We start from the raw sequence: 115,343 nt of genomic DNA, 5'->3' as shown, positions 1-115,343 counted from the left end.
CTATTCTCTAAGCCATCCTTCGGACAAGGCGCTGAGCATCACCTTTGAAGTCTGGACATACACGGGCGGCGCACAGGGCAATCTGGACATCATGACCCTGAACTACAGCCTGCTGACAGGCCAGCGCCTGGGGCTGGTGGATATTTTTGAAGATCCGGACGCGGCCCTTGCCATCATGTCCGCACGGTCGCGCAGGGAGCTTTTCCAGCGTCTGGGCGGCATGCGTCAGGAGCAGTACCTGCGCACAGGCCTTAATCCCGTGCCGGAAAACTTCGCCAGCCTGACCCTGACGCCCTCTGGCATACGCATCAACTTTCAGCCCTATCAGGTGGCCCCTGGCATGGCTGGCGCGCAGAAGGTGGAGATCCCCATTGAAGAACTCCAGCCAGCGCATCCCCTGATGCTGCTCTGGGGCAAATAACGCCCCTCGCCGTAACGCGCTCATATATGCAAAAAGCCCCTTTCGGGGCTTTTTTTGTGAGCAGTCGTCAATGACGCACTGCGGCAATCAATCGAGACCGCGCAGCTTTTCGCGCAGCAGGGCGGCCTTGGCAGGGCCGATGCCGGGAATCTTGCACAAATCCTCCACCCCTGCGGCCCGCATGGCCTCAACACTGCCGAAGTTGTCCCAGAGCAAACGCGCCGTGGCAGGGCCGATGCCCGGCAGGCGCATCAGCTCGCCAGACAGGGCAGCACCCTGCCGCGCCCGACGGTGTCGCCCAATGGCAAAGCGGTGGGTGTTGTCGCGCACGTTCTGCAAAAACAGCAGCTCCGGGCCACCCTCGCGCAGGGGCAGCGGATTTGCGCGGTTGGGCACAAAAATTCTGTCAGCCACATTGCCAGCGCGGCGGTCGGCATGGCCCTCTTCATCCCTGGCCTTGGCAATAGCAGCCAGAGCAAACAGGTCTTCCTGCCCTGCCTCGCGCAGGGCACGCTGCACGGAGCCGAGCTGCCCGCGCCCGCCGTCTATGAGCAGCAAATCCGGCCACGGCGGGCCGCTCTCAAGCCTGCGCGCCACCCAGGCATACAGGGTTGCGTAGTCATCCCCGCTGTCGGGCATGGCATAGGCCCGGTACTGCGAACGTTCGGGCTTGCCATCTTCAAAAACAACCATGCCCACGCGGGTCTGTTGCCCGCCGGTGTGGGACACATCCACGCATTCAATGCGCATGGGCGGGCCGGGCAGGTGCAGGGCTTTTGCCAGACGCTCCAGAATATTCTGATCCGTTTTCTGTTCCTGACGGCGGGCTTCCTCCCGCGCGTTGGATTGCGCAAGGTCGATGAGCTGGTTGTCGCCCGCATTTTGCGGCGGCACAATGCGCACGGCTCCGCCCCGGCGATCGGCAAGAGTCTGCTCCAGAGTCTCGCGGGTCGATGCGCCGCTTTCGCCTGCCTGCCCGTTTTCGCCAGTTGCCCTGTCGCCCTCTTCCCCCGGCGCCTCTTCCTGATCGGCGGGGATCCAGGGCAGCAGGATGCGCGGGGGCGGCGTGGCCTGGCTGTAATACTGCCCCATGAACGACCACAAAAGCTCCGGCGCGTCTTCAAAGGTCAGGCCCGACCAGTAAAAAGCCCGCCCGTCAGTCACCGCCCCGTTGCGCACAAAGATAAGCCCCAGTGCCAGCCCCTTGTCCGCAGAGAACAGGCCCACCACGTCCATGTCGCCGCCGCCGGGCAGCACGGCGGCCTGCCGTTCAACCGTGCTTTCCACTGCGCGGATCTGGTCGCGCAGGCTGGCGGCCCTTTCAAATTCCAGTTTTTCGGCGGCCTGTTCCATGGCAGAGCGCAGCCCGCCAAGCAGCTCGGCGGAGCGCCCCTGGAGCAGATCCGTTACCTTGCGCACGTTTTCGTTATATTCCTGCGATGTCACCATGCCCATGCAGGGCGCGGGGCATTGCCCCATAAAGTGATACAGGCAGGGGCGCACACGGTTTTTCATGGCCTTGTCGGTGCAGCGCCGCAGGGCAAAGGCCCGGTGGATGAGCTTCCACGTTTCACGCGCCGCCAGAGCGGACGTGAACGGGCCAAAATAGCGCGCGCCATCACGCCGCGCCTGCCGCACGATTTCCAGCCGGGGAAAGGGATGCTTGGGATTGATGCGAAAAAGCACGTACTGCTTGTCGTCGCGCAGCACGATGTTGTAGTGCGGCCTGTGCTTTTTGATGCAACTGGCTTCCAGCAGCAGGGCCTCTTTTTCCGTGGTGGTGGTCAGGTACTCAATGCTCTCGGCATGCGAAAGCATGGCCCGCGTTTTGGCGGGCAGGCCTTCTGGCCGAAAATAGGAGAGCACCCGGCGGCGCAGCACGCGCGCCTTGCCCACATAGATGATGCGGCCCTTGGCGTCCTTGTACAGGTAAACGCCGGGAGTAAGGGGAATGCTGGATGATTCGGGCTTCTGCATAACAAAAGAATGGGGAGTTAAAGAAAAAAAGCAAGTGCGGGGGAAAAAGCCAAAAAGCTTCCATCCCCCGCGCTCCTCCTGCAAAACTGGCGGGCGTCTGCTCACGCAGCCGCCTGAGCATTTTAAGAATTACCCTAAATCAGGCCCTTCTGCATCATTTCGGCAACCTGGGCCACGTCCTTGTCGCCACGGCCAGAGAGGTTCACCAGCAAAATGCCGTCCACAGGCATGCCGGGGGCCATCTTCATGGCATGGGCCAGCGCGTGGGAAGATTCCAGCGCCGGGATGATGCCTTCATGCCGCGAAAGGGCAAAAAATGCGTCCAGGGCTTCCTTGTCTGTCACGCTTACGTATTCGGCGCGGCCCATATCCTTGAGCAGGGCGTGTTCCGGCCCCACAGAGGGATAATCAAGCCCGGCGGAGATGGAATACACTTCGCCCGCCTCGCCCGCGGGGTCCTTGATCATGTAGGAATTAAAACCGTGCATGACGCCGGGTTCGCCCAGACAGAGGGATGCGGCATGTTCACCGTAGCTGTTGCCGCGACCGCCGGGTTCCACGCCCAAAAGGCGCACGTCCGCATCGTCAAGAAAACCCGCAAACAGGCCAATGGCGTTGGAACCACCGCCCACGCAGCCAAGGCAGGCATCGGGCAGGCGGCCAGTTTCGGTCAGCATCTGGGCGCGGGCCTCGCGCCCCACCACAGACTGAAAAACGCGCACCATGTAAGGATACGGGTGCGGGCCAACGGCAGAACCAAGCACATAGAACATTTCCGGGTCTTCAATCCATTTGCCCAGAGCCTCGTCCACAGCTTCCTTGAGGGTACGCTGACCGCTCTTGGCAGCCACCACGCGCGAACCGAGCATCTCCATGCGTATAACATTGAGGTGCTGGCGCTCCATATCCACTTCACCCATGCAGATGGTGCATTCCAGCCCCATCAGGGCCGCTGTGGCGGCTGTGGCGACACCGTGCTGGCCTGCGCCGGTTTCTGCAATAACGCGCTTTTTGCCCATGCGCTTTGCCAGCAGGCACTGCCCAAGGGTATTGTTGATCTTGTGCGCGCCCAGATGGTTGAGATCTTCGCGCTTGAGCCATATCTGCGCGCCGCCAAGGTGACGGCTCAGATTGGCGCAGTGGAATACAGGATTGGGCCGCCCCGTGTAGTGGGAGCAAAGATAATCCAGCTCGTTCTGGAAGGACGGATCCGCCTCGGCGGCCTTCATGGCTTCGGCCACTTCGTCCAGACGGGCCTTGAGAGGCTCGGGTACGAACTGCCCGCCGTAGGCCCCAAAAAAGCCCTTGCTGTCAGGAATGCCGTAGGGGGCGGAATGCTGGCTCATGCGATCTCCTTCTTCATGCTGGGTTTCTGCGAATATCTGCGGCCTGCGCGGAGTTCAGCCTATGAAAGGTCATCCGGCGGCGGCATCTCAAAAAACTCCGTCACTCTGGCGTGTTGCCCGCTCCATGTCAAGATGTCGCCCCAAATACCCGCGCAGGGCGGGACTTTTTCGGTTTATCCGCGCCTTGCGCGGCGCGGCCCGCGACCTTGCCCGCAGAGGTGCTTTGCCCTATAGTCTGCCTCTGTTTTACAGACCTGAGAGCAGGCAGGCTTTGCCTGCCGTAAGCGGGCATTTCAAGTGTTAAATGTTCTAGATGTGAGGCGGAGTATCCATGCTTGACGAAAAATACACTGGCAACGGCAAGGTTGTGCTGCTGGCAGGCGGCGGAAAAATCTACACGGATATCGCCGCCCGATTTGTGCGCAGCGAGCGCGATCTGGAAGAAATTGTGGCCTCGCCCTACTCGCGCCAGATCGTGCAGAATATTCTCGATTCCGGCCACAGGGCCGCGCTTGAGTTCGACTTTTTTCTCTTTGGCGTTGAGGGTTATTCGCGCGTTACAGAAACCCAGCTTGTACGCAAGCGGCTGGCCTCGTACCTCATCAAGTCCGGGCGGGCGGAACTGGGGGGCAAGCGCCGCTATTCCGTGGTATATCCGCGCAGCGTGGCCGAATTTTCCGCGCAGGTGACCCTGCCCGACGGGCACACGGCAACCCTCAGCGGGCACGATCTGGCTGACATTTCACGGCAGTGGTATGATGCGGGCCTTGACGCAGGACTGCCAGAAGAAGATTTGCGCTACCTGAAGCCTCAGGCCACGGAATTCAAGGCCATCATCGGCATGAATGCCCACGCCCTGCTTGACTGGTTTGCCATCCGCTGCTGCCGCAATGCCCAGCACGAAATACGCCATCTGGCGTGGCAGATGCTGCGCCTTTGCCGCAAGGCCGCGTCCGACCTCTTTGCAGGAGCTGGCCCAAGCTGCGTGCAGATGGGCTATTGCCCGGAAAACAAGCGCCAGCACGCCCGGTGTGTGGGCCGCGTACTCACCAAGGAGCAGGCGCTTGAAATGCTGCGCTCGCATGGCGGGCAGCAGACCAGCGCGGAAGACTTTACCGATCAGTAAGACTTTTCCCCACAAGGCTTGCAAAAAAGTTTTGCGGTTACGCGCACAGTGCGCGCGTAACCGCATTATCGTTTGCTCGTATGAGGCTGTTTAAAAAAATGTTTTGCCCACCGCTGCGGCCCCATCCTGGCGCGCCTGCTCGGCCAGGTCTTCGGGTGCGGCATCCAGCCCGTTGACCACAGCCCCGATCATGACCCCAAGGTGGCTCATGGCAAGCCCCAGCCACCAGATGCGGTAAAAATCATGCCCAAAGATACCATTGACCAGCCAACCGCCAAAACCGATCCAGAACCAGGCGGTCATGCGCCAGTAGTTGCTGGGGCTTTTGCTTTCAAGCTCTGCCAGCAGGCGCGGGCGTATACGCTTGTAGCCCCACCAGATGAAGCCCAGCAGAAAAATCATGCCCAGCACAAAGCCAACAATACCGTGCGCGTACAGCATATCCAGATAAAGGTTGTGCGGATGGCTGATGGTGATAACGTCTTTTTCAGGCGTAAGGCCGAGCGCGCGGAAGGCCTCGTTATAACGGCCCGCTCCGGCTCCCAGCCAGGGATGCTCGCAAAACACCTGCCATGCCAGATGCCACAGGCTCCAGCGGCCATCGCTCTCCACCGCGCCCAGCCCGGCCCGCCCCTGAAGCACGAGCACAACCAGCAGAATCCCCAGCGAGCCCACGGCAAGTTTGAAGCGTCCACGGCCTCCGCGCAGCAGCACCCACAAACCAAAGGAAACAGCCACAGCCAGCGCGCCGCTGCGGCTGCTTGCGCCAATCAGCAGAAAAAACGCGGGCCAGAGCGTTGCAAACCACAGCAGGGCCGAAGCCGCAGGCGAGAGGGCGCGGCGTAGGATAAACCAGAGGGAAAAGGCAGGAATGAGCGCCAGGGCTATGTAGTTGCCCACGGTATAATCGCCGAGGCTCCCCGTGAGCCTGCCCGCATTAAGAGCGTAGCCCATGATGAAATCCGTGCCGGTCAGCGCCTGATGCAGGCCGTCCAGCCCTTCCCAGAAGCAGGCCAGCACGCAGGCCCACACAAGGCGGCGCAGGTCTTTTTCGCTCCGCACGCATTCCATGCCGATGAACGGCAGAATAAAACCCTTGTTGATGCCTGTGCCCGCGTGGAGAAGCGAAGTCCACATGTTTTCTGAAAAAAACACGCCAATGCCGATCATGGCCCACAGACAATAAAAAAGCGGGCGCGCATCAAGCCTGTGCAAAACGCTTTCTGTCCAGTTGTAGCGATAAAAGAGCAACAGAAAAATAAAGCAGATGACTGGCAAGACCTCACGCGCGCCGTACCCTATGGGAAAGGAGGCCAGCGAAATCCAGAACGACCAGAAAAGGCAACGGCTCCACTGCACATCAGACGGATTGCACAGCACGCAAAGCAGGCGCTCCCGTACGTTCAAACCCCGTTTTTTTGCTTCATTAAATATATTCAGCACAGCTCATGCGCCCTTTGTTTGGATACAGATCATGGCGCAAGATGTATCCGTTGGCGGGCATAAATTCAAGTAGCAGTAAAGTCCTTGCATTAGGGAAACAGGCAAAATATACTTTTGCGATAAATTATTTCACCATTGAGGTACAATATGGCCAGATTTACCGGTTTTGACGAAGTATTCAGTGCACTTTACGTTGACTTCGACAATATTTACACCCGCTTTCTTGAAATTGACCCCGAGGCGGCCAGGGCCTTTGGCTCTGTTCCATACCGGTGGGTGCGCTGGATTGAAAACCATGCGCTGCGCATTCTGTACGGCGAAGGCGTGCGCCGCCGCATCCTCAAACGCATGTGCTACCTGAACCCCCAGCGCTATCAGGAATACCGCAATCCATTCATCCGCAGCGCATTCCAGGTGGTGGACTGCCCGCCGCTGACCACCCGCGGCAAGACCAGCACCGATATCCATCTGGTGATGGACTGCATGGACGACCTCTCCCACTCCACCCACTTTGACGAATTCATCATTCTTTCCGGCGATGCGGACTTTACCCCCCTGCTCATCCGCCTGCAGGAACATGCCCGCCGCACCTTGGTGCTTTCTGTGGGCTATTCTTCGCCCGCATACACGGCTGCGGCATCCTGGCGCATCCGCGAAGACTGGTTTTTGCAGCAGGCCCTGCGCGACGAGCGCGCTGATGAAGTGGACGACCAGCCCATTGCTGTAGTGCCCACACCCCCCATTGTCCGCACCGCGCATGCCGCGCCGCCCGCCCCTGAAAAAACCCCTGACGACGAAGAAGAAGGCCCAGCCCCCGGAAATGCGTGGTAAATACCCGCAAACTGTCGGCCCAACGGCCCGAAGCGCTTGACGCCGGGAGCCGCCAACGCTAAAAAGTAAGACGCTCTTTTCTGGTTGGTAGCCCGCCCTACTGGTGCACCCCGCGCTTACCGGCGAACCACGGACCGCCGCAGCCTGTAGCCGTTTTCAGTGATTACGGCCACTTGATTACGGCGCAGGCGTCCCCCATGACGCATACAGCGGCGGGCCTGAATCATAAAACCTGGTTAGGAGGTCCTATGTTTCGCCGTGTTATTCTTGCCCTGATTACCCTTGCCCTGCTCTGCGGGCCGGCGGCTGCCGCCGAAAAATTCGTTGTGGCCAGCGACTGCACATGGCCCCCCATGGAAATGCTGGACGCCAACAAGCAGCCTGAAGGCTTCTCCACCGACTACCTCCGCGCCATGGGCAAAGCCGCAGGCTTTGAGGTTGAAGTGCGCAACATCGCGTGGGACGGCATTTTTGGCGGTGTGGCCACCGGCCAGTACGACATCGTAGCTTCCTCGGTGACCATCACCCCCGAGCGTGAAAAGCAGTTTGACTTCTCCGCTCCTTACTATGAAGTGGTTCAGGCCGTGGTACTGCCCGCTGGCAAGAGCATCAAGACTCTGGCGGACCTCAAGGGCAAGAAGGTCGGCGGCCAGATCGGCACCACCGGCATCTTTGTTATGCGCAAGGCCAATGTCAGCGCGGATATCAAGGAATATGACGATGTGGGCCTGGCCATTCAGGATCTCGTGGGCGGCCGTCTTGACGCCGTTATCTGCGATGATCCGGTTGCCATGTACTATGTGAACAAAAAGCCTGACACCGCCGGCAAGCTGAACATTTCGTTCAAGGCCGACGAAAAGGAATACTATGGCTTCACCGTCCGCAAGGGCCGCAAGGACCTGGTGGAAAAGCTGAACAAGGGCATTGCCGCTGTGAAGGCTTCTGGCGAAGACCGCAAAATTGCTGAAAAGTGGCTTGGTAAATCCAACTAACGTTCCGTTTTCGCGGGGCGTTCGGGCTTGTCCTGGGCGCCCCGCCGTATTTTAAGGAGTGGACATGATCCGTCGTCTGTTGCTGGCCCTGGTTGCCGTTTCCCTTTTGTGCGGCCAGGCCATGGCTGCTGAAAAATTCATTGTGGCCACCGACTGCACCTGGCCCCCCATGGAAATGCTGGACGCCAACAAGCAGCCCATTGGCTTTGATGTGGACTTCATCACTGCCGTTGGCAAGGCCGCCGGTTTTGAGGTTGATGTGCGCAACATCGCCTGGGACGGCATTTTCGGCGGCGTAGCCACCGGACAGTACGACATCGTGGCTGCCGCCACCACTATCACTGAAGAACGTCAAAAACAGTTTGACTTCTCTGATCCTTATTATGAAGTTGCCCAGGCCGTTGTGCTGCCCGCTGGCAAGAGCATCAAGAGCCTGGCTGACCTCCAGGGCAAGAAGGTCGGCGGCCAGATCGGCACTACCGGCGTGTTTGTTATCCGCAAGGCTGGCGTGGCTGTTGACCTCAAGGAATACGACGATGTGGGCCTTGCCATTCAGGACATGCTGGGCGGCCGCCTTGACGCCGTTATCTGCGATGATCCGGTTGCGCTCTACTACGTCAACAAAAAGGCCGACACCGCTGGCAAGCTGAACATTTCCTTCAAGACTGAAGAAAAGGAATACTACGGCTTTACCGTGCGCAAGGGCCGCAAGGACCTGGTGGAAAAACTGAACAAGGGCATCAAGGATGTGAAAGCATCCGGCGTGGAAGCCCAGTTGCTCAAGAAGTGGATGGGCGCTTCCAAATAGTTTTCTTTTCTTGTGATATTTTGGTGGCTTCCGGGCTTTTGCCCGGAAGCCATTGCATAAACCAGGGCAATGCCTTACACCACAGGGCCAGCCCGTTATAACCCGCGGCATCCCGGCATGGCAGCCTGCCGCCCTGCTGCCAGCCTTAAACGCCTTGTCATGAAGGACTGCGATGCACGATAAAAAAGATGGAAGCAAAGGCAACATCATTATGGTCACGGATGGCGCATCCATCCCCGACCCGCGTGAATGGCGCCTGATAAACGCATGGTCTATCGCCCTGGTGGGCGCGCTCGGCACCCTGTTTACCCTCTGCACGCTCTGGCCCGAGCCATACCTGCGCATTCTGCTTTACCTGCCGGACGGTGTACTGATCACATTCAGGATCACCTTGCTTTCCATCTGCTGCGCGGTGCCGCTGGGGCTGCTCACAGGTCTTGGTCGCATTTCGGACAACCGCCTCATAAACCTCATCGCCTCCACCTATGTGGAAGTGATACGCGGCATCCCACTGCTTGTGCAGATATTTTACATCTACTACGCCCTCTCGCGCTTTGTGCAGGTGAGCGGCGTGACATCTGCGGTTGTCGCCATCAGTTTTTGCTACGGCGCTTACATGGGCGAAGTGTTCCGCGCGGGCATCACTGCCATCAACAAGGGCCAGACAGAAGCCGCGCGTTCACTGGGCTTCAACCGCTACCAGACCATGCGCCTTGTGGTGCTGCCCCAGGCCATGCGCACCATTCTGCCCCCCGTGGGCAACGAATGCATCGCCATGCTCAAGGATACCTCGCTTGTATCCATCATGGCCGTGCCGGACATCATGCAACGCGCGCGCAGCTTTGTGGGCACCACCTACCTGTATTTTGAGACCTACACCATAGTGGCAATTATGTATCTCATTATCACTCTTGTGCTCTCCAAGGCTGTGAGCATCATGGAATCCAGGCTGAATTACTATGACGGAAAATAGCGCCGCCCCCATTATCTCCATCAATCACGTCTGGAAGTACTTCGGCTCGCTGCCTGCCTTGCAGGATGTAAGTCTGGATATTGCTCCCGGCGAACGTGTGGTTATTATCGGCCCTTCCGGCTCCGGCAAGTCTACCCTGTTGCGTTCCATCAACAGACTGGAACAGATAGACCAGGGCAGCATCATCGTTCAGGGGCAGGATATCCAGAGCGATGAGAACAACATCAACGAGATGCGCCAGAACCTGGGCATGGTTTTTCAGCAGTTCAACCTTTTTCCGCACAAGACCGTGCTGGAGAATCTTACTCTTGCGCCACGCCATCTGCGCAAACTTTCGCGCGAAGAAGCCGATGCCCGCGCTCTGGGTCTGCTCAAAAAGGTAGGCATCAGCGACAAGGCCAATGTGTACCCTGCCATGCTTTCGGGCGGGCAGCAGCAGCGTGTTGCCATTGCGCGCGCTCTGGCCATGCAGCCCTCCATCATGCTCTTTGACGAGCCTACATCAGCCCTTGACCCCGAAATGGTGGGCGAAGTGCTGGACGTTATGGTGAAGCTGGCAGAAGAAGGCATGACAATGGTTTGCGTAACCCACGAAATGGGCTTTGCGCGCACGGTCGCCGACCGCCTCATTTTTATGGATCAGGGCCAGATTGTGGAAATGGGCAAGCCTGAAATGCTTTTCACTGCCCCCCGCCATCCGCGCCTGCGGCAGTTCCTGAATCAGATTCTGTAGTTCGCTTTTGGGCAGGAGGAACCTTTGCCCGCAAGGGTTCCTCCTGTCATGCCTCCCCCTCCCTCTTTCCCGCCATCCCTTATGTGCTGCGTCAACAGCTCCGCCCTCCACGGCGACAACAACAAGGGAGTGACCAAGCCCATGAACGCCCCTCATATACATAGCCCAACCGTGGCCGTTGCCGTGAGCGGCGGCGTGGACAGCCTGTGCGCAGTGGTTATGCTGCACAATGCGGGCTTTCGCGTTTTGGCCCTGCACGGTCTTTTTTTGCCAGACGGCCCAACCGTTGCCCCCGCAGGGCTGGCCGAAGCCTGCGCCACGCTTGGGGTTCCCCTGCATGTGGCCGACCTGCGCGAAGCCTTTCAGCGCGAAGTGCTGACCCCCTTTGCCGCAGCCTATGCGCAGGGCCGCACACCCAACCCCTGCGCATACTGCAACAGGGCCATCAAGTTTGGCGTGCTGCTCGACACCGCCCTTGCTCTTGGTGCGGACAAGCTTGCCACTGGGCATTATGCCCGCCTTGTTCCCGGCTCGGACGTGCCCCAACGGGCTGGCGAGGATGAAACTTCCGAAACCTATCCCCTGCTTGCCGCCGCTGCGGATGCCGCCAAGGATCAGAGTTATTTTCTCAGCCTTGTGCCGCGTCAGCGGCTGAGTCGCGCCCTGTTTCCGCTTTACGGGCAGAACAAGGAACAAACCCGCGCCGTTGTGGCGGCTGCCGGGTTGGCAGTTCCCCTGCCGTCCGAGAGCCAGGATATCTGTTTTGCCCCGCCCGTGGCGCAGGCTGGCATGTCTGCCGCCGAGGCCTACCGTCCATTTCTGGAGCGGCACTGGCAGGCGGCGGGCACCATCGCACCGGGGCCGGGGCCAGTGCTATTGCAGGACGCTGAGGGTAACAGACGCGAAATCGCTCGACACAAAGGGCTGTGGCGCTATACGGAGGGGCAGCGCAAGGGCCTTGGCATTGCCCATACTGAGCCGCTTTTTGTGCTGACCAAGGATAGCGAGACCAACAGCCTTGTGGTTGGGCCGCGTGCTTTGCTGGGCATACGCACCTGCGTGACAGGGCCAGCAAATGTCGCATTGCCGCCTCATCTTTGGCCTGACAGGTTGCTTGTACGGCTGCGGCATCGGCAGCGCCCCTGCCCGGCACGTGTACAGGTTGAGGATCCGTGTCTGCGCATTATGCTGGCTGAACCGCAGTTTCCTACGGCTCCCGGTCAGGTGGCAGCGGTTTATGACGAAGAAGGCCGCGTGCTGGCTGCGGGAGTGGTTGAAGAGATGGCCTGAAAATTCAAGCAGGTATGTTTCCTTTATGATGGGTGTGGGTGAGCCTGTCCGGCTGATTTACGCAAACCCGACTTTTACGGACTGAATGCGTCAAAATCCAGTTTTTAATGCTCACGTACACAAGTACGCTGCGCTTAAAAACTGGATTTTTCCTTGTCAGACCGCAAAAACCGTATTTTGCAAATTCACCCAACACCAACCATCGCCTCCGCTACGCTCCGGCGAGTCTAAGGAAGGCGACTTCACGACCAGCTCCTGATGGCGAGCCGAGTTCCAGTTACGCGTAGTTCATCCGCCTTATCCTGGCCGAATAAAATTCAATACTGTCTCTACTCCCATACCTCGCGAACTATTTCACCCCGCTTTTGTGATTTCAGCTATATGTCGGCGGCGCTTGCCTCAGCCCGCTGAAAAAAACTTTGCATATCTGACTGTGGGCTAACCGAAACCTCCAATTGTCAAATTAAAAGGACGCACTGCAACGTCACAGTTATTCGTTGTGTCCGGCTGAAACGGAGTTCGACTCAACGCAAAAGCGTACTCTGGCATTAACACGGCGCGGAGGGAGATCACCTGAACGAGTGCAGCGAGTGAAGGAAGCTCCCGCAGCTATGGCCGCGTTGCCCTCGCAATTTTGTGGAAGCTGAAAACCTCAGGGGGTGCTTCGGGGGGGATGCAAGGGGGGCCGAGAAGGGGGCGTAGCCCCATAACCGGCCCCACCTTGCCGCGCGCCGCGCAGGCGTCCCAAACTCCGCCTGAGGGCGGAATATCGTACCCAAAGGACATTCAAACAAAAAAATTTCGCCTCAACCCGATAACAAAAAAAACAGACCTCAGCGTCAGCCAAGGCCCGTAATAAAAGTTTTTTTTGCGGGATGGGGGTTTGGGGGCAGGGGACAGCCCCCTGCCCCCAATTATCTCTATCCCATATCTTCCGTCAGCACCATCTGACGCGCGGCGGCGGTTTCATCCAGACGGCGCACGGGCAGGTTGGTGGGCAGTTCCTGAAGGGACTGCGGATCAGCCTTGCCCGTGAGGATGATCTCCTTCAGGGCTTCAACGTAACCGTCCAGAGTTTCCTTGCTTTCCGTCTCCGTGGGCTCGGCCATGAGGCACTCGTGTACGATAAGCGGGAAGTAGATGGTAGGCGCGTGAATGCCACGTTGCAGCAAGGCCTTGGCGATATCCAGAGCGCGCAGACCCTGCGGTGCGGAGGCCACGAATTCGTGCGCGCAAAAACGATCCTTGAAGGGAATCTCCAGCACGTCCTCAAGTTTTTTCTTGAGGTAGTTGGCGTTGAGCACGGCGTATTCAGAGGCGCGGGTGAGGCCTTCGCCGCCGAGGCGCAGCATGTAGGCCAGGGCTTTGATGACCACGCCAAAGCTGCCGTAGAAGGGGCCGATGGGGCCGATGGTCTGCGGCAGGTTGTAATCGAGGAAGAAACGCCCGTCAGGATGCTTTGCCACGCGCGGGGCGGGCATAAAGGGCAGCAGACGGTCGGTAACGCCCACGGGGCCAGCGCCGGGGCCGCCGCCGCCGTGCGGGGTGGCCAGGGTTTTGTGCACGTTGAGGTGTACCACGTCAAAGCCCACATCGCCCATGCGTATTTTTCCCATGATGGCGTTCATGTTCGCGCCGTCGTAGTACAGCAAGGCATCGACTTTGCGCAGTTCGGCAACGATGCGGGGCAAGTGCACTTCCATGAGGCCGAGGGTGTTGGGGCAGGTCATCATGAGGCCCGCCACATCTTCTCCATGTTCGGCAATGGCAGCCACAATGGCTTCGGGATCCACCATGCCGTCGCGTGATTCGATGTTGATGGTGTCAAATCCGGCAAGGGCGGCGGAGGCAGGGTTGGTGCCGTGGGCCGCATCGGGAATGAGCATCTTTTTGCGGTTGCGTCCCTTGGCCTTGTGATAGGCGGCAATGAGCTTTACGCCGGTGAATTCGCCGTTGGCCCCGGCCATGGGCTGGAAGGTAAAGGCCTTCATGCCCGTGAGTTCGCAGAGCAGATTCTCGGCTTCATACAGGCATTGCAGCGCGCCCTGGGCGCAGTCGGCACCGCCCTCAAGCTGGGCCATCATGGGGTGCAGGTGAGTAAAGCCCGGCAGCGCCGCCACGTATTCCATGAACTTGGGGTTGTACTTCATGGTGCAGGAGCCAAGAGGATAGAAATTGGCGTCCACGCTGTAGTTGAGTTGCGAAAGCTGGGTGAAGTGACGCACCACGTCCAGTTCCGAGCATTCGGGCAGACGGGGAGCTTTTTTGCGCAGCAGGTCTGCGGGCAACATGGCCTCAGCCTTGGGGGCGTCGCTGTTCAGGCAGCAGGCTGTGCGCCCAGAAACGGATTTGGCGAAAATGGTTTTCACAGCAGACCTCCCATGATTTCGGCCAGCTTGTCTATCTGGGTGCGGTTGTTGGCCTCGGTGCACGAGAGCAGCAGCACGTTTTCCATGCCGGGATAATGATGGCCCAGCGGATAGCCGGGCACGACACCCTTCTGCGTCATGGCCTTGACCACTTCAGCAGCGGGCATGGGCAGGCGCAGGGCCACTTCCGAGCCGTAGGGGGCGCTGTTGAGCAGTTCCACACCCTTGAGGGCGGTGAGGCGCTCCACAGCGTAGCGGGCAAGAGCCATGTTGTTTTCGGCCACGCGGGTGAGGCCCTGCGGGCCAAGCAGGCTCATGTGGATGAGCGAGCGCAGGGCGCAGAGAGCCTGATTGGAGCAAATGTTGGATGTGGCCTTGGCGCGGCGGATGTGCTGCTCGCGGGCTTGCAGGGTCAGCACGTAGCCGGTTTTGCCGTCCACATCGGTGGTGCGGCCCACAATGCGGCCGGGGAACTGGCGGATGTGTTCCTTGCGGCAGGCCATGAGCCCGAGGTAGGGGCCGCCGAACGAGAGGTTCATGCCAAGGCTCTGGCCTTCGGCCACGGCCACGTCAGCCCCCATTTCGCCAGGGGTTTTAAGAACGGACTGCATGACCGGATACACGGAGATGACGCCAAAGGCCTTGTTGGAACGGGCCTTGGCAAACAGGGCCGTGTAGTCCGCCACTGCGCCGAAGAAGTTGGGATTCTGCACAATGACGGCAGCGCATGTAGTGTCGGTGGCAGCCATGAGGGCGTCCATATCGCTGCAACCATTCTGCTGGGGTACGGTCTTGATTTCCAGATCAAGGCTCGAAACATAGGCCTCCAGCATGGAGCGCCAGATGGGGTTGACGGCTTCGTCCACCACCAGCACGCGGCGGCGCGTGGAGCGCACAGCCATCATGGCGGCTTCAAAAATGGCGGTGCCGCCGTCATACACGGAGGCATTGCCGCAATCCATTTCCAGCAGACGGCTGACGGCGGTCTGGAACTCAAAAATGGCCTGCAAGGTGCCCTGTGAGCATTCTGCCTGATAGGGCGTGTAGGCGGTGTAAAATTCGCTGCGGCCAGAAAGCGCGTCCACAGCCTTGGGGATGTCGTGGTTATAAAAGCCTGCGCCGAGAAAGGACACATGACCGGGGCAGTTTTTGGCTGCCAGCTCTTCAAAGTGTCTGCAGACGGCGGCCTCGCTCTGCCCCTTGGGCAGATCAAAGCTCTGGGGGCGCATGCTGGACGGGATGTCGGAAAAAAGCTCATCCAGACTGCGCACGCCAACTACGGAGAGCATTTCATGCAACTCTTCCGGCGTATGGGGAATGTATGGCATACTAGCTCCTTGCCGCCGGACACGTTGTACCGCTTGTGCGACGGCAGCCGCTGTGAAAGGGACTCCGGCTGGAACCCGCCGTTGTACGACGCTGCTCCAGCCGGTGCGAAAGGAAAAATTTCAGGCTGTTACACACTCGGTGCAAAAGTTTGCCAGCGCGCAGGCAGCCCAAAATCATACATGGGTAACTTGGTTAAACTGCGCTACCCACGTCAAACGGCATGCCGTGGATTTTCGGTTCCGGCAAGGAAGACGATTTTTTTATGCAGGGAGTGTACTCTTAGGTACTCGACCGGAATAAAAAAATTGTCTGACGCAGCCGGAACCGAAAAAACACGCATGACGGATTAATGCTTTTCGGTGGCGCAATGAGCCTCGTAAGCCGCCGCGTCCAGCAGACCGCCGGGTTTGTGGGCCAGCTTGACGCGCACAATCCAGCCCTCGCCAAAGGGGTCGCTGTTGCAAAGCTCGGGGGTGTTTTCCAGAGCTTCGTTCACGGCTATCACTTCGCCCGAAACGGGAGAAATCAGGTCGCTGGCGGCCTTGACCGATTCCACAGAGCCGAATTCCTTGTCTTCAGAAAGCTGGTCGCCCACGGGGGGCAGTTCCACGTAGGTGATATCACCAAGGGATTCCTGGGCAAAGCTGGTGATGCCGATGACGGCCTCGTCCCCTTCAATGCGGGTCCATTCGTGGCTGGTGCTGTACAGAATATCGGCGGGATTGGTAGCCATGTGCAAACTCCTGAAAAATTGGGTTCAATCGTTATAAAAATTACGCTGTTCTGCGTGAGGTGCCGTGGGATGCGGCCCGCACAGATCAATGACCGTATCAGGCCAGTTTTTTACGCGCGGTGCCTTCGGTGTAGAACGGCGCTTCAACCCGCGTGGCGGGCAGCTCCGTTCTGGCGGCGCGAACCACAAAATTTTCGGCCCCGGCATGCGCGGCCTTGACCCAGGCAAAGGCGATCACATAACCCAGCGAGGGCGCAAACGAACCGCTGGTCACGTGGCCCACTTCCGTGCCGTCAGCAAGGGCGACCACATCACCGTGGCGGGCGGCACGGCGGCCGTCAATACGCAGAGGCACCAGCACTTCGGCAATGTTCTGCGCGCCTTCGCGGCCCACATAGTCGGCGGTGCTGGTCATCATACGCCCCATACCGGCTTCTGCGGGGCTGTGATTCTCATCCAGATCATGTCCGTACAGGGGCAGGCCAGCCTCAAGGCGCAGGGTATCGCGCGCGCCAAGGCCTATGGGCTTGACGCGTTCGTCAGCCAGCAGGGCGTTCCAGAAAGCCTCGGCTTCAGAGGCGGCGATATACAGCTCGTAGCCCAGTTCGCCGGTGTAGCCGGTGCGGCTCACCAGCAGGGGCGAACCCTGCCATGTGGTTTCACGAAAGCAAAAGTACCCGAGGTCATGAAAATTCTGGCCCAGCAGCTTTTCGAGCACGTCCAGAGATTCCGGCCCCTGGAGGTCGATCTTGCCGGTTTCTGCGGAAATATCGGTCATCTTGACGCTTTGGGGCAGGCGGGCGCGCAGCACGGCGAAGTCGTTGGCGGCGCAGGCGGCGTTGACCACGGCCATGAAGGAATCAGGGCCGAAGCGGTAGATGATGCCATCGTCCAGCACGCCGCCCTTTTCGTTGAGCAAAAAGCCGTATCGGCACTTGCCGGGGGCAAGGGTCTGGAGGTTGTGGCTCACGGCCTTGCTCAGGGCTTCGTCCGCGCCGGGGCCTTCAATAAGAAATTCGCCCATGTGGCAGATGTCAAAAAGACCTGCATGCTGGCGGGTGTGCTGATGCTCGACAATAATACCCTCATACTGGATGGGCATAAGCCACCCGGCAAAGGGGGCCATTTTTGCGCCATGCGCCTCGTGCCAGGCAGTGAGGGGGGTACGCAGATCCGACATGGAATCTCCTTGAAGTTGGGCAAACAGCTTGCGCTGACGCTATAGAGGACGCGCCAAGGCTGCCCTGCCGCTGCAATGCGCTGCGGCAAGCCGTACCAAGCGCGGACAACCACCGAAAATATTTATCAAAAACATTACCAAGCCACCGTTTCGAGCGGCTTTGGACATGGTATCACTTCTGCCATGTGGACACAAGAACAGACCCGTGCAAGGCCAGCCGCGCGGGCGGGGCTGGCGGGGGTCAGCACGGCATCATTCCTGCGCTGGCAGGCCGAAAAACCGGCGGGCATTGTCGCCGCAGGTACGCCAGATATCTTCGGGGTTCTCTCCCCGCGCTTCGGCCATGGCCCGCACGGTAAACACCGTATAGGAAGGCTCGTTGCGCTTGCCCCGCCACGGCAGGGGCGCAAGATAGGGGGCATCGGTTTCCAGCAGCAGACGGTCGGCGGGGATAAGGGCCACAGCCTCGCGCAGGGCCTCATTGGCCTTGTAGGTGACCGGGCCGGGAATGGATATGTGCCAGCCGTTGCGCAAGATGCGCCGCGCGGTTTCCGGCCCCTGACCAAAGCAGTGCCACAGGAGGGGATACCCGGCAAAGCCCTCGGCCTCCAGCGTCATGAGTGTTTCTTCCTCTGCATCTCGGCAGTGAATGACCACCGGGCGCTCCACGGCGTGCGCCAGAGCAAGCTGATCGCGCAGGGCCTGATACTGGATTTCCCTCGGACAATCGGGCCAGTAAAAATCCAGACCGATTTCGCCCACGGCCTTGAGGCGGGAGTCCTCGGCAAAGGCGGCGCGCATGGCGGCAAGGCGCTCCTGCGTGCAGTTCTGCCCGTCACACGGGTGCACGCCCATAAGAAAAAACACTTCGGGGTGGGCATCAAAATAAGCCCGGCGGGCATGATACTCTTCCGGCCCCAAAAAAACGTTGCCCACCTGCGCAATACCTGCCGCGTGGGCGCGTTCAAGCACGGCATCGCGATCCGCATCAAATTCCTGACCATCAAGGTGCGCGTGGCTGTCCACCCCGGCAAGGGGCAGGGCCAGAGCCAGGGGATCAATGCGGACGGCTGATTTTTTCGACATGGTATACCTCGCGGCCGATACATAGCAACGGGCGCAGGCGAAAGGCAAGGGGCAAGACCCCGGCAGCAGACACCCCCGTACCCAACCGCCATTGCAAAGCCCGAGCAATGGGGCTATGCTTTGGGGGATTTGCCAGTTTTTACTGGTTTCCTATACTTTTTTCGGGGGAATCATGCATCTCCGCAAACGCATTCTTGTCACCGGCGGTTCCGGCTTTTTGGGTTCGCAACTGTGCGAACGCCTGCTCAACGAAGGGCACGAAGTGCTCTGCGTGGACAATTTCTTTTCCAGCGCACGCGCCAACGTGGAAGCGCTCATGGATAACCGCAGGTTTGAGCTTATCCGCCACGACGTGACATTTCCCCTCTATGTAGAGGTGGATGAAATTTACAATCTGGCCTGCCCGGCCTCGCCCATCCATTATCAGCACGACCCGGTGCAGACCATCAAGACCTGCGTCCACGGCGCCATCAATATGCTGGGCCTGGCCAAGAGGCTTGGCGCGCGCATTTATCAGGCATCCACCAGCGAAGTGTACGGCGACCCCGAGGTACATCCGCAGCAGGAAAGCTACTGGGGCCATGTGAACCCCAACGGCATCCGCTCCTGCTACGATGAAGGCAAGCGCTGCGCCGAAGCCCTGTTCTTTGCCTACTGGCGGCAAGGCAACCTGCCCATCAAGGTGGGACGCATCTTCAATACCTACGGGCCCAAGATGCACCCCAACGATGGGCGCGTGGTCTCCAACTTCATCATTCAGGCGCTCAAGGGCGAATCCATCACCATTTACGGCGATGGCTCCCAGACCCGCTCCTTCTGCTATGTGGACGACCTTGTGGAGTGCATGATCCGCTTCATGGCCTCGCCCGATGATTTTGTGGGCCCCATGAACATGGGCAACCCCGGCGAGTTCACCATCCGCGAACTGGCCGAAAAGGTCGTGGAAATGACCGGCAGCAAGTCGGTGATTTCTTACGAACCCCTGCCCTGCGATGACCCCAAGCAGCGCAAGCCCGACATCACCCTGGCCCGCGAAAAGCTTGGCTGGGAACCCAAGGTAGCTCTTGAAGAAGGCCTGGTTAAAACCATCGCCTACTTTGAAAAGCAGCTGAAAGACGGCCTGGCGTAGGTATTCCGGCAGTCATGTTCCTTTTTATCACGGCCATCGGCATATTGGCGGCAACAGCCGCCCTGTGCGCACTGCTGGCCGTGCGCCCGCCCTCAAAGGCAACCGGACGCGCGGCCAATGCGGCTGGCGTTATCGGGGCCTTTGCGGGCTGTTTTGTCGGTTTGTGCGCCCTTTCCTCCGGCCCGTGGGCCGGGCAGGAGAGCCTGCGCCTGCCTCTGGCCTTGCCCGTGGGATCCTGCGCCCTGGGCATGGACGCCCTGAGCCGCCTGTTTTTGCTGCCAGTGTTTGGTCTGGGTTTTGTCTGCGCCGCCTCGGGCGGCATTGCCTTGCGGCATGAAGAACCGGAACGCCACAATCTTGCGGCGCACTGGTTCTTTTTTCATATGCTGCTGATCGGCCTTGCCCTTGTGATGACCGCACGCGATGCCGTGCTGTTCATGCTGGCGTGGGAAATCATGTCGCTGGCGCCCTTCTTTCTTATTGATTTCAATGACGGCGACAGCAAGGTGCGGGATGCCTCCTGGGTTTACCTTGTGGCTGCCCACCTGGGCGCAGTGGCCCTGATGGCCTTCTTTACCCTGCTGTGGCAGGTCACGGGCGACACTTCGCTTGACGCCCTCCAAGGCGGGGCTGTGCTTGCGCGGGTGCTTGAACAGGCGCAAGGCTATTCCGGCCCCGGCCTGCTCACGGTGCTGTTTGTGCTGGCTCTGGTCGGTTTTGGAGCCAAAGCGGGGCTTGCGCCCCTGCATGTATGGCTGCCCGAAGCGCACCCTGCCGCGCCAAGCCATGTTTCGGCCCTGCTCTCCGGGGCCATGATCAATGCGGGATTTTACGGTATGATCCGTAGCGTGGGCATGCTGGCCCCTGCGGGCGCGACACCCGAATGGTGGGGCTGGACTTTGCTTCTGCTGGGCCTTGCCACCGGCCTCATGGGAATTTTAAAAGCCACGGCCCAAAGCAACCTCAAAAGGCTGCTCGCCTATTCCAGCGTGGAAAACATGGGCCTGATGGTCATGGGGCTGGGTGCAGGACTCATTGGCCAGAGCTGCGGCAATGCGTGGATTGCTGTTCTGGGATTTTCCGGCGCACTGTTGCACATGCTCAACCACTCTGCATTCAAAGGGCTGCTGTTCCTGTGCGCAGGCGAAGTGCTGCACGCCACAGGAACCGTGCGCATGCAGCATCTGGGCGGACTGCAAAAACGCCTGCCCCTGCTTGGCGCGGCCTTTGCCATAGGCGCAGCGGCCATTGCCTGCCTGCCGCCTTTTAACGGATTTGCGGGTGAACTCGTGATGGGGCTTTCCCTGCTGGACGGCCCCGCGCTTTTTGGCGTGGAGCGTCAGGTAGGCCTGCTGCTGGCTCTGGCGGGTCTTGCCTGCATCAGCGGCCTTGCGGCAGCCCTGTACGCCAAGGCCTATGGCATCGCTTTTCTGGGCGAGCCGCGTTCCGGCTTTGCCGCCAGCGTGCATCCGCTTTCCTGGCGCACACTCTGGCCCCTTACCCTGCCCGCCGCCGTGTGTCTGGCGGGCGGTCTGGCTGCCCCCTGTTTTTTTGATCTGGCAGCAGGGGCGGCGCAAAGCGCCCTGCCCTTGCCCCCGGCATTTCAGCAAGCTGGTCTGGCTGGCTTGGCGCAGGCGCATGCAAGCCTTGCAGCCGTGGCAAAAATCGGCGGAGCCGGGCTTGGACTGGCCCTGATTATCCTTTTTGTTCGCCGCTGCCTGCTTAAAAAGCGCACTGTGGAATCCATGCCCACATGGGGTTGCGGCTTTCAGGGCGGATCTGCACGCATCCAGTATACGGACGCGGCTTTCTCCGAACCCACGGCAAAAATCTTTGCTCCGGTCATGGGCCTCAAGACACGCCTGCAACTGGATGAAGGATTGTTCCCCAAGGGGGGCCAACTGGGCGTCACTGCGCCCGACCGCCTGCGCAGCGGCCTGTTTACGCCGCTGTTTACGGCGGTGGAAACCCTGTGCAATGCCTGCAAAGTTATCCAGCACGGCAAAATCCACCTGTATATTTTGTACATTCTCGCCACTCTGGTGGCTCTGCTTGTGTGGGGGCTGCACTCATGAAAGCCGGGCTTGCAGTCTATCTTACGCAGTTTGCCCTGTCCCTGATTCTGGCCCCCCTGCTGCCCGGCATCATCAACCGGGTCAAGGCCAAATTTGCCGGACGCCACGGCAAGCCTGTGCTGCAAACCTACTATGATATCGCCAAGCTGCTGCGCAAGGGCGAGGTGATCAGCCGCACATCCACATGGATATTTGCCGCCGCCCCCTCCATATCCCTGGCAGGCGCAATCTGCGCGCTGGCCCTGCTGCCCCTCGGCGGCGCGGTTTCGCCTCTGGCCTTTGCGGGCGATTTTGTGCTGGCAGCCTATCTGCTGGGCATGGGGCGCTTTGCCGTCATGCTTGGCGCGCTGGACACAGGCTCGGCATTTGAAGGCATGGGCGCAAGCCGCGAGGCCACATTCTCCGCCCTCGCGGAACCCGTATTTTTTCTTGCGCTCATGGTGCTCACGAGTCTGTGCCTCGGCCTTGGGCACGGTACTGAAACAGCCTTCAGCCTCTCCACCATGTTTGGCGGGCAGACCGCCGGGGCATGGCTGACAGGCAAGGGCGAACTGCTGCTCCTGCCCGTGATCTTTTTTGTGCTGCTGCTGGTGGAAAACTGCCGCATCCCGGTGGACGACCCCAACACGCACCTTGAACTGACCATGATCCATGAGGTCATGGTGCTTGACCATTCCGGCCCCAATCTGGCCCTGATACTTTACGGCGCGGCCCTCAAGCTGTGGTTTTTCGCCGCGCTGATAGCGGGTCTGATCACTCCTGCGCTGCCCCTGTGGGAGCAACTGGGCGTACGCCTTGGCATTGTGCTGCTGCTGGCCGTGGTTGTGGGCATTGTGGAATCCATTATGGCCCGTCTGCGCATGGAGCGTGTGCCGTACCTGCTGGGCGCAGCAGCGGGCATGGGCATGCTCACGCTTATTTTGACCCAGGCGAGGTTGCCATGACCACGCTTTTGCAGTCCTGTCTTTTCCTTCTGGTATTGAGCAATTTTCTGCTGCTCGGGACGCGCCGCGTTGCGGGCATGACGCGGCTGACCGCCTTCCAGGGCGTATTGCTGGCAGCCCTGCTGCTGAGCCTTGACCACGCTCTGCTGGCCGGGGCCGTATTGCTGATCAAGGGTGCCTTGCTGCCCGGTTTGCTGTGGCGCACCCAAAAACGGCTGCCCGCTGATGCCCTGATCTGCCCTGCCCGCCGCGTGGGTTTTGGCGTACTGGCAGGCATGGCCGGTCTGGTATTTTCCATCTGGCTGGACGGCAAGCTGGTCATGCCGCTGGGGCTTTATCCGCCTTTGCTGCTGCCCACAGGGCTGGCAACATTATTCTGCGGATTTATCCTCATTGTGGGGCGCATCAAGGCCATCACCCAGGTCATCGGCTATCTGGTGGCGGAAAACGGCATCTTTCTGCTGGGCGCACCGCTCATGACAGGCGGCACGGTGTGGTTTGAACTGGCCCTCCTGCTGGACGTTTTTGTGGCCGTGTTTGTTATGGGCATAGCCATCAACCATATCAGCGATTCCTTCGCCTCCATTGACGTGGCGCGGTTCCGCAGCCTCAGGGATTAGGACGAGCGCATGCTGACAGCACTTCTTTTCATACCCCTGTGCGCAGGCTGCATCATGCTGCTCTGGGGCCGCGCCGTCATCTGCCGCCTCGGCCTGCCGCTCACGGCACTGGCGCACACAGCCCTTGCCGCCGCAATTGCCGTCAAGGTCGCGCGCGGAGAAACCCCCTCTGAACTTGGCGGCCTGCTGGCCCCGGATGCTCTGGGCGTGCTGTTTCTGATGCTGGCGAGTCTGCTGTTTCTTGCCGCGTCGTTCTATGCCGTACATTACCTGCGGGAAGAAGAACGCATCGGCGAGCACACCAATATTCTGGATCACGGGCGCTTCACCAATGCGCCGGAGCGCCGCTTCACAGCCTGCCTGTGCTTTTTTCTCGGGGCCATGACGCTTGTGACCATCACGCCGCATATGGGCGCGCAGTGGGTGGGCATTGAGGCGACCACGCTTTCCAGCGCACAGCTCATTTATTTTCACCGTCACAAGAGTTCGCTGGAAGCCACCTGGAAGTACCTGATCATATGCTCCGTGGGCATTGCCCTGGCTCTTCTGGGCAACATATTGCTTTCCGTGTCGTTCCACGGTGCGGAAGGCGCCACTGGCGCAGCAGACGGCATGGATCAGGTGGGCTGGTTTGTGCGTAACGCGGCCCTTGCCGAACCCACATGGCTCAAGGCGGCCTTTGTTTTTCTGCTGGTGGGCTACGGTACCAAGATGGGCCTCGCCCCACTGCACAACTGGCTGCCCGATGCGCACAGTCAGGCACCTTCGCTGGTTTCGGCCCTGCTTTCGGGCGCGCTGCTCAACTGCGCCATGCTGGGCATGCTGCGCGGGCACCAGATCATGCTGGCTGCGGGGCTTGGCGGGCTTTCGGGTGGCATGCTCATGTTTTTCGGCATTCTTTCGCTCATGACAGCCGCCATCTTTATTGTGGGGCAAGGCCACTACAAGCGCATGCTGGCCTATTCCAGCGTTGAGCACATGGGCATTCTGGCTCTGGGCATAGGCGTGGGCGGCGTGGCTGTGCCCGGCGCAATGCTGCATGCGGTCTGCCATTCGCTCACCAAGTGCATGCTTTTTCTGCTTTCTGGCAACATTCTTGCCCGCTACCACACCTATTCCAGCTACGACGTGCACGGCATGCGCTGGACCATGCCCGCCACGGCGGCCCTGTGGACAGCCGGATTTCTGGCTGTGGCCGGGTCGCCGCCATTTGGGCTTTTTGTCAGCGAGCTGCTCATCTTCAAGGGCATGCTGGCGGCAGACCTGCCCTGGCTTTCCGCCGGATATCTGGTGCTGCTAGCCATAATATTTGTGGGGCTTTCCGTGTCGGTACTGCGCATGGTGCAGGGCAACCGCCCTGTGGATCTGCCGCCCGCAAACTCCGAGCCTGTGCTGAGCGTCCTGCCGCCTTTGGTGCTGGGGCTGACCGTGCTGACTCTGGGCCTGTGGATTCCCGACTGGCTGTGGAATTTTCTTAACCGCGCCGCTGCGCTCATAGGCGCGTAAACGCCAAAGGCTGATGCCAAAACCCGCCGGGTTTTGCGCTGCCAACGGTGAGAGGGCCGATGCTATTCGATTACCGCGATACCGTGCCGCTGTCGGGCATGCCCCCTGTTTCTGTTGAAGAACTGGGAGCTTTTGTGCGCCGCTACATTGCCGAAGGCTGGCGTCTGCTGGCCCTGCTCGGCCTGCCGGAATCTTCGGACGAAAACGCCCCTGCGGGATTGTGCTGCGTGCTGGCTCAGGACAGTTCGCACTATCTTGCCGCCATGCGCACCGCCCCCTTGCAGTCCTATGCTTCCATGACGCCCGCCACGCCTCAGACACATCTGTTTGAACGCGAAATATTTGAACAATGGGGCATCCGGCCCGAGGGGCATCCCTGGCTCAAGCCTGTGCGCCGCATCCCGGACGCTGCCGAAGCCAATGCCAGAACACAGGCCGAAGGCGGCTCGCTTGCCGCAGCGCCTGGCCAGGCTGCCCAGCCCTATCCCTTCTACAGAGTTGAAGGCGAAGAAATTCATGAGGTTGCCGTTGGCCCCGTACATGCCGGGGTTATTGAGCCGGGGCATTTCCGCTTTCAGTGCCACGGCGAAAATGTGCTGAACCTTGAGATTGCCTTGGGCTATCAACACCGTGGGCTTGAGCGCATGCTTGTGCGCGGCCCGCTTGCCCGTTGTCTGCCCCTGCTGGAGTGCGCCGCAGGCGATACAACCATAGGCCATGCCACGGCCCATTGCGTACTGGTCGAACGCCTTGCAGGCTGCGTTGTCGGCCCGCGCGCTCACCGTCTGCGGCGGGTGGGCCTTGAACTTGAGCGCCTTGCCAACCACACGGGCGACCTTGGGGCCATTGCCGGGGATACGGGCTTTTTGCCCACAGCCTCGTGGAATGGCCGCATACGCGGTGATTTTCTCAACACCACGGCCTGCCTGTGCGGCAACCGGTTTGGCCGGGGGCTGCTGCGCCCCGGCGGCACGGCCTACGATCTTGACGCGGACGGCTGCGCAGACATGCTTGCGCGCATCAAGGCGGCAGGACGAGACGTGCGCGGCGCTGTGGATGTGATGTTGCATACCGAGAGCGTGCTTGAGCGCCTCACGGGTACGGGCTACGTCAGCAGGGAAAGCGCCCAGAATCTCGGCCTGGTGGGCATGGCCGCACGGGCCTGCGGGCTCAAGGTTGACGCGCGTTTCCACTTTCCCCTTGCCGATCTGCCCACCAGAGACTGCGCGCCGCGTGTTGAAACAACGGGCGACGTTCTGGCCCGCACCCTCGTGCGCAGCAAGGAGATTGACGATTCCCTGCGCCTGCTCGAGGCGGATCTTTCCACTCTCGCCAACCTGCCGCCCCGTGCGGAACAGCCAGACGCCGAAGCCCTTGCGTCCCTTCCGCCCGATACCCTCGCCGTATCGCAGGTTGAGGGCTGGCGCGGCGAAATCTGCCATGTGGCAGTGACAGGGCCTGACGGAAAATTTTTGGCCTACAAAGCCATTGACCCTTCGTTCCACAACTGGTCCGGCCTTGCCATGGCCCTGCGCGGCAACCAGATTTCCGACTTCCCGCTCTGCAACAAGAGTTTCAATCTCTCGTATTGCGGACACGATCTGTGAGGCTTTGACATGCTGCGTATTATCAAGGAACGCCTGCACCAGAAATACCGCACCCTGGATTACCCCAATCGCCAGCCTACGCTCTCGCCCAGGTATCTGGGCAGGCCAGAGCTTGCGCAGGTTTCCTGCGGCTCGTGCCGCGCCTGCTACGCGGCCTGCCCCGCTGGCGCATTGCTGCCCACCGCTGGCGCGGAAGACGGCACCCCCACGCTGGACATGGGGCGCTGCACCTTTTGCGGCGCATGCCGTGCCGCCTGCCCCAAGGGTGCCTTTACCTTTACCGGGCAGCACCGCATGGCGTCCTTTACCCGCGAGGGCCTGCTGGTGGCTCCCGGTCAGCCTTTCGCAGAGCAGCCCACGCCGCCCCGGTTTTCCCTGTTCCGCCGCTCGCTCAAGCTGCGGCAGGTCAGCGCCGCAGGCTGCAACGCCTGCGAGGCCGACAGCAACGTGCTCACCACTCTGGTGTTTGACCTTGGACGCTTTGGCATTGATTTTGTGGCCTCGCCCCGCCATGCTGACGGTATTGCCGTAACCGGCCCGGTTTCGGAAAACATGCGGCTGGCCCTGCTTGATACCTTCAAGGCGACTCCTCAGCCGCGCATTGTTATTGCCGTGGGGGCCTGCGCCATTTCCGGCGGGCTGTTCCGCGAGAGTGATCAGTGCAACCGAGGCGTGAGCGAACTGCTGCCCGTGGATCTGTACATTCCCGGCTGCCCTCCCAATCCGTGGACAATTCTTGACGGTCTGACTTCGCTGCAAAAATAACGCCCAACCCGCCGGATTTGCTGAATTCAAACCTGCCACAATACTTTTCCGCCCACGCCGCAGGGAGCAAAAAACTGCCCCCCTTGCCGCGTTTTACCCAGACTTGCCTTAATCTGCATAATGATTATAGTAGATAGGGCTTGTACAGAAAGTACTACCCGGTCAAATCGCCACTCATGGAGATGACCAACACCGCCCTTATGGGAGATGTTCATGCAAATAAAAGCTTTTTTGACGATCCTTGTTCTGCTTTGCTGTTCGCTCATGTTCACCCTGTCCGATGACGCACTTGCCGCTCGTCTTGGCGGCGGTGGTTCTTTTGGCAGCAAGCCCTTTATGAGCACGCCTGCGCCCCGTCCGCAGACCACTTTCCAGAATAAGCCCAGCGCCGCTCAGCCTCAGGCACAGGCGGCCCCCGCCGCGCGGCCCGGCGGTATGTTTGGCGGCATGGGTGGCCTCATGGGCGGCCTGCTTGCTGGCACGCTCATAGGCTCGCTCTTGGGCGGTCACGGCTTTGCTGGCGGCGGCTTTATGGATATCCTGCTCATCGGCCTGATGATTTTCCTCGGCCTCAAGCTTTTTGCCGCCTTTCGCGGTTCGCAAAGGCCCGCGCAAGCTTCCGCAGGCGCGCAAGGCGCACGGACCGCGCAGCCCGAAGCGGGCATGATGCGTAATGACAGTGCGAGCAATGGATGGGATGCCCTGCGTGGTCAGGGCGGCGCTGGCGAGGCTGAAACCCCCGGCCCGCAGATTCCCATGCCTCCCGGTTTTGATGCCGATGAATTTCTGCGCGGGGCCAAGATGGCTTACACCCGTTTGCAGACGGCCTGGGACAAGCGCGACATGAACGATATCTCGCAGTTCACCACCGAGGCCGTGCAGAAATCGGTGCGCGAACAGATGGAAGCCGACCCCAAGCCGAGCACCACAGAAATTCTGCTGGTCAATGCCCAGCTGCTGGGTGTTGCCGATGAAGGTCAGGAGCAGTATGCTCAGGTGTTCTTTGACGTGCTTCTGCGTGAAAGCCCTGACCAGCAGACGCCGTCCTCTGCGCGCGAAGTGTGGCACTTTATGCGCCCTGTGACAGGCGGCAACTGGAAGCTGGACGGCATCCAACAGGTAGAATAAACCATATCTGCATTTGTACTGATGTAACGCGGGCTGAAAGCCAAGGCCTTCAGCCCGTTTTTTCATAAGAGCAAAACAGCCTTGAGAATGTGTATTCTCAAGGTTTTTTAAACGCCAACTCTGGCGTGGTGGTGCGACAACAAGGCATGCGCCTTGAGGCAAAGCCAACTCACGCAACCGCCAGAGCAAGGGGTACGTGTGGAGATGGAAATGAAAAACTACGTGGAAAAGCACGACAAGCTCGTGCGCTATCTGGATATGACCATTGAAAGCGCCACGCCGGAATACGCCAAGGTAACCATGCCTATCACCGAAAACCACAAAAACGGCATGGGCATGGCCCACGGCGGGGCCATCTTTGCCCTGGCCGATGTGGCTTTTGGCTCTGCCGCCAATGCGGGCAAGGATTACGGCGTGGTAAGCCTGAATACCACCATTGAATATCTGCGCCCCGGCAAGGTTTCGCCCCTCACGGCGGAGGCCTTTGTGGTGCGCAGCGGCAAGCATATCCTGAATTATGACGTAAAAATTTACGATGGTTCAGGCGATCTTATTGCCAAGTGCGTTGCCGCCGGTTTTCAGACCGATGTGCTGCTGCCGGATTAATTCATTTCTTGATCACGCGTGCGCCCGCCCAACTGGCCAGGTAGGCAAGGGCGAAGCGCACAACGACATCAACACAAAGCCCCTGCCGCAGGTTTTTCCTCCGGCAGGGGCTTTGTGTTGGCCTAGAATAAAAGAAATGCCCCTTGCCGAACCCTTGGCAAGGGGCTTCCACCGTAAACGCTTGGGGCGCATGGAGGTGATGCAGGGCGCAAACGTCAGATACAGGGCATTGCGCGCACAATATGAAAAATTTCAGAGTCCTATGCTTCGACCTTGGGCGTTGGGCGTTCCCCCAGAGATTCCGCCAGAGGCAGGCTGAGGCAGAATTCTGCACCGCCATCAGCCGCGTTGGCTGCTGTCAGCTCTCCGCCCCGGGCGTGCGCCAGGGAACGGGCCACCGCAAGCCCCAAGCCCACGTAGCGGCCAAGCGTCTTGCCGCCGGATGCATGCGCGGCAACAGGGCTTTGCAGGGCGCGCGTGCTGAAAAAAGGCTCAAATATGTGCGGCATGATGTCGGACGCGATGCCTGGGCCGTTGTCGCGCACCACAAGGTCATACCAGTCCTGCCCCTGCGCATCGCGTCTGGTGCTGGCGGCCAGGGTAATCAGACCGCCGGGGCGCTCTGCCGCTCCTGATGCGGATTCAATATCACTGAGAGCATCCAGCGCGTTTTCCAGCAAATGCAGGCATATCTGCTGCAATTCCGGGGCGGAACCCAAGGGGCGGGGTGCGCCCTCGCCCTGGGGCACGCGTACATCGCAGCGCACATGGGCGCTTTCCATGCGTTCGTGCAGAAGGCGCAGCACCTGGGCAACATCCGCAGCCACATCAAGCGCGCCAACGCGGGGGTCAAGCCCGTGCCCGACCATAAGCAGCTTGCGCGTAATCTCGCGCACCCGCAGGCTCTGCGTCCTGATGGTGTCCACAGCTTCGCGTACTTCGCCGATATCCGGCAAAGCTTCAGCTTCCGGCTCTTCCAGACAGTCACGGATCAGGCCGGCGGCCTGCACCATGATATTCAGCGGATTGTTGACCTCATGGGCCACACCTTCCGCTACCCGGCCAAGGCTGCGCCAGCGGGCTGCCTCGGCCAGACGGGCGGCTTCCTGCCTTGCGCCTGCGCGTTCCGCCGCTTTGCGGCATTCCGCAAGGATGCCGTCCATGCCCACAGGCTTTGACAGCCAGTTCAGCGCGCCGCGCCGCATGGCCTGCACAGCCTTGCCCATATCTCCTGCGCCGGAAAGCATCACCACATCGGTCTGCGGGTAGTGCTCGCGCAGAATTTTCAGCAGGTCCACGCCGTCCATACCCGGCAGCCCCACATCAAGAAATATGAGGTCGCGGGGGCCGCGCGCCAGTTCGGCCAGGGCCGCATCGGCATCCTGCGCGGTTGCGGTTTCGTAGCCCCGCAATGCCAGACGCTCGGCCAAAGGCTCCGAAAAGGCAGGTTCGTCATCCACAACAAGCACACGCATGGCGAACTCCTATGGCGAACCGCTGCCGCCCGGGCACTTTCAAGAAATCGCTCCGGGGCAATTAACGCTTGAACCAGCCGCCTTGCGGCGGGCAAGACCAGCCAACGCCTGTTTTATGGCAGGGAGTTAGGGCAAATTTCTGCAAGAGCATTTCGTGCAGAAACACCCTTTCCGCAGGCCGGATGCGCTCCATCCGGCCCTCCCCGGCCAAAGCTGCACCAGCGCTTATTTACCGTGCTCTTCCAGCACGTCCTTTTCGTTCATAACATCGCGGGCCGAATCAAAGTCCCCGCCTTCGGCCAGAGAAACAGCCACCATGGCGTTCTCAAGCTTGTCGCGGTAGGCCATGCGAATGCTGTTGAGCAATTCGTCAATGTCCATGGGCTTTCTGAGAAAGTTGTACGCGCCCATGCGATAGGCGGTCTGTTCTTCAGCGTCGCCGCCATGGCCCGTAAGAATGATGACCTGAACCTGCGGATTGCTCTTTTTGACGTTGCGCAGCACTTCAAAGCCGTCCATGCCGGGCATGCGCAGGTCAAGCACGATAACATCGGTGGGCTGCTCCACAGCCTTGAGGGCCTCGGGGCCGTCATAGGCTACCTGCGCTTCAAAGCCGCGCATGGCAAGGCGCTCCGACAGCGTGTCCACAAACTGCTTTTCGTCGTCCACCAGCAGGATTTTGATGTCTTCCTTGGTCATGGAATACTCCTTGAAGGCCCGGCAACATGCCGGCGCCGGTTATTCGCCTTCGCTATCGCAGGCCGAAATGGAAAGGAAAAATCTTGGCCCGGCGTCTCGCCAGGGCATAAGCACGGCGCGCCAACCGGGGCGCATGCCGTCAAGCATGGGACTACCCGTCATGGCCGCCAGGGCCATTTCGCGGTTGGCACCTTCCAGTGCCTCTACAATGATGCCTTCTTCCTTCTGCCGCCGTCCGGCGGTGAGGCGCAGGTTCACCTGCCCGCCCACCGAGGCGCAGAGGTCAAACACTTCAAGCAGTGACCGCAGCACTGCCAAAGGCGGCACATTGGCCCACACGGGCTCTTCAGTTTCGCCGCTGGTCAGCTGTATCTGCGCCGCGCGCGCCTGACGCGCCGCCAGCAGGCAGAAACTGCGGCTTACCCGCGCAAGATCGCAGGGGCCAGCGCTGCCAAGCTCCATGCCCCCAGCCTGAGCCATGAAATCCATGGCTTCGGAAAGGGCCGCCCCCTGAATGATGGAACGCTGCACTTCACTCAATGCCGATGAAAGCCGCTCTGCCCCCGGCGCGGCAACAGTCTTGCCGCCAGCCAGAGTTGCCAGATCCTGCGCCAGCCCGGCAGATTCACGAATCACGGCCAGTACGTTGCGCATGTCGTGAACGGCTGAAGCCAGCAAGCGGGCCATGCACTGACTTTCATTCATGACTTGCCTCCGTTGGCTGTGCATTCCTTGCCTTCACGCACGGCAGCTTGCAGCGTTTCCAGAAAAACATTGAAACTCAGCGGCTTGGTGAGGCAGGCAAAGGCCTGCGCCACGGGGTTTGTGCCGTTGTCGTCCACCGCCTCATGCCCGGTCAACAGGATGATCGGCAAATCAGGATACAGAACCTTGAGGCGGCGCAGCACCTCATCGCCCGACAGACCGGGCATGAAAAGATCAAGCACCACAACATCGGGTTTTTCCGGCGTGGCGGCCTGGAGGGCGCTGATGCCGTCATAAACCACATAGGGCGCAAATCCGCGAAGCGAAAGACGCTCTGCCAGGGTATCGACAAATTCCTTTTCATCGTCAGCCAGAAGGATGCGTAATGACATTCTACACCTCCACCGCGACATCTGGCGGAGTAAGCGGCAGGGTGATGCTTATGGTGCTGCCCCGCCCTTCTTCGCTTTGCACGTGAATTTCGCCGCCAAGCTTGCGCACGATGCCATAGGTGATGAACATGCCGAGCCCGGTTCCCTTGTCTTTTTTGGTGGAGTAAAACGGCTCAAAAATATGCCTGAGCACTTCGGGCGACATGCCCTTGCCGTTGTCCTGCACACTTATCAGCATCTGTCCGCCCTGGCCTTGGCAGCGTATTTTAACAAACCGCTCCTCGCCCTGAGGTTTCTGCATGCCGCCCTCGCCACCAGCCAGCGCGTCCAGCGCGTTGCCTACGATATTGAGGAATACCTGCTGCAACTGCCCCCGGTCCGACACAATTTCCGGCAGGTTGGGCGGCAGTTCCGTTTCAAGCTTGACGCCCCGATTTTTGGCTTCGCGCTCAAGAAAACCAAGGGTTTCTGAAATAACTTCTTCTATGTGCAGGGCCTGGCGGTTGGCTTCCATACGGCGGGCAAAGCCCAGCAACCTGTGGGTAATGCCTCGTGCGCGTTCCACTGTGCTTTCAATGCCTTCCAGCAGTGCGCAGAGCCTTTCCTTGTCCTTGCCCTCGCCGCACACCTTGCCCATGCTCAAAAGATCCTGGGCAAGCCCCGCCTTTTCGTAAATGACGGCCAGCGGATTATTGACCTCGTGGGCCACGCCCGCAGCCAGCCGCCCGATGGACGAAAGCTTCTGGTTGTGCTCCATCTGGGCAAAAACAGCGACCCGGCGTTCATCGCTGGCCTGCAAGCGGTTTATAAGCTGCTGCATGAGCAGATTCGAAACCATAAAGATCAGGGCAATGCCGCCGCACAAGACCAGCAGCAATTCCGTGCGCAGGGCCAGCCAGGGGCGGATGGCGTCTTCCGTGGGCTTGACGGCCAACAGCATGAAATCCGTGCCTGCCAGTGTGCACGAGGCCACCATGAGCTGCCTGCCCTTGGGGTCGGTAATACGGCGCACCACTGTTTCGTGCGAGGCCGGGGGCAAATCCATGGGCAGTTTTTCCAGCGCTTTGCCAAAAAGATTGGAATCCGTTTGCAGCACGCCTTCCGTGTCTACAAGAAACACGTCCGTGTCGTGCTCCGGCCCAACGGTGGATACAACCTGCTGGATGCGCAGGGTATCTGTGGCCACGCGCAACGTCCACGAAACGCCGTTTTCTTCAAGCCTGTGCACTGCCACAACAAGGTGCGGATACCCGCGATACCCCAGAATTGCGTTGCTGAGGTAGCGCCCCTTTATCTCGGTATCGCGCAGCCATGGCTTGCCCGCGTAATCCACGCCCTTGAGCTTGTACGGCCCCACATAGCCAACCTGCTGGCCGTCCGAGTCCACCAGGCCCATATCCACAAAGCCCTGATATTCACTCTTGAGGGCCAGAAACACGCGGTTGAGAGTTCGCTCGTCCAGCAAATCCTTGAAGGTATACGCGTGGGCCAGAAAACTCACAGTGGAAACACGCTCGCCAAGGTACAGTTCCAGCGCCGCCTGCGATTTGCGGGCCAGGGCGTATACCGGGCTTTCCAGTTCGCGCTCAAGGGTACGCATGTACTGCACATGGCTGATGGCCGAAAGCAGCAGTAGCGGCGTAACCGAAACGGCCACCATGAGCACTGTCATCAGCCGCCGCAGTGAGCGGTAACGGGCCGGAGACACTGCCTCCGGAACTTCCAGCAGATGCGCGAAGTAGTTTTTTATCGTGGCAAGCATATGCCCTCCAAGGTCTGCGCCGCCGTCAAGCCCGCTGGTGCGGTTCCGCTCCACGGCGGCACGTTCCCCGGCCCCGTAAGGCAAAATCCCGGCTAATGAGCGCCAGCCACCAGAACGCCCGAAGCCGCAAGGGTAAGCACCAGCACTTCAAGTACGGCAATGATCGCCATAATCCACTGCTTCTGCCGTATCAGCCCTATGGCAAGCTGCACAAAGCAGAAAATGGTAAGTGCCGCAAGAAAAGCGATACCAATGAAATTGCACATATCGCCCTTGCCCACAAGAGCAAGCCAGCCCCAGCCTTGAGGAATATTGCCCGCCGCGCGGTAGGCGGCGGCGTTCTGGGTCCAGAGGCGCGGCATTTCATCCAGAGGAATCTGCGGCGTCAGCACACCCAAAACGTAGAGCGCGTAGGTAACAAGCATTACCACAAAGCCCAGCAGCGCGCCATAGAACAGGGTGTCTGCATAGCGCAGTTGCGCGGGGGATGCCTTTATGTCGTGTTTCAAATCAGTGGTCATTGTTTTCTCCCTTCTATTCAAGCGTATCCGGTGCGGATTACCAGCCGAGGCCCTTCATGAGGGCCTTGGCCCCGGAGAAGAAGAGCACGCCAATAACCATGTAGCGGATGAACTTGGGCTTGGCCTTGGCAAGCAGCCGCACACCCACCACAGAACCCAGCATGAGGCCAACGATGGAAGGAACGGCCATGAGCGGGATAACGCAGCCCTGGTTCAGATACACCCAGGCGGCAGACGTGTCGGTAATGGAAAGCAGAAATTTTGAGGTGCCCACGGCCACCTTGAGGGGCGCGCCCATGAGCAGGTTGAGCACCGGCACGTTGGCCCAGCCAGCGCCAAGGCCGAACATGCCAGCCATGATGCCGATGGCGATGAACAACAGCAGGCCAGCCAGGGTGCGGTGAGTTTTCCACTCCACCACTTCACCAGTGCTGGGTTCAAGAAAAACGCCGTCCATGCCGAGTGCAAGGCCTATGGCATCCTGCTTGGTCACCACCGGGCGTACTGAGTTTTTGGAAAGCAGCAGCAGCACGGCAATGCCAAGAATCGTCGCGCCAAGGCAGGTCTGAATGATATTAGTCGGCAGCGCCAGACCGAGCATGGCGCCAACGATGGCGCAAGCCGAGGCAATCAGCGCCACAGGCAGAGCCAGGCGCAGATTGGCGAAGTTACGCCGCAACAGACCGGGGCCAGCGGCCAGCGCGCCCGCAAGGGCCACCAGCAGACCAGCGCCTCGCACAAAGTCGAGGTGGAAGGGGAAAAACCCGCTCACCAGCGGCACAAACAAAACGCCGCCGCCCACACCAGCCATGACGGCGATCACGCCGAGGATAAAACAGAAGAACAGCAGGGCCAGCGGCCAGTACCACCACGGATTGTTGTCTATAGCCACCGCCTCAGGCGCTTGCGAAGCAGCAGGAGCGGCTTCAGCGGGCGCGGCCTGCACCGAAGTATCAGCGGCAGCCACAGCCACAAATGCCGGGGGCTGCGGGGCGTTCTCCGTTTGAGCGCTCACAACAGGTGCAGCCGCAGGCGTTTTGTCTGCCTGTGCCGAAGCCGGACAGGCCAGCCACAGACACAGTGCCACGGGCAGCAGAATGAACTTCACAACAAAATTCTCAGCCCCGCTCTTCAGGGTTCTTTGGAAATCAAAAGCCATTGTTTCCCCCTTGCGGCCTTTTGCCGACGCAAGTTTATTTACGTTCAGCCCAAAATAGGTTGGAAAGGGGTTGGGTGCTATCAGGAGAATCCTGAATTGTGAAAAAAGGACTAAGGGATTTCCCCAGAGGAGAGGGGGGAGAGATTTAGCCTGTCGGTGGGGGGGAGTGTGCGGCCCTTCGGCACGATATTCCGCCATCCGGCGGAGTTTGGGACGCCTGCGCGGCGCGCGGGTTCGCCTCCCCGCGTGGGGCTTAAGCAGTTTACTGCCCTTCGGGCATGTGATTCCGCCCTTCGGCGGTGTTTGGACGCCTGCGCGGCGCGCGGCAAGGTGGGGCCGGTTATGGGGCTACGCCCCCTTCTCGGCCCCCCTTGCATCCCCCCCGAAGCACCCCCTAAGACGGGCTTTCCAAATTTCATCGTGTGGCGAGGGCAACGCGGCTATAGCTTCGGAAGCTTCCTTCCCTCGCTCCGCTCGCTCAGGTGATCTCCCTCCGCGCCGCGTAAATGCCATAGTCCGCTTTCGCTTCGATCAATATCCGCTTCAGCCAACCATCCTCAGTACTTGCCTAACTACAGAGCATACTTCCTTCCCGTTTAATGCCTCGTGGGCATACAGTCAGTCAGCATCAAGCTTGGACAAGTCAAAGAACAAATAAAAAGATATACAACATCTTTAATTTACTCGTAATGACGCCAATTACCATTCAACCATGATCAGGCGGATAAATTACGAGTCAGAAAAATCTATCCACCATCAGGAGTTGGTCGTGGAGTTACCTTCCTTAAACTCGCCGGAGCGAATGCGGAGGCGATGACTGGTGTTGGGCGAATTTGCAAAATACGCTTTTTGCGGCCTGAAAAGGAAGCACCGGGATTTTGAGCGCAGCGTACTCATGTACGTGAGCATCAAAATCCCGGCGCTGACGCATTCAGGGCGTAAAAGTCGGGTTTGCGTAAATGCGCTCGACAGGCTCACCCCGCCACCAAGCTCTCACACACCTCTTCCCTACACCTTCACAAGACCGTGCCGGATGGCAATCTTGACCAAATCCCCCACAGACCCGGCCTGCAACTTGGTAAGCAGATTGTACTTGTGGGTTTCCACAGTCTTGGGGCTGATATACAGCTCCGCAGCGATGCTCTTGACGCTCATGCCGTCAGCCAGCAAACGAAAAATCTCTTTCTCGCGGGGCGAAAGCGCCCCCAGATCAGCCCCGGCATCAGCATTCGCAGTATCGGCAGCCTCGCGCCGCTGACGCAGCATGGCCGCCACACGCCCGCCCGGATCGGGAAAACTCAGATAAATCTCACCCGCGCGCACACTTTCAATGGCACGCAGCAGCACGCCGGGCGATTCAGACTTGCGCACATGCCCCATGATGCCCAGATCAATAAGCTCCGGCAGCCAGCGCTGATCTTCATGCCCGGTATAGATCAAAATACGCGTCTGGGGCCGCACCTCAAGCACGGCGCGCCCTGTTTCAAGGCCGTTCATGCCGGGCATGCCAAGGTCAAGCACCAGCAGATGCGGTTGCAGGGATGCCGCCAGCGCCACAGCCTCGCCCCCGTTCTGGGCCATGCCCACAACGCGCAGATGCCCGTAGGGCGCAAGCAGACTGCGCACGCCTTCCATAAGCAGCTTGTGATCGTCCACCAGCAAAATGCGGCAGACCTCGCCCGGAATATCACCCATTGGCACGGCTTTGCGGCTCTCGCAGCTGATGTTTCGGCCCGCTTCCCCTGCGGCGGCTGTTGGCGTTGATTCCGGCGATGGGGGACAAAGCCGGAAGGCCTCCATGCCCTGACTGCGCGGCAACAAAGCCGCAGCGGCTATGATGCAGCACACGGGGCAACGCAAGGTTGCCCTGTAACAGCCGCGACGTTGCAGGGGCATGATCCCTCAAACAGACCAAGGGTGACAAATTTTTTATAAAATGAACAGAGAGGCCAGGCCCAAAAAGATAAAAAAGCCTGCGCCATCGGTGATGGTAGTGAGAAAAATGCTTGAAGCCTGCGCGGGGTCACGCCCCAGCGCCCGAAAAATAAGCGGGATGGAGCCGCCGGCCACAGCACCCAAAAGCATGTCGCACAAGAGTGCCCCGCCCATAACGGCGCCCACCATGGGCAGGCCCGTGAACCACCATGCAGCGAAAAAGGCCACCACAGCCATGGCCATACCGGTGACAATGCCGATCTTGCCCTCGCGCACCACGGCCATCCAGGCTTTTTTCTGGTCAAAACGGTCTGTGGCCAACTGGCGGATCATCACCGCCAGAGCCTGCTGCCCCGTATTGCCCGCCTGATTGGCCACCATGGGCATGAGCACGGCCAGCACGGCCATCTGGGCGATGGAGCCCTCGAACATGTAGACCACGGAGGCCGACAGGGCGGAATTTATCATGTTCACAAACAGCCAGGGCAGGCGCTTGCGCACACTCTCAAGCCAGGGGGTATCCACGCTTTCTTCCGGGTCGGCGCCCACCATGCCCAGCATGTCGGCGCTGGCTTCTTCGTGCATGATGTCCATGATGTCGTCATAGGTAACTACGCCGAGGATATGCCCCTCGTTGTCCACAACGGGCATGGCCATAAAATTGTAGTGCGAAAGCAGGCTTGCCACTTCGCGCTCGTCCGTATCGTAGGTGACGCTGACAACGCTCTGGCCCGAAACCGCGTCGCCCACGATGGTGCCGGGCCGCGCCAGCATGAGGTCACGCAGCGAAAGCACGCCCACAAGCACCTGATGCTCGTCCACCACGTAGGCGTAGTAGGGGCTTTCCTTGTCTTCCATTTCGCTGCGGATATGGGCAATAGCTTCATCTGCCGTGAAATTCTTTTCCAGCAGAATAAGCTCGGTGTTCATGACACCGCCCGCAGAATCCGGATCAAAATTGAGCAGGTTGCGCAATTCTTCCGAATCTTCGCGGTCGAGCTTTTCCAGCAGGGCGTCGCGGTGATCCTCGTCCAGTTCGTCCAGCACGTCGGCGGCGTCGTCAGGCGACATCTCGGCGATAATCTGGGCGGCTACGTCGTCGTCCAGATTTTCCAGCACATCCACGGCCATATTCTCGTCCAGTTCGGCCAACGCCTCGGCGGCGTCCTCCTTGGACATGCGGCTCAGGGTACTGACCTGCTTTTCGAGACTCAGATTCTCCAGATGGTCGGCCATGTCAGCCGGATGCACAAACTCGGCATCGGCGTATTCCGCGGCAAAATCTTCAGCATGGACGTCAGGCCGCTCCGCAGTCAGCAGAGAGGCCGCGTCCGGGGGCAGGGTGTCTTTTTCAGACGAAGGGTGGGGAGGTACTACAGGAGGCTGCGCGCTGCCGGGCTGTTCCGCAGGATCGGTACGGAATTTGTCGTTGTGCTGATCTGCCATGGCGCGCCTCTAATCCAGTCTGTAGCCGAAGTGGAATGGTCGCGCCCAAGGCGCAACCCTGCAACAAGGAGCGGCAAAGCCACGCCACGACCAACAGCCGATGGCAGCCCCAAAACCCGCACACAACGGCGGCACGGCAATCCGGGGTAATTTTTTGCCTTTCCCCGGCAGCCAGCCGCAAAACACTGCCGACTGTTAAGCAAAAAACGCGTGATTGTCACCAGCACTTCATGCTTGTGAAAAAACTCATGAAGTCCCGGCTGCTTGACGCGAAACACGGGGCATTCTATCTATTACACCACACCCGTATTGGGCAACCGCCGCAATCGGGCCATATTTACAGTCTTGCAGCGTGTGCAACGCGCGCCCTGACGGGCGAGTTTCCACTTAGCACGTGCAAGAAATGGGGACAAGCGCAATGTTCACGCCCTGGGCCGCATTTTTCTCTCCCGAAGGTCAGCGGCTACTCCAAAAATCCATCGACCTCGCTCTTGAGGAAGACGGCCCTGAAATGACCGCTCTGGGACTTTTTGCCCCAGAATCCTCCATGAACGCCGTAATCCGCGCCAAGGAAGACACCCTGGTTGTGGGCCTGCCTGTTATTGGCGCCGTTTTCAAAAGCCTCGGCGCGCCTTTTACGTGGCGCGCACTGGTCAGGGAAGCCGCCTCCGTGCCCTCCATGACAGAGGTTGCGCACATCTCGGCCCCGGCCACGGCCATGCTCAAGGCCGAGCGCGTCATTCTGAACTTCATCACCCATCTTTCGGGCATTGCCAACCTCACGGCCCGCTATGTGCGTGAACTGGAAGGCACTGGCGTGCGTCTGCTCGATACCCGCAAAACCACTCCCGGTCTGCGCTGGATCGAAAAGTACGCCGTTCAGGCGGGCGGCGGGCACAACCACCGCAAAAACCTGACCGAAATGCTCATGCTCAAAGACAACCACATCGATGCCGCTGGTTCCATCACTGCGGCGGTTGCCAAACTGCGCGCGCATTACGCGCCCTGCCCGCCCATCGAGGTGGAGTGCCGAACCCTTGCCCATGTGCGCGAAGCGGTAGCCGCCAAAGCTGACCGCATCATGATGGACAACATGGACGGCCAGCGCCTTTCCGAGGCTCTCGCCCTTGTGCCCCGCTCCATCGAAACGGAAGTGAGCGGCGGCGTGCGGCTGGATACCATCCGTGCCCTTGCGCTCACCGAGCCGCGCAGGCCCGATTTTATTTCTGTGGGGCGTCTGACCCATTCCGCAGTGTCGGCAGATTTCAGCATGACCCTGCTGACAGTGTAGCCGCAGCAACAGCCATGCCCGCGTTCCGCTGCCATACTCCCACACACCGCAAACCGCCAGCCGTGAAAACAACACGCTGACCCACGGCGGCAACCATACGGCGACATTGCGACAACACAGTGACATCACCGGAACAAAATTCCGCATTTGCCACTTCTTTTTTCATACTGCCTGCTGAGGAACCTGAAATGCAAGACACAAGCGCTGCAATCGCATCCCTGAAAAAACAGCTTGGCGCGAATCTGTGTATAATGGGGCATCACTACCAGAACGATAACGTGGTGCGCCACTGCGACATCACCGGCGATTCGCTGGAGCTTGCCCGCCGCGTTCCCGGCATTGACGCGGCCCACATTGTTTTTTGCGGCGTCTATTTTATGGGGGAATCCGCGGCCCTGCTGGCAAAGCCCGGCCAGAGCGTGCATCTGCCCAGCCTGGACGCAGACTGCCTCATGTCGCGCATGACCCCGGCCCCTCTGGCCCGCAAGGTGCTGGAGCAGCTCGCAGCCACAGGCCGCAAGATCATTCCGCTGGCTTACGTCAACACCGATCTGGCCCTCAAGGCCGTGGTGGGCGAATTTGGCGGCGCGGTCTGCACCTCGGCCAATGCCAAGATCATGCTGCGCTGGGCGCTGGATCAGGGCGACGGCGTGCTCTTTCTGCCCGACAGGCATCTGGGCAACAATACCGCCGAAACCCTGGGCATCAGCCAAGAGGAACGCCATGTGCTGCGCGTGGGCGCTGCGGGGCTGGTACAGCCAGAAACCCAGCCCCTTGACCGCAAGCTGCTGCTCTGGCCCGGCTGTTGCGCCATCCACGCGCGCTTTGAACCCGATGATGTGGAAGCTATCCGCGCCGAATACCCCGGCTGCCGCGTCATCGCCCACCCCGAATGCAGACAGGAAGTCATTGAAGCCTGCGACGGCGCTGGTTCCACGTCATATCTTATCAAGGAGGCGGCCCGCGTAGCCGCCGAAGAACCGGGCACGACCCTTGTTGTCGGCACGGAAAACAACCTTGTGTACCGTCTGGCCGAGCGCCATGCGGGCCAGTGCCGCATCCTGCCGCTGGGGCATGCCATTTGCAGCAACATGGCCAAGGTTACGGAAAAGAAGCTTCTGACCACGCTGCAAAGCGTAGCCGCCGGAGCAGCCTCGCCTCTGCACATTGAGGAGAACCTCTGCCCCCCCGCCCGTCTCTCCCTAACCCGCATGCTTGAAGCTTGCGGTAACTGAGGTTTGCGCCGTGAATTCTATTCGCCGTCATGTGCCCGTGCTGATCATCGGCTCGGGCGTTGCCGGATGCACCGCTGCACTTACCCTTGCCGATTCCGGCTGCGACGTTCTCCTGCTCAACGCCGGAGACCGGCTGGCTGACGGCAACTCCGAGCTTGCCCAGGGCGGCATCATCTATCAGGCAAATCCCACGCCAGAACATCCCTCGGACGCGCCAGCGCTGGAAAAGGACATTCTGGTTGCAGGGCACAATTATAATTACAACAAGGCCGTCAGCTTTCTGTGCGCGCAAGGGCCACAGTGCGTGGATGAGGTGCTCATCAAGCGCGCCCAGGTACCCTTTGACCGCAACGAGGACGGCACGTTCAACCTCACGCGCGAGGGCGGGCATTCCACCCAGCGCATTCTGCACTGCGCCGATTTTTCGGGCCGGGCCATCATGGAGGGCCTCACCGCCCAGGTGCTGGCGCACCCGCGCATCACGCGGCTGCACCGCCGCGCCGCCATCGACCTTCTGACCAGCCACCACCACGCCAAGGCCTCGCAGTACCGATATGAAGTGCGCAACCGCTGCCTCGGCGCGTACGTGCTCAATGAAGAAACCGGCGAGACGGAAACAATCCTCGCGGACTGGACAGTGCTTGCCACCGGCGGCGTGGGGCAGGTGTTTCTGCACTCCACCAACGCGCCCGGCTGCGTGGGCACGGGCATGTCCATGGCCTTTCGCGCAGGCGTTGACCTTGCCAACCTCGAGTTCATGCAGTTCCACCCAACCGCGCTGTACGAAGAACGCAGCAACCGCCGCTCGCTCATTACCGAGGCCATGCGCGGCGAGGGCGCGCGCCTGCTTGACAGCAAGGGCCGCGCCTTCATGCTCGACCACGACCCCAGGGGCGACCTGGCCCCGCGTGACGTGGTGGCCCAGGCCATGATGGACGAGATGCTGCACACCGGCGCGCCCTGCCTCTATCTGGACGTGAGCGGCGTGGAGCAGGACGTGCCCACGCGCTTTCCTACCGTATACGAAAAGTGCCGCGAGGCCGGCATCGACATCCTCAAGGAGCCCATCCCCGTCGTGCCCGCGGCCCACTACTTCTGCGGCGGCGTACTCACCGATGTGCATGGCCGCACCTCGCTGCACGGACTCTACGCCATCGGCGAATGCGCCTGCACCGGCCTGCACGGGGCCAACCGCCTTGCCAGCACATCCCTGCTTGAGGCATTGGTATGGGGCGTGAGCAGCGGCAAGGATCTGGCCCACCGCGTGGTGGCCGAAAGCGGCCTGCCCAAGGCTCTGGCCTCCGCCATCCCCGACTGGAAACATGAAGGCGACGAACGCAGGGACGACCCGGCCCTTGTGGCTCAGGACTGGACAAACATCCGCAATACCATGTGGAACTATGTGGGCATTGCCCGCACAGAGGCGCGCCTGCGCCGCGCCTTTGAAGATATGCGCGACCTTGTGCGGCATATCCACGACTTTTACAAGCGCACACGCATATCGCGGCGGCTGGTGGATCTTTTCCACGGCTCGCAGACCTCGTATATCATCACGCAGGCCGCGTTGCGCAACAAGGTAAGTATTGGCTGCCACCACCGGGTGGATTAAAGTGCATGTCGGCCACGGCCCTTGCCTGAACACTTTTTAGCAAAATCGGCTGAATGTCTGCGTTGCGCGGCGCATGCCTGCAACTGCGATTTGCCCACTGAAGTTTTGAAGCTGGAGAAACCTGAATGAAAAAAGCATATTTGCCTGCCGCCGTGGTGATTCTGATCGCGGCGGGTTTTCTGGGTCTGTTTTTCGGCCTGAGCCCTCTGGTGGAGGGGCAGGTGCAGAGGGGCATCCAGAGCATCGGCATCTCCGGCGACGGCATATCCACGCAGGCCGCGGTGGACAGGGTGGAATTTTCGCCCCTTTCGCGCACCCTGACGCTGTACGGCCTGCGCCTGCGCGGTGAAACGCCCCAGGGCCCCCTTGCGTATGAAGTGGCGGAGGTTTCGCTCCGCATTCCCATGCGCATGCTGCTGGCCTACACCCCCTTGCGGCCCATGGTGCTGAAGGATGTGGGCATGATGCCCGTGGCCGAAAACATCGTGCTGCGCAATCTGGCCCTGCGCACACCCGAGGCCCGAGGCTCGGTGCAGCGTGAAGAAATTGACGAATTGCGCAGCCAGAGTGAACTTGTGGCCCGTTTTCTTGACGGAGCCCCCATTGACGCACTGGCCGCCACGTACCTCATGGGTGCAGACAAGGCGCACAGCTTTTTTCTGAGCGTCAGCCTTCCCGGCAAGGAAGGCCTGACCCAGCTGACCATTAAAGAATCGCTGATCAAGGGATGGGACGGCGCTTCCGTCGAGCATATGCGCATCGAAGACATGCAGAGCCGCCTCGATGGGCACGAGAGCATGCGCATGGCGAGCTTTGAAGCCAACGGCCTCACCCTGCCGGAGCTGGGCCTGCTGCACCGCCTTATGGACACAGCCGCCATGAGCGAAAGCGACATGGACGCAGCCGTTAAGGCCCTTGGCCCGGTGGTGGAAGAAATTCTGGCTGCCGACCCGCCCCTTGTGCGGCAGGTGCGCGCATCGGGCATGACCTTTGCCGTGGAAAACGGCAGCGTGACTGTTGGCAGCGTGGGTTTTGACTGGCTTTCCAACTCGCCGCGCCACACAACCAGCTTTATTCGCGATCTTGCGGCCTCCAAAAGTCTGCTTGAGGAGGCTTCCGGCCTTGCCATGCCCGCGCTCAAGGCCAGCATGACCTTTGAAAGCCTTGGCCTGAGCACTGCCTCGCACAAAAAAACAATGTCCATCAAGGCCGAAGGCCTCGCGGACGTGGACTGTTCATTCACCCTGTACGATGCCGGAATCATCAGCACCAGCGAGCAGGCCCTGCTGATGCAAAGCTTCAGCGATCTGCACCTCGCCGTGAAGGATCACGGCGCGCTGGCCTGGGTTGGCCTCAATCTTTCCCACGATGGGCGCGCAGCGGCCACGGCCCTGCACCAGACCCTGGACAAGGGGATGGATCTCGTCCCCACCCCGCAGAACAACGCCATCCGTCAGGCCCTGCTGACCTTTGTGCAACGCCCCGGCCAGCTTGAAGCCGCCAGCGCCAAAGGCCAGCGCATAGGTATTCTGCAAATACTGGCCGCCCTGAACGACCCCGGCGCGCTGTTTACCTGTACCGCCGTTGCCGGTCAGAAAACGCTGGAAGAACAGATCAACGCCATTGCGGCGCAAACCGCCAAAACATCCGCCCCCGCCGAAGCAGCGGGAAAGTAACATATGCGCAAACTCTGTCTCAAAAAAAATGAAGATCGGCGTCTGCGCGCCGGGCACCTCTGGATTTTCGCCAATGAGGTGGACGTAAAACAAAGCCCGCTTACCGACTTTGCCCCCGGCGAAGCCGCAACCCTGTGCGACTGGCGCGGCGCGCCTCTTGGCAGCGTGTACGTCAATCCTGCTTCGCTTATCTGCGCCCGCCTGCACAGCCGCAAGCCCGATGTGGAGCTGGACGAGGCCCTGCTGGCCCAAAGGCTGGAATCGGCACTGGCCCTGCGCCAGCGCCTCTACCCCGGCCCCTGGTATCGGCTTTGCCACGGCGAGGGCGATTTTTTGCCCGGTCTGGTCATTGACCGCTACGGCGACCACCTGACCGTGCAGGTCACCACTGCGGGCATGGAGCAAAGGCGCGAAGCGCTCACAGCCGCCCTGCACACGCTGCTGCATCCCACGTCCATTCTCTGGGCCAACGACCTTGCCGCGCGCGGGCTTGAAAACCTCTCCCGCGAGCAGCAGAGCGAAGGGCAATTGCCCGAAAGGCTGGAAGTACCGGAAAACGGCTGCCGCTTTTTCGCGCCCTGCGCCACAGGCCAGAAAACCGGCTGGTTTTTCGACCAGCGCCCCAACAGGGCGGAACTGGCGCGCTATGCCAAGGATGCCGATGTGCTGGATATTTTCAGCTATGTTGGCGGGTTCGGCGTTACCGCTGCGGCTGCGGGCGCGCGCTCCGTCACCTTTGTGGATGCCTCGGCCCAGGCGCTCGCCTTTGCGGAAGAAAACTCCAGGGCCAACGCTCCCGGCTGCGAAGCCCAGACTCTGTGCGGCGACGCCTTTGACCTGCTGCGCCAGATGCGCGACGAGGGCCGCCGTTTTCAGGCCATCAGCCTTGATCCCCCGGCCTTCATCAAGCGCCGCAAGGACGCGGCCCTCGGGCTTGCGGCCTACAAGCAGGCCAATGACCTCGCGGTGCAACTGCTGGCGCCGGGGGGCATACTTGCCACCTCGTCCTGTTCGCACCATCTTGAAACGCAGTCTTTGCGCGCTTGCTTGACGCAGGCTGCCGCCAAGCGCAAACTGCATGCCCGTATTCTTTTTGCCGGGGGCCAGGGGCCGGATCATCCCATCCACGCCGCCATGCCCGAAACGGCCTATCTGAAGTGCTTTATCGCCCAAGTGGGCGCGTAACTAGAAGGATTTGACATGCTGAACAAAGTCCGCCTGCTCACCCCTGGCCCCACGCCTCTGCCGGAGCGCGTGCGTCTTGTGCTTGCCAAAGACATGATCCACCACCGCAAAAGCGAATTCAAGGCCGTGATGGGCCGGGTTCAGGAGCGCCTGCGCGTGCTGTTCGGCACGGGCGATGTGGTTCTGCCCCTTTCCTGTTCCGGCACGGGCGCCATGACGGCGGCGGTGTACAGTCTGTTTACCCCCGGCCAGCGGGTACTGGTGGTCGAGGGCGGCAAGTTTGGTCAGCGCTGGCGCGAGATCGCGGTTTCACGCGGGCTTGAAGTCACCACCATTGAAGTGCCGTGGGGCGAAGCCGTTAACCCGCAGGACGTGGCGGCGGCCCTCAAGGCCGATCCGGGCATCGCGGCGGTGCTTATCCAGCACTCCGAAACCTCCACCGGCGTCCTGCACCCTGTGGAAGAAGTGGCCCGCATCACGCGCGATACCGACACCCTGCTGTTGGTGGACGGCATCTCTGCCGTGAGCCTCGCGCCCTGCCCCATGGACCAGTGGGGTATCGACTGCCTTGTCACCGGCTCGCAAAAAGGCCTCATGCTGCCCCCCGGCCTTGCGCTGCTGGCGCTCTCGCCCCGCGCATGGAAAAGGGCCGAAAGCATCACGCCCGGCTGCTTCTATTTCAATCTGCCCAAGGAAAGGGCCAAGATCGCCCAAGGGCAGACATTGTTCACCTCCGCAGTGAACCTTGTGGTCGGCCTGGACGAAAGCCTTGAAATGCTGCTGGAAAACGGGCTTGAAGCCATTTACGCCAAGCAGTGGGCGCTGACCATGCTGGCACGCGCGGGAGTTGCCGCCATGGGCCTTGAGCTTTACGCCAAAACCCACTTTGCCTGGGGCATCACCAGCGTCATGCTGCCTGCGGGCGTTGACGGCACCGAGGTGCTGCGCATCGCCATGGACAACTACGGCGTGTGCATGGCTGGCGGTCAGGATCACATGAAGGGCCGGATGGTGCGCATAGGCCATATGGGCTGGGTGGACTGGGCCGATCTGGTGGCAGGGCTGCATGCCCTTAACCGGGGCATCATTGAAGCGGGTGGACACTGCGGCTCGCGTGACTATCTTGAAGAAGCGCTGGCCGCTTATCGCATGGCTCTGGCGGGCAAACCCGGCGAGCCGCTGCCGCTGATCCACAGCTAGGGCGCAAGCTCTTGCGCTGGCGGTAAAAGCTTGTATGTTGAACGCAAGCATTTGGCGCAAACTGCTGTTACCGTAACCGTTTACGTGCCACGAGGTCGCCATGAGTGACAATAACTGCGGCTGCAAGGCCGATGGCCCCATGCCGGAAGTGACGTTTTCGACCTTTATCATTTCGCTGGCGTCATCAGCTCTGGTGCATCTGGGCGAAGTGCCCAATCCCGAAACCGGCGACACGGAAACAAGCCTGCCACTGGCAAAGCACAGCATTGACGTGCTGGAAATGCTGCGCGCCAAGACCGAAAACGGGCTGGAAGAACAGGAACGAAATCTGCTGGAAAGCATTTTGTACGAGCTGCGCATGAAGTTCGTCATGAAGTGCGGCCCGGACTGCGCTTGTCAGTCAAAAAAAGCTTGAGGCACTGCGGTGCGGCACGACCAGCGGCAATCTGCCGTCTGCGCGGCGCGGCCCCGTCACTACCATTGACCATAGTTTCCAAAGGATCGGCGGCATGAAGACAATCAATGTGGGTCTGGTGGGCATTACCGGCTACGCGGGCATGGAGCTGACGCGGCTTCTCGTGAGCCATCCTTCCATGAGGCTTGCCATGGCCTGTTCGCGGGCGGAATCCGGCAAGCGGCTGGGGGATTTCTATCCTTTTCTGAACCACATGCCCGGCGCGGATGTGGTCATCAGCGTTTTTGACCCGCAGGAAGCCGCCCGCCAGTGCGACGTGGTTTTTCTTGCCGTGCCCGCAGGCACAGCCATGGATATGGCTGAAATGCTGCTGCGCGCCGGGGTGAAGGTTGTTGACCTCTCTGCGGATTTTCGCCTGCGAGACCCAGAAACATATGCGACATGGTACAAACGCGAGCACGTGTGCACTGATCTGCTGCACACGGCCGTGTACGGCCTGCCCGAACTGTATGCCGCTGAAATCGCGGGCGCCAAGCTTATCGCCAACCCCGGCTGTTACCCCACCTCGGTGATTCTGGGCCTGTACGCCGCCATCAAGAACGACCTCGTGCATACAGACGACATCGTGGTGGATGCCAAATCCGGGGCCACGGGAGCTGGCCGCAAGGCAGTTGTGCCTACGCTGTTCTGCGAAATTTCCGACAATTTCCGCGCCTACGGCCTGCCCACGCACCGGCATACGCCGGAAATCGAGCAGGAACTCAGCCTGCTGGCGGGCCACGACTTGCGGGTTTCGTTCAACACGCACATTCTGCCCACCAACAGGGGCATTTTGTCCACCATCTACACCAAGCTCAAAAATCCCGGCATCAGCCTGGACGAAGTGCGCGAGGTCTTTACCCGCACGTGGGAACACAGCCCGTGGATTCGCATTCTCCCCAAGGGGGCGCTGCCGGAAACGCGTTTTGTGCGCGGCAGCATGTTCTGCGACCTTGGTCTTGTGGTAGACCCCCGGACAGGGCGACTCATCATCGTTTCCGCCATCGACAACCTGTGCAGGGGCGCATCCGGTCAGGCCATGGCCAACGCCAACCTCATGTGCGGGCTGCCGGTAGAAACGGGCCTCAACACTTTGGCCCCGCTGGCCTAGCCCTACACGTACACGATTATTACGGCTCGGCAGAAAGGCTTTTTATTCCTGCTGGATGCAGCACATGCGTTGCAGGTAAAAAGCCTTTCTCCTTGCCGGAACCGCCAGTAATGGCCGAGCCTTTGCCCCGGAGAATGCCGCCAGAGTTTTGCCCGCCGATCCCCTGCGGGCCGCAAAAAAGGAATGCCCATGCAACTGGAAACCGCCTTTCAGAATCCGCAACTGTGCCACAGCCTTCTTGATCGCCTTAACCGCGCCCTTGATGGTCGCACAATGCGCTTCATGGAAGTGTGCGGCACCCATACAGTTGCCATCTTCCAGAGCGGCCTGCGCTCGCTCCTGCCCAAATCGGTAACGCACCTTTCCGGCCCAGGCTGCCCCGTATGCGTCACGCACGATGCGGAAGTAGCCGCCTTTCTTGAGCTTGCGGGCCGCGACCGCGTCATCATAGCCACTTTTGGCGACCTGTTGCGCGTGCCCGGCCCCGGCGGCCTCAGCCTCAAACACGCTCAGGCCCAAGGGGCGCGGGTTGAGATTGTCTATTCGCCTCTGGACGCCCTGACCCTTGCGGCGGCCAACCCCGGCGACACGGTGGTCTTTCTGGGCATTGGTTTTGAAACCACCGCCCCTACCGTGGCAGCCACACTGCTCACCGCCCAGCAGCGCGGGCTGAACAACTTCTGCGTGCTCTCCCTGCACAAGCTTGTGCCCCCTGCCCTGCGCATCCTGCTTGAAGACAGCCAGTGCGGCGTGGAAGCCTTTTTGCTGCCGGGGCACGTTTCCACCATTCTTGGGCTGGAACCTTACGCCTTTCTGGCGCGCGATTTTCATGTTCCCGGCATCGTGGGCGGCTTCCAGCCCGCCGACATTCTGCTGGCCCTCTGCCTCATGGCCGAGCAGATGCGCGACGGCAAACCCGATGTGGTCAATGCCTACCCCCGCGCCGTGGACGACACGGGCAACCCCCGCGCCCGCGCCCTGCTGGAACAGTTTTTCCAACCGGCGGACGCCCTGTGGCGCGGCATAGGCCGCATACCCCAGAGCGGCCTGACCCTGCGCCCGGAATATGAGAGCATGGACGCCATGAAGCGCCTTGACCTCACCCTGCCGGACGTCCCCCCCCTGCCCGGCTGTCGCTGCGGTGATGTGCTCAAAGGACGCATTACCCCGCCGGACTGCCCGCTTTTCGGCAAGCGCTGCACCCCCGCCAATCCCGTTGGCCCCTGCATGGTTTCCACCGAGGGCAGCTGCGCGGCCTACTTTAAATATTCGGAGCGATAATGGACGATTGCCTTCTTCTTGATGCTGGCAGCGGCGGCAGAGCCTCGCAGCGCCTTATTGCCCAGTGTTTCATGCACCATTTTGCCAATCCCCTGCTGGAACGCATGGACGATGCGGCGCTTTTGACCGATATCTCCGGCCCGCTGGCCATGAGCACCGATTCCTACACGGTTACGCCCCTGTTTTTCGCAGGCGGCAGCATCGGCAGTCTGGCTGTGCACGGCACCGTCAACGATGTTGCCATGCTGGGCGCACGGCCCCGCTACCTGAGCTGCGGATTCATTCTTGAAGAAGGCCTGCCCCTCGAAACCCTTGAGCGCGTCGTGGCCGACATGGGCGCGGCAGCTCGCGAGGCGGGCGTGAGCATTGTGACGGGCGATACCAAGGTCGTGCCGCGCGGTGCTTGCGACAAGATTTTCATCAATACCACAGGCATCGGGCAGGTGTTTGCCTCGCCCTCGCCCTCGGGCCACAATGCCCGGCCCGGCGATGCGGTGCTGGTCAGCGGAGCCATGGGCGACCACGGCCTCACGGTCATGGGCAGCCGCGAAGGCCTGTCCTTCCTTACGGACGTGGCTTCGGACTCCGCCCCGCTCAACCACATGATTGAAGACATCATCAATACCGTGGGCGAGGTGCATGTGCTGCGCGACCCCACGCGCGGAGGGCTTGCCACCACGCTCAACGAAATCGCCGAGCAGTCGCAGGTGTCCATCCTGCTTGACGAGGCCAGCGTCCCCGTTCACGAAGCCGTGCGCAACGGCTGTTCCTTCCTCGGCATGGATCCTCTGTACCTTGCCAATGAGGGCAAGTGCATCTGCATCGTGCCCGAAAACAGCGCCGAAGCAGCCCTTGAGGCCATGCGCCGTTCGCCCTATGGCAAGGAAGCGGCCCGCATCGGCACGGTAACGGAAGGCAAGGCCCAGGTGGCGCTGCAAACCCGCATCGGGGGCCGCCGCCTGCTGGGCATGCTTGAGGGCGCGCAGTTGCCCCGCATCTGTTAGGCCTGCTGCCACTATGGCTCTTTTGCCCCCTGCCCACGTTAGAAAGCCTTTTATTCCGGTCGAGTAGCCTCAGAGCTACGCTCCCTCGATAAAAAGGCTTTCTTCCTTGGCAGGAAACAAAACTCCTCGTAGTGCCAACAGCCCAGAATAATTTATTAAAACAATTTGCCAAAACAATTCGAAAGCAGAGATAGTTACGGAGAAGCCCCTGAAACTGTTGTCTTTATTTCAACCAAAAGCAGGAGTCCCCTGCCTGAAAGGAAAAAATATGGATTCCACCTACCAACGCGCCATGAACGCTACTGTGACCCCGCAGATTTTTTCCACCATGGTGAGCAATGCGCAAAAGGTGGCCGAAGCCTTTGCCGGTTCCGGCTCCGCCACTGTGGATGCAGAGAGCATTGCCGCCGTGTTCAGCCGCATGGTGGTTGCCCAGATCGAGATGTTTGAAAAGAAATAATTTTCGCTGCACAAGATATGCAAATGCAGAGGCCGTCCCTTGGGACGGCCTCTGCATTTTACACGTTGCGCATTCTGCTCTTGCCCCTCTTTCAGATAAGGCCTGACAAAACTGCAAGTAAAACAACTGGCTATTGGTGTGGGGCGCTTCCAACGCGAAAAATACCAATTAAATACCCCAGGGCGACATATCCGCCCCTTTGCGCAGGGCCTCGCGCACGTCAGACCAGTGCCGTTCCATATCTTCCAGTCGGGCCAGCAGGGCGTCTTCCGCCGGGGTGCGCGCCAGCACAGCGGCCACGGCCCCTTGCTCGAACACCAGCCGCCTGTCTGCCGCCAAGGCCAGCACGGGATCGTGCGTCGCCATGACAATAATCTTGTCCGATGCCAGCAGCAGATCAAGGGCCTTACGCTTGTCCACTCCGGCGTTTTCAATTTCGTCAATGAGCAGCACGGGCGACCAGCTGAGCAGGGCAGTATCCGCAATCATCAGGGCGCGCGACTGCCCGCCGGAAAGCTGGGTCAGCTGCGTGCTCCCGCCAAAGGATTCGCCAGCCAGTTCGTTGGCGGCGGCAAAAACCCTGGCCGCAGCGGCTTCGGGGTCTGGCACCTCGCGGCTCAGGGCGTGGGTGCGCAAAAAATCCATGACGCCCATGTCCAGCACAAAGTTCATATTCTGGGTCAGCTGGGCCACCAGCCGCCCCTGCAGATCAAAGCGCGTGTCTTCATCGGGTTCCGCGCCGTTGAGCAGCACGGTGCGGCCAGTTGGGGTATCGCCTGCGGCAAGGGATTCAATATCGCTTAAAAAGCGGCTCTTGCCAGCGCCCGTTGGCCCCAGCAGGGCCGTGATTTCACCGGGGCGGAAGTGAATCTGCGTTTTTTCCGGCTGGCCTGCCTTGTCGCGGCCTGGGGTCAGGCTCAGGCTGCGCAGGGCCAGTTCCATATTTTCACGCTCCATGACCTTCTCCAAATTCCGCCTTTTTGACGTTGCCCTTCTGGTAACGCGCGCCAATGCGCATTTCGCTCAGGCAATAGGAGCAGATGGCTGCGGGCATGGCGAAGCGCAGCCGCATGTCGGTAACGGAGGCAATGTCCGGCGCGATGGCCATGATGGCGGCAAGCTCCGCGCAACCCTGCCCTGTCAGACCGTTCACGTGCCGGATAACGGCCCGTTGGTTCATCTGCCGGATGCGGTAGCGGTAGACCTCGCGTTCTGCCTGCGAAACAAGATCACCCTTGGTCACGGCCACCACATCGGCCAGCCGCAGCATGGGGCCAATTTTTTCCGGCGCGTCTATGCCCATGAGGTTGTCGATGACGCACAGGGCCAGGGCCCCGCGCAGATGCGGCGAACAGCGGTTGCACAGGCCCGCAGTTTCGATAATGCAGATGTCGGCCCCGGTTTCTGCGGCCCAGGCAAAGGCTTCTTCCAGATTGGTGGCAAAAAAGTGGTCGGGGCAGAGCCCGCCGGAAAGCGCAACGGAAACGGGAATATCAGCCGCGGCGTAGAGTTCGTCATCGCGGGTTTGCAGGCAGTCAAACTTGATGACGGCGCAGGTCGCGCCCCGCGCCTTCAGGGCCGCGCCAGCCCTGACCACAAGCGAGGTTTTGCCGCACGCGGGCGGCCCCGCCACGGTTATGAGACGCATGCCGTGCCCGCCTGCAACCGCCGGAACTTCAAGGCCAAAATATCGCGCAGGCTGTTCACGTCGTTGCTTTCCACAAAATCCCAGCCCACCCATTTGAGCTTTGCCCCTGCGGGCAACTGCGAGGGGCGCGAACCGTCCACAGGGATGAACCAGGCGGCGCTGTCTATGCCGCCAAAGCCATTGGCAAAAAAGTTCAGCACCGGGGCCAGACGCGCCTTTTCTGATTTTTTTGCCAGCAGATAGAGGGGGCTTGCGGCTGCGCCGTCCTCGGGCCAGACAATTTCCACATGCTCCGGCAGCTTGGTGCTCTCGGCAAAAAACAGGGGGATGATAAAGATGCCCCCGGCATCGGGCGCGGCGGTGCCGCAGACCTTTGCCATGCGCGAGGAGTGCATGAAGCTTTTGATGTTGGCGGCAAGCCCGGTAACGCCCGGTTCGCCAAAATCCTTGTACTGGTTGAGCAGCACGGCGTCGGCCATGTCGTCGCCATCGCCGCACATGACAATCTGCCCGCGATAACGGGGGTTCATGAGGTCTGCCCAGTTTTTCGGCGCTGGCAGGCCGTCCAGCTTTTTGTGGTCTACCAGAAAAATGTACGGGGTCACACCGTAGATGGTATAGGCCCCGGCAGGGTCAATCAGCCCGGCATCGGCATACAGGGGGTTCAACACGCGTGGCTGGACGCTTTCAAATATGCCCGTGCTGACAAAACGCCGCACAAATTCGCCGCGCCAGAAGTCGCCGTAGCCAATGGACGCGATAACGGCGGGCAATTTGTTTGCATCAGATTCCATATACAGCGGGTCGTAAGGATCAACCGAGGTGCAGCCCATGGGAATATGCACCGTCAGAGGCGGATTTGCCGCTGCGGCAATGGCCTCGATGCGCTCCTTGACCACAAGCTTTACCGGACAGGGGGCATAAAGCAGCAGGTCGGTTTTGCCCATGACGGGGATGTCCTCCTGCTGTTGCAATGCCTGCATGAGATGTTCAAGCCTTTTCATGGTGCCTCTTTCCGCAAAAAGTTTGGGAACCGCTCTGGGTAGAGCAAGGAACATGCCGATGAAAGGCCTTGCTCAACATACCGATATGTATCTTAATTTACAGTTCACCTTCAGTCGGAGTCCAAACAATATTGTACTATAGCCGCACGGCAATACAATATTGTGTCCGCTGTCCGGGACATATGGTGGGTGGTCTCCGAAGCGTCGCTAATCCAGCGCGCTGAAGAGCAGCATGATGTTCAGCACGGTCACGATGCCTGCGAGCGTGTAGAGCAGCAGCTTTGTGCCCTTGCCGTTGGCGTATTTGCCCATGACCTTGGGGGACGATGTCAGCGCCACCAGCGAAATCATGGTGATGGGCAACTGTACCGAAAGAGCCATCTGCGAAAGCAGCAAGCCCTTGAAGGGATCGCTGGTCAGCCAAATGAGCACAAGGCCGCAGCCCAGCGAGCCAACAATGCCCATGACGCTGTGCTTGTCCTTGGTGTTGTAGGCTTCGCCAGCCATGCCCGAGGTCATGATGCCGCCAGCCATGCCCGATGTGACGGACGAGGCCACCCCGGCAAACAGCAGGGCCACGGCAAAAATCACCGAGGCGCTGTCGCCCAGCAGGGGCTTGAGCAGGTCGCGGGCCTGTTCAAGTTCCGTCACGTGTTCCCCCGCCGTCCAGAACACCGCAGCAGCCAGAATAATCATGGCGCTGTTGATGGCCCAACCCACCAGCATGGCAAAGAGCGTGTCAAAAAATTCATAGTCGAGCCTTTTTTCGATAAAGGCATCGCCCTCAAGATTCCACTGACGGCTCTGAATAATTTCGGAATGCAAAAAAAGATTGTGGGGCATGACCACCGCGCCAAGCACGCTCATGATCACCAGCATGGAACCTTCGGGAAAGGCTGGCATCACCCATCCCACAGCAGCCTTGGGAACCCACCCGGCAGGCACCAGCCACAACTCGTACAAAAAGGCAATGCCGATCAGCGACACAAAGCCGATGATCCACTTTTCAACCTTGGTGTACGAATTGAACAACAAAAGGCCGCCAGCCAGAAGGGCCGTAAGAGTTGCGCCAATGGGCAGGGGAATGGAAAAGAGCATGCGCAGGGCAATGGCCCCGCCGAGGATTTCAGCCATGCTGGTCATGACCGAAGCGCCAAAGGCGCTAAACAGCACGAGCCGGCCAATGGTGCAGGGAAAATACTCCGTTATGGCCTCGGCCATGCACTTGCCCGTCACAATGCCCAGATGCGCCGCATTGTGCTGCAATACAATAAGCATAAAGGTGGAAAGGCTCACCATCCACAGCAGGGAATAACCGTACTCCGCCCCGGCGGCCAGATTGGCGGCCCAGTTGCCGGGGTCGATAAAACCCACTGTCACCAGCAGCCCAGGCCCCACAAATTTGAGGAACTCCTCGCCCTTGTGGGTAATGCCCGACACATTGCACTTGCTCCAAAAGCTTGTTGCACTCATGCAAACCTTCCCGATCTTTAATTTTGATTAACCGGCGGTGTGCAGCCTGACCGCGCAGCAACACCGGATGCTGACGTATTGCAATCTGACGGTATACGCACTCATGGGCCGCAGGCAAGTGCGGTCTGCCCCTTTTGCGCGCACGGGGGGGTAGTACGTATGTGTCTGCCTTCGTCGTTTTTTTCATGTTACATTTGTATTTCAGATGTTAAGATTCCAAAAAACAAACCGATAGTCATGTTATGCGTCAGATCCGCCAGACTGGCCGCAAGTCCACTTCAGATTGAGCAGGAGCCTTGCTATGACTATCAGACTGCGCGTTATTCTTGGATTCCTTTTTACAATTATTGTGATGGCAGCAGGCACCCTGCCCTTTATGATCATGACCATGCGCAACAATGCCGAGGAAAGCTATACTTCCAATTCCTCAACCCAGTTGCGCCTCATGAACAACTATGTGGAAACATTCATCAGCGGGGCTGAACGCGACGTCGCCCTTCTGGCGCAGGAACCTTACATTGCTGAAGCTGTGGGTCTTTTCCCCAACTTCTCCAACAATAAAGAGGCGGACGTTTTTCTTCGGGCCGATCTTTCGGTAGATGCCTTCAAAACCGTTCAGCCGCTGGTGCGGCTTGACGAAGGCTCCGAAGATTACGTGGAAGCCTACGCAGGCTACACTGACGGCAGCTACGCGACCTCTGCCGACAATACCAAGGTGCCCGCTGGCTACAATACCAGCAAGCGGCCCTGGTACACGCAGCGCGCGGCTTCGTCGCAAAAGGTCGGCCTGGCCGACAGCTACCTTTCCATCACTGGTGAACTGGTGGTGGCCATCACGCACAAAATGTTTTCACGCCGGGGCGACTTTACAGGCGTTCTGGGCATCGACGTTTCGCTCAACGGCCTGTCGCAGCGCTTTGCCGAACTCAATTTCGGCAAGACCGGCTACTTCATGCTGCTCGAAAACACGGGGCGCATCCTCTGCGACCCGCGCAACAAGGATCTGACGGGCAAGATCATTGGCAAGGACATACAGGATCCCGGCCTTGTAAAGCTGTTTGGCGCCAAGGACGGCATGCTGCAAACCGTTGTAAACGGGCACGAAGTACGTGCCAATGTGCTCACCACGCCGCACGGCTGGAAGATCCTCATGCTCCAGTCTGAGGAAGAAATTCTTGCGGCCACCAACACCGCCGTGCGCGCCAGCGTGATCATTACCCTCAGCGTGGCCCTGATCATGCTACTGATCGCCTGGGCCATAGCGCGCTCCATCAATCGGCCCTTGAGCCTTATTGTTAAGGAGGCCGACAAGGTCGCCACCGGCGATCTCAACGTGAACCTTGACGCCCGGCAGTTTTACGGCGAGCTGGCCGAGCTGCACGCTGCCCTGCTGAACATGGTTGGCAACCTGCAGGAAATGATCACCACCGCCCGCCAGAAAGGCGAGGAAGCCGAACAGCAGACCGCCCTGGCAAAAGCCGCCACAGAGCAGGCAGAGGCCGCCCGCAAAGAGGCGGAAAACGCCCGCCGAGAAGGCATGCTCTCTGCCGCCATGCAACTGGAAGAAGTGGTGAAGGTCGTATCCTCCGCGTCCAACGAGCTTGAAGCCCACATCGGCCAGGCCAACCACCTTTCGAGCGAGTCGGCCCTGCGCCTCGGTGATGCTGCCACAGCCATGAACCAGATGAACGCCACAGTGCGCGAGGTGGCGAGCAATGCCTCGTCCGCTTCCGACATGTCTGACCAGACCAGAGCCAATGCTGAAAACGGCGAAAAAATCGTGCAGCAGGCCCTGCAAAGCATTGACCGCGTACACTCGGTTTCCATGGCGCTCAAGGATGATATGGGTACGCTCAACGAGCATGCCCAGGCCATCAGCCGCATCATGAACGTTATTTCAGACATAGCCGACCAGACCAACCTGCTGGCCCTCAACGCCGCCATTGAAGCCGCCCGCGCTGGCGAGGCCGGGCGCGGCTTTGCCGTGGTGGCCGATGAAGTGCGCAAACTGGCGGAAAAAACCATGGCTTCCACCAACGATGTGGGCAACGCCATTGCGGCCATCCAGCAAAGCACATCCAAGAGCGTGCAAAGCATGGACAACGCCCTTGAACAGGTGCAAACCGCCACAACGTTTGCCAACAAATCGGGCGAAGCCCTGCGCGAAATCGTCAACAACGCGCTTTCCACAGCCGATCAGGTGCGCGCCATCGCAACTGCCAGTGAGGAACAGTCCGCAAGCAGCGATGAGATCAACAAGTCCATTCTTGAGGTCAACGAGCGCTCCGAGCAGACGGCCCACGCCATGAACGCCGCTTCCGGCTCTGTGGCGGATCTGGCAACTCAGGCCAACACGCTGAGCCAGCTGGTGGCCGACATGAAGCGCGGCTGACACATTTTATAGTATTGAGATGTCTTACGGGGGGGACCCTCCCCCCTAAAACCCTTATTACTGTTTTCCCCACAAAATTCTTGCAGGGCCAAGACGGTAAAGTTGTCTATTCTTACACACGCACAAAATTAAAGGGCGGACGCCATGCATAGGCGGACGCCCTTTTAATTTGGCGCGCGGCAAATGCGGCAAAGCCTTGCCCGCGCATCGACAAATACGGGCTTGCGCCACGCAATTGTAACAAATCCATCATACATAACAGTCGTAGGCGCGGGTAGTTATTGCCCTGATGTTTACGTCAATGCCACGGGAGTACACGATGAAGCCTTCGGCTGTTATGAACAACAGGGAATTGAGCTGGCTCAGCTTTAACGAACGAATATTGCAGGAAGCCCGCGACCACTCCACGCCGCTTATGCAGCGGCTGCGCTTTCTGGGTATTTTTTCCAGCAATCAGGACGAATTCATCAAGGTTCGCGTGGCGTCCCTTGTGCGCCTTACCCGCTCCAAGAGCAAAATAAAGCCGCTGCTCATGGGCGGCTTGACCCCGGATGAAGCCTTGCAGCGCGTTAACGACAAGGCCGCCACCGCGCAAACGGCCTTTCGCGAAACCTACGAGGAAGTGCTGGACGCCATGGAGCACGAGGGCATACGCGTGCGTGATGAAACCGAACTCAGCGAAGGCCAGGATGCCTTTTGCCGGGGATATTTCGGCAATGTGGTCTATCCGCAGCTGGTGCCGCTTATTCTGAACAAATCCGCCCGGCTGCCCTTTCTGCAAGACAGCCAGATATACCATGCCATCAAGATGGAATCAGATGCGGCCCCCGGCAAATGCCGCTATGCGGTATTGCGCATCCCCGTCAACGCGGCCTGCCCGCGCTTTGTGGAAATGCCCTCGTCACCCGGCTGCCACGATATCATCTTTGTGGACGACATCATCAGACTGTGCCTGAACAATATTTTCTTCATGTTCAACTACGACCGCATTTCCGCATACACCTTCAAGGTAATGCGCGATGCGGAGCTGAGCCTTGACGACGATGTGTCCAAAAGCCTCATTGAAAAAATGGAAGAAGGCCTGGAACACCGCCTGCGGGGCCGCCCGGTGCGCCTTATCTACGACAGCGCCATGCCCGAAGACCTGCTCTTTCTGCTGGGCTCAAAGCTCAACCTTAAAAAGAGCGAACTTGACCCCGGCGCGCGCTACCATATGATGCGCAGCCTCATGAACTTTCCGCGTGTGCGGCCCGATCTGGAAAACGCCGTCATGCCCGCCCTCACACATCCGGACATCAAACCATTCTCCAGCATTCTCAAGGTAGTGCGCAACAAGGATATTCTGCTGCACTTTCCCTACCACACCTTCAACCATGTGGTGGAATTTCTGTGCGAGGCGGCCATCGGCCCCAAGGTGACGGATATTTCCATCACCCTGTACCGCATGGCAGACCATTCGCGCATCATCAATGCCCTCATCAATGCCGCGCAGAACGGCAAAAGGGTTACGGCCTGCGTGGAGCTCATGGCCCGCTTTGACGAAGAGCGCAACGTCAAAAGCATCGACATGCTGCATCAGGGCGGAGTGCGCGTTATCCACGGTCTCAAAGACCTCAAGGTGCACAGCAAGGTCATTCTTGTGGAGCGCATCGAGGGCAGCAAAAAAACAGGCTATGTCTATATCGGCACCGGCAACTTCAACGAAGACACGGCCCGCCTGTACAGCGACATGGGGCTGCTGACAGCCAATCCCGGATTTGCGGAAGACGCCCGCACCATATTCAATTTTCTCAATGCCTCGCACAAGCCGGTTTCGTGCCGGGAGCTGGTGGCGGCCCCCCAGTGCATGCGCGCCTTTTTCACCAACGCCATCGAGCGAGAAATACGCAATGCCAAAGCCGGGAAAAAGGCATACATCCACGTAAAACTCAACAGCCTTACCGATGAATCCATGATCCGGCTGCTTTACCGCGCCAGCAAGGCCGGGGTGGAAATACGCCTTATCGTGCGCAGCGCCTGCTGCCTCAAGCCGCAGGTTCAGGATCTGAGCGAAAACATCCGGGCCATCAGCATTGTGGACAAATTTCTCGAGCATGCGCGCATTGCGCTCTTTTGCAACAACGGCAGTGAACTGGCCTATATTTCAAGCGCCGACTGGATGCCCCGCAATCTTGACCGCAGGCTGGAGGTGGCGGCGCCTGTCCACTGCCCGGCCCTGCGCCAGAATCTGCGGGACATTTTTGACATCCAGTGGGCGGACAACGTCAAGGCCCGCATTCTTGACGGCACCGGGGCCAACAAATACAGCAAGGGCGAATCCGTGGCCCCCTGCCGCTCGCAGACGGTGCTGCACGAATATTACAGCCGCATGGCCGCCCGCCCTGCGGCAGATACGCCTGCCGCTCAGAACGAAATAAGCCGGGCCAAAAAGTCGCGGACACCTGCAACCAAAAGCCGAAAGCCCGTGCGCAAGCCCCCCTCCGCCGTGCAGGGCGATACCGCTGGCGCACTGGCCGAAACCTAGAGCGATTATCCTTCAATGGATTTGCTGCCGTACGCGGATTATGAAAACAATCCGCACTCTGGACGCCTGCACGGCGATCCAGCCTTGCGGACAGGCAAATTCGACACAATGATGCTCTGGAGACGCAGGCTTTCCCGCACGCTCCGCCCCAAAAACCAGTGTATATTCCTGCGGTTTTGGTGTAGTCTTGCTGAACCGCGCCTCAGGGCGTGCGGTAACTACCACAAGGCATTCCACACCCTGCCGCAAGAGCAGTTTACGAATGAAGTGAGTTAATTGCTCTGCAAGGATTTTTCTGAAAATCCTTGCCACGAAATACGCGCAGGCAGGTTTTGCCTGCCGTAAGCGAGTATTTCAAGTGTTAAATGCTCCAGAGGAGACCGAGTGAAACCCAGCATGCTTGCCGCCATTGACGTGGGCTCCAACGCCATACGCTTTCTCATCAGCAACGTTGAAGAGCTGAGCCCCGACAAGCCAGTCAAAAAAAATGCCTACCTTCGCATTCCCATTCGCCTTGGGACGGATGTTTTCCTTTACGGGGCCATCTCAGAACAAAAGCAGGCTGCCCTTGTGGACGCCATGATCGGCGTTGCCCACATCATGCGGGCCTACGGGGTTGACCACTACCGCATCTGCGCCACCAGCGCCATGCGCGATGCCGCCAACGGGCAGGACATCATGAATCTGGTGCGCGAAAAAACAGGCCTGCGCATAGATATCATCAGCGGGCTGGAAGAAGCGCAGATTCTCTTTAATGCCAACGCCCTCGCCAGATATGCCGATGTGGAAAGCGCCCTATATGTGGATGTGGGCGGCGGCAGCACAGAGGTGGTTGCCCTGCGCGATGGCAAGCTGCAAGAGGCTTTTTCCTTTCAGCTCGGCACGGTGCGCATTCTCGCCAATGCGGTGAACCCGGCGGAACGCGAGCGCTTTGCCGCAGAAATGCGCAGACTGGGTGAAACTTACGCGCCGGAATGCGTCATTGCCTCTGGCGGCAATATCAACAAGGTTTCAAAGCTGCTCGAAAAACGGGACGGCAAGCCCGTTGGCGCGCCGGAACTGCGCGCCCTGTACAAGGATCTGCTGGCCCTGCCGCTGGAAGGCCGTATGGAAAAATACGGTCTCAACGCCTACCGCGCGGACGTTATTGTTCCGGCACTGGACATATTCCTCGGCGTAGTCGACATGTCGGGCGCAAAGCAGTTTGTCATACCCAAGATAGGCCTTGTGGACGGCATCATCCGCCATATGTGGCTCAATGCGGACAGCCTTGAAGACCGGGCCTGCCCTGGGCTGGCGCACTAGGCCGACACGCGGCCTCAACGCACGAGGCTGCCGCGATTCTGCACATGTTCTGTGTGCGTGCCGATCACCTTGCCATACGGCCCTGTATACTTCTGTACCATTTGCTGCTTGCGCCTCCCCCCGGCGCAATCCGGCAGCACCCGCCCCTGTTTCATGACCGCCGTAGACAAATACTGCCGAATCCGGCATTCATAGCATAGCACCTGTTAACGCGTAGCGTTAGCGGGCACTTCCTTCATAATTCCACCTGTTTTGCAGCGCTCCGGGCCATGCGGGCACCGGATTTTCGCTCCTGCCCTCTACCGCACTGCGGAGGAATCATGCCGACAACGCCACTGCGTTTCCTGTTCATAATTCTGGCCGTGTTTCTGCAAGCCGCACCCGCGCTGGCCGGGCCTGCCTACAGGGTGGCTGCGCCCAGCAATCCGCAGGAGGACAACTGGCTGCGCCGCGAAGGGTTTTCCATAACTTTTCAGGTGGATGAAGCCCGCTGCAAAAAAGAATACGGCGCGGACTGGTCGCGCCAGTGCGCCTCTTCCCCCGCAGGGGAGGAAGGACGCGTTGTGGATGCCGTGCGCATGACCCCGCCTGTGGCTGGCGTGTGGCGCTGGGTTGACGACTCCACCATGGAATTCACCCCCAAGGAACACCTGTCGCCCGACACCCGCTACACCATTTCTCTGGAAAAAATGGCTTTGCCGGGGCGATTCTCTCTCAAGCGACAGACTGTGTACGCCACCCAGCCCCAGGCCGTGCGCGTTGGCAAGGAAACCTTCTGGATTGATCCCTCGCCCAAGGGCGCGCATGCCGTTTCCGTCCCCTTGCGCTTTATCTGGCCCGTAGGCACGCAGGATATGGATGGCCGCATCACCATTGCCCCCAGCGATGCCAAAAGCGGCCTTGCCCTTGGCGCGCCCCGCCTTGTGTGGAACGAACGCCGCGACGAGGTGGTCGTCACCGCGCCCGTAATAGCCCTGCCGGAGAACAACGCCGCCGCCCGCATCAGCATCAAGGGTTTGCCCGCCTTTGCCGAAGGCTCGGGCAAGTGCGTGGTTGCCGCGCCCAAAAAAGACGCCAAGGCCCCGCCAAGCGTGGAGGCCCTCTTCTCCATCACCGGGCGTGCCCGCCTGATGGATGTGGCTAAAATTACTATTAATCCCGTCTATGACGACAAACTGGACAAAAAATTCCAGCTTGAGGTCAAAACCACCCTGCGCGTCCTGCCCACAGAGCTGCTGCGCAAGCTTGAGCTTATCCAGTTGCCCCGCAAGCTCACCGCCGAGGCAGGGAAAGATGCTGACTGGACAAAAATGCCCGCCATCAGCCCTGAAGACGTCAAAAATGGCACTCGCCTCAAGCCGGAGCTGATGCAGGCAGCCGATGAACCGGCAGACCGCATCCTGCTGCGCATTCCCGCAGAGGCCGGGCGCGGCCTGCTGGCCGCAGTGGACAAGGGCCTGCCCTCCACCGCAGGGCCGGAAACAGCGCAGGTTCGCCGCTTTATCATGACTGTACCCTCCCTCGGAACCGAAGTGGGCTTTTTGCAGCCCGGCAACGTGCTGACCCTGAGCGGCCAGAAAAAGCTGGATATTTACGCCACGGGCCTTACCTCCGTGGCCTGGCGCGCCGAGCGCGTCCGCGATCCTTTCCTGGCCCTTGCCGCAAAAGAATCGGGGTTTGAATACCCCACGGCAGATATGGACGTGATGAGCGATGTGGTGGAAGGCCGCATTGAAGTTCGCAAGGAACAGGCAGGCGTTTCATCCTTTCCCGTGCTTGATCTGGCCCCGTTGCTGCGCGGCGGCAAGGAGCCGGTGCACGGCCTCATGCGCATAGAGCTGACCGGGTACAGCGGCGATAAATCCATTGCCTACGCTGCCCGCCTGCTGCTTGTCACAGATATGGGCCTGACCGTTAAAATGGCGGGGGACGGAGCGCGTACGGTCTTTGTGCAGCATCTGGGCACCGGCAAGCCCGTGCAAGGCGCGGAAGTGCGCCTGCTGGGCCTTAACGGTTTGCCGCTGCAAAGCGCCGTCACCAACGCGCAGGGCCGCGCCGACCTGCCGCCCGCCAATGGCCTTGAACGCGGAAAACGCCCCGTGGCCGTGGTGGCTCTGGCCCCCGCAGCCGGGAAGGCCGCCGATGCGGGCAAAGATACTGGCCCGCAGGATCTGGCATGGATCTCGCTGGACGATGCCACCCGCATGGTGGATTACAGCAACTTTGCCATTTCTGGCCGCCACACCTCGGCCGATGGCCTGAGCGCCTCGGTTTTCAGCCAGCGCGGCATCTACCTGCCGGGCGAAACCCTGCATTTTGGCTGCATTGTGCGGCGGTTTGACTGGCAGCCCATGCCCGCCGGTCTGCCGTTGGAGGCGGTGCTTGTCAGCCCCACCGGGGCAGAGGTCATGCGACGCGCCTTTACCGTTGGCGATGACGGCCTGAACTCCTTTGACTGGGCCTGCCTCGAAGATGCAGCCGTGGGCTCGTACCAGCTGGATGTGCGCCTGCCGGGCGACACTACCCGATCCGGCGCTTCGCCCGTGCTGGGCAGCACCCGTGTGCGTGTTGAAGAATTTCAGCCCGACACTCTGGCCCTTGCGGCCTCGTTTACCCCCGCAGCGCCCAAAGGCTGGATACGCACAGGGCAGGACGCCCTGGCTGTGGAAGCACAGGCGCGGCTGGACAATCTGTATGGCGAACCTGCGGTCAATCACCGGGTTCAGGCCACCCTGCGCACGGAAAAAAGCCGCCTGCACTTTGCAGGGTACGAAGACTATACATTCTATGAGCCTGCGGGCTTTGAGGGCGAAGGCCAGTCGCTGGAACTGCCCGCCGCATTTACCGACAGCAAGGGCATAGCCGCCTTTGCCCTGCCTCTGGGCAGGTTGCAGGCCGGTACCCTGCGCGGGGCCGTGCAGATCGAAGGCTTTGAGCCTGCGGGCGGCAGGGCCGTTACCCGCCAGCTTGATGCGCTGTTCTCGCCTCTGGCGGTGGCCCTTGGCTACAAGCCTGAAGGCGAGGTCAACAACCTTGACTACATCCCGCAAAACGCCAAGGCATCCCTGCGCCTGCTGGTGCTGAACAACGACCTTGCGCCCGTAAACCTTGCCAAGGCCGAAGCCGTGTTTTCCGCCCGGCGCTACGTCAACAGTCTGGTGACGGATTCCAGAGGCGAATACCGCTATGACGCCACGCCCATCGATACGGAACTGACGCGCAAAACCCTCGATCTCGGGGCGCAGGGCCTCTCCCTGCCCCTACCCACTACGGATGCGGGCGATTTCCTGCTCACCGTGCGGCAGCCAGACGGGGCCGTGCTGGCGGTCATTCCCTACACGGTGGCTGGCGACAGGCTTGCCCAGCCTTCGGCACTTTCCACCGAATCCCTTGCCAAGGGCGATCTGCGCCTCAAGCTCGACAAGCAGCAGTACGCCCCGGGCGACACCATCAAGATGCGCATTTCCACGCCCTACGCGGGTGCGGGCCTCATAACCATTGAACGCGAAAACGTGCTGGCTCAGGCATGGTTCACGGCCCAGGCTGGCGAAAGCGTGCAGGAGATCCGCATTCCCGATGACTTCCAGGGGCGGGGCTATGTAAACGTTTCCTACGCCCGTTCGCTGGATTCGGACGTGGTCTATATGAAACCGCACGTGGTCGCTGTGGCTCCCTTTATGGCGGGCATTGACCAGCGCGATCTGGGCCTTGCCCTCACCGCCCCGGCGCGCGCCTTGCCGGGCGATACCGTCACCGTGCGGCTTACCTCCCGGGTGCCGGGCCGCGCGCTGATCTTTGCCGTGGATGAAGGCGTGTTGCAACTCACGGGATTTACCACGCCAGACCCGTTGCGCGACCTTTTGGGCGACCGGGCGCTGGATGTAAGCACCGCCCAGATATTTGACTTGCTCATGCCCGACCATGCGCGCCTGCGTGGCCGCATTCCCGGTTTCGGCGGCGACATGTCCGGCCCCGGCGGGCGCTTCCTCAATCCTTTCAAACGCAGGGGCGAGCCGCCCTTTGCTCTGTGGCAGGAAATTGTGCCTGTGGACGCCAAGGGTACTGAGGTGCGCTTTACCGTGCCGCAGTACGCCAGCGGCAAAATCCGCATCATGGCCGTGGGCAGCGCCGCACCCAGGCAGGGCATTGCCCTGGCGGGCAGAACAGAGGCTTCCATGGAAGTGCGCGGCACGCTTATTCTCAAGCCCTTGCTGCCGCTGGCAGCCGCCCCCGGCGATGAGTTTGACGGCGCGCTGGTTGTGGCCAACACCATTGAAGGCAGCGGCTCCGGCGCGCGGGTACGCGTGAAGATGGAAAGCGCCTCCGGCGGGCTGGCCTTTGCTCAGGAACCCGCACCCCAAACCGTGACCGTGGATGAAAACGGCGAGGCAACCATCAACTTCCGCATGCGGGCGCAGGATATCCTTGGCGAAGCCGCCGTGCGCTTTACCGCAAGCCTTGAAAACTCCAAGGCAGACAAAGCCGGGCCAGACAACATCGGGGCAGACAAGCCCATCATTCGCACGCAGACGGTATCCATACGCCCGCCCATGCCGCGCCTGCGCACGGAGAGCGTTACCCCGCTGCGCGGCCCCACAAGCGTTGACCTGCAGCGCAACCTGTATCCTTTTGAAGCTCAGGGGCAGGCCAGCGTGGGCGCTATGCCCGTGCTTGCCCTGCGTTCCCTGCTTGCAAAGTTGAACACATACCCTTACGGCTGCACGGAGCAGCTCATCAGCCGAGCCATGCCCTACGCCGCCCTGCTGGGTTCGCCCGAGGCACGGCACGAGGTCTTGCGCAATCCCAACCTCAGCCCAGAAACCATGCTCAAGCGCGGCAACAAGGTCATCAGCGCCGCATTGAGCACCATCATGGGCAACTTTACCCAATATGAAGGCGTAAGCCTGTGGCCCGGCGGCACGGCCAACGACTTTGTCACCGCCTACGCGGCGGACTTTCTGCTGACCCTGCGGGACAGCGGAACCGTCACGCCCGAGGGGCTTTCGCACAACCTGCTCGATACCCTTGAATCCATTGTGGGCCGCTCGCCCACCGACATGGCCGATGCCCGCGTCAAGCTCTACGGAGCCTGGATTCTGCAACGTGATGGCCGCATCATGACGCAGGATCTGGAGCGCATCGAGCAGTGGCTCAAGGACAACTTCAAGGGATGGGAAAACGACATAGCCGCCGCCTTTCTGGCGGACAGCTACGACATGCTGCGCTTACGGCGCAGGGCCGAACAGCGCATGCCTGCGGTACTCACCCGCTGTGATGACGAGTTCATGAGCAACGGCGCTGTCCGGGCGCTGCACGCCCTCATGGTGGTGCGTCACTTCCCGGAAAAGAAAAAACAGCTCCGCATGGCCGACCTGCTGGACAGCGCCTTCAGCACTTACGCCACCACTGTGGATATGGGCCTTGTGGCCAGAACCCTGCTGGTCATAGGTGACGCAACTGCTCTCAAGGCGGACAGCCTCAGCCTGACCTGCCAGCAGTACGCGCAGGGCTTTACCCCGGCGGAGGGCAAGGCATCGCCCCTTGGCGGAGCGCTTGTTCTTGATGCGCCGGGCTGCACCCGCTACCGCGCCGAAATGCCGCAGGGCGAGCCATTGCTCAGCCTGCTGGTAACCACAGAAGGTTTTGACCGCGCGGTCATGAGCGATGCTTCCAATGGCATCAGCCTGCAAAGGCGCTACCTTGATTCCAAAGGCGAGGCCATTACCACGGCCAGACTTGGTGATGTCATCACTGTTGAGCTGGCGGTTCAGGCCAGCGGAGAAATCAACAACGTGGTGTTGCTGGATCTGCTGCCCGGCGGCTTTGAACCCGTGCTGGAAAAGAACGGGCAAAGTCAGCCGCAGGACGGGCTGGTGCGCTACGAACGCCGCGAGGACAGGGGCATCTTCTTTGTGGATCTGAACGGCGACCGCCAGACCTTCACCTACAAGGTGCGGGCGGCCTCCAGAGGGCGCTTTGTGCTGCCCGCAGCCACTGCGGAAGCCATGTACAACCCGGCTGTAAACGCCCGCACGGGCGGCGGTAATGTCACTGTCGAATAAACTTCTGGCCCGGTTCCGTATGGCTTTGCCGCTTGTGCGGAACCGGGCTGCCCATATGCCAGACGCTTTCTGTGCCCTGCTGCGGCACAGAAGGCGTTTGGCAGTTGCGGCAGGCCTGCTGGCTCTGCCGCTGGCGGCCCTGCTGCTTTGGCTGGCCTTTGCCCCCTGCCCTCACCCACTGGCGGGAGTGGAGTTCTCGCGCATGGTGCTGGACAAACGCGGCGGCATCATGCGGGTCAGCCTTTCCGCCGATCAGAAATACCGCATCCGCACACGGCTGGCGGATATTCCCCCTGCTGCCGTGGACACCGTTCTTCGCTACGAGGACAGGTTCTTCTGGCACCACCCCGGCATCAATCCCCTTTCGCTCTTCCGCGCCGCCGCAGGCATAGTAACGGGGGGCCGCCGCATGGGCGGCTCCACCATCACCATGCAGGTGGCCCGCCTGGCATACGGGCTGGAAACCGGGAAAATGGGGGCCAAGCTGCGGCAGATGCTGCTGGCCCTGCAACTGGAATGGCACTTCAGCAAGGAAGAAATCCTCGAGGCCTACTTCAACCTTGCACCTTACGGCGGCAATGTGGAGGGTCTGGGCGCGGCGGCGGTGTGCTATTTTCACAAAACAGCTGCCCAGCTTGCCCCTGCGGAAAGCGCCGCCCTTATGCTGGTGCCGCAAAACCCCTCCCGCCGCAGACCGGCCCGCGACAACAAGGCCTTCAGCCAGGCCGTGCGCAGGCTCAACGAAACGTGGTTCGGCAAAAAGGAATCCGCTCCCCTGCGCGTTTACAGCCCGCAGGACATGCCCTTTATCGCGCCGCATCTCAGCACCGAACTGTTGCAGCGCCCCGGCGCAGACATACTGCGCACAACACTGGACACCACGGCCCAACGCCGCATAGAGCGCCAGCTCGCCCGCTTTGCAGCGCGGCACAGCGCCTACGGCCTCACCAACTGCGCGGCCCTCCTGCTGCACTGGCCCAGTATGGAAGTCCGCGCGCTGGCTGGATCCGCCGACTTTTTCAACAAATCCATCGAAGGGCAGGTGGACGGCACTCGCGCGCGGCGCTCCCCCGGCTCCACCCTCAAGCCCATGATCTACGCTCTTGCGCTGGAGCAGGGCCTTATCCATCCGCAAAGCCTGCTGGCAGACACGCCGCACAGCTTTGCAGGCTATGATCCGGAAAATTATGACGGAGCGTTCCGTGGCCCCCTTTCTGCGGCAGAAGCCCTGCGCGCCAGCCGCAACGTGCCAGCCATAACCCTCGCAGCCAAACTGACCCGCCCAAGCCTCTATGAATTTTTGCGTCGCGCCGGGGTGGAGTTTGCCGATGGCGCAGACCACTACGGCCTGTCGCTGGTGCTTGGCGGAGCGGAAGTGAGCATGCGCGAACTGGCGGGCCTGTATGCCATGCTCGCCAACAAGGGCGTATGGCGGCCCCTGCGCTTTCTATCGGACGAAGCGCCGTCAACACCCGCCCTGCCCCTGCTGACGCCGGAGGCGGCCTTTGTGACCCTCTCCATGCTGGAAGCGCCGGACCCGGACAAGATGGCCCGTTCGCAGGGCGGCGCTGTGCTGCCCGTACGGCTCAAAACCGGCACGTCCAACGGCTTTCGGGATGCCTGGGCCGTGGGCCAGTTCGGCCCCTATGTGCTGGCCGTCTGGGTGGGCAATTTCAACAATACCGCCAATCCGCTGCTGGTGGGCGGCATGGTGGCCGCGCCGCTGTTTATGGATATGGCCCGCGAGCTGACGGCAGCGGAACTCATGACAGATCCCTTCCGCGATCCGGCCCCCAGCCTCAATGTGGAAAAACTGCGCGTCTGCGTGGCAACTGGCGACCTTGATACGAGCCTCTGCCCGGAAACCACCCTCACATGGTTCATCCCCGGAGTGTCGCCCGTGGCACCCTCGGGCGTGTTCCGCACCATCCTGATAGACAAGGTCAGCGGTCTGCGGGCCTGCGCCCCGCAGGATGGCCGCACGGAGCAGCGCGTATGGGAGTTCTGGCCCAGCGATCTGGCCCGCATGTTTGCCCGCGCGGGCATGCCCAAACCGCCGCCACCGCCATTTGAAGAGCAGTGTCGCCGCGAGCAGAAAATATCCGGTCAGCCGCCCACCATCATTCAGCCCAAGAGCGGACTTGTTTACCGCCGCACAACGGACGCGCAAAACGGCAGCATGGTTTTTATGGCCCATGCCGAGGCTGGTGTGAACGAACTTTTCTGGTTTGCCAACGATAGTTATGTGGGCAGCACCGCACCGGGCGAGCCGCTGCTCTGGCAGGCCGCGACAGGTGATGTGAGCGTGAGGGTGGTGGACGATGCGGGCCGGGCGGCACGCCGCAATATTCGCGTGAGGCCTGCACCCTAGGGGCTGCTTCTCAATAATTCTTTTGACCGATCCCTGCGTCATCCAGCTTTTTTACTCCAGTCATGGACAGGAAAAGTCCACTCTTATCGTAAAAAACATTGTTTTCCTTGTCCTCGGCGCAAAATTATTCATGGAGAAACAGCCCCTAGAAGGGAGTGGCGGTTTGCCATTCTGGAGTGTTGCGGAGAAGAAGGAAATTATCCGCCGACCGCTACTTCTGGCAGTGAGGGCAGTACACGGTGGCGCGACCTGCCACCTTGATTTTTTCAAGGGCGCGTCCACAGGCCTTGCAGGCCTGACCGTTGCGGCCATAGACGGCAAAACTGTTCTGGAAAGCGCCCACATTGCCGTTGGCATCGCGGTAATCGCGTATGGAGCTGCCGCACTGCGATATGGAAAGCTCCAGCACATCCTTGAGACAGCGTAGCAAACGGCTGCGTTGCGCTGCGGAAAGCGAGGCAGCCTTGCGGCGCGGGTCGATGCCTGCGGCAAACAGGCTTTCGTCCGCATAGATATTGCCCACGCCCGCAATGACCTTCTGATCCAGCAACACGGCCTTGATGGCCGAATTTCTGCCGTCAAGCCGGGCGGAAAAGGCGGCGTCCATCAGTTCCAGCGGTTCAGGGCCAAGCTCCCGCCAGAAGCTCCACTGCTGCATGGTTTGGGGCGTTCCTGCCAGCAGCAGGCCAAAGGCCCGCACATCATCAAAAAAAAGGCGGCGCACGTGCCCCTGCGCGTCCGTGAGGTCAAACACGCAGCGCGTATGCGGGCCGGGCGCGGTATGGGCGGCATAGGTCATGAGGCGACCCGTCATGCGCAGGTGCAGGGCAAGGCGCAGGCCGGTTGCGTCGCGCAGGTCAGCCCTGGCGGCTTTTGCGGCGTCCAGCTCAAGCAGCAGCAGCTTGCCACGTCTGCCCACGCCAGTAATGACGCAACCCTGCAGATCCTCGGGCCGCAGACTCAGGGGGTGCAGGCTTGAATCACGCAGCAGGGTTGCACCCGTGATGACGCAGCCTTCCACATGGGGACGCAAGGTGCGTGCCACTGTTTCAACTTCTGGCAATTCCGGCATGATCATTCCTGTGTGTGGCTGGCGGTGCGTACAATGACTTCGGGGGAAGAACCTTCCGCCGAAAGTTCCTCCCCCGTTTCAGTGCGGCTCATGCCGCGCAATCAAATCTTGCCCGCCAGAACAGCAGAAAACCTTGCGCCGCACAGCCTGCGCCGTGCCTTAACTGTTTTCTGCCTTGTCCTCTGGCTTGCTCTTGGCCTTGCTCTCGGCCTTGCTCTCGGCAAGATAAATATTCAGCAGGCCTTCGGGCGGGTCAATGACCACAGCGGGAATTTCCAGATCAAAGCCCGCAATAAATTCAGGCCGCGCGGGGAAGAGCACTTCCTTGTCATCGTCGGTCATGATGACCCACATTTCAAGGCCCGCAGGATACTCAAAATGGTCGAGTCTGCCGATGCGGGCACCGTCAGGCAGCACCACGTCGCAGCCGAGCAGATCTTCCAGATAGACTTCGTCGTCATCAGGCTCCGGCAGATCTTCGCGCCGCACAAACAGCTTGCAGCCGCGCAGGGCTTCTGCCGCCGTGCGGTCGGCCACGCCCTCAAGCAGGAGCAAAGGCCGCTCCTTGTGGCTGCGCACAGCCGCAATCTTGACACGGCGCGGCGCGTCCTTGCCCTTCTGTAGCCAGAGGGGGGTGTCCAAAAGCAAGGGGGAGTCCGCATGCCAGTCGATGCAGATCTCCCCTTTGATGCCGTGGGGCCGCGCCAGCGTGCCCATATGAATCCAGGTTTCCGTCATACTTCCAGTTCTGCCGGGTTTCCGGCGGGCTGAGGCGTAGCTGCAATGCCAGGCATTGCAGCAGGCGGAACCGGGTTTTTCCCATTCCCCGTTTCCGTCAGGGAACAAAGGACTGGAAAGAACGCGGCGCTACTCCAGAATTTCCAGCACTGTGCGTTTTTTGCACTTGATGGAAGCGGCGCCCAGAATGGTGCGCATGGCCCGGGCCGTGCGCCCCTGCTTGCCGATAACCTTGCCCAGGTCCTCTTTGGCGACCTTGAGCTCAAGAACCGTGGTCTGCTCGCCTTCTACTTCGCTGACTTGCACTTCTTCGGGATGATCCACCAGGGATTTGGCAATATATTCTATCAGGGCCTTCATGTGTACCTCCAGTGGGGGTCAGCCAGTGGGCCTCGGGCGCGCCAAGCGCGCCCCCGGCTCAAACGGGGCCTGCTTGCAGACCACCGCCGGTTCTGATGAACCGGGACAGATATTGCCTGAGCTTTCCCAAAAAACAGCCAGCAGCAAAGTTCTCCTTCAGGGCATGCCTGAAAGAGATTTGCCGTAGGCTCTGCGCTGCCGCAAAGATAAGCCTAATAAACTAGCCCAGGTGCTCTTTGATAAGAGCGCGAACAGTGTTGGTGGGCTCAGCGCCACGACCCAGCCATTCCTTGATCTTGCCAGCGTCAAGCTTCACTTCAGCCGGATTGACCATGGGATTGTAGTAGCCCAGAAATTCCAGCGGACGGCCATCACGACGGGTTTCGTCATTCGCGGCCACCACACGGTAGAAGGGGTGCTTTTTGCTGCCGAGGCGGGTCAATTTCAACTTTACTGCCATGAGTCCAACTCCCTTTTGATTGATGTTATGTTAGCGTTGCGCCCGGGAAAGGGCAAGGGCGGGAAGCCCTGGCGCAAAGAGATTCATCGCCGCGCGTGGCGGCGCTCCTTGCCCCGTAAATATTGTTACTTTTTCTTGCGCTTGGGGCGCTCTTTTTTCTTGCGCTTTTTGGGCGCAGCCTTGGTTGCGCCAGCGCGAGCGCCGGGCATACCTTCCATGCCGGGCATTCCAGGCATTCCACCCATCCCCGGCATGCCGGGCATTCCGCCCATGCCGCCAAGATTGGGCATACCGCCAAGCCCCTTGGGCAGGTTCATGCCAGGGGGCATACCACGCATGCGCGGCATTGCGGGCATTTTGGCGCCCTTGCCGCCCATCATGCCCTTCATCATCTGGCGCATCTGCTCAAACTGGCGCACAAGCTGGTTAACCTGGGCAACAGCAACACCTGCGCCCTTTGCTATGCGCGCCCTGCGGCTGCCGTTGAGGATGTCGGGATTGCGGCGTTCAGCCATGGTCATGGAACTGATGATAGCCTCAGTGCGCGCCATTTCCTTTTCAGGCATGGCCCCGCTGGCCTCGGCCAGCTTGTCGCGCAGGCCGCCCATGCCGGGGATCATTTTAAGGATGCTGTCGAGCGAGCCGAGTTTTTTGATACGGCGCATCTGAGTGCGGAAATCTTCAAGATCAAAGCTGGCCTTCTTCATCTTGAGGGCCAGTTCTTCGGCTTCTTCGGCGTTAATGGTGCTCTGCGCCTTTTCAACAAGGGTGAGCACGTCGCCCATGCCGAGGATGCGGCCAGCGATACGGTCGGGGTGGAAGACTTCCATCTCCGACAGTTTTTCGCCCATGCCCACAAACTTGACAGGCGCGCCCGTAACCGAGCGGATGGAGAGAGCAGCGCCGCCGCGCGCATCGCCGTCCATCTTGGTGAGCACCACGCCGGTTATGCCAAGGCGCTCGTTAAAGCTTTCGGCCACAGTCACGGCGTCCTGACCGGTCATGGCGTCGGCAACAAACAGAATTTCCTGCGGCTGCACGGCCTGCTTGATGGCGGCCAGCTCCTGCATGAGCGGCTCGTCCACGTGCAGGCGGCCCGCGGTGTCGATCAGCAGCACGGTGGCCTGCTCTTCGCGGGCTTTTTCAAGCGCGGCCTTGGCAATGTCCACGGGGTTCATGTCCACCGTGGAGGGGAAGCAAGGCATGTCGAGCTGCTTGGCCAGCACGGTCAGCTGATCAATAGCCGCCGGGCGGTACACGTCAGCAGGCACCAGATAGGGGCGCAGCTTCTGCTTGCGCAGAATATTGGCGATCTTGCCCGCAGAAGTCGTTTTACCAGAGCCCTGCAAGCCCACAAGCATGATGACCGCAGGTTCGCGCCCTTGCAGATTCAGCCCGGCGGTTTCGCCGCCAAGCAGCTGCACAAGTTCATCGTTAACAATCTTGATGACTTGCTGGGCAGGGCTCACACCCTTGAGCACCTCTTGCCCCAGGCACTTTTCGCGCACGCTTTCCACAAAGTCTTTAACGACCTTGAAGTTGACGTCCGCCTCAAGCAGGGCAAGGCGCACCTCGCGCAGGCCAGCCTGCACATTTTCTTCGGTAAGCTGCCCGCGCCCGCTGAATGTGCGGAATACGCCTGAAAGTCTGTCGGAAAGGCTCTCGAACATGAAGTCCCCATTGCACCGCAGCCTCTGCGGCGAAAAAATCGGCGCTCTCGCACCCGCCCTGCGGCAGCCGCTGTTCACACAGTGCAGCCGCGCATTGGTCGAAGTGCTGATTCATAGGCTGTTTGATGCACCACGTCAAGCCTTAGGCGCAGAATGCCCGCGCAAAGCCCGGCTTTTCAGAAGGCCGCCTGCTGAACCGCACCATACAACACACGGCGGGCCTCTTGCAAATTTTCGCTAAAAGCTGTACGTCGCCAGCACCACATTGAACTACAGCAGCGCACCACACCCTGCCGCAATTCAATGCCATCAGCCGCGCCACACTGTGGCATATTGCGGCATACCCAAGCGGATTGACACAAAAACCAGTAGCCCAAGGGCGCAATACCGCCCTTACATGCCTCTGATTTCTGGTCGCGCTGACTTTACCTTCACCCAGCGGCGCAAACACGATTGCCTGCTGACGCGCCCCGCCATGCGGGCCTTGCACAGTCAGCACAAGCACCGCCCGGACGTAAAGCACGCCTTCATGCTTTAGCGCTGAAACCGCCACCGGCAGGAATATCCCGCGCACCCGCTACCCCTTGAAACACAAGGGCTGGCGAGCGCTGCCATCATTGACATATGGGGCACAAGGGGATAGTCTTTTGGATTATAATTTGCATAATTATCACAGCCAATTACGAGGACGTCATGTTCACCAATCGCGGTAAGGCGCTGACCTTCGACGACATTTTGCTAGTCCCCGGCTTTTCGGACATCACCCCCGACGCCGTTGACATCTCCACCTGGCTCACCCCCGAAATTCCCCTGCGCATCCCCCTGCTCTCCGCCGCCATGGACACCGTGACTGAAGCGGCCATGGCCATTTCCATGGCCCGCATGGGCGGCATCGGCATCATCCATAAGAACATGCCTGTTGCGCGGCAGCGTCTTGAGGTGGAAAAGGTCAAGAAGAGCGAAAGCGGCATGATCCTTGACCCTGTGACCATTTCGCCCAACAACACAGTGCAGGAAGCCCTGGACCTCATGTCCGACTTCCGCGTGTCGGGCTTGCCCGTGGTTGAGAATGGCCGTCTGGTGGGCATTCTTACCAACCGCGACGTGCGCTTTGTACAGGACGGCGCGGCAGTGCGCGTTTCTGAAGTGATGACCAGCACCAACCTCGTGACGGTGCCCATGGGCACCTCGCTTGAAGAATCCAAGCGCCACCTGCACGAACACCGCATCGAAAAGCTCCTGGTGGTGGATGAGGAAGGCCTCTTGCGCGGCCTCATCACCATGAAGGACATCGACAAAGTCCAGAAGTACCCCAACGCCTGCAAAGACTCCAACGGCCGCTTGCGCGTGGGTGCCGCCATCGGCATCGGGCGCGACTGCGAATCACGTTCCGAGCAGCTGATCGAGGCTGGCGCGGACGTGCTGGTGCTCGATTCTGCCCACGGGCATTCGGTCAACGTGCTCAACGCCATCCGCATGGTCAAGGGCGCGTTCCCCAACTGCCAGCTCGTGGCAGGCAACGTTGCCACCTACGAAGGCGCCAAGGCCATTCTTGAGGCAGGCGCTGATTCCGTCAAAATCGGTATCGGACCCGGCTCCATCTGCACCACCCGCATTGTGGCTGGCGTGGGCGTGCCGCAGGTTACCGCCATTATGGACGGCAGCCGCGCCGCGCGCGAGATGGACCGCTGCTGCATTGCCGACGGCGGCATCAAGTTCTCCGGCGATATCGTCAAGGCCCTTGTGGTTGGCGCGCACTCGGTGATGATCGGCTCCCTCTTTGCCGGCACCGAGGAAAGCCCCGGCGAAACCATTCTGTATCAGGGCCGTACCTACAAGATTTATCGCGGCATGGGTTCCATTGACGCCATGAAGGATGGCAGCTCTGACCGCTACTTCCAGGAAAAAAGCAAGAAGCTCGTGCCTGAAGGCATTGTTGGCCGCGTGCCTTATCGCGGCCCGGTCATGGAAGCCGTGTACCAGCTCATGGGCGGCCTGCGCTCCGGCATGGGCTATGTGGGCGCGCACAACCTGAACGACCTTTTTGAAAACACCACCTTCTGTGAAATTTCACCTGCGGGCCTGCGCGAAAGCCATGTCCACGATGTTGTTATCACGAAGGAAGCGCCGAACTACCGCATCGAGAACTAGGCAAAACCGCTGCCAGCGGTCTTTTGCCCTCCGGCGGTATCAGATTTCGCCTGCTTTTCCGGCAACGTGCCGCTAAAGCACCAACCGGAAAAGCAGGCGCGTCTTGTTTGGCGGAGGACAAAAAATCCTGCGGCAACACATGCGGCAAACGCAGCGGCCCACAAAGCCGCACATTGCCCGCAGGCCCCGGCATCACTACCATCGGGCAAAAGATCAGAAAAAGATCAGGAGCAAGATCAACCGGGCGCGCAGTAGCGGCGCACAGCAACAGGCCACGGCCAGCACCAGGCGAGGACACATATGCCCAGCAAAGTCATAATTATTGACTACGGCTCACAGGTTACCCAGCTCATCGCGCGCCGCGTGCGCGAAGCCGGGGTTTACTCCGAAATACATTCCTGCATCACCACCGCCGCCCAGGTGGCGGCAATGAAGCCTTCCGCCATCATCCTTTCCGGTGGCCCGGCCAGCGTTGGCGAAGCCGATGCTCCGGTTCTTGACCCCGCTTTTCTTGAGCTTGGCGTGCCGGTGCTCGGCATCTGCTACGGCATGCAGCTGCTGGCCCAGAACCTTGGCGGCCAGCTTGCCCAGTCGCTCACGCGCGAATACGGCCCCTCCGACCTCACCCTCACCGCGCCCTGCGCCCTGTGGGAAGGCATTGAATCCACCAGCCGCGTATGGATGAGCCACGGCGACAAGGTGCTTGCGCCGCCGCCAGGCTTTACCGTGACGGGCCGCACGCCGACTCTGGATGTGGCCGCCATGGCTGACGAAGCCCGCAAAATCTACGCCGTGCAGTTCCACCCCGAAGTGCACCACAGCGTGGACGGCGAGCGCATGCTGCGCAACTTCCTGTTCAAGGTTGCGGGCATCAAGCCCGACTGGACCATGTCTTCGTTTGTGGAGCGCGTGGTTGCCGAAATGGCCGAGCAGGTGGGCGACCGCCACGTGGTCTGCGCCCTTTCTGGCGGCATAGATTCCACAGTGGTGGCCGTGCTGCTCAACAGGGCCATCGGCAAGCGCCTGCACTGCATCTTCGTGGATAACGGCCTGCTGCGCCTTGGCGAAGGCGACGAAGTGGTCAGCTACCTGCGCGAACACTTTGACCTCAACCTCGACTTTGTGCAGGCTCAGGAACGTTTTCTTTCCAAGCTTGCAGGCGTGGATGATCCCGAAAAGAAGCGCAAGATCATCGGGCACACCTTTATTGAAATTTTCGACGAAGAATCCAAAAAGCTGCCCCAGGTGGACTTTCTGGCGCAGGGCACCCTGTACCCTGACGTTATCGAATCCATCTCGCACAAAGGTCCCAGCGCCGTTATCAAGAGCCACCACAACGTGGGCGGTCTGCCCGATACCATGAAGCTCAAGCTCATCGAGCCCCTGCGCGAACTCTTCAAGGACGAAGTGCGCAAGGTTGCCGCAGAGCTTGGCATGCCCGACTCCATCGTGTGGCGGCATCCCTTCCCCGGCCCCGGCCTCGCCATCCGCGTGCTTGGCGAAATCACCGAAGAACGCCTCCAGATTCTGCGCCTGGCCGACAAGATCGTACAGCAGGAACTGCGCGAATCCGGCTGGTACCGCAAGGTATGGCAGGGCTTTGCCGTGCTGCTGCCGCTCAAGACCGTTGGCGTCATGGGCGATGGCCGCACCTACGAACATGTTATCGCCCTGCGCGTGGTCGACAGCGTGGACGCCATGACAGCTGACTGGGCGCGCCTGCCTGCGGAACTGATCGAGCGCATGTCGAGCCGCATCATCAACGAGGTCAAGGGCGTCAACCGCGTGGTGTACGACGTTTCTTCCAAGCCGCCGAGCACAATTGAGTGGGAATAAGGGGGCAGCATGTTCGGGATAGGAAGCACTGAACTTCTGGTCATCCTTGTGGTGGCCCTCATTGTACTTGGCCCCAAAAGCCTTGCCAACGTGTCGCGCACACTGGGCAAGGCCATGGGGGAGTTCCGCCGCGTTTCCACAGATTTTCAGCGCACGCTGAATGCTGAGGCAGAGGAAGAGGAACAGCGTAAGCGCAAGCAGGAAGCCGCCAGAGCGGCAAAGGAAGCTGCTGCTGCCGCCAAGGAAGCCCACGCCGCCGAAATGGCTACCGCTGCCGCAGCGGCAACCGAGGCCCAGCCTGCTGCAACGACAACAGCACAGGCTGACAATATTCCTGCCTCAGAGGTGGTTATTGACGCCACGGCTACCCGGCCTGTCGCCGATGCGGGGCAGAACACAGCCACTCCAACAAACGAAACGGCTCAGCCCGAGGCCCCAAAGCCCACGGTTGCGGACGCTCCGGTTGTCGAAGCAGCCCACACCGCAGAGGCCAAGGCCGAAGCCCAGCCTGTCGCGGGCACGGCAGCATCCGCCGAAGGGGCAGCCCCCGTTGCTCCGCCTGCTGGCAGCCCTCTGGCTGAAGCCCTTGCCAAAACAAAGGCCGAGGCAGAAGCCGCGGAAGCCAAGCTGGCCTCTGCCCCCTTGGGCGCGCCCCAAGCCGCCGCTACCCCTGACAATGGCGGCAAGGCATGAGTGCGGATAAACCCTTGAGCCCCGAGGTGGCCGCATCCCCGTCTGCCCCTGAGACCGCAGGGGAACATTCCGATCTCAACAAGACAAATGAAACCGCAGCGGAGCCGTCCATCCAGGGGGCGGCCCCTGCGGATACGCCTGTAGAAGCGGCAGAAGCGTCTGCCGCGTCAACACCCGAAGCCCGTGCTCCATCGGGCGCAGAAACTGCACCCGAACTTGTGGCGGAATCTTCAGGAGAACCCGCGGCAGCAGCTGCGCCAGAAGCCACGCCGGAAACACTGGCAGGCGGGCAGCCCCCTCTGCCCCCGGTTCCTCCGGCAGGTGCCGTGCAAAGCCCTGCGGCAGAGCCTGAAAACCTGCCCATCCTGAGCGAAAGCACGCCTCCAGCCACGCCGGAAGACGAGGCGGAGAAAGAAGAGGCTGACGACAGGCCCATGGGCCTCATGGACCACCTCTCGGAGCTGCGCGGTCGCCTTGTGCGCTGCTGCCTCGCTGTCATGGTGGGCTTTATAGCCTGCTGGGCCGTGGTTGATCCCATTTTTGACGCCCTTGTGGCACCTCTGCTGAGCGTTCTGCCTGACGGCTCGCACGCCATTTACACCACCCTGCCCGAAGGCTTTTTCACCCGCATGCATATTGCCTTTGTGGCTGGCGTGTTTGTGAGCAGCCCTGCAATTTTTTATCAGGTGTGGGCTTTCATCGCTCCCGGCCTGTATGAAGAAGAAAAACGGAGCATCATACCCGTTGCCGTTATGTCGGCCTTCTTCTTTGTCAGCGGCGGAGCCTTCTGTTATTTCATAGTTTTTCCCAATGCATTTGCCTTCTTTATGAGCTACGCCACAGACACCATCGTGGCCATGCCCAAGATCAGCGATTACCTGAGTTTTGTACTCAAGCTCATTCTTGCCTTTGGCCTTGTGTTTGAAATGCCGCTGTTTGCCTTCTTTCTGGCGCGCATGGGCATTATTACCGCAGAACTCATGCGTCGTGTACGGCGTTATGCCATTCTGGCCATTTTCATCGTGGCGGCAATTCTTTCACCGCCCGATGTGGTGTCGCAGCTGCTCATGGCCGCGCCCATGCTTGTTCTTTATGAAGTGAGCATCTTTGTAGCCGCTGGCTTTGGCAAAAAGCCTGCGAAGGAAGAAGACGAATCCAAAGAAAAGTCTGAAGGCGAAGACGGCGAAACCGCCGATGCCGAGACAAAAACGGGCAAGGATGAAAATACCTCGGAGAAGCCATGAGCGACACCGCCCCCAGAACCTCCACGCAAGAGCGCAAAAGCGCCGAAACCGACATCCGGCTTGAACTGAACATTGACGGTCAGGGCATTACGGACGTGAAAACAGGTTTTGGCCTGCTCGACCATATGTTGACGCTGACAGCTTTTTGGGCTGGTATGGATCTGCGTCTGGTGTGCGAGGGCGACATGGAAGTGGACGCCCACCACACCACGGAAGACGTGGGGCTGCTGCTCGGCAAGGCGCTGCTTGAAGCCCTTGGCGACAGGGCGGGCATTGCCCGCGTGGGCTATGGGCGTGTTCCCATGGACGAAGCCCTGGCAGAAGCCACTGTTGATATCTCGGGCCGCCCCTGGCTTGAGTGGCGAGGCGGCGAATTGCTGCCCCCGGTTCTGGCCGGGGAAGAAAAAGACCTCTGGCGGGAATTTTACAAGGCATTTGCAAGCAGTGCGCGCTGCAATCTGCATGTGGAGTTCCGCTATGGCCAGAACGGTCATCATCTGCTGGAATCGGCGGCCAAGGGCCTGGGGCTTGCCCTGGCCCAGGCAGTGCGCCGGAACGGCACAACCATCAGAAGCACAAAGGGAGGTCTTGATTGATGCAATCCCGACTTCGTATGCTGTTGCTGCCCGCGCTTTGCCTCATGCTGATCGCCTGCGCCTGCAGTCGCCGTCCCACAAGCACGGCGGACGTTCCCCGCGTTATTTCGCCTTCGTATGTCATATCGGTTGCGCCCTTTACCCAGCCGATCAACGCAAGCCAGCTTATTACCGGGCGTATCCCTGATAATCAGGGCCGCATTGCTGATGAGCAGCTGCCCTCGCTTGACCGCCGGTTCCACAATGTGCTTACCGCCGATTCCAAGCGTCAGTTCAAATTTATCAATGCCATTGATCTGCCCAGGGATCTTACGCGCTTCCATAGTTCCGAACAGCCGCAGGCGCTGCCGCTCTGGATTGCCTATGGCAAAAAGCAGGGCGCGCAACTGCTGCTGGTGCCGCAGATTCTTGACTGGCACGAACGCCAGGGCTCCACTGCCGGTGTTACCGAGCCCGCCCATGTGCGCGTGGAATTTTTCCTCATCAACGTTGCCAATGGCTCCATCATGTCGCGCTCTGTCTTTGAAGAAAAGCAGGAAGGCCTTGCGGACAATCTGATGAACGTCGGCACGTTCTTCAAGCGGCGCGGCCAGTGGGTCACGGCCGAAGAACTGACCGGAGACGGCATGCGCAAAGTAGTAAAGGATATGGGTTTATGATTCTGTTTCCCGCCGTGGACATTCAGGACGGCAAGGCCGTGCGCCTCAAGCAGGGCCGCGCTCATGAAAGCACCGTCTTTGCCGAAGACCCCACAGATGCCGCCAAAGCCTGGGAAGCGCACGGCGCTCACTGGCTGCACGTGGTTGATCTGGATGGAGCCTTTGACGGCGCGGCCAAAAGCCGCGAGATCGTGCGCCGCATCTGCACCGCGCTGTCCATTCCAGTGCAGCTTGGCGGCGGTATCCGCGACATGGCGACAGCGCAGGCCTACTTTGATGCGGGTGTTTCACGCCTGATTATCGGCACCCTGGCTCTGGAACAGCCCGAGCTTTTTGCCGAGATGTGCCGCGCCTTTCCTGGCCGCATTGGCGTTTCGCTGGATGCGGAAGGCGGCAAGCTCAAGACACGTGGATGGGTTGCCGACACCGGCCTGACCGTTGATGGGGCGCTGCCCCGCCTGCTGGCCGATGGCGCTGCATTCATCATCTATACCGATATCGAACGCGACGGCATGCAGTGCGGCGTTAACGTGGCTGCTCTGGAGCATCTTTCGCGCCTTTCCACGGTGCCTGTCATTGCGGCGGGCGGCGTTGCAACGCTGGCAGATGTGCAGAAGCTCTACCCCCTCACCCGCACTACCAGCCTTGTGGGCGCGGTGAGCGGCAGGGCGCTGTACGAGGGCACCCTCAACCTTGAGGAAGCCAACGCCTGGATCGCCGCTCAATAGTCGGCATGCCATTGCAGATTCAAGGCGGGCCGCATGGCCCGCCTTTTTTTATGCTGAACTTTCGCTCGCTTACGCCTTCAAGGCGCAATCATAGGGCGGCTTGAATGATCCTGCATCAGTGAGTATCGGGAATAGCCAGCACATACTGCAACCTTGACTCCCCCATCTCACGGCCTTATGATCTATGCATGTTATGCTTCAACTCTGCTTTTATGCCTCTTTTACGCCCATGCGTTTCAGGCTTTCCTGAAGAACGCTACTGGCGTTCCCTGCTCTAGCATCTCTCGCTACTTCCTCTGGTCATAGCCATTGTTGTCCTTCAATGCTGAAGGATTGTCTTTCTATTTTCCGCGAGAGATTTTTATGCTTAGATCAAAACCGTACCATTGGTGCTGCCTTGTTGCCTCCGTATTTCTGGAGGTGGGCGGAACACTTGTCATGAAGCTGGCGCAGGGCTGGGCTTTTCCCCACGCACAGATTTTGGGGCTGGTTGTCATGTGGCTGGCCATCGCCATGTCCTACTTTTTTTTGTCCAAGGCCGTTACGGGCATTCCCGTCGGCGTGACCTTTGCCTTCTGGGAAGGGCTGGGCCTGACCTGCATCACTCTGGGCAGCGTGCTTTTTCTGAACGAAGCCCTGACCTTGCGCCGCGCGTTGGGTCTGGCCTGCGTGCTTTCTGGCGCTTTGCTGGTCAATTACGGAACCGGGCACGGAACACCCAAGCCCAGTCGCGAGGAATCCCCCACGGCCAGCGGCAAGGCTGTAGCCCGCAAGCCGCGCGCAGAAGGGCCTGCCCTGAATAACGGCCTTGCTGCAGGAGGGAACAGATGATGGATATTTCAAGCCTGTTCCAGAACGCCGCCCTGCCGCTGGTTTTGCTGGCCGCCGCGCTGGACGTGACCGTCAACATGCTGCTTGTGCGCTCCGACAGCTTCCGCCGCCGCGCCGTGGGCCTGCTGGCCCTTGCGCTGGTGGGGCTGGCTTTCTATTGCCTTTCACTGGCAGTTCATCATATGGATTTGGCCGTGGCTTACGCCATGTGGGGCGGTTTTGGCGTGCTTGGCACATCCGTGGGCGGATGGCTGTTGCTGCGCCAAAAGCTCTACCCCTGCGCATTTGCAGGTATTGCCCTGCTTGTCTGCGGCATGGTGCTGCTGCACACAAGCTGATTTAGGGCCGGATAGCTGCTTTCAGGAGAACGTATGAGCAAAGGTTTTTGGGACTACCTGTCGCACTGGCAGAAGATCTTTCCCCGCCGCCGCGCCGTCAACTGGCGTGAAGGCTGGCTGCAAAACGGCTATTGCCGCGATTGCCGCTATTGCTGCGGCCCGCAGGATTCCAACGAGCTTTTTCCCATGGGCCTGCTGCCCGAGCAGTTGCGCCCCGGTCTTGCCAACGACTTTTATCTGCTCAACAAGGATACGGCCTTTATGGACGGGCGGGGTTGCCGCTCGTGCACAAATCAGGGTTGCCGCCTGCCCCGGCCAGAACGGCCTGTGGCCTGCGGGCTTTTTCCTTTTGTGCTGAACGCGGGAGAGATGTACCTTTATCAGATTTGCCCGGCTTCGCTCTTTACGCCGCAGGCGCGCATGGCGGAACTGGGACGCGAAGCGGCGGACTGGCTGGCAAAATTCAGCCAGCACGAGCAGGAGCATATCGCCCTGAATCTGCCCGCAGAGGTGCTCACAGACCGTTACATCAAGCTGCACATCCGCGTGTACAATCCCACGGCCTGGATCTGAGGCAAGGAGGAGTGCTGCCAGCGCGTACTGGTTGCGGCTAGCAGACTACCATTCCGGCACAAAGGCGCGGCACCCGTAGTATTGGGGTATGCGCAGCACATCCTTGAGCGGCAGGGCAAGGTAGTGGGCCAGCAGGCTGCCCAGAATACCCGCATGCGAAACCATGAGCAGGGTTGCACCGGGGTAAAACCTCCTCCAGCGCGCCACAGCCGCCAGAGCGCGGCGCTGGGCCTGCATGAAGCTTTCGCCATGCGGGGGGCAAAAGTGCGCCATATCCTGCCCGCGCGCGGCATGCGCTCCGGGCCATGCGAGCTCAATTTCCGCCTTGGTCATTCCCTGCCAGAGGCCAAGGTCAATCTCGCGCAGACCGGGCTCCACATGCAGGGGAGGCCGCCCCGGCAATGCCTCCATCAGGATGGCGGCAGTCTCCCGGCAGCGGTCAAGATCCGAGCAGATGACCGCGCCAAGCGCGCCCTGCACCGCTGGCATGAACTGCCGCGCCAAAAGGCGTATCTGCTCCCTGCCCGCAGGGCTTAAGGGGATATCCCGCGCGCCGACCATGCGCCGCTCCGGATTGGGCGGCAACATGCCGTGCCGCACCAGCCAGATGCCGCTCATGCAACCTCACGCCGGGCAGCATTGCTGCGCGCTGCATTGCAATTACGCACAAGGGCGCGTTCCGCCACCAGGGCGGGTTCTTTGCCTATTTCGCGGGCAATGCGCTCTTCCAGCGCCTTGACGCGACCAAGCCGCCCATGGATGGCCTCGCAGGCCGGGGCATCCTGGGCGTAAGCCTCCATTTTGAGGCCAAAACGCCGCTGCACGGGCACAAAGTTGCCGCCGTAGCAATATTTGTCCGCCAGATAGACCAATTCGCGCTCTGTGACCGGTTCGTCCTCCGGCAAGGACAGATCGCGGTGATCCTGCACCAGACGCGCCATTTCCGGCAGTTCCAGCCGCCGCAAAAATTCCCCAGCAGCCGCCTCATGCCTGGGCTGGCCTTTGCAGATATCGTGCAGCAACCCGCCAGCCAGCGCCAGACGGGGGTCCACCCCGGCATCATAGCCTGCGGCCTCACGCGCATGCGCCAGAGCCTCAGCCAGACAGCAGGCCACAGCCCCCACTGCCCGCGCATGGCGCAAGCCTTTTTCCGGCACATTGCACGTGTGCAGCAGGCATTCCGCCTCCACAGGCGAGAGAGTATACCGCTCACGGGCCAGCACGCGCAGGCGCGCATAGTCATCGGGGGTGTCCATATCTTCCAGAATCAGGGCGTCAGCCACAGGTACATGCCGCAGGGGTGCGCCTTCCAGCGCCCCGCGCAGCCCGTTTTGCCCCTGGTGCGCCAGAATATGCGTGGCCAAAGTCATGGGAATCAGGGGAGGATGCCCCTCCTGTCCGTCAAATGTCGGCACAAGCACCGGCATGGGCGCGGCCTTGCCGCTCACGGCCAGAGCTGCCGATTGGTTGGCCTCTTCCTGCCCTGCGGCATCAAGCAATGCCGTGATGGTCAGGGGCCGCACCAGCGGCACATCCACAGGCTGCACAAAAAACTGCCCGTCAAAACCGCCCTTCACCAGGGCCTCCACACCAGTCTGCACAGATGAAAACATGCCCCGCTGCGGGTCGGGATTCCGCACTGCGGTCAGTCCCAGCACCAGTGCCTCTGCTTCCACAACTTCGGCGTGGAAGCCGCTGATGATCACCACATTTTCCACACCAAGGGCGCGGTACAGACAGACCAGCCCCCTCAGGGCGGAGCAGCTCGCGCCTTCGGGCAACGATGGCAGGGAAAGCAGGGCCTTGGCTGCGCCCATGCGCGAGGCCATACCTGCGGCAAGAATCAGAACGGCTGGTTTCATGTGCTTTCTTCTTCGCGTTTCTGCGCTGAAAACAATCAAAGTATGGAGCAGATACAATAAGCCCCATTGCCGGGCATGGCATCAGACGCTAAACACCCCGCCCCTTGGCGGGACGCACGATGCGCGTCGGTTGCCCGTTTTTGCGCTCAATGCGTCCACGCACAGGGCCAAGCCTGCGCAAAGGGCTGCCGCAGGCGCAAGGAGCCGTGAGCAGACAGGCCACATCACCGGTTCGATATCGCACCAAGGGCATGGCCTGACGTTGGAGCGTGGTAATGACGACCTCGCCCTCCTCGCCTTGGGCCAATATTTTACGCCCTGAAATATCTACTATTTCTATCAGAACGTCCAGTTCGCGCACATGAAAGCCCTGATGCGCCCGGCATTCCACCGCGCAGCCGTAAGCGGTTTCGGTAAGGCCGTAGTGATCCAGAATCTCGCATTGCCACGCCCGGCGCAAGGCCAGACCAAGCGCATCATCCAGAGGCTCCGCGCTGGTGAGGATGCCCGCAAGCCCCTGCGGCCCCCGGTGGGGAAAGTACTTCAGTAAAAGGGCGAGTTGCGCCGGCGCGGCCACAAGGCAATGGGGCTTTGCCTGCTCCAGCCATTGGGCAAGAGCTTTGCCCGGGGGTGGCATACTGCATGGCTCTCCGCCCGCCTCCACACAAGAGCCAGCATCTGGCGCTGGGGCCGCGTGGACTTCCGGCGGTGGAGCCAGCACTTCCACACCCGCCGCGCTCAAAGCCTGCCGCAGCAGGTCGGCCACGCCGTCAGGCCGCTCCGCACCGGGCAACAGCACTGCCAACCGCTGCCCCGCGCCCACAAGCTGGCTCATACCCACGGCAAAAAAATCGCGCGTACGGGCCAAGTCCTCATCAGTAAAGGCAAGCCGTTTGGGCTGCCCCGTGGTGCCTGACGTGTGCAGCGTGACCATACGCTGCACATCCCCCTGCGAAACGCACAAAAAATCCCCCCAGTTGCGCAGGTCTTCCGCAGTGGTGAAGGGCAGGCGCTCCAGATGATCCATACTGGTTATATCCAGATCGCACTCCCGCAAATGCCTGGCATAAAACGCCCCGCACAGGGCCTGCCGCAAGGTGCTGCGCAGCAAGGCCGTTTGCGCAGCCTCCAGCTTGCCGGGCAGTTCCGCAGGGCTGTACGCGCCGCACTGACGGGCCAGCCAGAGATTAAGCGGGCAGGAGCCGAAACCTGCTCTGGAAGGATGATTTACGTCATCTGTCACTAGGCATCACCATACAGGCGCGTGCCATCGCTGGCAGTGAGGTTGTGCAGGCAGAACGGAATCATGCGCCCGTCTGGCCGCACCACATGGATGCAGCAGCCGCGCACGCGGTCAAGGTCGAGGCTCAGGGCATCCTGAAAGGCCATGGCCGAAAGCGTGAAGCGCTGCTCTGCCCCGGCCTGGGCAAGAAACCGGCTGAAGCCATCCGCACTGGCATTGTTGCCTGCGCTGTCAGCGTCAGAGCCAGAGGCTCCCCCGCAGGCACAGGCAGATTCCCCACAGCCGGTGCCGCCCTTCCAGTGCAGGGCCACAAACTGCTTGGCCTTACGCGCCCCGTCCTCAGCGGGCGGAGGCACTTCCGCGCCAGCGGACTGCGGCGCAGGTGAACAGCACGACTGCCCCGCATCGGCCAGCCATTCCAGCGAAGGTACGCCGTTCTTCTGCACCCGGCGATACACGGCACTAAAGGAACACAGCTCGTTTTCGCATCCCGGCGGGTGCAGGTGACTGAGGCTGACTATTTCCGGTGCCTGCCGGGCAAGCGCTGCCATGACTTCGGGCAGGGTCAGGCGCGGGGCTTCCTCCAGCCGCCAGGGGTAACGCCCAAAAAAGGCGGCTGGCTGCATGTGCAAACCCCGCACCGCGGGGCCAAGCTCCAGCGCCATGCGCAGCAGATCGCCCAGTTCACCATCATTGACGCCGCGCACAAGGGTCGCCACCAGCACCACGCCAAGCCCGGCCTCTGCGCAGTTGCGCACGGCACGGCGCTTGAAATCGAGGCATTCCCTACCCCGCAGGCTTGTAAAACTGCTTTCGCGCACGCCGTCCCATTGCAGGTAGATGGAATCAAGCCCGGCCTCGCGCAGCGCATGGGCATAGCCCTGCTCACGCGACAGACGCAGCCCGTTGGTATTGATCTGCACCAGCCCAAAACCGCGTTGCCGCGCAAGCGTGATGATCTGCGGCAGGTCATGGCGCATGGTCGGCTCCCCGCCGGATATCTGCACGTTGCAGGGGCCGGACGCTCCCTTGAGGGTGTCCATTTGCGCGGCAATCACGCTCAGCGGCACGTCAGCCGTCGCTCCAGAATTTTGATTCGACATAGAACCAGCAGAGGCATAGCACACAGGGCAGGCCATGTCGCACCGCATGGTCACTTCAAACAGACCGGTGCAGGTATGCTGGGCGTGAGCAGGACAAAGGCCGCAGTCAAAGGGGCAGCCCTCGCGGATTGGCGTGTGCGGATTGGCCGGGTAGGAGGGGCTTTTGGGCCGTGACCATGCTGTAAAGGGCGGCGTAGCAACCTCTCCTGGCTTGGCTTCCTGCCATACGGGGACGCTGAACGTGCCATGATCCGGGCAGGTTTTGCGCAGTACGACAGTGAGTGCATCCTTTGCCGAGCGTTCATAGGTCGCCTCTACCCGGCGCAGGCATACGGGGCAGAGGCTCTGGGTGCGGCGCAGGGTCATGCCTTTTCCGTCAGATCCAGCTCGTAACTCTGAACCAGTTCCATAATTTTTCCCCAGCATTCTGCCAGCAAGTCGCCGCAGGCCACAGGATTTGGCTGCTCGCCCGCAGCGCCGGAAGTCGCGCCAAGCCCAGCCGCAATCTGCCCGCAACGCTGACCGCCGTAAGCTTCCGTGCGGTCATAAAACCACGTGGCGTAATCATTGAGCAGGGGGGTGAGCATGGGATGCGGAATTTCATCTTCCGCTCCTTTACCCGCAACCAGAGCCAGGGCGCAGGCCCCGCCGGTCAAGAGACCACAGGGACCGTCCGATTGACCGATGCCGTGACACAGGCCTTGCGCGGCGCGCACAACACCGGGGTTCTGCCTGTCCTGAGCCTGCAACATGAGCAGGAGCAGCAACTGGCTGCAACAATAGCCCTGATGCACCAGGGGCAGCAATTCCATCATCATGGGATTCATAGCGTCTCCTTTCGGGCAATCCAAAGACCGTATCCGTAGGCGCGCCAAGCTTTGCCGGGGGCAGCGCCCCCGCATGCGCAGCCCTGGCTGCCGTAATTCGCCACGGGCCGGGTTGCATCATCGCCGTACCAGATCATGCGGGCGGCCAGCTCCACCAGAGCGCGGCTGTTGTCCTCAAAATGCAGCAGGCGCAAGCCAGCCGCTTCCACAAGCCCCCGCCACGCTGATTCAGGCCGCGCACCCGCGAGGCACGATGAACCCGGCGCAGCGTATTCTGCCGGAAGGGCCTGAGCCGTTTCTGTTTCCAGCGGGCTGTATTGGGGCGCACCTGACTGCAATCCGCTTGCATGCCCGGAACAGGAACAACCTGAGCGGGAAGAGCCTGTACCAGAGCAGCCACCGCTGGCGGGGCGTTCATACCCTGGCCGCAGCATGAGGTCGCTGACCACCAGCAGACCGCCGGGGCGCAGAGCGCTGCAGGCGGCGCGCAAGGTTGCAAGAGGATTGTGCAGCAGAGAAAGAACGCACTCGCACACTATGCAGTCGCAGGAGTTTGCGGCCAGCGGCGGGCGCTCAAGGTCGGCCCGCACAAGGCGGCAATCATCACTATGTGGCGCGTTGACTGAGGGGCTGGCATCGACAGAAATCCCGGCCTCAGCGTGTTTGTCCAGCCCCACGGCGCGGTAGCCCATCTGCGTAAGCAGGCGCAATGTCGCCCCTGCCCCGCTGCCAAAGTCAAGAACCAGCCCACCGGGCGCGAGCAGGCCCGCAGAGGCGCACCACGCCAGGGCGCGGCGCGTCAGTTCCACGCCGCCGGGACGCCATGCGTCACCAGCCGCGCGGCGAAAGTCGGGCCTTTCCCACAGTGCGTTCATTTATCTTCCAGCAGTGCTTCCACCTCAAGCATCTTGCCTTCGGCCAAAGATTTGGGCACCTGCGTCAGCCCGCACTTGGGGCACCGCGGCAAAAACACGTCAAAGGCGCTGTTGAGATAAAAAACCGGAACCTTCACCTGCTCAAGGGCAACGTGGCAACGCCCGCACACCCACTGGCCGCCGTCCGGCCCGTAGTTTGGCCCCATGCTCATGACTGTTCACCTCTCTGCCCGCCATTTTGCGCACCCTGCATATTGGGACGCTGCCCATCGGTGCAGCACTGGTGGCTGTTGATGACATCCGCAGCTTCCTGACCGCCGGAACCCGGCACCACCATACGGTGGCACCACGCATCGTGCAGGACAAAGGCCTCGCCCTGCGCTTCGTATTCCACCCAAAAAGTCACCTTTCTGGGCCGCCACGAACCAAGACGATGCCCGTCATCCAGATTTTCAAACCAGTGGCCGCTGGCCTCGGCCCCCACAACGGCCCCTTCCACGTCTGAGAGCAGGATATGCCGCTCTTCCAGCCGCGCCAGCACTTCCTCCGTCACCAGCACCCTGCCCTTTCCCGCCTGCTCGGGCGTGTTTGCAAGCAGGGCCTGTTGCCCGGCGGCACTGCCGTATTTCTCCAGCAGTTTGCGGCGCAAGGCAGCCCTGTTGGCGCGGCGCGCCGAAAGACCGGGGCCTTGAGCCGCGCCGGACTGCGCCTTGGCTGACACGGGCAGCAACAGATCAAGCAGATGCCAGCATTCCTTGCCGCTGGCCGCCATGCGGTCACGGCACATGATGCATGAGGCAAGGCCGGGGTGCTCAAGCTGGGCGGCCCGGTGATCGCTCATGGCGCGGGCGGTTTCCGGCTGGGCGCACCACACAAGGCCGCCGTAGCCGCAACAGGCTGTGGAAGCACCGGAAAGGCGCGGTTCTTCAATTTTTGCCCCGCATTTGCCAGCCAGGCTGCGCACAGCGGCAAGCCATGACGCATCGTGCCGAGCGGTACAGGGATCCTGAATGGAAAAAACCGAGGGCAGGGAATTACCAGCAGTGGGAGCCTCAAACGGCAAGCTGTCCAGCACCTCCCACACGGAAACAGTCTGCGCTTCCGGCAGGGCCTCGCGCAAGGCCGCAATGCAGGAAGAACAGGCCGCCATGATGCGCGGTTTGCCCAGCCCCTCCCAAGCCTTGCGCAGTTTGTCCGTATGCTCCTTGAACAGGGTGGTTCTTCCGGCCCAGCGCGCTGGGATGCCGCAGCAGGAAAGCATGATGCCCACGCCGGACTTCAAACCGTTGCCAAGTTTTTCGCGCAGCAGATCATAAAGCGCCGCCGTTTGTTCCACGCGGGCTGCAGCCAACTGACAACCGGGAAAAAACAGCCACTGTTCGCCTGCATCCAGATTCGCGCCAGCGCCCTGGGATTCTGCGGCTGGCAACAAGGGCGGCAGCACAAGGGCGCATTCCGGCCCGGAGGCGCTTTCCATATCCTCAAGCGCAAACTCGTGGGCCGTGGGGGGCATAAAGCCGCGGTCCACCATGTCTTCCCGTGCGGAAAGGCACAGTTCGGCCATGGAAAAATTCTCCGGGCACAGTTCCTCGCACTGACCGCACAGGGCGCAGCCGTTGATGAGGGCATTGGCCGTGTGCAGCCCCTTGACGATGGACGCGTTGTTATTGACCTGACGCGCGTAGAGGCGCGGGTAGCCCTTGTATTTCTGCAGGTACACGCATTCGCGCACGCAGATCATGCACTGGCATTGCAGGCAGCGCTCCGCCTCGCGCGCGGATTCCTCCGCCGAATAGAGCGACTCGCCGCAAGCAGCCTGCGCGGCAGGTTCCACACGCGGCACGGGGCTTATGCCCGTTACATCGGTGTGCAGCGGCCCCTGAGATTTGTCCCGCGCGGCTGTGAGTGAAACGCCGCTGGTCACGCGTTCCATAGTCTGCGCCGCATGCCGCCCCTGCCCGGCCTGACGCGAAGGTGAGGCGAAAGTGTGGCCTGTGGGGGTGCGGCTGCGCCAGCCAGCGCAGCAGATATTGTCGCGCCAGAGCAGGGTTTCCGCATCCACCTGCGCTTCGTCTGGTACAAGGCCGGGTGCAAGCTGCTGCACGGCATCGGCGTCCACCAGCACGGCGTCGTACTCCGCAGCCAGCTTTTCCAGCAGCGCGGCATCAAGCGTCGCCTTTGTAAAACTGACCTTCTGGCGGCCAAGGGTTTCCATGTCTTCCGCCAAAAAATTCTTGGCAATGCCCGCCGTATTGACTGCCGCCAGAGCAGGATGCGCTGCCAGCAAAAATTCGCCCGGCGCGCCCGAGTGAAAGACTGCAACAGGATAGGCCTTGCGCGACAGATCCCAGGCTGCCGTGAGCCCGGCAAGCCCGGCGCCCATCACAGCCATACGAAATTTTTTGGGTGGTAAAGGCAACAGACGGGTCTGCGTACCCACCGCAAGCATGCACGAGAGTTCAAGCCCATGCATGGCAAGGCTGCCGCCCAGATCCTGCCGCAGACAGGCGTTTTCACAGGGGTGGTCGCAAATGCGGGCAACAATGCCGGGCAGGGGCAAATGCCGCTCAAGCACCTTGCGGGCCTCGCCCTGCTTGCCTTCAGCCATGCGGGCCATGAAGGCGCGCACATCCAGATCAAAAGGACAGGCCACCCGACAACGGGGCGGGCTTTCCTGTGTACAGTGCGACTCTATTTCGTGCAGACGTTGTTGATCCATCATGGCGATTGTTCTCGCTGGCTTGGTGCAGACAGGCGCTGCGGCAAGGGCAGGCGGCGCAGATTGCCGCCGAAAATACAAACAGGGCTTTCAGAGATACCCCCGAAAGCCCCGCTGCAAAAAACATTGCACACCGTAACGGCGCGCGGTAAACCTGACGAATAAACATGGGGCTGGGATATGGGGAGAATCCCTTTTCAAGCAGGATTCTCCCCAGTGTCTCCAGATGTTTACCGCAATCTTACGCTACTTGGGCATGGCCGCCAACACCTTTTCGGGGCGGGCGGGCAAGTGGCGCACACGCGCGCCGCAAGCATTGTAGATGGCGTTGATGATGGCAGGATGCGGCGCGGTAAGGGGCATTTCGCCCACGCCGGAAGCGCCGAAGGGGCCAGCCTTGCGGGGGGTCTGCACATAGACGATTTCCATGTCGTCAGGAATCATCTTGATGGTGGGCACGCCCGCGCCAGCAAGGGTGCTGTGCTTCTTCAGGTCTTCGTAGTCTTCGGTCAGGGCAAGGCCAACGCCCTGCGCCAAGCCGCCGTAGATCTGGCCGTCAACCACCAGCTTGTTGCACAGGGTGCCGATGTCGGCCACGCACACAAGCTTTTCAACCGTGGTCTTGCCGGTCGCGACCTCAACGGCCACTTCGGCAAGGAACAGACCGTACATGTAGCAGGCAAAGGGTTCGCCCTGGCCCTTGGCGTCGCAGTCCTTGGCCGGAGCAGACCACTTGCCGTCATAGTGCACGGGGCGGCCTTCGGCCTTCATTTCCTCATAGGTGAAGAAGCCGCCACTGGGCTTGCGCATGCCTTCAATAAGCATTTCGCAGGCCACGCGGGTGGCGTTGCCCGTGACAACCTGGGAGCGCGAACCGCCAGCAGGGCCGGAATTGGGGGTCTTGCTGGTGTCGTTCATGACCAGATGGATGTTTTCGGGCTTGACATTCAGGGGGCGCAGGGCTTCGTGAGCGGTACCCAGGGTGCCGGAATCCGCGCCCTGACCGTGATCTTCCCACGAGTTGCCCACGGTTACGCTGCCATCGGGGTTCAGTTCGGCCCAGGCTTCGGAGGTGTCCGGCCCGTCAAGGCCAGCGCCGTACACGCCAAGGGCAATACCCACGCCGCGTTTGACTTCGGCGGTGGACTTGGCCTTGACGGTCTTTTTGGCTTCTTCGTAGTAGGGGCGCATTTTCTGGAACATTTCGGGCAGGCTCATGACTTCAGGCACCTGACCAGAGGGATTGGTATCGCCTTCGCGGTAGCAGTTCAGCTCGCGGATGTCGAAGGGATCCATGCCCAGCTTTTCAGCCAGTTCATCCATAAGCACTTCGGAGGGGAATTCGGATTCCGTCGAGCCGTAACCGCGGAAAGCCGCACCCCAGCAGTGGTTGGTGGCAACGGTGCGGCCCTTGCCGCGAATGTTGGCGATGCCGTAACCAGCGCCGATGTACTGCGCACCGCGCAGGGTGAGCAGATCGCCAAATTCGGAATAAGGACCGTGGTCAACGCTCCAGTCCGTTTCCATGGCAAGAATTTTGCCCTGCTTGTTGGCGGCAAAACGCACGGTCGTCCAGAAGGGCGAACGTTTGCCGGTGTAGTTCTGCTGCTGCTCGTAGTTGTAGCGCAGATGACAGGGACGGCCGGTAGCCATAACGGCCACGCCCACAAGGGCTTCCATGGTGGGGCTGAACTTGTAGCCAAAGGTGCCGCCCGTGGTGTTCTGCACCAGCACGAGATCCTTGGGGAATTCCAGGCCGAGGCCGGGGGCGATCATCAGCGCGTGCAGATGGATGGCAACGGACTTGGAGTGGAGAACCACCTGGCCCTTGTCGTTCACATAGCCATAGCCCACATCGGGTTCGATGGGCAGGTGGGGCTGGCGCTGGGTGTAGTAATCGCCTTCCGCGACAACGTTTGCCGGATCATTGAAGAAGGGAGCGGTATCCGCGCCTTTTTCCTCAATCTGGTCATAGTAGATGTTGGGGGTGCCGGGGTGGATTTCGATGGCGTCCGGGGCCATGGCCTCCGGAGCGCTCATGTATTCGGGCAGCAGCTCAAGGTCAAACTTGACCTTTTCAGCTGCGGCGCGGGCGTTGCATTCGGAGTCAGCGCAGACGATGGCAAGCGCATCGCCGTACTGGAAGATTTTGGTATCGTTAAGGATGGGACGTTCCCAGCCGTCGCCCTTGTTGGTGGGGAAGGTGATCAGGCCGGTGATGCGGTTCCTGCCCTTCACATCCTTGTGGGTCAGCACCTTGTACACGCCGGGCATTTTTTCGGCTTCAGAGGTGTCGATGCCCTTGATGTTGGCATGGGATACCTTGGCCTGGGCAATGGCGAGGTGCAGGGTGTTGGCGGGCAGGCGGTGCGCCGCGTCCGCGCCGAATTCGGCGGTGCCCGTCACCTTGGCGACGGCAGAAGGACGGGGCATGGTGGAGCCCCAGATGCGGCCATCGGCAGGCATCTTGAAGGTAACGTCGTCCAGCGTTTTATCGCCGCGCATGAGGGCGGCTGCGTCCATGACCGCGTCCACCAGGGGCTTGTAGCCCGTACAGCGGCAGACGTTGTGATTTTTCTGGAACCAGTCGCGCACGTCTTCACGGCTGGGATTGGGATTGGAATCAAGCAGGGCCTTGGCCGAAACGATGAAACCAGGGGTACAGAAACCGCACTGGGCCGCGCCGTGGTAAATCCAGGAATGCTGGAGCGGATGCAGGTTGCTGGGGGTGCCCACGCCCTCAAGCGTGGTCACGGCGGCGTTTTCCGCCACGCGGCTCATTTTGACCACGCAGGCGCGTACAACCTTGCCGTCAAGGATCACCGTGCAGGCACCGCACTGGCCCTTGCCGCAGCCAACTTTGACACTGGTGAGCTGCAACTGGTCGCGCAGCACGTCCACAAGCATATCGTCAGGGTTAGCCAGCAAGCGCCGGGGAATGCCGTTAATCACAAGGGTTTTTGTTTCCATGCGCGACTCCTTTTAATGATGAACAAAGGTATATGCCTGCGCGGTAAATCCGCGCCCGGGGTCAGATTTCCGCCTCCTATTTCCCGAACGGACAGATCGGATAGCGGCATTCTTCACACTGGGAGCAAAAGCCCCCGTGCCCCAATGCCGCCACATCGGCAGCCGTTACCTCAATGCCGGCCAGCAGGCGCGGCACAACGAGATCAAAAATACTGGCCTTGTGGTACATGACGCAGCCGGGCAGCCCCAACACGGGCACCCGGCCTGCCGCCCCCTGGGCATAGGCCAGAAGGAACATGGCGCCCGGATACACCGGCGCGCCATAGCTGACCACCTCCGCTCCGGAAGCGCGGATGGCGGTTGGCGTACGGTCGTCAGGGTCAACAGACATTCCGCCTGTTACCACAATAAAATCAGCACCTTGTTCGAGAAAATCCCTGATCGCTCCGGCAGTCATGGGCACTTCGTCGCTGGTAAGGGTCTGCCCCACCACCGTGCTGCCCAGAGCGACAAACTTTTTGCGCAGCACAGGGCCAAAGGCATCCTGAATGCGCCCGTAAAACACTTCGCTGCCTGTTGTGACCACGCCAACCCTGGCGCGGCGCAGCGGCAGAACTTCAACGACTGGCCCGTCGACGAACGATTCAAGCTGCCGCAATTTTTCATCCTCAATCATCAACGGCACCACGCGGGCTCCCGCTACCGAGCGCCCCTTGGTTACGTGCTGCATGGTGTGGATGGTTGCGACAGAAATTTCGCCAAGGCTGTTTATACGGTTGAGAACAGGCACATCCACCCGCAGCAACCCGTCACAGGCAGCCTTGAGGTCAATACGCCCTTCCTTGGGTTCCGTGCATGTCAGGTTGCCGCCGGAAACGGCAGAAATAACACGCGCGGCGGCATCATTTTCGTGAACCATGCCGGGCAGGGATTCAAAAACATAAAGATGCTCTTTGCCGACCTGCAGCAGCACCTCCACGTCTTCTTCCCGCACAACATGGCCTTTGCGAAAAACAGGCCCTTTGCTTTCACCAGGAATAATTCTGGTGATGTCGTGACACAAAATACTGCCCACGGCGTCATGCACATGGATGGTTTTCATTGCCAGTTTGGACATGACCTCTCCCGAAGCTGACTTCTAGATTGTGCATAAAATACCACCCTTACAACAAATTGCAAAATAAAATTCGTTATTTATTAATTGTGCTTTTGCTAACCATCTGGCTTTAAATGGTATCAACAGATAAATTCCTGTTTTTTGCAAAAAGCGTGACTATTATCCCCAGGGCAAATACTGAGCCAAGGTCTCAAATTCGTGCGGCATTGACAGCCGCGCGTTTCTTTGCGAGAGGGAAGGGAAAAAGCCGCTGTATTTACCAAAAAATACGGCAGCCATTAAAAGGAAATGCCATGCAAACGCGTTCAGCTCATTGGCCGATGGCTCTGCCCGGCAAAAGCCGCCTGGGCCTTTCCGGTCTGGCGGTTCTTACGGCCCTGCTGCTCGGCGGGTGCGGCTTCGGCGGGGCTCCGGCCCAGCCCGAAACGCCCCCCGGCCCTGTCACTGGCTTCATGATCGTCTCCGCAGTGGGAGAAACCGCTACTGTTGACGACCCTGATTTTGGCAAGGGGGTGCGCGTGAGCCTGGACGAACTTTTCACCTCGGCCAAAGGCGAGGACTGCAAACGCGGCACCGTACTTTCGGGCCAGCGTGAAGCGGAAGTTATTGTCATCTGCAAAGACGACAAAGGCCGCTGGATCATGGCCCCGCGAGTGTGGGGACAGGGTCTTTCGCAGTAGCAAGACCGAGACTCCGGCTTTTTTGCCAGCAGGCCCTTTGGCAAAAAACGATCAAGGGTGCATTGCCTCTGGCTAAACCGGGCAAATGTGATTATTTATGGAAGCGCACGGCGAATACCACGCCCGTGCGCTTTCCTTGTTGCAGTTGCAGTCTCGCAGCCCTGTTGACCCGGCATGAACCGAGCAGGCCGCAAGGCCTCCAGATACTGGAGATACAAGGCATTACGAGGATATTGACTACGGAACCCTGGGGCCATACAGCCTGTTTGCGGAACCACCTCTGGGGGCCATGCAAGCCCGAATCCATTGCATCAACACTGCCATGTCGCACAGAACTATTTTCACTTTTCTGCTGATCTTTTTCGCCCTGTCCAGCGCGGTCAAGGCCGAAAATGCACCCCAGCCCTACGCTGCCAACCTGTTTCAGGGCAATTTTTCGCAGAGCAAGGACACCGCCAAGGACGCCAAAGACGCCTCCATCATCGCACCGGGCGACCGGGTGGTGCTGCGCCTGTGGGGCGGCGACCTCAAGGTGGACAGCACACTGACTGTAGCCGCCGACGGGCATCTGGACGTACCGGAGGTGGGGGCCATACCCGTGGCTGGCCTTGGCTACGACAAGCTGGCCGAAGCCTTGCGCAGCAAACTTGCCGCCAACGGCCATGGTGATGCGCAGATTTATGCTGCGCCTCTGGATGCCCGGCCTGTGGCCGTTTTTGTCACCGGCGGCGTTGCCAGACCTGGACGTTACACCGGCACCCCCGGCGACCCGTTGCTGAGCTTTCTGGACAAGGCCGGAGGCCTTGACCCCATGCGCGGCAGTTATCGTGACATCCGCCTGATGCGTGACGGCAAGGCCGTTGCCAGCCTCGACCTCTACCCCTTTGCCCGCAAGGGCGTGTTGCCCGCAGTGCGCGTGCAGGAAGGCGACACGCTTGTGGTGGGCGACAAAGGCCCCACCATTACGGCCATCGGCGCGGTGCGCACCTCCGCAAAATTTGAATTTCCCAAGGGAAAATCCACAGGCACGGCCCTGATTGAACTGGCCGAACCTCAAAACAGCGCCTCGCACATCGCCCTTTCCGGCACCCGCAACGGCGCGCCTTACAGCACCTATCTGCCGCTCAAGGAACTGCGCAACCTGATGCTTGAAGACGGCGATCAGGTGCAGTTTATTGCTGATGCGCCCGGCAATACCATGATGGTTGAGGTGCAGGGCGCAGTGCGCGGGGCTTCGCGCTTTCCCGTGCGGCGCGGCGCCCGTTTGCAGGAAGTGAAGAACTTTATTGCCGTGGAGCCTGGCCGCGCCAACCTTCAGGCCATGTACATCAAACGCAAGAGCGTTGCCGCCCGACAGAAAAAGGCCATTGCAGATTCCCTGCGCAGACTGGAGGAAACAGCCCTCACGGCTTCCTCTGCCAGCGCGGATGAAGCAGCCATCCGCGCCAAGGAGGCGGAGATGGTCTCCAAATTTGTGGAGCGGGCCAAGAGCGTGGAACCGGAAGGCGTGGTTGTGCTTGACGGCGGGCCTGACAAGGCCGACCTCTCACTGGAAGACGGCGATATCATTGTGATCCCGCCCAAGAGCGACGTGGTGCTGGTAAGCGGCGAGGTCATGATGCCGCAGGCCATGCTGTGGGGCAAAAAGAAGGATGTGGACGACTACATCAAGGGAGCTGGCGGTTACACCAACCGCGCAGACCACGACAAGGTTCTGGTGCTGCACCAGAACGGCTCGGTGTCGCAGAACGGCGATGATATCCTGCCCGGCGATCAGGTAATGGTACTGCCCAAGGTGGAATCCAAAAATATGCAGGCAGTCAAGGACATCACCCAGGTTATCATGCAGGTGGTTGTTTCCGCCCGGTTGCTGCTGGGCATGCCATCATTGTAAGCTTTTACGTAATTCATCAGAAGGGGGCTTTTGCCCCCTTTTTTATTTCATCCGCGCAGGGTGCAAACGTGCGGTTGCGTCACAAGCTGGATATGGGTTATGGTCCATGCAAGGTATGCAGAATCTACAAGAGGAATACATGGAACGCGCCCTGGAAGCATCCCCCCTGTTTTCTGGAATGACCGGACAGGAGGCGCGCATGTGCCTTGCATGCAGCGGCGCATTTGAAGAACACCACGGCAAGGGCGCGCTGATTTTTGCAGAATCCGACCCGCCGCAAAGGCTGTATGTGCTGCTGGAGGGTGCGGTGAACGTGTGCCGGGAATCAACCGAAGGCAGACGCGCCGTCATGGCGCGCGTGGACGCACCCGGCGACCTGTTTGGCGAGGTGCACGTTTTTTTGGGCCGCCCAAGCTATGGTTGTAGCGTCTTGGCCGAAACCCCTGTGCGCGTACTGGGCATACCCGCCCGGTTCTTCTACGCCACCTGCGAAAAAGCCTGCTCCGTCCATTCACGCATGATCCGCAACATGCTCGGCATTTTTGCGCACAAGGCTTTTTTTCTTACACGCCGCATTTCACTGCTGTCTTCCGGCAGTTTGCGGCGCAAACTTGCAGCCCTGCTGCTGGAACACCGCCGCCCTGACGGCATGGTTTCACTGGCAATGAACCGTGAACAGATGGCTGATTTTCTGGGTGTAACCCGCCCCTCACTTTCGCGCGAACTCGCAGCCATGCGCGACGAAGGCCTTCTGCAAATGGAGGGTAGAAGCATTCGCGTGCCTGACATAGCCTCACTGAATTTTTTGTGCGAATATTTCCCGGCCTGATTGAATTTATTATTTTTCATAAGTTATTTCAGGTTATTGCACATCGCCTCCTTTTTCCTCCCGCGCCAAAAATATTTTCATTTTCTTGAGCATCCGTAACATTTGTTACAGAACCATTGTCCCAGCCTTGATAGAACGGAATCGTCAACACAAGGAGGGCCTCATGGACCACATTCTCAAGAACCTTGAATTCGCCGCAGCGCTGCCCCTGGCCGCGCAGGTCGAGTGCCAGCCTGGCCAGATCGCCAGCAAGACCCTTATCCAAAACGCCTCTGTGGGCATCACCCTGTTTGCCTTTGACGCCAACGAAGAAATCAGCGCCCACACCTCCACGGGCGATGCCATGGTTCTCGTGCTCGAAGGCTCGGCGCAGGTAACCATCAGCGGCCAGTCACATACCGTGCAGGCGGGTGAAGTTATTATCATGCCCGCCGGTCAGCCGCACTCTGTACGCGCGCAAGAGCGCTTCAAGATGCTGCTTACCGTTGTTTTTCCTACCCCCAAGACCCCCGCATAGGCGGATCACCCCCCAGCCTCCGCTTTGCGGAGTATCAGGAGACATCCCATGAGTAACGCCATGTTCTGCTATCAGTGTCAGGAAACCGTGGGCAACAAAGGCTGCACCCAGGTGGGCGTATGCGGCAAAAAGCCCGAAACAGCCGGCCTTCAGGACGTGCTGGTATATGTGACCAAAGGCCTTTCGCAGGTTGCCACCAAAGTGCGCGCCCTGGGCAAGACCGTGAACCACGAAATCGACCGCATGGTCGTGGGCAACCTTTTCTGCACCATCACCAATGCCAACTTTGACGATGACATGATCGCCGAGCGCGTGCGCAAGACCTGTGCCGCCAAGAAAGCCCTGATGGCCGAGCTTGGCTCGCGCGACGGGCTGGCCGAAGCTGCCCTGTGGGAAGCGGACGACAAAGCCGCCATGCTCGCCAAGGCTGCTACTGTGGGCGTTCTTGCCACAAGCGATGACGATGTTCGTTCCCTGCGCTGGCTCGTGACCTTTGGCCTCAAGGGCATGGCCGCCTATGCCAAGCATGCCGATGTGCTGGGCAAGCATGATCCCGCCGTGGACAACTTCCTGCAGGAAGCTCTGGCCAAGACCCTGGACGACAGCCTTTCCGTGGCCGATCTCGTGGCCCTGACCCTTGAAACCGGCAACAAGGGCGTAAGCGTTATGGCTCTGCTTGATGCCGCCAACACCGGTACCTACGGCAATCCCGAGATCACCAAGGTCAACATTGGCGTGGGCACCAACCCCGGCATCCTGATTTCCGGCCACGATCTGCGCGACCTGCAGATGTTGCTCGAGCAGACCGAAGGTACGGGCGTGGACGTGTACACCCACTCCGAAATGCTGCCCGCCCACTACTACCCCGCTTTCAAGAAGTTCAGCCACTTCAAGGGCAACTACGGCAACGCGTGGTGGAAGCAGAAGGAAGAATTTGACACCTTCAACGGCCCCATCCTGCTGACCACCAACTGCCTTGTGCCGCCCAAGGACAGCTATAAAGACCGCGTGTACACCACAGGCGTTGTGGGCTTCCCCGGCTGCAAGCACATCCCCGGCGAAATCGGCGAACACAAGGACTTTTCGGCCATTATCGCTCACGCCAAGACCTGCCCGGCCCCCACGGAAATTGAGACCGGCGAGATTGTGGGCGGCTTTGCGCACAATCAGGTGCTGGCCCTGGCCGACAAGGTTGTTGACGCTGTGAAGTCTGGCGCCATCAAAAAGTTTGTGGTCATGGCTGGCTGCGATGGCCGCGCCAAGGGCCGCTCCTACTACACCGAATTTGCCGAAGGCCTGCCCAAGGATACCGTTATCCTTACCGCCGGTTGTGCAAAATACCGTTACAACAAGCTTGACCTCGGCGATATCGGCGGTATCCCCCGTGTGCTTGACGCCGGTCAGTGCAACGATTCCTACTCTCTGGCCGTGGTGGCTCTGAAGCTCAAGGAAGTGTTTGGCCTCGCCGACATCAACGACCTGCCCATCGTGTACAACATTGCCTGGTACGAACAGAAGGCTGTTATCGTACTGCTGGCCCTGCTCGCCCTTGGCGTGAAGAACATCCACCTTGGACCCACGCTGCCTGCTTTCCTTTCGCCCAACGTGGCCAAGGTGCTGGTGGAGCAGTTCGGCATCGGCGGCATCAGCACTCCGCAGGACGACCTTAAGGCTTTCTTCGGTTAATCCCCGGTTCAAAGGGGCGGCAGATTGCCCTGCCGCTCCCTGCATACAAAAGGCGGCGCATCTGTAACGGGTGCGCCGCCTTTTGGCGTTCATACGGCTGGGTCATATGCGCAGTTGCTATTGATCGTGCCGCAGCAAATGCACCAACCGGAGAGGGCACAGCATGATGACAGGCAACCTGGATGTCCCAGGTTAATGCATATGACGCTCGTGTACAAAAAATAGAGAAACGTCGTGGGGAATTGCGGGGCCACTGACGTTTCATACTACGCACCACTACCCGATTCCCGAACTGTATCAACCCTCAAGTTGCAAGCATCCAGAATCAATAGAATGCAATACCGAGAAACAGCAGCGCATCAATACACTTTGGGGACACCGCGAGATGAGGAGCAAGGATAAAACAAGTAGGGGCACAGCAGCTATCATGACTAACGCTGCGGGCTTGCAGAAGCGTCCTGCGTGCCGGGCAACAAAAAAGGGGAACCCGAAGGCTCCCCTTTTAATCGTAAGGCTAGGTACTCTTAGAAGGAGTACACGAAACGGACGTTCACGTTCCAGGGATCACGTTCCTGGTCGCTACGGCCGTTCATCTTGCTGGTGCCCCACACGCCCTTGGACTGGTCAAGCCAGGTGGCGATGTAGGCCGCGTCAAGAGCCACGGTGAAGTTGTCATACATCTTGTATTCGTTGGACAGACCAATTTCCAACGCGGTGTCGTTGGTGGTCATGTACAAGGGGTTCATACCGGCCTGCTGGGAGTTGGGACCCTGGGTGGTGATGGCCTGGTAAGCAGTATTACGACCAGTAAGGTAACGGGTCATGGTCGTGCTGTTGGTACCACCGATGAGGTTCAGGCGGAAGGTGTGCTTCAGGTTTTCGATGAAGCTCATATCCTTCAAGCGGGCGCCGATACCCCAGGTGCCGGACATGTCGTAGCCGAGGATGGCTTCGCGGCCGATCATGGGTCCGCCGTTGAAGGCGAAGTCAGAGAAGCCGTTGTTGTTGTTGTTCACGCTGATGGAAGGCATGCGTTCGGAACCGTTGGACGGGTTGCTGTCGTCGCCGGAAGCGTACCAAGCGTACAAGCCGGGGATGGCCCAATCAAGCTTGTATTCAAACAGCAAAGAACCCAGCCAGCCAGCGCGGTTGGCGCGGCTGTCTTCATAGGAGACGGAACCGTAGTTGAAATCCCACGCGAAGCGGAAGGGATCAAACGCGGTCACTTCGCCAGTCAGGCCAGCCCACACGGCGTTGCCGTAGGTGCCCATGGCCTTGGTGCTGGCGGTGCCGTCCTTATGCAGGGCGCCACCAACGGGGATCATGCCAGCGGCAGGATACTTGTTGCTGGTACCGGTAACGTTGCCGTAGTAGTTGTTGTAGCCTTCTTTGCGGAAGGTATTGGGACCAATGGCGCTGTACATGGCCCAGGGGGTCACTTTCACGCCATCAAAGGTCAGAGGCACCAGCAGGGCAAACACGTCCATGTTGTCCATGTAGTTGGTGCGGTTGCTGTTGTGGTCAAAGCTGTTGCTGTAGTTGTCGTTGTAAGGACGGGCCCACAGGGCGGTCACGCCAACGGTTTCGTTGAACTGGTAGGAGGCGGTGATGCCGGCCACGTCATCGTTGAAGATGTTGCTGCCGGTGGTGAAGCTGGGCAGAGCCATGCCCTGAATGCCCATGCGGATCTTCAGGTCGGTCTGGGGAACGAGCCAGTCGATGTAGGCGTTCTTCACTTCGACAGCGTTGTTGCCGTCAGCGCCAAGGGAACCGCCCTGGTCGGAACGGCCCCAGGTCTGGTCGCCGATTTCAAAGAACACGGTGCCGGACAGGGCTTCAGAAGCCACGGCGTCCAACTGCAGACGAACGCGCTGACGAGCTTCAAATTCGTCTTCGCCCTTGTAGGCCTTGTTGGACTGGTTGAAGCCCGTCTTACCGTTACCGCCGGTGAAACCGCCGTTCTGGCCGTAGTCGAAGCTCATGAGCCACTGGCCCTTGGCCTTGAAGTCGATGGCGCTGGCGCCCGTGGCAGCGCCGAACACAAGGCCGGCCGCCAACAGAAGAGTAGCGATCTTTTTCATGGTTATCCTTCCTTTCTTTTGCCCCGCTTGGGACTATGGTTTCATACAAACGCCTATGGAGCGGTTTCCCGCTTCGGTGTGAATATATGGAAGGCCTAAACACTTTGCAAGCCCTATCGTGCAAAAATTTTTACCAAAAAAGAGCAACTTTGGCTCAATATTGCATATTTATCTATATTTAAGCAGGTTAAACAAACTCTAGATATAAAAAAAATTTCTGACACATACCTGTCACAGTGTCATTTTTTTGCAGAACGCAGCCAAATTTCCGCGCTGCTGGCTTACAATCTGTCAGAGGGATGCCGGTTAAAATTTTTTTCACCCCCCGCCTCTGCCGCTGCAAAGGCAAATCATGGCCGCTCCCGGCAAGCATTATCTCAAAAACGCAAAACGGCCATGCGCAATCTCCAAAAATGCGCATGGCCGCAGACTGTGCAATCAGGTCAGGCCTTCTGGTGAACCACGCTTCTAGCTGGCAGCATCCACGGGGAACCACAAGGGTTTTAAAAAGTGCAGGCGGCAAGTGCCTTACTGTGGGCCTCGAGCGTACCGCCCCTTCTGCACCCACACACACCTGACAGTCGAGCGGTTCACCCCAAAAAGTACACCGTTCCACAATGCCGGGCACGCCCCCCGCAAGACGGTTCCGAAACATTTCCATGCGTGGTAGCGTTCTCTATCCGCCGTCGCAGCAAGCGCCCGGCATGGACCTGCCAGCGCAGGCCCCCACACAAACCAGGAGATTGTCATGACCACGGTTTTCGGAACACTGGACCATGTGCTTCTGATGGCCCCCGGCCCCAGCCCGGTTGCGGCCAACGTGCTTGAGGCCATGAGCCTGCCCACTCTCGGGCATCTTGACCCTGACTGCATCAAGGTTATGGACGCCCTGCAAGAGCAGCTTCGCGCTGTGTGCAAAACGCGCAATGCCGTGACGTTTCCCATTTCAGGCACAGGCTCCGCAGGTATGGAAGCCTGCTTTGTCAATCTGGTGGAACACGGCGACAACGTGCTTATTGTCAACAACGGCCTGTTCTGCTCGCGTATGGTTGAAGTGGCCTCGCGCCTTGGCGCGCTGGTAGACACTGTGGAATGCCCGTGGGGCGCGCCCATCTCTGTGGACGCAGTGAAGAAACAGCTGGCGCAGAAAAAATACAGGATTCTTGCCGTGGTGCATGCCGAGACATCCACCGGCGTGAACAATCCTGTGGCCGAACTCGGCGCGCTGGTCAAAAACAGCGATACGCTTTTTCTGGTGGACAGCGTGGCCGGTCTGGGCGGTGTGGATGTACGCGTGGACGAATGGGGCATCGACGCTTTTTACAGCGGTTCGCAAAAATGCCTTTCCACTCCTCCCGGTCTTGCACCCGCCTCGTTTTCCGAGGCAGCAATGGAGGCCATGGCGCGCCGCAAAACCAAGATCCCCAACTGGTATCTGGATGTGCCGCTTATCCGCAAATACTGGGAAGGCACACCGCGTACCTATCACCATACCGCCCCCATCAATATGTATTATGGCTTGCATCAAGCCCTGGACAACCTGCTGGTCGAGGGCCTTGAGGCCTCGTTTGCGCGGCATCAGGCCATGCACGAAAGGCTCAAACTGGGAATGGGCAAGCTTGGCTTCAAGCCCTATGTGACTGAAGGGGCCGCGCCCCAGGTCAACCTGTTTGTGCCGCCCGAAGGCGTGGACGCCAATGCCCTGCGCGCCAGCCTGCGCAAGGATCACAAAATTGAAGTGGCTGGCGGCCTTGGCGCCCTGGCTGGCAAGGTGCTGCGCGTTGGCGTCATGGGCGAAGGCGCGCGCGAAGAACCTATTGACCGCCTTGTGGCGGCAGTTGCCGCCTGCCTGTAATCCTTTATATTCCCTGCCCCCCGGCCCATGCCTGTGCCCTGATTGCGTTCAGGTTGACAGCCGGGGGGCAAAACGCGTACCGCGGCCTCCGCCTCCCGAAGCGGCAGGCCTTCTTTCGGTGATGACTCCGTACTCCGTGGAAGCGTTTGACTTTTTCGCGAGCAGCACCCTATATTGAATGCATCATCTCCCTTTGGCGCAGAATGCAAAGGCCGTCCGTGACTCCGGCATGCTCCCGGCCGTAGCCAAACAGCCTAATATGGGGACACTCGCAACCATTGGCAGCACCTACGCCAGGAAGACCGAGGACACCGTCACATGAAGACACTTCGCCTCCGCCTTTCCCCGCTGATGCTCCTGCTCTGCTGCCTTTTTGCGAGCCTGATGCCAGCGCAGGCAGCCGCAGATTCCACAACCGCGCAGGATGCATCCTCCGCAGCCGTATCAACCTCTCCATTCAACGATCAGGCAGGCTTGCCGGTGTACCCGCCGGAAGAAGAGCACTCCCTTGCAGCCCGTATGGACCAGTGCATAGACTGCGCCGTTCGGAAGCATCCTTTCCAGGTTATTGGCGGCCTCATTGCCTTTTTCCTGGGCGTCATCATCTTTCTGTTCTACTGCCTGGGTTCCAAGTGCAGCCGCATCTGCCGTATGGAAGCCCAGATGAACAAGGATGAACTGACCGGCCTGCCCAACATGGAAAAATTCAAGGTGCTGTGCGACAGCCTCATAACCACCCAGGTCACCTCTGACTACATGCTGCTTTCCGGTGATATCTGCCAGTTCAAGACAATCAACGACCAGTTCGGATTTGGTATGGGCGACAGGCTGTTACAGGCCTACGCGGCGGTTTTGCAACGTAACATCCTTCCAGAAGAGTGCTGTGCCAGAATATCCTCTGACCTCTTTGTTCTGCTCTTGCGGTTTGATACATGGGAGCAGCTTTCGGGCAGGGTCCGCGAAATGGACAGGGAACTGGACGAATGGCGGCGTAGTCAGGCGCTGCCCTACACAGTGCGCACCGTCTACGGAGCCTACCGCGTACCCAGGGAGCAGGAAAGGGACGTGCAGCTTATGCTGGATCTGGCCAACTATGCGCGGCTGGAAGCCAAACGTTCGTCCGGCATGCCCATGGTGCTCTACAACGAGCATATGCGGCAGGAAGCTTTGCTGAGCCATGAACTGAACGGCAAGCTGGAGGACGCCCTGACCAACGGTGAAATGCAGGTGTGGTATCAGGCCAAGGTGAACATGCGCACAGGAGCAATTACTGGCAGCGAGGCGCTGGTGCGGTGGGATCATCCCTCACGGGGAATGCTGCTGCCGGGCAGTTTTATCCCCATGTTTGAACGCAACGGCCTTGTGACGTCCATTGATTTTTTTGTATTTGAGCAGGCCTGCCGCAACCTGCGCAGCTGGAAGACGCGCAACCTTCCGCTGCATTCTGTTTCATGCAATTTTTCGCGGCTGCATTTTGACCGTCCCCACTTTACCCAGCGGCTTGCGGATATTGCCGACCGCTATTCCGTGCCGCACCACCTGCTGGAAGTGGAAATCACCGAAAGCGCCATCATGAACAACCCTGAAGCTGTCTGGCTACAGATCGTTCAACTGAAGGAAATGGGCTTTAAAACGGCCATTGACGATTTTGGCGCAGGCTATTCGTCCCTGGGTATTGTGCAGATGCTTGACGCGGACTGCCTCAAGATTGATCGCAGCTTCATCCAGCGCGACCTGCCGGGGCAACGGGCGCAGATAGTGCTTGGCAATATCATTCGCCTGGCTTCGGATCTTGGCATGAATGTCATCAGCGAAGGGGTGGAAACAGCAGAACAGTCTGCCATCATCATGAAGCTGGGCTGCTACACGGCGCAGGGCTTTTTTTACGCCAAACCTGAGCCTTCGCACGAATTTGAAGCAAGGCTCGCCATGCAGGGGTTGTAAGCCGGACTATTGCCGGTCAGCCCCGCGCAGCATACCGCCCGGTGCAGCAAGGCCGTCCCGGCTGGCCTGATGTCAGCCTTCTGCCCGGGTCTTCATGCTTGCGCTGATCAGATCCATAAATCTGCGCGTCTGCACATCCGCGTCATACGAGCGCAGCACAGTCTGCCGCGCATTACGCCGCACATGTCCCAGCTGCGGAGCCCGCGCCAGCACATCGGCCAGTTTTTGCGCCATGTTTTCATGATCCCAGAAGTCGCACAAAAAGCCGTTTACGCCGTCCTGCACCACTTCGCGCACGGGAGGCGTGTCTGATGCCACGACCAGTGAGCCGCAGGCCATGGCCTCAAGCAAACCGGTGGAAAACACATGCGGCGCCGCCAGATACACATGGGCGGTGGAATGTTGCAGCATGGTCCGGTATTCCTTGAGCGAACGCGCGCCAAGCAGGTGCACACGCGCCCGGAAGCTCTGGTCAATGCCCAGAATATCCACCGCGCGGCGCATGGCCTTGCCGGTCTCGGAGCATTCGGCTGGCGTATCTGCGCCGCCATTCTGCTTGCGCCCGGTCTGGGCAATATCAAGCCAGGCCAGCACCACCAGACAGTTTGGGCGCAATTCAAGCAGACGCGGCAGGCACTTGCGAAACTGGTCAAAGCCGCGCGCGGGATCGTGCATGGGGCCGCAAAAGGTCACCAGCTCATTGCTTGCGCATCCCCAGGAATCAGCAACGCCATCGCCGGTGGCATCGCCATCCTTTTTTTCCTCGCCGGGCAAAAAAAAGCGAGTGTTGATGCCGCTGGGCACAACCTTTATGTCGCGTTGCAACGCGGGGGGATACTGGGCGCGCTGCCAGAGGGAGGAGGTAACGGCAAGCTGGCATTCGCCCAGCGCGTTGTATTCCCACAGATTGGAAACCCGCAGGGGGGCAAAATCCGCCGGGGGGCGAGGGTTGCCACGCGTAAAAAAGCAGTGGCTCTCGCCGTTGTTGTAAAACCAGTCGCCCTGAGCCACATAAAAAGCCTTGGGGAAGATGTCGCGCACGTAAAAGCTGCCGCCCATGCTTGCCGCAGCGCAGATAATATCTGGGACAAAACCGTTTCTCCGCAGCGACAGCAGGGCATTGCCCGCCCGCGCGCCACGCCGCAGGCGCGTTACGATTTCCTTTTCTGCCGGGTCATCGCTTTCATAGGGTGCAGGCGGCGCCAGACGCAGCCGCCGCACACCGGGAATAGCAAGTTTTTGCCCGGTTTCTGCAAGAAACAGCACGGTATTGTTCTGGGATGCGCCAAAGGCCTGGGCAAGAGAACGAAAGCGACCAGGAAAAACAGAATTCAGAAAAAGAATGCGCATTGTTAACCCCTGTACCTATTAGGCGCTGTTTGGCTGCGGATCGCCAAGCAAATGCTCCAGAAAAACCATACCCGGCTCTGTTTCCAGAAAAGCCCGCAAAGAGCCAACAACGGTGGCGTCATACTTGGGCGGAGTTTCGGACAGAATATTCAGGGCATCTTCCGTACTGTGCGCCTCGCGGTAGGAGCGTGGCCGCATAAGCGCGCAGAAGGTATTGGCAACCGCCAGAATACGGGCGTTCAGACAGATGGCCCCATCATTCAGGGCAAGGGGATAGCCGCTGCCGTCCAGGCGCTCGTACATCTGGGTGATGGCCTCCAGCACCGGCAGGCCAAAGTCGATGTCTGCCAGGGCCTCGCGGGCAAATTCCACATGCTGTTGCAGCAAAGCCCGTTCCTGCGCCGAGAGTGCGCCTGTCTTGGTGAGCAGATCCTTGGGCAGCTGGATCATGCCCACATGCGAAAGATTGGCTGCCGTGCGCAGGGTGGCAAGGGTTTCCGCATCGTTGCGGCCAAGCCCGCAGGCCAGAGAAACCGCCAGTTGCGCCGTAAAGGCCGACTGCCCGCGCAGATAGGTGTCAACGGCCTCGATGGCCTTGACGAAAGCGTTGACGGTCTGGGCGACCATCTGCTGCGAACGCTGCTGCGCCACAGCAATATCCGTCATGTCGCTGTACACGGAGACCATGCCCGAGAGGCGCCCGTTTTCATCCCGAAACGGAGTGCAGGAGGTAAGGTAATAGCGCAGCTTGCCATCCACCAGAAGGGCTTCGGCAAAGCTGAAGGGTTCACCCGCCCTGTGTACGGCCAGCGTGTGGGTTACAAGGCTGCGGGCAAGCTCCATATCCAGCTCGGAATATTTCAGCCCGCGCAGTTCCGTGGCTTTTTCCCTGCCGCACAAACGGGCAAAGCTCTGGTTGGCGTAATGGATGACGCCGTTCAGGTCGTTGAGCACGATGCCTGCCGACAGGGCGGAATTTACGCCGTCCATGATCTGCTTTTGCTGGTTGACCACCAGATAGAGCTTGTGCATCTGCTCCGCCACGGCGCGCTCGTTACGGCTCACAAGGCTCCACCACAGGGCGGCCAGCAGGCCGCCAACCAGCGCAGCCATGATCAGTGAAGCCACAACAACGTTCTGCTTTATGCCGGCAAATCTTTCATCAATACGGCTCACGGGCAAGGTTTGCTCCACAAGCCAGGGCAGGTTGGGCACGGGCAGGGCAAGCCCGTATATCTCGCGCTCGCCTTCCGGCAGGCCGGGATCAATACGTGTGCCAAGCGGCAGTTTTTCATCATGCAGCGACCAGCCGGGCAAATCTGACACGCCCGACACTTCGGTAGGTGCAATGCGTTGCAGCTTTTCACCAAAGGATTGAAGAATAAATGTATTGTACTGGCTGCCATTGCCCGCTTCGCCCGTTGCCGCAGCGGTTACAGGCAAGACGCTGTAGGTGGCCAGCAACAGGGAAACCACCCTGTCGCCGGTTGAATCCACATACAAAGGCGCAAAAATGGGAAAGGCCATATCCATGACAAGCCTGCCGTTTTCACGCCGCACAGGCATGAGAACAGGCTGTTTGCTGTTCAGGGCCTGCTGCAAATAGGGCCTCTGCTCCTCATCAGGCGGCTGCACTCCTTCCGGGGCGAGGTACATCTGCATGTCTGTGTTAACCAGGCTCGCGCCGCTGAAGCTGTTTTTCTCCATGAAGTCGCTGAGATAGTCGACCATCAACGGAAGGCGCGGGGCAATTTTTTTCAGGGGGTCACTGTTGCTGGCAGTGCCCGCCGGGGGCATCGTATCCGCTTCGGCCCCATTCTGGCTTTGCCGGGCCATCTGCAGCATATCCGTGGCGGGCACACCCGCACTGGCAACCTCTGCGGCGAAAAGCCGCAGCATATCCTGCGTGACAAAAATATTTACCTGACCGGCAAGGGTGCCAGACCACACGGTGAGCAGGGCCACCTTGCCCGAGGCCTGGGAGTTCATGTCCTGTCCCATTTCACGCAGCAGCTGGGCGCGCGAATCATGCAGATACCAACGTGCAAAAATAAAAATCAGGCAGAGCGCCAGCACAAACAGTGCCGACATGGTCAGCGCCGCCTTGCGGTTGCGCTGGGCTACGCCTGGGAGAGTCAGTTCTTGGGGTGCCATATATTTTCCTTCATCGGGCTGCGCGTCTCGATAAACCTGTATAATAACCCAGAGGGTACATGCCCGAACGGCTTGCCCCAGACTGCGCCGATTTCTGAATCATTGAACACTGAAAATGCTGGCTTGCGGCAGGATAGGCATGCCCGCCCGCATTTTCGCTCTACCGCTCGCGCAGGGCATTCTGCTTGGCCTTGAGAATGGGCTTGAGCAGATAATCCAGCACGGTTTTTTTGCCGATCATAATGTCTGCCGTCACCACCATGCCCGGCATAATGGGCAGAGATTCATTATGGTAGACAATGGCGTTTTTCTGGGTGCGGATCTTTACAAGATAAAAATGCTCGCCCCTTTTGTCTTCAATGGTATCGGCGCTGATAGATTCAAGCTTGCCTTCAATCCCGCCGTAAATGGAGAAATCATAGGCTGAAACCTTGACCATGACATTCTGCCCAGGGCGCAGAAAGGCCACATCCTGCGGTTTGACCTTGGCTTCCACCACCAGTGTGTCGTCAAGCGGCACAAGGTCCATGATGGGTTCTCCGGGTTTGACCACGCCGCCCACGGTGGAAATGTATATCTGCTTGACCGTGCTGCGCACAGGAGCGCGCAGTTCTGTGCGGGTTACGCGGTCGCGCCCTGCCGAAAGATTTTCGCGCAGTGAATTGAGTTCCTGCCTGCGTTTGTTGATCTCGTCAGTAACCGCCGCAATCTGCTCGGCCCTGCGGGATGCTATGCGCTGCTTGGACTCGTCCGCAGCGGCCTTGGCCTTGGGGATTGTGGCGGCAAGAGAATCTATCTGGCCCTGCAATTCCACAACCTTTTGCTGCATGCCGAGGTATTCCAGCTTGGAAAAGTTGTTGCGCTGCACAAGGGCGTAGGCAGTATTCTTTTGCTCGATGGAAAGCTCGAGGCTGCGGTCAAGCTGCACCTTGCGGGCCGTCAGTTCTTCCACATCATGCAGGCGCTGCACATACTGGGACTGCAAAACATCAATTTCCGCATTGAGCTGATCGCGGCGGCTGTGCCAGGCATTTTCCTGATCCTGAACGATCTGGTGGATGCGCCCCAGCATGCCAGCCTCAACCCTGCGGCCAATGACTTTTTCTGCCCACATGTCAAAATTTTCTGGAAAAACAGGCTTGTCGCCCTTGATCTCGGCTTCAAGGCGGATGATGGCGAGGCTGTTTTCCATGGCCTTGTTTACGGCGTCGCGGTAGGCGCTTTCGGCCATCTCATTGTCCAGTTGCGCCAGCACCGCCCCCTTGTCCACAATCTGCCCTTCGTGCACAAGCACTGCGCGCAGAATGCCGCCCTCAAGGTTCTGGATGGTCTGGGTACGCTGCGAACCAACAACCGAACCTTCCGCATGGGTCACTTCATCCACGCTGGCAACAGCCGCCCAAATGATCAGGCACAAAAAAAACGCGCCAACGCTGATGGACAGCGCGCGCACGCCGAACTTGGGCCGCCGGGCGAGGGCTGCGTCCACTTCGTTGGCAAAAAGGATATCATCGGGCGTCAGGCCGCGCAGGGGCGCGTCCATGGCTGCGAACAGGCCGGGATTGCCCTGCTGCTGAGCGCCCGACATGCCGCCAGCTCCCTGCTGACCGCCTTTGCCCAAAATTCTGTCTACAGTTTCATGCAACGACTGCCGCAGGCTTTTATCCGGGTGTTGTTCGTGCTCCCCGCCCAGCAGCAACTGACGCAAAAAAAGCTCAAGATTGCTCGGTTCTTTCTTTTTGGCGGCGGCAGCATCCAGCCCCATGGGCTGCATGTCTCCGGCATTCTGGCCCAGATCGGCCATCAGCGCATCCAGATCAGGTAATCGGCCAGCGCCAGCATCCGGGCCTGACCCAATGGGGGCGGCTGCGCCAGAATCAGCGGCAGGTTCCAGCATGTTATCGCTGCCGGGCATGGCGGGCAGGGGCGCGTCAATATTGGGCCGTGAAAAATGTGAGCCAAAGGGCATGCCCGGCATGCCGCCCGGCTGCGGAAAGACCGAAGGCTCCACGCCAGGGGGCAGGAGCACATCGGGCTTTGACGTGCCGCATTGCGCCCCTGCTTTATGTTCTGGCTGATTTTCAGCCCCGGTCATATCCATAGTTTTCTGTGGCAACTGCATGCGCCCTTCTCCAAAAACCGCTGGGCGGTCATTTCAAAACAAAAAGCCAAGGTCTTCAGCAAAGCCGAATTTTTCAGGCGTTGGCGGCATGGGCAAAGGCGTCCGCAGACTTTTTCGGCGGGGCGGTCTGCTGCACATTGGTCACGTTCTTTTTCGAGCGGTCGCGCAGGCTCTGCAATACAGCATCGCGAGGGCCGTCCAGCTTGATCTGTCCGCCTTCCATAACAATGAGCCGATCCACTATGCGCAGCATGGAGAGCCGGTGGGTCACAAGCACAAGGGTGCGCCCGCCAATGACCGATTGCAGCCTTTTTTGCAGCAGCAGTTCTGAATCCGTGTCCATATTGCTGGTGGGCTCGTCCAGAATGAGCACCTCAGGGTCGCGCACCAAAGCGCGCGCCAAGGCCACCGCCTGACGCTGCCCGCCAGAAAGCGCCTTGCCCTGCTCGCCCACCTGCGCGGCAAAGCCAGCGGGATTGTTGCGCAAAAAGTCTGTGACGCCAGCCAGGGAGGCGGCGCGCAGAATGAGGTGATCGTTGATGGTGGGGTCCCCCAGGGCAATGTTGTCGCGAATGCTGCCGTAAAAGAGCACCACATCCTGCGGCAGTACACCCACGCGGCCACGCAGTTCCATGCTGGGAATCTGCCTGATGTCCACGTCGCCAAACTTCACCGCCCCTTCCTTGGGCTGGTAAAGGCCGATGAGGAGCTTTGACAGCGTGCTTTTGCCTGATCCCATGGGCCCGATAATGCCCACGCGCTCACCAGGCTCAATGCGTAGTGAAACATGCTCCAGAGCCAGGCGCTCCTGCCGGGGGTAGGCAAATGAAACGCCTTCAAGAGAGAACGAAGGCCGCAGCATGCCAAAATCCATGCAGGTTTTTTCCGCCTGATTTTCAGAAGGCAGCATCATCAGCATGTCCAGCGCCTTGAGGGCCACATGCGAATTCTGCATACGGGTCAGCAGGGAGGCCATCTGGAGCAGCGGAGCCATTGTGCGCCCCACCAGAATATTGCAGCCGATAAGCGCGCCCATGGTCATGAGGCCATCAGATATGCGGTACACGCCCCACACCACCATGGCCACAGTAACCAGCTGGGTAATAAGCATGGAAGATGTGACCGCAAGATTGTTATACTTGCGGGATTCACTGTTGGAGCGGGCCGAAA

General features: G+C 60.1%; 91 protein-coding genes (2 of these 91 cut by a window edge). 50 read left to right on the top strand and 41 right to left on the bottom strand.

Annotated features, from left to right (window positions below):
- Nucleotides 1-421, top strand: the 3' portion of a protein-coding gene (locus tag G449_RS17860; protein ID WP_027180971.1) for an RsiV family protein. It extends 566 nt beyond the left edge of the window; only the last 421 of its 987 coding nucleotides appear in the window; its start codon lies off the left edge, out of view; its stop codon occupies nucleotides 419-421.
- A gap of 87 nt (nucleotides 422-508) precedes the next feature.
- On the opposite strand, the gene uvrC is transcribed toward G449_RS17860, so the two are convergent.
- On the bottom strand, nucleotides 509-2,398 hold the full coding sequence (gene uvrC / locus G449_RS0112255) for an excinuclease ABC subunit UvrC (RefSeq protein ID WP_027180970.1): 1,890 nt from the start codon (nucleotides 2,396-2,398) through the stop codon (nucleotides 509-511).
- A 134-nt stretch (nucleotides 2,399-2,532) separates the two neighbouring features.
- Nucleotides 2,533-3,744, bottom strand: coding sequence for a tryptophan synthase subunit beta (trpB, locus tag G449_RS0112250; protein WP_022659610.1), 1,212 nt, complete (start codon nucleotides 3,742-3,744; stop codon nucleotides 2,533-2,535).
- Nucleotides 3,745-4,075: 331 nt separating this feature from the next.
- Here trpB and G449_RS0112245 point away from each other — a divergent pair, with 331 nt between their 5' ends.
- Nucleotides 4,076-4,870, top strand: coding sequence for an FAD-dependent thymidylate synthase (locus tag G449_RS0112245; protein WP_022659609.1), 795 nt, complete (start codon nucleotides 4,076-4,078; stop codon nucleotides 4,868-4,870).
- Between the two features lie 90 nt (nucleotides 4,871-4,960).
- Here G449_RS0112245 and G449_RS17040 read toward each other — a convergent pair whose 3' ends face one another.
- Nucleotides 4,961-6,277 (bottom strand): O-antigen ligase family protein, encoded by a 1,317-nt coding sequence (locus G449_RS17040; RefSeq protein ID WP_245170772.1) that lies wholly within the window; start codon nucleotides 6,275-6,277, stop codon nucleotides 4,961-4,963.
- A gap of 183 nt (nucleotides 6,278-6,460) precedes the next feature.
- Between G449_RS17040 and G449_RS0112235 the strand changes: the two genes are divergently transcribed.
- The 6 genes from G449_RS0112235 (at nucleotide 6,461) to G449_RS0112210 (ending at nucleotide 11,940) form a co-directional block, all read left to right on the top strand.
- Nucleotides 6,461-7,144, top strand: coding sequence for an NYN domain-containing protein (locus G449_RS0112235; RefSeq protein ID WP_022659607.1), 684 nt, complete (start codon nucleotides 6,461-6,463; stop codon nucleotides 7,142-7,144).
- 248 nt (nucleotides 7,145-7,392) lie between these two features.
- Nucleotides 7,393-8,136 (top strand): basic amino acid ABC transporter substrate-binding protein, encoded by a 744-nt coding sequence (locus tag G449_RS0112230; RefSeq protein ID WP_022659606.1) that lies wholly within the window; start codon nucleotides 7,393-7,395, stop codon nucleotides 8,134-8,136.
- A 64-nt stretch (nucleotides 8,137-8,200) separates the two neighbouring features.
- Nucleotides 8,201-8,944, top strand: coding sequence for a basic amino acid ABC transporter substrate-binding protein (locus tag G449_RS0112225; protein WP_022659605.1), 744 nt, complete (start codon nucleotides 8,201-8,203; stop codon nucleotides 8,942-8,944).
- A gap of 172 nt (nucleotides 8,945-9,116) precedes the next feature.
- Entirely contained in the window at nucleotides 9,117-9,917 is an 801-nt protein-coding gene (locus G449_RS0112220; protein ID WP_022659604.1) for an amino acid ABC transporter permease, read from the top strand.
- Nucleotides 9,904-10,650, top strand: a complete 747-nt coding sequence (locus G449_RS0112215) for an amino acid ABC transporter ATP-binding protein (RefSeq protein ID WP_022659603.1) — start codon at nucleotides 9,904-9,906, stop codon at nucleotides 10,648-10,650. Before G449_RS0112220 ends, G449_RS0112215 begins: the two co-directional genes overlap by 14 nt.
- A 141-nt stretch (nucleotides 10,651-10,791) precedes the next feature.
- Nucleotides 10,792-11,940, top strand: coding sequence for an MnmA/TRMU family protein (locus G449_RS0112210; RefSeq protein ID WP_027180969.1), 1,149 nt, complete (start codon nucleotides 10,792-10,794; stop codon nucleotides 11,938-11,940).
- Nucleotides 11,941-12,860: 920 nt separating this feature from the next.
- Here the strand turns inward: G449_RS0112210 and gcvPB are convergent.
- The 5 genes from gcvPB to G449_RS0112185 all read right to left on the bottom strand — a co-directional run bounded on the left by gcvPB (nucleotide 12,861) and on the right by G449_RS0112185 (nucleotide 18,637).
- Entirely contained in the window at nucleotides 12,861-14,309 is a 1,449-nt protein-coding gene (gene gcvPB, locus G449_RS0112205) for an aminomethyl-transferring glycine dehydrogenase subunit GcvPB (RefSeq protein ID WP_022659601.1), read from the bottom strand.
- Complete coding sequence (gcvPA, locus tag G449_RS0112200; RefSeq protein WP_022659600.1) at nucleotides 14,306-15,637, bottom strand: aminomethyl-transferring glycine dehydrogenase subunit GcvPA; 1,332 nt, start codon at nucleotides 15,635-15,637, stop codon at nucleotides 14,306-14,308. Before gcvPA ends, gcvPB begins: the two co-directional genes overlap by 4 nt.
- Before the next feature lie 347 nt (nucleotides 15,638-15,984).
- Nucleotides 15,985-16,371, bottom strand: coding sequence for a glycine cleavage system protein GcvH (gene gcvH, locus G449_RS0112195; RefSeq protein ID WP_022659599.1), 387 nt, complete (start codon nucleotides 16,369-16,371; stop codon nucleotides 15,985-15,987).
- A 97-nt stretch (nucleotides 16,372-16,468) separates the two neighbouring features.
- Complete coding sequence (gene gcvT, locus G449_RS0112190; RefSeq protein WP_022659598.1) at nucleotides 16,469-17,551, bottom strand: glycine cleavage system aminomethyltransferase GcvT; 1,083 nt, start codon at nucleotides 17,549-17,551, stop codon at nucleotides 16,469-16,471.
- A 252-nt stretch (nucleotides 17,552-17,803) separates the two neighbouring features.
- A complete protein-coding gene (locus G449_RS0112185) occupies nucleotides 17,804-18,637 on the bottom strand; it encodes a TatD family hydrolase (RefSeq protein ID WP_022659597.1) in 834 nt (277 codons plus the stop codon).
- Between the two features lie 172 nt (nucleotides 18,638-18,809).
- On the opposite strand from G449_RS0112185, the gene G449_RS0112180 reads away from it, so the two are divergent.
- The 9 genes from G449_RS0112180 to G449_RS0112140 all read left to right on the top strand — a co-directional run bounded on the left by G449_RS0112180 (nucleotide 18,810) and on the right by G449_RS0112140 (nucleotide 29,017).
- Nucleotides 18,810-19,766, top strand: coding sequence for a UDP-glucuronic acid decarboxylase family protein (locus tag G449_RS0112180; RefSeq protein WP_027180968.1), 957 nt, complete (start codon nucleotides 18,810-18,812; stop codon nucleotides 19,764-19,766).
- Between the two features lie 14 nt (nucleotides 19,767-19,780).
- Nucleotides 19,781-21,841: a proton-conducting transporter transmembrane domain-containing protein gene (locus G449_RS0112175; RefSeq protein WP_022659595.1), complete on the top strand. Its 2,061-nt coding sequence runs from the start codon at nucleotides 19,781-19,783 to the stop codon at nucleotides 21,839-21,841.
- Nucleotides 21,838-22,785, top strand: a complete 948-nt coding sequence (locus G449_RS0112170) for a respiratory chain complex I subunit 1 family protein (RefSeq protein WP_022659594.1) — start codon at nucleotides 21,838-21,840, stop codon at nucleotides 22,783-22,785. The genes G449_RS0112175 and G449_RS0112170 overlap by 4 nt, the downstream gene beginning before the upstream one ends.
- A complete protein-coding gene (locus G449_RS0112165) occupies nucleotides 22,782-23,405 on the top strand; it encodes a hydrogenase-4 component E (protein WP_022659593.1) in 624 nt (207 codons plus the stop codon). The genes G449_RS0112170 and G449_RS0112165 overlap by 4 nt, the downstream gene beginning before the upstream one ends.
- 9 nt (nucleotides 23,406-23,414) lie before the next feature.
- Complete coding sequence (locus G449_RS0112160; protein ID WP_022659592.1) at nucleotides 23,415-24,911, top strand: proton-conducting transporter transmembrane domain-containing protein; 1,497 nt, start codon at nucleotides 23,415-23,417, stop codon at nucleotides 24,909-24,911.
- A 59-nt stretch (nucleotides 24,912-24,970) separates the two neighbouring features.
- On the top strand, nucleotides 24,971-26,518 hold the full coding sequence (locus G449_RS0112155; protein WP_022659591.1) for a hydrogenase large subunit: 1,548 nt from the start codon (nucleotides 24,971-24,973) through the stop codon (nucleotides 26,516-26,518).
- A 9-nt stretch (nucleotides 26,519-26,527) separates the two neighbouring features.
- Nucleotides 26,528-27,283, top strand: a complete 756-nt coding sequence (locus tag G449_RS0112150) for an NADH-quinone oxidoreductase subunit B family protein (RefSeq protein WP_022659590.1) — start codon at nucleotides 26,528-26,530, stop codon at nucleotides 27,281-27,283.
- A 213-nt stretch (nucleotides 27,284-27,496) separates the two neighbouring features.
- The gene (locus G449_RS0112145) at nucleotides 27,497-28,411 is read left to right on the top strand and encodes a Tim44 domain-containing protein (protein WP_027180967.1); all 915 of its coding nucleotides are present in this window, start codon (nucleotides 27,497-27,499) and stop codon (nucleotides 28,409-28,411) included.
- Nucleotides 28,412-28,621: 210 nt separating this feature from the next.
- Entirely contained in the window at nucleotides 28,622-29,017 is a 396-nt protein-coding gene (locus G449_RS0112140; protein ID WP_022659588.1) for a PaaI family thioesterase, read from the top strand.
- Between the two features lie 260 nt (nucleotides 29,018-29,277).
- Here the strand turns inward: G449_RS0112140 and G449_RS0112135 are convergent, their stop codons facing one another.
- The 9 genes from G449_RS0112135 to mgtE all read right to left on the bottom strand — a co-directional run bounded on the left by G449_RS0112135 (nucleotide 29,278) and on the right by mgtE (nucleotide 39,111).
- Nucleotides 29,278-30,492, bottom strand: coding sequence for a hybrid sensor histidine kinase/response regulator (locus G449_RS0112135; protein WP_022659587.1), 1,215 nt, complete (start codon nucleotides 30,490-30,492; stop codon nucleotides 29,278-29,280).
- Nucleotides 30,493-30,717: 225 nt separating this feature from the next.
- The gene (locus tag G449_RS0112125; RefSeq protein WP_022659585.1) at nucleotides 30,718-31,191 is read right to left on the bottom strand and encodes a response regulator; all 474 of its coding nucleotides are present in this window, start codon (nucleotides 31,189-31,191) and stop codon (nucleotides 30,718-30,720) included.
- A gap of 39 nt (nucleotides 31,192-31,230) precedes the next feature.
- Nucleotides 31,231-31,896 (bottom strand): histidine kinase, encoded by a 666-nt coding sequence (locus G449_RS0112120; RefSeq protein ID WP_022659584.1) that lies wholly within the window; start codon nucleotides 31,894-31,896, stop codon nucleotides 31,231-31,233.
- Nucleotides 31,893-32,288: a response regulator gene (locus tag G449_RS0112115; protein ID WP_022659583.1), complete on the bottom strand. Its 396-nt coding sequence runs from the start codon at nucleotides 32,286-32,288 to the stop codon at nucleotides 31,893-31,895. Before G449_RS0112115 ends, G449_RS0112120 begins: the two co-directional genes overlap by 4 nt.
- 1 nt (nucleotide 32,289) lies before the next feature.
- Entirely contained in the window at nucleotides 32,290-34,050 is a 1,761-nt protein-coding gene (locus G449_RS0112110) for a sensor histidine kinase (RefSeq protein WP_027180966.1), read from the bottom strand.
- Between the two features lie 92 nt (nucleotides 34,051-34,142).
- Nucleotides 34,143-34,571 (bottom strand): hypothetical protein, encoded by a 429-nt coding sequence (locus G449_RS0112105; protein ID WP_022659581.1) that lies wholly within the window; start codon nucleotides 34,569-34,571, stop codon nucleotides 34,143-34,145.
- Nucleotides 34,572-34,608: 37 nt separating this feature from the next.
- Complete coding sequence (locus G449_RS0112100) at nucleotides 34,609-35,730, bottom strand: sulfite exporter TauE/SafE family protein (RefSeq protein ID WP_022659580.1); 1,122 nt, start codon at nucleotides 35,728-35,730, stop codon at nucleotides 34,609-34,611.
- A 1,008-nt stretch (nucleotides 35,731-36,738) separates the two neighbouring features.
- A complete protein-coding gene (locus G449_RS0112095; RefSeq protein WP_245559869.1) occupies nucleotides 36,739-37,626 on the bottom strand; it encodes a response regulator in 888 nt (295 codons plus the stop codon).
- A gap of 33 nt (nucleotides 37,627-37,659) precedes the next feature.
- The gene (mgtE, locus tag G449_RS17035; protein ID WP_022659578.1) at nucleotides 37,660-39,111 is read right to left on the bottom strand and encodes a magnesium transporter; all 1,452 of its coding nucleotides are present in this window, start codon (nucleotides 39,109-39,111) and stop codon (nucleotides 37,660-37,662) included.
- A gap of 418 nt (nucleotides 39,112-39,529) precedes the next feature.
- Here mgtE and nadC point away from each other — a divergent pair, with 418 nt between their 5' ends.
- The 11 genes from nadC to G449_RS0112035 all read left to right on the top strand — a co-directional run bounded on the left by nadC (nucleotide 39,530) and on the right by G449_RS0112035 (nucleotide 51,617).
- Nucleotides 39,530-40,402 carry a carboxylating nicotinate-nucleotide diphosphorylase gene (gene nadC, locus G449_RS0112085; protein ID WP_022659577.1) on the top strand — a complete coding sequence of 291 codons (873 nt, stop codon included), beginning with the start codon at nucleotides 39,530-39,532 and terminating at the stop codon, nucleotides 40,400-40,402.
- Nucleotides 40,403-40,590: 188 nt separating this feature from the next.
- A complete protein-coding gene (gene nadA / locus G449_RS0112080) occupies nucleotides 40,591-41,637 on the top strand; it encodes a quinolinate synthase (RefSeq protein ID WP_022659576.1) in 1,047 nt (348 codons plus the stop codon).
- A 10-nt stretch (nucleotides 41,638-41,647) separates the two neighbouring features.
- Entirely contained in the window at nucleotides 41,648-43,246 is a 1,599-nt protein-coding gene (gene nadB / locus G449_RS0112075) for an L-aspartate oxidase (protein ID WP_022659575.1), read from the top strand.
- A 125-nt stretch (nucleotides 43,247-43,371) separates the two neighbouring features.
- Nucleotides 43,372-44,922, top strand: coding sequence for a hypothetical protein (locus tag G449_RS0112070; RefSeq protein ID WP_022659574.1), 1,551 nt, complete (start codon nucleotides 43,372-43,374; stop codon nucleotides 44,920-44,922).
- A 3-nt stretch (nucleotides 44,923-44,925) separates the two neighbouring features.
- Nucleotides 44,926-46,107, top strand: a complete 1,182-nt coding sequence (locus G449_RS0112065) for a class I SAM-dependent rRNA methyltransferase (RefSeq protein ID WP_022659573.1) — start codon at nucleotides 44,926-44,928, stop codon at nucleotides 46,105-46,107.
- 15 nt (nucleotides 46,108-46,122) lie between these two features.
- Complete coding sequence (locus G449_RS0112060) at nucleotides 46,123-47,307, top strand: pyridoxal-phosphate-dependent aminotransferase family protein (RefSeq protein WP_022659572.1); 1,185 nt, start codon at nucleotides 46,123-46,125, stop codon at nucleotides 47,305-47,307.
- A gap of 100 nt (nucleotides 47,308-47,407) precedes the next feature.
- Nucleotides 47,408-47,722 (top strand): DUF1844 domain-containing protein, encoded by a 315-nt coding sequence (locus G449_RS0112055; RefSeq protein ID WP_022659571.1) that lies wholly within the window; start codon nucleotides 47,408-47,410, stop codon nucleotides 47,720-47,722.
- 94 nt (nucleotides 47,723-47,816) lie between these two features.
- Nucleotides 47,817-48,872: an N-acetyl-gamma-glutamyl-phosphate reductase gene (gene argC, locus G449_RS0112050; protein WP_022659570.1), complete on the top strand. Its 1,056-nt coding sequence runs from the start codon at nucleotides 47,817-47,819 to the stop codon at nucleotides 48,870-48,872.
- Between the two features lie 189 nt (nucleotides 48,873-49,061).
- Entirely contained in the window at nucleotides 49,062-50,153 is a 1,092-nt protein-coding gene (hypD, locus tag G449_RS0112045; protein WP_022659569.1) for a hydrogenase formation protein HypD, read from the top strand.
- On the top strand, nucleotides 50,153-51,157 hold the full coding sequence (gene hypE, locus G449_RS0112040; protein WP_022659568.1) for a hydrogenase expression/formation protein HypE: 1,005 nt from the start codon (nucleotides 50,153-50,155) through the stop codon (nucleotides 51,155-51,157). Before hypD ends, hypE begins: the two co-directional genes overlap by 1 nt.
- A gap of 268 nt (nucleotides 51,158-51,425) precedes the next feature.
- Complete coding sequence (locus G449_RS0112035; protein WP_022659567.1) at nucleotides 51,426-51,617, top strand: hypothetical protein; 192 nt, start codon at nucleotides 51,426-51,428, stop codon at nucleotides 51,615-51,617.
- A gap of 168 nt (nucleotides 51,618-51,785) precedes the next feature.
- On the opposite strand, the gene G449_RS0112030 is transcribed toward G449_RS0112035, so the two are convergent.
- From G449_RS0112030 to G449_RS0112015, 4 genes are all read right to left on the bottom strand, one after another.
- The gene (locus G449_RS0112030; RefSeq protein WP_022659566.1) at nucleotides 51,786-52,574 is read right to left on the bottom strand and encodes an ATP-binding cassette domain-containing protein; all 789 of its coding nucleotides are present in this window, start codon (nucleotides 52,572-52,574) and stop codon (nucleotides 51,786-51,788) included.
- Nucleotides 52,564-53,265 (bottom strand): GTP-binding protein, encoded by a 702-nt coding sequence (locus G449_RS0112025; RefSeq protein ID WP_022659565.1) that lies wholly within the window; start codon nucleotides 53,263-53,265, stop codon nucleotides 52,564-52,566. Before G449_RS0112025 ends, G449_RS0112030 begins: the two co-directional genes overlap by 11 nt.
- The gene (locus G449_RS0112020) at nucleotides 53,253-54,269 is read right to left on the bottom strand and encodes an ABC transporter substrate-binding protein (RefSeq protein WP_022659564.1); all 1,017 of its coding nucleotides are present in this window, start codon (nucleotides 54,267-54,269) and stop codon (nucleotides 53,253-53,255) included. The genes G449_RS0112025 and G449_RS0112020 overlap by 13 nt, the downstream gene beginning before the upstream one ends.
- Nucleotides 54,270-54,476: 207 nt before the next feature.
- Nucleotides 54,477-55,742, bottom strand: coding sequence for an Nramp family divalent metal transporter (locus G449_RS0112015; RefSeq protein ID WP_022659563.1), 1,266 nt, complete (start codon nucleotides 55,740-55,742; stop codon nucleotides 54,477-54,479).
- Nucleotides 55,743-56,043: 301 nt separating this feature from the next.
- Here G449_RS0112015 and G449_RS0112010 point away from each other — a divergent pair, with 301 nt between their 5' ends.
- From G449_RS0112010 to pbpC, 5 genes are all read left to right on the top strand, one after another.
- Complete coding sequence (locus G449_RS0112010; RefSeq protein ID WP_022659562.1) at nucleotides 56,044-58,134, top strand: methyl-accepting chemotaxis protein; 2,091 nt, start codon at nucleotides 56,044-56,046, stop codon at nucleotides 58,132-58,134.
- Between the two features lie 319 nt (nucleotides 58,135-58,453).
- Nucleotides 58,454-60,658: a polyphosphate kinase 1 gene (ppk1, locus tag G449_RS17030; RefSeq protein ID WP_022659561.1), complete on the top strand. Its 2,205-nt coding sequence runs from the start codon at nucleotides 58,454-58,456 to the stop codon at nucleotides 60,656-60,658.
- A gap of 384 nt (nucleotides 60,659-61,042) precedes the next feature.
- The gene (locus G449_RS0112000; protein WP_022659560.1) at nucleotides 61,043-61,963 is read left to right on the top strand and encodes a Ppx/GppA phosphatase family protein; all 921 of its coding nucleotides are present in this window, start codon (nucleotides 61,043-61,045) and stop codon (nucleotides 61,961-61,963) included.
- Nucleotides 61,964-62,283: 320 nt separating this feature from the next.
- Nucleotides 62,284-68,025, top strand: coding sequence for an alpha-2-macroglobulin (locus G449_RS0111990; protein WP_022659558.1), 5,742 nt, complete (start codon nucleotides 62,284-62,286; stop codon nucleotides 68,023-68,025).
- 55 nt (nucleotides 68,026-68,080) lie between these two features.
- On the top strand, nucleotides 68,081-70,396 hold the full coding sequence (gene pbpC / locus G449_RS0111985; protein ID WP_034605681.1) for a penicillin-binding protein 1C: 2,316 nt from the start codon (nucleotides 68,081-68,083) through the stop codon (nucleotides 70,394-70,396).
- A gap of 211 nt (nucleotides 70,397-70,607) precedes the next feature.
- Here pbpC and mutM read toward each other — a convergent pair whose 3' ends face one another.
- From mutM to ffh, 5 genes are all read right to left on the bottom strand, one after another.
- A complete protein-coding gene (gene mutM, locus G449_RS0111980; RefSeq protein ID WP_022659556.1) occupies nucleotides 70,608-71,468 on the bottom strand; it encodes a bifunctional DNA-formamidopyrimidine glycosylase/DNA-(apurinic or apyrimidinic site) lyase in 861 nt (286 codons plus the stop codon).
- A 159-nt stretch (nucleotides 71,469-71,627) separates the two neighbouring features.
- Complete coding sequence (rimM, locus tag G449_RS17025; protein ID WP_022659554.1) at nucleotides 71,628-72,206, bottom strand: ribosome maturation factor RimM; 579 nt, start codon at nucleotides 72,204-72,206, stop codon at nucleotides 71,628-71,630.
- Between the two features lie 129 nt (nucleotides 72,207-72,335).
- On the bottom strand, nucleotides 72,336-72,566 hold the full coding sequence (locus G449_RS0111965) for a KH domain-containing protein (protein WP_022659553.1): 231 nt from the start codon (nucleotides 72,564-72,566) through the stop codon (nucleotides 72,336-72,338).
- A gap of 220 nt (nucleotides 72,567-72,786) precedes the next feature.
- On the bottom strand, nucleotides 72,787-73,026 hold the full coding sequence (rpsP, locus tag G449_RS0111955; RefSeq protein WP_022659551.1) for a 30S ribosomal protein S16: 240 nt from the start codon (nucleotides 73,024-73,026) through the stop codon (nucleotides 72,787-72,789).
- 125 nt (nucleotides 73,027-73,151) lie between these two features.
- Nucleotides 73,152-74,696 carry a signal recognition particle protein gene (ffh, locus tag G449_RS0111950; RefSeq protein WP_022659549.1) on the bottom strand — a complete coding sequence of 515 codons (1,545 nt, stop codon included), beginning with the start codon at nucleotides 74,694-74,696 and terminating at the stop codon, nucleotides 73,152-73,154.
- A 693-nt stretch (nucleotides 74,697-75,389) separates the two neighbouring features.
- Here ffh and guaB point away from each other — a divergent pair.
- From guaB to G449_RS0111890, 10 genes are all read left to right on the top strand, one after another.
- The gene (gene guaB, locus G449_RS0111935; protein ID WP_022659546.1) at nucleotides 75,390-76,847 is read left to right on the top strand and encodes an IMP dehydrogenase; all 1,458 of its coding nucleotides are present in this window, start codon (nucleotides 75,390-75,392) and stop codon (nucleotides 76,845-76,847) included.
- A gap of 300 nt (nucleotides 76,848-77,147) precedes the next feature.
- Nucleotides 77,148-78,683 (top strand): glutamine-hydrolyzing GMP synthase, encoded by a 1,536-nt coding sequence (guaA, locus tag G449_RS0111930; protein ID WP_022659545.1) that lies wholly within the window; start codon nucleotides 77,148-77,150, stop codon nucleotides 78,681-78,683.
- Nucleotides 78,684-78,692: 9 nt separating this feature from the next.
- On the top strand, nucleotides 78,693-79,376 hold the full coding sequence (gene tatB / locus G449_RS0111925; RefSeq protein WP_022659544.1) for a Sec-independent protein translocase protein TatB: 684 nt from the start codon (nucleotides 78,693-78,695) through the stop codon (nucleotides 79,374-79,376).
- Between the two features lie 434 nt (nucleotides 79,377-79,810).
- Nucleotides 79,811-80,620, top strand: coding sequence for a twin-arginine translocase subunit TatC (gene tatC / locus G449_RS18790; RefSeq protein ID WP_051135451.1), 810 nt, complete (start codon nucleotides 79,811-79,813; stop codon nucleotides 80,618-80,620).
- Nucleotides 80,617-81,216, top strand: coding sequence for an imidazoleglycerol-phosphate dehydratase (locus tag G449_RS0111915; protein ID WP_022659542.1), 600 nt, complete (start codon nucleotides 80,617-80,619; stop codon nucleotides 81,214-81,216). The genes tatC and G449_RS0111915 overlap by 4 nt, the downstream gene beginning before the upstream one ends.
- Complete coding sequence (locus tag G449_RS0111910; RefSeq protein ID WP_022659541.1) at nucleotides 81,216-81,875, top strand: hypothetical protein; 660 nt, start codon at nucleotides 81,216-81,218, stop codon at nucleotides 81,873-81,875. The genes G449_RS0111915 and G449_RS0111910 overlap by 1 nt, the downstream gene beginning before the upstream one ends.
- Nucleotides 81,872-82,603, top strand: coding sequence for a 1-(5-phosphoribosyl)-5-[(5-phosphoribosylamino)methylideneamino]imidazole-4-carboxamide isomerase (gene hisA, locus G449_RS0111905; protein WP_022659540.1), 732 nt, complete (start codon nucleotides 81,872-81,874; stop codon nucleotides 82,601-82,603). Before G449_RS0111910 ends, hisA begins: the two co-directional genes overlap by 4 nt.
- Before the next feature lie 363 nt (nucleotides 82,604-82,966).
- Nucleotides 82,967-83,434, top strand: a complete 468-nt coding sequence (locus G449_RS17015; protein ID WP_022659539.1) for a DMT family transporter — start codon at nucleotides 82,967-82,969, stop codon at nucleotides 83,432-83,434.
- Complete coding sequence (locus G449_RS0111895) at nucleotides 83,434-83,772, top strand: SMR family transporter (protein WP_027180962.1); 339 nt, start codon at nucleotides 83,434-83,436, stop codon at nucleotides 83,770-83,772. Before G449_RS17015 ends, G449_RS0111895 begins: the two co-directional genes overlap by 1 nt.
- 33 nt (nucleotides 83,773-83,805) lie before the next feature.
- Nucleotides 83,806-84,345 carry a hypothetical protein gene (locus G449_RS0111890; RefSeq protein WP_022659537.1) on the top strand — a complete coding sequence of 180 codons (540 nt, stop codon included), beginning with the start codon at nucleotides 83,806-83,808 and terminating at the stop codon, nucleotides 84,343-84,345.
- Nucleotides 84,346-84,390: 45 nt separating this feature from the next.
- Here the strand turns inward: G449_RS0111890 and G449_RS0111885 are convergent, their stop codons facing one another.
- From G449_RS0111885 to G449_RS0111840, 10 genes are all read right to left on the bottom strand, one after another.
- Nucleotides 84,391-84,963: a histidine phosphatase family protein gene (locus G449_RS0111885; protein ID WP_022659536.1), complete on the bottom strand. Its 573-nt coding sequence runs from the start codon at nucleotides 84,961-84,963 to the stop codon at nucleotides 84,391-84,393.
- Nucleotides 84,960-86,207: a DVU_1551 family NTP transferase gene (locus tag G449_RS17010; protein ID WP_022659535.1), complete on the bottom strand. Its 1,248-nt coding sequence runs from the start codon at nucleotides 86,205-86,207 to the stop codon at nucleotides 84,960-84,962. Before G449_RS17010 ends, G449_RS0111885 begins: the two co-directional genes overlap by 4 nt.
- An 88-nt stretch (nucleotides 86,208-86,295) precedes the next feature.
- Nucleotides 86,296-87,450 (bottom strand): DVU_1553 family AMP-dependent CoA ligase, encoded by a 1,155-nt coding sequence (locus G449_RS17005; protein ID WP_022659534.1) that lies wholly within the window; start codon nucleotides 87,448-87,450, stop codon nucleotides 86,296-86,298.
- A complete protein-coding gene (gene trsS, locus G449_RS0111870; RefSeq protein ID WP_022659533.1) occupies nucleotides 87,450-88,919 on the bottom strand; it encodes a radical SAM (seleno)protein TrsS in 1,470 nt (489 codons plus the stop codon). Before trsS ends, G449_RS17005 begins: the two co-directional genes overlap by 1 nt.
- Nucleotides 88,916-89,380: a DVU_1555 family C-GCAxxG-C-C protein gene (locus G449_RS0111865; protein ID WP_022659532.1), complete on the bottom strand. Its 465-nt coding sequence runs from the start codon at nucleotides 89,378-89,380 to the stop codon at nucleotides 88,916-88,918. Before G449_RS0111865 ends, trsS begins: the two co-directional genes overlap by 4 nt.
- Nucleotides 89,377-90,255 (bottom strand): DVU_1556 family methyltransferase, encoded by an 879-nt coding sequence (gene trsM / locus G449_RS0111860; protein ID WP_022659531.1) that lies wholly within the window; start codon nucleotides 90,253-90,255, stop codon nucleotides 89,377-89,379. Before trsM ends, G449_RS0111865 begins: the two co-directional genes overlap by 4 nt.
- Nucleotides 90,252-90,467 carry a DVU_1557 family redox protein gene (locus tag G449_RS0111855; protein WP_022659530.1) on the bottom strand — a complete coding sequence of 72 codons (216 nt, stop codon included), beginning with the start codon at nucleotides 90,465-90,467 and terminating at the stop codon, nucleotides 90,252-90,254. Before G449_RS0111855 ends, trsM begins: the two co-directional genes overlap by 4 nt.
- Complete coding sequence (locus tag G449_RS0111850) at nucleotides 90,464-92,977, bottom strand: pyridine nucleotide-disulfide oxidoreductase/dicluster-binding protein (protein ID WP_022659529.1); 2,514 nt, start codon at nucleotides 92,975-92,977, stop codon at nucleotides 90,464-90,466. Before G449_RS0111850 ends, G449_RS0111855 begins: the two co-directional genes overlap by 4 nt.
- Before the next feature lie 243 nt (nucleotides 92,978-93,220).
- Nucleotides 93,221-95,944 carry a molybdopterin-dependent aldehyde oxidoreductase gene (locus tag G449_RS0111845; RefSeq protein WP_022659528.1) on the bottom strand — a complete coding sequence of 908 codons (2,724 nt, stop codon included), beginning with the start codon at nucleotides 95,942-95,944 and terminating at the stop codon, nucleotides 93,221-93,223.
- 76 nt (nucleotides 95,945-96,020) lie between these two features.
- On the bottom strand, nucleotides 96,021-97,046 hold the full coding sequence (locus G449_RS0111840; RefSeq protein ID WP_342452330.1) for a molybdopterin-binding protein: 1,026 nt from the start codon (nucleotides 97,044-97,046) through the stop codon (nucleotides 96,021-96,023).
- Between the two features lie 308 nt (nucleotides 97,047-97,354).
- On the opposite strand from G449_RS0111840, the gene G449_RS0111835 reads away from it, so the two are divergent.
- The 5 genes from G449_RS0111835 to hcp all read left to right on the top strand — a co-directional run bounded on the left by G449_RS0111835 (nucleotide 97,355) and on the right by hcp (nucleotide 102,667).
- On the top strand, nucleotides 97,355-97,741 hold the full coding sequence (locus G449_RS0111835; protein ID WP_081640553.1) for a DVU3141 family protein: 387 nt from the start codon (nucleotides 97,355-97,357) through the stop codon (nucleotides 97,739-97,741).
- A gap of 322 nt (nucleotides 97,742-98,063) precedes the next feature.
- Entirely contained in the window at nucleotides 98,064-99,635 is a 1,572-nt protein-coding gene (locus G449_RS0111830) for a polysaccharide biosynthesis/export family protein (protein WP_022659525.1), read from the top strand.
- Nucleotides 99,636-99,774: 139 nt separating this feature from the next.
- Nucleotides 99,775-100,464 carry a Crp/Fnr family transcriptional regulator gene (locus tag G449_RS17000; protein WP_022659524.1) on the top strand — a complete coding sequence of 230 codons (690 nt, stop codon included), beginning with the start codon at nucleotides 99,775-99,777 and terminating at the stop codon, nucleotides 100,462-100,464.
- Nucleotides 100,465-100,627: 163 nt separating this feature from the next.
- Entirely contained in the window at nucleotides 100,628-100,981 is a 354-nt protein-coding gene (locus tag G449_RS0111820) for a cupin domain-containing protein (protein WP_022659523.1), read from the top strand.
- 60 nt (nucleotides 100,982-101,041) lie between these two features.
- On the top strand, nucleotides 101,042-102,667 hold the full coding sequence (gene hcp, locus G449_RS0111815; protein ID WP_209819448.1) for a hydroxylamine reductase: 1,626 nt from the start codon (nucleotides 101,042-101,044) through the stop codon (nucleotides 102,665-102,667).
- Nucleotides 102,668-103,191: 524 nt separating this feature from the next.
- Here hcp and G449_RS0111810 read toward each other — a convergent pair.
- Nucleotides 103,192-104,748, bottom strand: coding sequence for an outer membrane homotrimeric porin (locus G449_RS0111810; protein ID WP_022659521.1), 1,557 nt, complete (start codon nucleotides 104,746-104,748; stop codon nucleotides 103,192-103,194).
- Nucleotides 104,749-105,496: 748 nt separating this feature from the next.
- On the opposite strand from G449_RS0111810, the gene G449_RS0111805 reads away from it, so the two are divergent.
- Nucleotides 105,497-106,603 (top strand): pyridoxal-phosphate-dependent aminotransferase family protein, encoded by a 1,107-nt coding sequence (locus tag G449_RS0111805; RefSeq protein WP_022659520.1) that lies wholly within the window; start codon nucleotides 105,497-105,499, stop codon nucleotides 106,601-106,603.
- A gap of 318 nt (nucleotides 106,604-106,921) precedes the next feature.
- Nucleotides 106,922-108,547, top strand: coding sequence for a putative bifunctional diguanylate cyclase/phosphodiesterase (locus G449_RS16995; protein WP_022659518.1), 1,626 nt, complete (start codon nucleotides 106,922-106,924; stop codon nucleotides 108,545-108,547).
- 72 nt (nucleotides 108,548-108,619) lie between these two features.
- Here the strand turns inward: G449_RS16995 and G449_RS0111790 are convergent, their stop codons facing one another.
- From G449_RS0111790 to G449_RS16985, 4 genes are all read right to left on the bottom strand, one after another.
- Nucleotides 108,620-109,897, bottom strand: coding sequence for a glycosyltransferase (locus G449_RS0111790; RefSeq protein ID WP_027180960.1), 1,278 nt, complete (start codon nucleotides 109,895-109,897; stop codon nucleotides 108,620-108,622).
- An 18-nt stretch (nucleotides 109,898-109,915) separates the two neighbouring features.
- Nucleotides 109,916-112,051 (bottom strand): HD domain-containing phosphohydrolase, encoded by a 2,136-nt coding sequence (locus tag G449_RS16990; RefSeq protein WP_034605638.1) that lies wholly within the window; start codon nucleotides 112,049-112,051, stop codon nucleotides 109,916-109,918.
- Between the two features lie 160 nt (nucleotides 112,052-112,211).
- Nucleotides 112,212-114,173, bottom strand: coding sequence for an HlyD family type I secretion periplasmic adaptor subunit (locus G449_RS0111780; RefSeq protein ID WP_108702587.1), 1,962 nt, complete (start codon nucleotides 114,171-114,173; stop codon nucleotides 112,212-112,214).
- 73 nt (nucleotides 114,174-114,246) lie between these two features.
- Nucleotides 114,247-115,343, bottom strand: the 3' portion of a protein-coding gene (locus G449_RS16985) for a type I secretion system permease/ATPase (RefSeq protein WP_022659516.1). The gene runs 1,267 nt beyond the window's last position; 1,097 of the gene's 2,364 nt are visible here — the last part of the coding sequence; the start codon falls outside the window, past its right edge — the gene reads right to left on this strand; its stop codon occupies nucleotides 114,247-114,249.

It is taken from the genome of Desulfovibrio desulfuricans DSM 642 (assembly GCF_000420465.1).
GTDB lineage: Bacteria > Desulfobacterota > Desulfovibrionia > Desulfovibrionales > Desulfovibrionaceae > Desulfovibrio > Desulfovibrio desulfuricans.
Note: the sequence above shows the minus strand (reverse complement) of the source record. Positions and strands in the feature narration are given on the sequence as shown.

What these genes read in the sequence shown, in the direction of transcription:
- uvrC (WP_027180970.1), bottom strand. Translation starts at nt 2,398, where the DNA reads ATGCAGAAGCCCGAATCATCCAGCATTCCCCTTACTCCCGGCGTTTAC.
- trpB (WP_022659610.1), bottom strand. Translation starts at nt 3,744, where the DNA reads ATGAGCCAGCATTCCGCCCCCTACGGCATTCCTGACAGCAAGGGCTTT.
- G449_RS0112245 (WP_022659609.1), top strand. Translation starts at nt 4,076, where the DNA reads ATGCTTGACGAAAAATACACTGGCAACGGCAAGGTTGTGCTGCTGGCA.
- G449_RS0112235 (WP_022659607.1), top strand. Translation starts at nt 6,461, where the DNA reads ATGGCCAGATTTACCGGTTTTGACGAAGTATTCAGTGCACTTTACGTT.
- G449_RS0112230 (WP_022659606.1), top strand. Translation starts at nt 7,393, where the DNA reads ATGTTTCGCCGTGTTATTCTTGCCCTGATTACCCTTGCCCTGCTCTGC.
- G449_RS0112225 (WP_022659605.1), top strand. Translation starts at nt 8,201, where the DNA reads ATGATCCGTCGTCTGTTGCTGGCCCTGGTTGCCGTTTCCCTTTTGTGC.
- G449_RS0112220 (WP_022659604.1), top strand. Translation starts at nt 9,117, where the DNA reads ATGCACGATAAAAAAGATGGAAGCAAAGGCAACATCATTATGGTCACG.
- G449_RS0112215 (WP_022659603.1), top strand. Translation starts at nt 9,904, where the DNA reads ATGACGGAAAATAGCGCCGCCCCCATTATCTCCATCAATCACGTCTGG.
- G449_RS0112210 (WP_027180969.1), top strand. Translation starts at nt 10,792, where the DNA reads ATGAACGCCCCTCATATACATAGCCCAACCGTGGCCGTTGCCGTGAGC.
- gcvPA (WP_022659600.1), bottom strand. Translation starts at nt 15,637, where the DNA reads ATGCCATACATTCCCCATACGCCGGAAGAGTTGCATGAAATGCTCTCC.
- gcvH (WP_022659599.1), bottom strand. Translation starts at nt 16,371, where the DNA reads ATGGCTACCAATCCCGCCGATATTCTGTACAGCACCAGCCACGAATGG.
- gcvT (WP_022659598.1), bottom strand. Translation starts at nt 17,551, where the DNA reads ATGTCGGATCTGCGTACCCCCCTCACTGCCTGGCACGAGGCGCATGGC.
- G449_RS0112185 (WP_022659597.1), bottom strand. Translation starts at nt 18,637, where the DNA reads ATGTCGAAAAAATCAGCCGTCCGCATTGATCCCCTGGCTCTGGCCCTG.
- G449_RS0112180 (WP_027180968.1), top strand. Translation starts at nt 18,810, where the DNA reads ATGCATCTCCGCAAACGCATTCTTGTCACCGGCGGTTCCGGCTTTTTG.
- G449_RS0112175 (WP_022659595.1), top strand. Translation starts at nt 19,781, where the DNA reads ATGTTCCTTTTTATCACGGCCATCGGCATATTGGCGGCAACAGCCGCC.
- G449_RS0112170 (WP_022659594.1), top strand. Translation starts at nt 21,838, where the DNA reads ATGAAAGCCGGGCTTGCAGTCTATCTTACGCAGTTTGCCCTGTCCCTG.
- G449_RS0112165 (WP_022659593.1), top strand. Translation starts at nt 22,782, where the DNA reads ATGACCACGCTTTTGCAGTCCTGTCTTTTCCTTCTGGTATTGAGCAAT.
- G449_RS0112160 (WP_022659592.1), top strand. Translation starts at nt 23,415, where the DNA reads ATGCTGACAGCACTTCTTTTCATACCCCTGTGCGCAGGCTGCATCATG.
- G449_RS0112155 (WP_022659591.1), top strand. Translation starts at nt 24,971, where the DNA reads ATGCTATTCGATTACCGCGATACCGTGCCGCTGTCGGGCATGCCCCCT.
- G449_RS0112150 (WP_022659590.1), top strand. Translation starts at nt 26,528, where the DNA reads ATGCTGCGTATTATCAAGGAACGCCTGCACCAGAAATACCGCACCCTG.
- G449_RS0112145 (WP_027180967.1), top strand. Translation starts at nt 27,497, where the DNA reads ATGCAAATAAAAGCTTTTTTGACGATCCTTGTTCTGCTTTGCTGTTCG.
- G449_RS0112140 (WP_022659588.1), top strand. Translation starts at nt 28,622, where the DNA reads ATGAAAAACTACGTGGAAAAGCACGACAAGCTCGTGCGCTATCTGGAT.
- G449_RS0112135 (WP_022659587.1), bottom strand. Translation starts at nt 30,492, where the DNA reads ATGCGTGTGCTTGTTGTGGATGACGAACCTGCCTTTTCGGAGCCTTTG.
- G449_RS0112125 (WP_022659585.1), bottom strand. Translation starts at nt 31,191, where the DNA reads ATGACCAAGGAAGACATCAAAATCCTGCTGGTGGACGACGAAAAGCAG.
- G449_RS0112120 (WP_022659584.1), bottom strand. Translation starts at nt 31,896, where the DNA reads ATGAATGAAAGTCAGTGCATGGCCCGCTTGCTGGCTTCAGCCGTTCAC.
- G449_RS0112115 (WP_022659583.1), bottom strand. Translation starts at nt 32,288, where the DNA reads ATGTCATTACGCATCCTTCTGGCTGACGATGAAAAGGAATTTGTCGAT.
- G449_RS0112110 (WP_027180966.1), bottom strand. Translation starts at nt 34,050, where the DNA reads ATGCTTGCCACGATAAAAAACTACTTCGCGCATCTGCTGGAAGTTCCG.
- G449_RS0112105 (WP_022659581.1), bottom strand. Translation starts at nt 34,571, where the DNA reads ATGACCACTGATTTGAAACACGACATAAAGGCATCCCCCGCGCAACTG.
- G449_RS0112100 (WP_022659580.1), bottom strand. Translation starts at nt 35,730, where the DNA reads ATGGCTTTTGATTTCCAAAGAACCCTGAAGAGCGGGGCTGAGAATTTT.
- G449_RS0112095 (WP_245559869.1), bottom strand. Translation starts at nt 37,626, where the DNA reads ATGCCCCTGCAACGTCGCGGCTGTTACAGGGCAACCTTGCGTTGCCCC.
- mgtE (WP_022659578.1), bottom strand. Translation starts at nt 39,111, where the DNA reads ATGGCAGATCAGCACAACGACAAATTCCGTACCGATCCTGCGGAACAG.
- nadC (WP_022659577.1), top strand. Translation starts at nt 39,530, where the DNA reads ATGTTCACGCCCTGGGCCGCATTTTTCTCTCCCGAAGGTCAGCGGCTA.
- nadA (WP_022659576.1), top strand. Translation starts at nt 40,591, where the DNA reads ATGCAAGACACAAGCGCTGCAATCGCATCCCTGAAAAAACAGCTTGGC.
- G449_RS0112070 (WP_022659574.1), top strand. Translation starts at nt 43,372, where the DNA reads ATGAAAAAAGCATATTTGCCTGCCGCCGTGGTGATTCTGATCGCGGCG.
- G449_RS0112065 (WP_022659573.1), top strand. Translation starts at nt 44,926, where the DNA reads ATGCGCAAACTCTGTCTCAAAAAAAATGAAGATCGGCGTCTGCGCGCC.
- G449_RS0112060 (WP_022659572.1), top strand. Translation starts at nt 46,123, where the DNA reads ATGCTGAACAAAGTCCGCCTGCTCACCCCTGGCCCCACGCCTCTGCCG.
- G449_RS0112055 (WP_022659571.1), top strand. Translation starts at nt 47,408, where the DNA reads ATGAGTGACAATAACTGCGGCTGCAAGGCCGATGGCCCCATGCCGGAA.
- argC (WP_022659570.1), top strand. Translation starts at nt 47,817, where the DNA reads ATGAAGACAATCAATGTGGGTCTGGTGGGCATTACCGGCTACGCGGGC.
- hypD (WP_022659569.1), top strand. Translation starts at nt 49,062, where the DNA reads ATGCAACTGGAAACCGCCTTTCAGAATCCGCAACTGTGCCACAGCCTT.
- hypE (WP_022659568.1), top strand. Translation starts at nt 50,153, where the DNA reads ATGGACGATTGCCTTCTTCTTGATGCTGGCAGCGGCGGCAGAGCCTCG.
- G449_RS0112035 (WP_022659567.1), top strand. Translation starts at nt 51,426, where the DNA reads ATGGATTCCACCTACCAACGCGCCATGAACGCTACTGTGACCCCGCAG.
- G449_RS0112030 (WP_022659566.1), bottom strand. Translation starts at nt 52,574, where the DNA reads ATGGAGCGTGAAAATATGGAACTGGCCCTGCGCAGCCTGAGCCTGACC.
- G449_RS0112025 (WP_022659565.1), bottom strand. Translation starts at nt 53,265, where the DNA reads ATGCGTCTCATAACCGTGGCGGGGCCGCCCGCGTGCGGCAAAACCTCG.
- G449_RS0112020 (WP_022659564.1), bottom strand. Translation starts at nt 54,269, where the DNA reads ATGAAAAGGCTTGAACATCTCATGCAGGCATTGCAACAGCAGGAGGAC.
- G449_RS0112015 (WP_022659563.1), bottom strand. Translation starts at nt 55,742, where the DNA reads ATGAGTGCAACAAGCTTTTGGAGCAAGTGCAATGTGTCGGGCATTACC.
- G449_RS0112010 (WP_022659562.1), top strand. Translation starts at nt 56,044, where the DNA reads ATGACTATCAGACTGCGCGTTATTCTTGGATTCCTTTTTACAATTATT.
- ppk1 (WP_022659561.1), top strand. Translation starts at nt 58,454, where the DNA reads ATGAAGCCTTCGGCTGTTATGAACAACAGGGAATTGAGCTGGCTCAGC.
- G449_RS0111990 (WP_022659558.1), top strand. Translation starts at nt 62,284, where the DNA reads ATGCCGACAACGCCACTGCGTTTCCTGTTCATAATTCTGGCCGTGTTT.
- pbpC (WP_034605681.1), top strand. Translation starts at nt 68,081, where the DNA reads ATGCCAGACGCTTTCTGTGCCCTGCTGCGGCACAGAAGGCGTTTGGCA.
- mutM (WP_022659556.1), bottom strand. Translation starts at nt 71,468, where the DNA reads ATGCCGGAATTGCCAGAAGTTGAAACAGTGGCACGCACCTTGCGTCCC.
- rimM (WP_022659554.1), bottom strand. Translation starts at nt 72,206, where the DNA reads ATGACGGAAACCTGGATTCATATGGGCACGCTGGCGCGGCCCCACGGC.
- G449_RS0111965 (WP_022659553.1), bottom strand. Translation starts at nt 72,566, where the DNA reads ATGAAGGCCCTGATAGAATATATTGCCAAATCCCTGGTGGATCATCCC.
- rpsP (WP_022659551.1), bottom strand. Translation starts at nt 73,026, where the DNA reads ATGGCAGTAAAGTTGAAATTGACCCGCCTCGGCAGCAAAAAGCACCCC.
- ffh (WP_022659549.1), bottom strand. Translation starts at nt 74,696, where the DNA reads ATGTTCGAGAGCCTTTCCGACAGACTTTCAGGCGTATTCCGCACATTC.
- guaB (WP_022659546.1), top strand. Translation starts at nt 75,390, where the DNA reads ATGTTCACCAATCGCGGTAAGGCGCTGACCTTCGACGACATTTTGCTA.
- guaA (WP_022659545.1), top strand. Translation starts at nt 77,148, where the DNA reads ATGCCCAGCAAAGTCATAATTATTGACTACGGCTCACAGGTTACCCAG.
- tatB (WP_022659544.1), top strand. Translation starts at nt 78,693, where the DNA reads ATGTTCGGGATAGGAAGCACTGAACTTCTGGTCATCCTTGTGGTGGCC.
- tatC (WP_051135451.1), top strand. Translation starts at nt 79,811, where the DNA reads ATGGGCCTCATGGACCACCTCTCGGAGCTGCGCGGTCGCCTTGTGCGC.
- G449_RS0111915 (WP_022659542.1), top strand. Translation starts at nt 80,617, where the DNA reads ATGAGCGACACCGCCCCCAGAACCTCCACGCAAGAGCGCAAAAGCGCC.
- G449_RS0111910 (WP_022659541.1), top strand. Translation starts at nt 81,216, where the DNA reads ATGCAATCCCGACTTCGTATGCTGTTGCTGCCCGCGCTTTGCCTCATG.
- hisA (WP_022659540.1), top strand. Translation starts at nt 81,872, where the DNA reads ATGATTCTGTTTCCCGCCGTGGACATTCAGGACGGCAAGGCCGTGCGC.
- G449_RS17015 (WP_022659539.1), top strand. Translation starts at nt 82,967, where the DNA reads ATGCTTAGATCAAAACCGTACCATTGGTGCTGCCTTGTTGCCTCCGTA.
- G449_RS0111895 (WP_027180962.1), top strand. Translation starts at nt 83,434, where the DNA reads ATGGATATTTCAAGCCTGTTCCAGAACGCCGCCCTGCCGCTGGTTTTG.
- G449_RS0111890 (WP_022659537.1), top strand. Translation starts at nt 83,806, where the DNA reads ATGAGCAAAGGTTTTTGGGACTACCTGTCGCACTGGCAGAAGATCTTT.
- G449_RS0111885 (WP_022659536.1), bottom strand. Translation starts at nt 84,963, where the DNA reads ATGAGCGGCATCTGGCTGGTGCGGCACGGCATGTTGCCGCCCAATCCG.
- G449_RS17010 (WP_022659535.1), bottom strand. Translation starts at nt 86,207, where the DNA reads ATGAAACCAGCCGTTCTGATTCTTGCCGCAGGTATGGCCTCGCGCATG.
- trsS (WP_022659533.1), bottom strand. Translation starts at nt 88,919, where the DNA reads ATGACCCTGCGCCGCACCCAGAGCCTCTGCCCCGTATGCCTGCGCCGG.
- G449_RS0111865 (WP_022659532.1), bottom strand. Translation starts at nt 89,380, where the DNA reads ATGAATCCCATGATGATGGAATTGCTGCCCCTGGTGCATCAGGGCTAT.
- trsM (WP_022659531.1), bottom strand. Translation starts at nt 90,255, where the DNA reads ATGAACGCACTGTGGGAAAGGCCCGACTTTCGCCGCGCGGCTGGTGAC.
- G449_RS0111855 (WP_022659530.1), bottom strand. Translation starts at nt 90,467, where the DNA reads ATGAGCATGGGGCCAAACTACGGGCCGGACGGCGGCCAGTGGGTGTGC.
- G449_RS0111850 (WP_022659529.1), bottom strand. Translation starts at nt 92,977, where the DNA reads ATGATGGATCAACAACGTCTGCACGAAATAGAGTCGCACTGTACACAG.
- G449_RS0111845 (WP_022659528.1), bottom strand. Translation starts at nt 95,944, where the DNA reads ATGGAAACAAAAACCCTTGTGATTAACGGCATTCCCCGGCGCTTGCTG.
- G449_RS0111840 (WP_342452330.1), bottom strand. Translation starts at nt 97,046, where the DNA reads ATGAAAACCATCCATGTGCATGACGCCGTGGGCAGTATTTTGTGTCAC.
- G449_RS0111835 (WP_081640553.1), top strand. Translation starts at nt 97,355, where the DNA reads ATGCAAACGCGTTCAGCTCATTGGCCGATGGCTCTGCCCGGCAAAAGC.
- G449_RS0111830 (WP_022659525.1), top strand. Translation starts at nt 98,064, where the DNA reads ATGTCGCACAGAACTATTTTCACTTTTCTGCTGATCTTTTTCGCCCTG.
- G449_RS17000 (WP_022659524.1), top strand. Translation starts at nt 99,775, where the DNA reads ATGGAACGCGCCCTGGAAGCATCCCCCCTGTTTTCTGGAATGACCGGA.
- G449_RS0111820 (WP_022659523.1), top strand. Translation starts at nt 100,628, where the DNA reads ATGGACCACATTCTCAAGAACCTTGAATTCGCCGCAGCGCTGCCCCTG.
- hcp (WP_209819448.1), top strand. Translation starts at nt 101,042, where the DNA reads ATGTTCTGCTATCAGTGTCAGGAAACCGTGGGCAACAAAGGCTGCACC.
- G449_RS0111810 (WP_022659521.1), bottom strand. Translation starts at nt 104,748, where the DNA reads ATGAAAAAGATCGCTACTCTTCTGTTGGCGGCCGGCCTTGTGTTCGGC.
- G449_RS0111805 (WP_022659520.1), top strand. Translation starts at nt 105,497, where the DNA reads ATGACCACGGTTTTCGGAACACTGGACCATGTGCTTCTGATGGCCCCC.
- G449_RS16995 (WP_022659518.1), top strand. Translation starts at nt 106,922, where the DNA reads ATGAAGACACTTCGCCTCCGCCTTTCCCCGCTGATGCTCCTGCTCTGC.
- G449_RS0111790 (WP_027180960.1), bottom strand. Translation starts at nt 109,897, where the DNA reads ATGCGCATTCTTTTTCTGAATTCTGTTTTTCCTGGTCGCTTTCGTTCT.
- G449_RS16990 (WP_034605638.1), bottom strand. Translation starts at nt 112,051, where the DNA reads ATGGCACCCCAAGAACTGACTCTCCCAGGCGTAGCCCAGCGCAACCGC.
- G449_RS0111780 (WP_108702587.1), bottom strand. Translation starts at nt 114,173, where the DNA reads ATGCAGTTGCCACAGAAAACTATGGATATGACCGGGGCTGAAAATCAG.